The organism is Mangrovibacter plantisponsor (assembly GCF_003182475.1).
In the GTDB taxonomy this organism is placed as follows: domain Bacteria; phylum Pseudomonadota; class Gammaproteobacteria; order Enterobacterales; family Enterobacteriaceae; genus Mangrovibacter; species Mangrovibacter plantisponsor.
The window spans coordinates 1-82,893 of record NZ_QGTS01000020.1 but is presented as its reverse complement, the minus strand read 5'-3'; the positions used below and the strand labels follow the sequence as shown (position 1 = coordinate 82,893).

Below are 82,893 nucleotides of genomic sequence, written 5' to 3'. Positions count from 1 at the left end.
AATAACTGGTGTGAAGACCTGCCGGAAAACCATGAGCCCCAGCTGGTGCCGCCGCAACTGCGCTGGCTGACAGAGCGGAATGATATTTACCTGGAAGTGCCCCGTTACCGGATTGAAGTGATGTGGGGAGGAATGATTTTTTTGGTAGTTATATTCACTTTTATTATTTTCTTTCTTGCCTTTTATAGTATCGCGATTGCTCATTATTTTTTTGTCATCACGGCCTTTTTAACCTCTATCGTCATTTTATGTTTAGTTTTTTTTGCCCTGAAAACTTATTTTATCGAACCTCGCAGCCTGCCAATACGCCTGAACCGCAAGCGGCAAAAACTCTATGTATATAACTATAAACAGCCCTGGCAGCCCTGGCGGAAAGCCATAACCCGTATCAGTGTGTATAACTGGGCAGATATCCACGGAGAAGTCCATTTTGAAAGCACCCCGGGTATCCGTGGCTACCACCTGTATGGGGCACTGTGTGAACCCGGCACTCACCAGGTGGTGGAGCGCTTTGTGCTGGCGAAAGAGTGGGGGGAGCGGGAGCAACTGAACCAAATCTGGAGTTACCTGTGTATGTATATGCAGCACGACGATGAACTGCCACCGCCACGCAATGCCGGAACCGCGGACTTCTGGCAACCCCGTAAGGCCGATGCCTGGCCGGAAGCCATGGAGCGGGAATCCACCAGTAGTAGCTAAGAGCCTGCAGATACTTTTATTTTCATATCGTAGCTGCAGACTTTCCGACACGAGGGGTATTACCCATGCACCGGTATACCCTGCATCCAGGTGCGAATACCGTCCAGAAACATCTGAGTGGCGATCATCACCAAAATAAGCCCCATCAACCTTTCCAGCGCATTAACGCCTTTTTCACCCAACAGCCGTAAAAACAGTGAAGACTGCAGCAAAATGATGAAGGTGCCTCCCCATGCAACCAACAGGGCGATGACTAAATGCCCCATTTGGTTGGGATACTGGTGAGAAAGCAGCATCAGTGTTGCCAGCAGTGATGGCCCGGCAACCAGCGGAATCGCCAGCGGCACAATAAACGGCTCTTCACCGGCTGGCAGGCCACTTGAACTTCCCGTGGGGGCAGGGAAAATCATCCGAATGGCAATCAGGAATAAAATTATCCCACCTGAAATTGAAACAGTTTCTGCGTGTAAGTTAAGTAATGACAGGATTTTCTCACCTGCAAATAAGAAAATCAGCATAAACAGCAACGCAATTAATAGCTCCCTTATCATTATTTTGCGGCGCCGTTTGGGCTCGGTATGCTTCAGCACAGACATAAAAATGGGTAAATTTCCGAGAGGATCCATAATCAGGATCAACAAAACTGCTGCGGAAATGATTTCATTCATAAATAAATTTCCATAATAATAAATTCGGAATTTCTGCTAAATAAGCCGTGCTTCTGATGAGATGGTCATCATTGATTAATTTCACTTGCGACTTTAGCTGCTTTTTGTAAGGTGAAAGGATAAACCGGTTCCCTCACGGGTACACAAAAAACGCACACATCTTTGCAGGAAAGATAAGTTATGAAAAATGTTGGTTTTATCGGATGGCGTGGCATGGTTGGTTCCGTGCTCATGCAGCGCATGGTTGAAGAGCGCGATTTTGACGCCATTAACCCCATCTTCTTCTCTACCTCTCAAACCGGGCAGGCTGCACCTGCGTTCGCCGGGAAAGCTGCTGGCACTTTGCAGGATGCCTGGAACCTGGACGCACTGAAAGCCCTGGATATTATCGTGACCTGCCAGGGCGGCGATTATACCAATGAAATCTATCCAAAGCTGCGGGAAAGCGGCTGGAAAGGTTACTGGATAGATGCCGCATCTTCCCTGCGAATGAAAGATGATGCCATTATCATTCTGGACCCGGTTAACCAGAAGGTTATTGACGATGGTCTGAATAAAGGCATTAACACATTTGTGGGCGGTAACTGTACTGTCAGCCTGATGCTGATGTCCCTGGGCGGTTTGTTTGCCAATGACCTGGTTGAGTGGGCGTCTGTTGCTACTTACCAGGCTGCTTCCGGCGGTGGCGCCCGCCATATGCGCGAACTGTTAGCGCAAATGGGGCAGTTGCATCATGAAGTGGCGGCAGAACTGGCAGATCCGGCATCGGCTATTCTGGATATCGAACGCAAAGTAACCGCGCTGACACGCAGCGGTGCATTACCGGTCGATAATTTTGGTGTGCCGCTGGCTGGCAGCCTGATCCCGTGGATTGATAAACAACTCGATAACGGCCAGAGCCGTGAAGAGTGGAAAGGCCAGGCGGAAACCAACAAAATTCTCGGGACCACATCAACAATTCCCGTAGATGGCTTGTGTGTGCGCATTGGCGCGTTACGCTGCCATAGCCAGGCTTTCACACTGAAACTGAAAAAAGACGTTTCCGTTGCGACCATTGAATCAATGCTTGCTGAGCACAACGACTGGGTGAAAGTGATTCCGAACGACCGGGAAATCAGCATGCGTGAACTGACGCCTGCTGCGGTAACCGGCACATTGTCTACGCCGGTTGGACGCCTGCGTAAACTCAATATGGGCCCGGAATACCTTTCTGCTTTTACCGTTGGCGACCAACTGCTGTGGGGCGCGGCTGAACCGCTGCGTCGTATGCTGCACCAACTGGCCTGATTAGCATTTTATGCTTCGTGGGAGGGGATCCCCTCCCGTTTTCTTGCGCACTACATGGAGTAAACGCGATGTTCATTTTTTTCTCGGGAGTCAGCTAAACCATTGACTATGCTTAAAGAGAGCGTGCTTGCCACGTTTCTGCTTTTTGTGTGACAGAGTGGCAGGGAGAAAGACTGCGCTGTCAGGTCAATAAAATAAGTGGGCATGCCTGCGCACATGCGTAAATCGGACAGGTATGACACATAAAAACAGGATGCTTACCATGTCTGTGTGTATTGATAAGGACGTGATAACTGCGCTTTTTGCTGGCCAGAATTCGGATCCGTTTTCCGTGCTGGGTATGCATAAGACCGATGCCGGGCTGGAAGTTCGCGCATTGTTACCTGATGCCACGGAAGTGTGGGTGATTGAACCGAAAACTGGCCGGAAAGTTGGCCAGCTTACATGTCTTGATTCTCGTGGCTTTTTCGCCGCGGTGTTGCCTCGCAGAAAAAATCCTTTCCGTTACCAACTGGCTGTGTCCTGGCATGGGCAACAGAACCTGATAGATGACCCCTATCGTTTTGGCCCTTTATTGCCGGAAATGGACGGTTGGTTATTGTCGGAAGGTACTCATATGCGCCCTTACGAAGCGATGGGCGCGCATGCCGCAACTATGGATGGTGTGACGGGTACGCGGTTTACTGTCTGGGCACCAAATGCCCGCCGGGTTTCGGTGGTTGGGGAGTTCAACTTCTGGGATGGGCGACGCCACCCTATGCGCTTACGCCGCGAGTCGGGGATTTGGGAAATCTTCATTCCGGGAGCGCACAATGGGCAGCTCTACAAATTCGAGTTGCTGGATTGCCACGGCAATTTACGCATTAAATCAGACCCATATGCATTTGAAGCGCAAATGCGCCCTGACACGGCATCAATGATCTGCGGGTTGCCGCCAAAACAGACAATCAGTGAATCACGCCAGCGCGCGAACGACTTCGATGCCCCCATTTCGATTTATGAAGTGCACCTCGGCTCCTGGCGCCGCCATACTGATAATAACTTCTGGTTAAGTTACCGGGAGCTTGCTGAACAGCTTGTGCCCTATGTGAAAAGTATGGGCTTTACCCATATCGAACTGTTACCCGTCAATGAGCACCCGTTTGATGGCAGTTGGGGTTACCAGCCTCAGGGGTTATATGCGCCAACACGGCGTTTTGGTACGCGTGATGACTTTCGCTATTTCGTTGACGCAGCCCATGCTGCCGGGCTGAACGTCATTCTTGACTGGGTGCCGGGCCATTTCCCGGTAGACGATGCCGGTTTAGCGCGTTTTGATGGCACGGCGCTGTATGAACACCAGGACCCACGCGAAGGTTTTCACCAGGACTGGAACACCCTGATTTATAACTTTGGCCGCCGTGAAGTGCAGAACTTCCTGGTGGGTAATGCGCTGTACTGGATGGAGCGTTTTGGGATTGATGGCTTGCGTGTGGATGCTGTTGCCTCAATGGTCTATCGCGATTACAGCCGGGCGCAGGGTGAGTGGATCCCCAACGAATTTGGTGGGCGTGAAAACCTCGAAGCTATTTCATTCTTACGCCAGACCAACCAGATAATTGGCAAGGAAGTACCTGGTGCTGTCACGATGGCGGAAGAATCCACCGATTTCCCCGGCGTTTCCCGGCCAGATGGCCTCGCATTCTGGTTTAAATGGAACATGGGCTGGATGCATGACACGCTGAATTACATGAAACTGGACCCGGTCCATCGGCAGTATCACCACGACCAGATGACGTTCGGCATGCTGTATAACTACAGCGAAAACTTTGTCCTCCCCCTGTCTCACGATGAAGTGGTTCACGGGAAACGGTCTATTCTTGATCGTATGCCCGGTGATGCATGGCAGAAATTTGCCAACTTACGCGCTTATTACGCCTGGATGTGGGCCTTCCCAGGTAAGAAATTGTTATTCATGGGAAATGAGTTCGCGCAGGGGCGTGAGTGGAACCATGATTCCAGCCTGGACTGGCATTTACTGGAAGGTAAGGATAACTGGCATAACGGCGTACAGCGCCTGGTGCGCGACCTGAACCACACCTATCGGCACCACAAGGCGTTGCATCAACTAGACTTTGACTCTTATGGGTTTGAATGGCTGGTTGTTGACGATAAGGCCAACTCAGTATTCGCGTTTATCCGGCGTGACAAGCAGGGCAATGAAATCATTGTGGTGAGCAATTTCACCCCGGTTCCTCGCGAGCACTACCGTGTAGGGGTTAACCAGCCTGGTCGTTGGCGCGAAGCCGTTAATACCGATTCTCAGTACTACCATGGCAGTAATATGGGCAATGGCGGCGTCATCCAAAGTGATGCTATCCAGAGCCATGGGCGTGAACACTCGTTGTGTTTAACCGTGCCGCCGTTGGCAACAATTTGGCTGGTGCGCGAGGGGGATATCGATGACACAACTGCTGGCGGGTAATTCTGCGCCCCTTGGCGCGGTGTTTGATGGCCACGGTGTGAACTTCACTTTGTTCTCAGCTAATGCTGAGCAGGTTGTGTTGTGCCTGTTTGGCGAAGATGGCAACGAAGAACGCCACTTGTTACCTGCCCGTACTGGCGATATCTGGCACGGTTACCTGCCCGGCGCCCGTCCTGGCTTGCAGTATGGTTACCGCGTACATGGCCCCTGGTCGCCAGAGCAAGGGCACCGGTTCAATCCGGAAAAATTGCTTCTCGACCCGTGTGCCCGCCAGGTTATTGGTGACGTTCCCGATCACGCATTGTTCCATGGTGGCCTGGATAACCCCGACCACCGGGATAACAGCAGTGTGATGCCGCGCTGCGTGGTTGTTCACGCTCATTTTGAATGGGAAGACGACGAGCCGCTGCGTACCCCCTGGGGGGAAACGGTTATTTATGAAGCGCATGTACGTGGCCTTACACGCCTTCACCCGGGTATTCCGGCGGAGTTACGCGGCACGTATCTTGCGCTGGCTCACCCGGCCATGCTCGATTATTTCCAACAACTGGGAATTACCGCGCTGGAGTTAATGCCGGTGATTCAGTTTGCAACAGAACCGCGTTTGCAGCAGATGGGGCTCAGCAATTACTGGGGTTATAACCCTCTGGCGATGTATTGCCCGGAGCCGGGTTATGCTTCGCACCCTGAATCAGCCCGGGCTGAGTTGTGTACTGCAGTCAAAGCGTTACACCAGGCGGGAATAGAAGTTGTCCTGGATATTGTGCTCAATCACACGGCAGAAACGGATCTCTTTGGCCCAACCTTTAGCTGGCGCGGAATTGATAACGCCAGCTATTACTGGCTGCAGGGCAACGGGGATTACCACAACTGGACGGGGTGTGGTAACACGCTGAATCTGAGCCACCCGGCGGTAGTGGAGATGGTGGTTGATAATCTGCGCTACTGGGTGGAGGAGTTTCATGTTGATGGTTTCCGCTTTGATTTGGCGAGTGTGATGGGGCGTACTCCAGAGTTTCGCCAGGATGCCCCATTGTTCGAAGCGATTCGCCAGGATCCGTTGCTATCTCAGGTGAAACTGATTGCTGAACCCTGGGATATTGGCCCGGGGGGTTATCAGGTGGGGAATTTCCCGCCACTGTTTGCCGAATGGAATGACCACTTTCGCGATGGTATGCGGCGCTTTTGGCTGAGTGGCGGTGCAAATCCTGGTGAGTTTGCCTGCCGCTTTGCGGCTTCCAGCGATGTGTTTCGCCACCATGGGCGCAGCCCTTCGGCCAGTATTAACCTGGTGACGGCTCACGATGGCTTTACGCTGCGCGATTGTGTCAGCTTTAACCACAAGCATAACGAAGCGAATGGTGAAGAAAACCGTGATGGCACCAGTGCGAATTTCAGTAACAACCATGGTGAGGAAGGCCCGACAGGCAATATTCATATTCAGGAGCGCCGCCGCCATTCAGCTCATGGCTTACTGGCGACTTTGTTGCTTGCTCAGGGGACACCTATGTTACTGGCAGGCGATGAGCACGGGCATACCCAGCACGGCAATAATAATGCCTACTGCCAGGACAACGAGCTGACCTGGCTGGACTGGGCGAATAAGAATGAAGGGCTGACGGCGTTTACTGCCGAACTACTCAAACTCAGAAAGCAAATCCCTGCACTGGTCCGTAACCAGTGGTGGGATGAGGGCGATGGCAGTGTTGTCTGGCTTAACAGCCAGGCCGGGCCGCTGAGCCCTGAGGCCTGGCAGTCAGAGATAAAGCAGTTGCAGGTACTGCTTTCAGGGCACTGGCTTATCACCCTGAATGCCACTCAGTCTGTTAGTGAATTTGTTTTACCCGAAGGGGAATGGCGTGCTGTCCCCCCATTTGCCGGAGAGGATAACCCGGTGGTAATGGCTGTATGGCATGGGCCCGCGCACGGAGTGTGCGTTTTTTACCGGTCATAAATAAAGGAGTCAGTCATGATAAGATTAGATAAGAACGATTCGTTGATGTTGGCGCGTGAGCTGCCAATGAAGTCGGTTGCCCTTATTCTTGCCGGGGGCCGGGGGACACGCTTAAAAGATTTAACCTCAACACGCGCCAAACCTGCCGTCCACTTCGGCGGCAAATTTCGCATTATTGATTTTGCCCTGTCTAATTGTATTAATTCCGGTATTCGTCGCATTGGCGTGATTACGCAATATCAGTCGCATACGCTGGTTCAGCATATTCAGCGCGGCTGGTCGTTTTTCAATGAAGAAATGAATGAATTCGTTGATTTACTACCCGCACAGCAGCGTGTCCATGGTGAAAACTGGTATCGCGGTACTGCTGACGCCGTGACGCAGAACCTGGATATTATCCGGCGTTATAAGGCCAGCTATGTGGTGATCCTTGCCGGTGATCATATCTACAAGCAGGATTATTCCCGCATGTTGATTGACCATGTGGAGAAAGGTGCCAAATGTACCGTTGCCTGCCTGCCAGTTCCTGTTGAAGAAGCCCGCGCGTTTGGGGTCATGGCTGTCGACAACGAAGAACGCATTATTGATTTTGTTGAAAAACCAGAAAAACCGCCAGCGATGCCTAACGACGCGACAAAAGCACTGGCGAGTATGGGTATTTACGTCTTTGATGCGGATTATCTTTACCGGTTGCTGGAAGAAGATGATAAGGATGAGCAGTCGAGCCATGATTTTGGTAAAGACATCATCCCTAAAATTACCAAAGCTGGTGAAGCATTTGCTCACCCCTTCCCGTTGTCCTGCGTGCAGTCAGACCCTGAATCTGAACCTTACTGGCGTGATGTAGGTACGCTGGAAGCCTATTGGAAAGCTAACCTTGATTTGGCCTCGGTAACCCCCGAACTGGACATGTATGACCAGAAATGGCCAATTCGCACCCATATGGAACCACTTCCCCCCGCTAAGTTTGTGCAGGACCGCTCTGGTAGCCACGGCATGACACTCAACTCGCTGGTGTCTGGTGGCTGCATTATCTCGGGGTCTGTGGTGGTGCAGTCGGTGTTGTTTCCCCGTGTGCGAATAAATTCATTTTGCAATATTGATTCTGCAGTGCTCCTGCCCGATGTGTGGATCGGCCGTTCGTGCCGTTTGCGACGCTGCATTATTGACAGAGCCTGTGTCATTCCCGAAGGAATGGTCATTGGTGAAAATGCCGAAGAGGATGCCCGCCGTTTTTATCGCTCCGAAGAAGGCATTGTTCTGGTAACGCGTGAAATGCTGGCCCGTCTGGAGGCCTGAACAACAGGGAGCCTTCACTGACACAGTGTGGGCCAAACATTGAACGGGAGCGACAATGCAGGTTTTACATGTATGTTCTGAAATGTTTCCGCTGCTGAAAACGGGTGGCCTCGCAGATGTCATCGGTGCGTTACCGGCAGCACAGATTGCAGGTGGCGTTGATACGCGTGTTCTGTTGCCTTCTTTTCCTGATATTCGCAAGGGTATCACTGACGCGCAGGTAGTCACCCGACGGGATACGTTTGCCGGGCCGATGACATTGTTGTATGGGCATTTTAATGGTGTGGGCATCTATTTGATTGATGCGCCACATCTTTATGAACGCCCGGGCAGCCCTTACCACGATACCAATTTGCATTCCTATACCGATAATGTGTTGCGGTTTGCCCTGTTAGGTTGGGTGGGAAGTGAGCTGGCTTGCGGCCTGGATTTGTTCTGGCAACCGGATGTGGTTCATGCTCATGACTGGCATGCAGGCCTGGCACCGGCATATCTCGCCGCGCGTGGGCGGCCAGCAAAATCCGTTTTTACTGTGCATAACCTTGCCTACCAGGGGTTGTTCTATGCCAAACACATGGCAGAGATCCAGTTGCCTGGTGAGTTTTTCAATATGCATGGCCTGGAGTTCAACGGGCAAATTTCTTTCCTGAAAGCGGGTCTCTACTATTCTGATCACATTACCGCCGTGAGCCCTACCTATGCTCGTGAAATAACCGAGTCACAGTATGGCTATGGTATGGAAGGGTTGTTAACGCAGCGGCACAGGGAAGGGCGGTTGAGTGGGATCCTTAACGGTGTGGATGAAAAAATTTGGGATCCGGCCCATGATTTATTACTTACTGCCGCTTATGACCGTGATTCTGTGGAAGCGAAAGCGGAAAACAAACGCCAGCTCCAGATAGCCATGGGGCTAAAGGTTAATGACAAAGTGCCGTTGTTTGCAGTAGTCAGCCGTCTGACCAGTCAGAAAGGCCTGGATTTGGTGCTTGAAGCCCTGCCGGGCTTACTGGAACAAGGTGGGCAACTGGCATTACTCGGCGCGGGTGACCCGGTACTGCAGGAGGGTTTTCTGGCAGCTGCCGCAGAGCACCCCGGGCAGGTTGGGGTACAGATAGGTTATCACGAGGCGTTTTCTCACCGAATTATGGGTGGAGCAGATGTGATTCTGGTTCCGAGCCGGTTCGAACCCTGTGGGTTAACGCAATTGTATGGGCTGAAATATGGCACGTTGCCGTTGGTGCGACGTACAGGAGGTTTGGCGGATACCGTTTCTGATTGCTCGTTGGAAAACCTGGCTGATGGTCTCGCCAGTGGTTTTGTATTCGAAGACAGTAATGCCCTTTCGCTTCTACGGGCGATTCGTCGGGCTTTTGTGTTGTGGTCACGCCCATCGTTATGGCGCTATGTCCAGCGCCAGGCGATGAGTATGGACTTTAGCTGGCAGGTAGCGGCGCAGTCCTACCGCGAACTTTATCAACGCTTGATTTAGTCTCCAGGAATCACTGTTATGAACGCACCCTTTAGCTATGCATCACCTACTCTCAGCGTCGAGGCGTTGAAGTATTCCATTGCCTACAAACTGATGTTTACCATCGGTAAAGACCCGGCTATTGCCAATAAACATGAGTGGTTGAATGCTACGTTGTTTGCCGTAAGGGACAGAATGGTCGAGCGTTGGCTTCGTTCCAACCGGGCTCAGCTCTCCCAGGAAGTTCGCCAGGTATATTACTTGTCGATGGAGTTTCTTATTGGCCGCACACTGTCAAATGCACTGTTGTCTTTGGGAATTTATGAAGACATTGACGGGGCGTTGAAAGAGATGGGGCTCTCTCTTGAAGAGCTTATCGAAGAAGAAAACGACCCGGGCCTGGGTAATGGTGGTTTGGGTCGCCTTGCAGCATGCTTTCTGGACTCCCTGGCAACACTTGGGTTACCAGGCCGTGGCTACGGAATTCGTTATGACTACGGCATGTTCAAACAGAACATCGTCGATGGCCGCCAGAAAGAATCGCCGGATTACTGGCTGGAATACGGGAACCCATGGGAGTTCCGCCGCCATAATACGCGCTATAAGGTGCGGTTTGGTGGGCGTATTCAGCAAGAAGGCAAGAAAACGCACTGGGTGGAGACTGAAGAGATCCTGGCGGTTGCCACTGACCAAATTATTCCTGGCTATGATACGGACGCAACCAATACGTTACGGCTGTGGACTGCTCAGGCCAGTAGTGAAATTAACCTGGGTAAATTTAACCAGGGCGACTATTTTGCTGCGGTGGAAGATAAGAACCATTCAGAAAACGTGTGCCGCGTTCTCTACCCTGATGACTCCACCTATTCAGGCCGGGAGTTACGTTTGCGCCAGGAGTATTTCCTGGTGTCCGCCACCATTCAGGATATCCTGAGCCGCCACTGGCAAATGCATAAAACTTTCGACAATCTGGCTGATAAGATTGCTATCCACCTGAATGACACACACCCAGTATTGTCGATTCCTGAATTGATGCGCCTGTTGATAGATGAGCACGGTTTTGGCTGGGATGAAGCATTTGAGGTGACCTGCCAGGTCTTCTCTTATACCAACCATACATTGATGAGCGAAGCGCTGGAAAGCTGGAGTGTGGATATGCTGGGCAAGATTTTGCCCCGTCATCTGCAGATTATTTTTGAAATAAACGACTATTTCCTGAAAACGCTGCAGGAACAATACCCGGAAGATGTGGGGCTGTTGGGCCGTGCTTCAATTATTGATGAATCCAATGGGCGCCGTGTGCGTATGGCCTGGCTTGCTGTGGTGGTCAGCCATAAAGTGAATGGTGTTTCTGAGTTGCATTCAAACTTAATGGTGCAGTCACTGTTTGCTGATTTTGCGGCTATCTTCCCAATGCGTTTTTGTAATAAGACCAATGGGATTACCCCACGGCGCTGGCTGGCGCTGGCAAACCCTGGTTTGTCTAAAGTGCTGGACGATAACATCGACCATAACTGGCGTACTGACCTGAGCCTGCTGCGTGAGCTTAAGGAACACATCGATTATCCATCAGTAAACAACGATATTCAGCACGCCAAACTGGAAAATAAAAAACGCCTTGCTGACTGGGTTGCTCAGCAAATGGGGGTTGTCCTGAATCCCCATGCGTTGTTTGATGTGCAGATAAAACGTATCCATGAATACAAACGCCAGTTGATGAATGTATTGCATGTGATTACACGCTATAACCAGATTAAAGCAAATCCGGACGCCGACTGGGTGCCGCGAGTTAATATTTTTGCTGGTAAAGCGGCTTCTGCCTATTACATGGCGAAGCACATTATTCACCTGATAAATGATGTCGCGGCGGTTATTAATAATGATCCCCAGGTAAAAGATCTGCTGAAGGTGGTCTTTATTCCTAACTACAGTGTTAGCCTGGCGCAGGTGATTATTCCTGCGGCTGATCTTTCGGAACAAATTTCACTGGCAGGCACCGAAGCATCGGGTACCAGTAATATGAAGTTTGCTCTGAATGGCGCACTGACTATTGGTACGCTGGATGGTGCGAACGTGGAGATGCTGGAACATGTTGGCGAAGATAATATCTTTATTTTTGGCAACACAGCAGAACAAGTGGAAGCACTGCGCCGTAAGGGTTATAACCCGCGTGAGTATTACGAGAAAGACAAAGCGTTGTACCAGGTTCTGACGCAAATCGCGACTGGGGTGTTCAGCCCGCAGGAGCCGGGGCGTTACCGGGATCTGGTTGATTCACTGATAAACTTTGGCGACCACTACCAGGTGCTGGCTGATTACCGTAGCTATGTGGATTGCCAGAAACGAGTGGACGAGCTTTATCGGACACCAGAAGAGTGGACCACAAGGGCAATGCACAATATTGCCAATATGGGGTATTTCTCCTCTGACCGCACCATTCAGGAATATGCCGATGAAATTTGGCATATAAAACCGGTAAGGCTTTAATGTAGTTGTTATGAATGAAAAGCGCCTCTGAGTGGGGGATTTCAGAGGCGCTTATTTCTTTGTACTCAGGATGCCAGTGAAAGCCTGCTGTCTGACGATTGTTGGTGTTCAGACAGCCACTGCGCAACACGGGTTTGTTGGGCTTCAGTTAACCACATACCTTGCTTGGTGCGGCGCCAGATAGCGTCGTCCAGTTCACGTACCCACTCGTGAGTGACCAGATAATGCAGCTCTGCCTCATAAAACTCATGGCCGAAATCTTCACCTAAATCTGCCACGCTGCTGGCACTGCCAATGATTTTCTCACTGTTGCTGCCATATGTGCGGGCGAGATGGCGGGCGAGTGATTCAGTCAGAAAACTGAATTTTCGCCGTAACTGCGCTGCATAATCATCCCGGTCACCAGAGAAATGGCCGCCAGGCAGGACTGCGCCTTTGGTCCAGGCGGGTTTAATATTGGGGTAATAGTGGCTGAGCTTATCCATCGCGTGTTCGCCCAGTTTCCGGTAAGTAGTGAGTTTGCCACCAAATACCGATAGCAACGGGGCTTTGCCTTGCTCGTCGTGAATATCCAGCGTGTAATCACGGGTAATGGCTTGTGGTGAATCAGACTCATCATCACACAACGGACGTACCCCTGAATAACTCCAGACAATATCTTCTTGTGTGAGTGTCTTTTTAAAGTGCGCGTTATAGGCATTCAGCAAGTAACGAATTTCGTTGTCGTCAATCTGAACGCTTTTCGGGTCGCCCTTATATTCAACATCGGTAGTACCAATGATCGAAAACTCATCCATCCAGGGAATAACAAACACAATGCGTTTGTCTTCGTTTTGCAGAATATAGGCCTGCTTTTGTGTATGGACACGCGGTACCACTATATGGCTGCCTTTGATTAAGCGAATGCCGTAAGGCGATGGCAAGTGTAAGCCGTCATCGAAGAAGTGTTTCACCCATGGACCAGTTGCATTGACCAACCCACGTGCTTGCCAGGTATGGCGCTTGCCGGTGTCTGCATCTTCAGCTTCAACTACCCACAAGCCATTTTCGCGGCGTGCCGAGGTAACACGCGTGCGGGTGAGAACCTGGCCTCCTTTTTCTTCCACCATTTGTGCATTAGCCAGCACAAGCCTTGCATCATCCACCCAGCAGTCGGAATATTCGAAACCGCGCACAATTTCAGGTTTAAGCACTGAATCTGCGCCAAAACGCAAACCGCCAGAACCAGGTAAACTGGTGCGTTTACCCAGATGGTCGTACATAAACAGACCAATGCGGATCATCCAGGCCGGGCGTAAATGCGGGCGGTGAGGTAAGCGGAAGCGCATAGGAAAGGCGATATGTGGTGCCATGTTGAGCAGCACTTCACGTTCAGCCAGAGCTTCACTCACCAGGCGAAATTCGTAGTGTTCAAGGTATCTCAGCCCGCCATGAATCAGTTTTGAACTGGCAGATGATGTCGCACAGGCTAAATCCTGAGCTTCTAATAACAGGACAGACAAGCCTCTACCGGCAGCGTCTACAGCGATGCCAGCACCATTGATGCCGCCACCGATCACAATCAGATCTTTGGTTTCCATTATGCCCCCACGCATTTTCGTTAAAGCTCAAAAATGTTCGATATCGCTCATAATAGCAAGGGAACGCGCTTTTGGTAACAAGAAAAAAACAATTTCGCGTGATATGCATAACACAATGGCGCATTAACGCTCAGCCACGTACACTGGGTGCCAGAGAATCAGGCCCCATTTTCCTTATCAGGAAACGGGTTTTATCCCCTATACAGAAAAGAGTAAGCGCAGATAATGGATAACTTTGAGTGTATTAATGTTGAACAGGCTCACCAGAAATTACACATTGGTGGTGCGGTGTTAGTGGATATCCGTGATCCACAAAGTTATACCCTGGCGCATACCCCTGGCGCGTTTCACCTTACCAACGCTTCTTTACCGGCATTTATGCAAAACACGGATTTTGATACACCCGTATTGGTGATGTGCTACCACGGCAACAGCAGTAAAGGTGCGGCTCAGTACTTGTTGCAACAAGGCTATGATGAGGTGTACAGCATTGATGGCGGTTTTGAGGCATGGCATCGTCAGTTCCCGGCGGAAGTCGCTCAGGGTGAAGAGTAATTTTTGCCGGCATCATTTAACCAGTATACTGCTATGACTATTATGGATAAGCAGGTTGTTACCCTATGCTGATGGTTGCCTCATTTGAAAACCCGCGTATGGCCCAGGCGTTCGTCGATTATATGGCGACTCAGGGCGTACACCTGAGTTTGCAACACCGGGTGAATACGGATATCTGGCTGGAGGATGAAAGCCAGGAGTCACTAGTCAGAGAAGCGCTGGAGCACTTTCTGGCAAACCCCAACGATCCTCGTTATCTCGCGGCCAGTTGGTCGACGGGCCATACCGGTAGCGGGCTACATTATCGGCGTTACCCTTTCTTCGCGACACTGCGTAGTAAAGCTGGCCCACTGACACTGGGCATGCTGGTTTTGTGTGTGGCCGTGTATATTTTGATGCAGATAGTCGGGGATCAACAGGTAATGTTGTGGCTGGCCTGGCCGTTTGAGCCCTCGCTCAAATTCCAGGTCTGGCGTTATTTTTCGCATATCTTGTTGCATTTTTCGTTACTGCATATCGCATTTAACCTGGTGTGGTGGTGGTACCTGGGCGGCCCGGTCGAAAAGCGCCTTGGTAGTGGTAAATTGCTGACTGTCACCCTGATCTCCGCCTTACTCAGCGGCTTTATACAGCACTATTTTGGCGGGCCATGGTTTGGCGGTTTATCGGGTGTGGTATATGCCTTAATGGGTTATGTGTGGTTGCGGGGCGAGCGTGACCCGTCTTGCGGTGTGATGTTACCCCGCGGGTTGATGGTGTTTGCACTGCTCTGGCTGGTGATTGGCTGGTTTAATGTTATGGGGATGTCTATTGCCAATAGCGCACACCTGACTGGTTTGCTGGTGGGGCTGGCGATGGCACTGGTTGACAGCAGCCAGGCGCGAAAACGCGCATAACCGCTTTGGTCGCGAAAACGGCTCTTGCGCCGCAAACAATAACAACAGGAGAGCAGGGTGAAGCAAACACAGCGGCATGATGCCATTATTGAACTGGTCAAAAAACAAGGTTATGTCAGTACTGAAGAGCTGGTGGAGCACTTTTCGGTTAGCCCGCAGACTATTCGTCGTGACCTGAACGACCTGGCTGACCAGAATATTATCATGCGCCACCATGGTGGTGCTGCTATTCCATCGAGCTCAGTAAACACATCATGGCACGACCGGCGGGCAACTCTGGCTTCAGAGAAAGCGCGTATTGCGCAGAAAGTTGCCAGCCAGATCCCTGATGGAGCAACGTTGTTCATTGATATTGGCACTACGCCGGAAGCTGTCGCTCACGCCTTGCTGGACCATAGCCATTTGCGGGTGGTGACTAATAACCTGAATGTGGCAAACACCCTGATGGTAAAAGATGATTTTCGGATAATCCTGGCCGGTGGGGAATTACGCAGCCGCGATGGCGGGATCATTGGTGAAGCAACACTGGATTTTATTTCACAGTTTCGTCTCGATTTCGGCATTCTGGGGATTAGTGGCATCGACAGCGATGGCTCGCTACTGGAATTTGACTACCACGAAGTACGCACCAAGCGGGCAATTATTGATAATTCACGCCATGTGATGTTGGTGGTGGATCACACAAAATTTGGCCGTAATGCCATGGTAAACCTGGGGAGTATTGGCCTGGTTGATGCGTTGTATACGGACATTATGCCCCCTGCAGGCGTCATGCAGGTGATTGCCGAAAATAACGTGCAGTTAGAATTATGCTAAAACGGCTTAGCCTGGCTGGTTATCAGCCAGGCTGGTCAATATCAGCCAGGGCTGGCAAAAACAGGGCTTATACGCCGTACCCCATCATTTTTAATAATTCCTGTGCCTGCTGTACGGCTTCCCGACGGTGTGCAACCCCCATCTTCTGGTACAAGTTACGAATATGGGTTTTGATTGTGGTTGCTGCCACATCCAGTTCTCCGGCAATTTGGTCGTTACTGTAGCCTGAATAAATCAACCCAAGCACCTGCCATTCGCGTTGTGTTAGCGGGCTGGTGCGGATTAATTCCGGCACATCCGGGTGGTTCAACAAACGGTGTACAAAGCTTTCATCGAAGTGGGCAAATTTATGCCGGTGGTGCTGGTTTATCTCTTTGAGAATGCGTTGTGCCCGATGCTGCTCCAGCTCTGGCAATGTCGCCAGTTGGATTAGCTGGCGTAACTGCTGCGCCATTGGCTCACCCTCAATCACAAAGTGGCTGATAAAGCCAGTACGGTTTGCCAGAGACAGCGCTTCAACCAGTACCTGGAGGGCATCGCTCTTACGGTCTGCCTGCCAGTAAAGTTGATTGAGCAGTAACAGGTTACGGTTCAGGTCACTCATCAGGTGAAGCCGACGCGCGTTCTCGTTCAACTCTTCCAGTATGGTTTCTGCGGTGCCAAATTCTTCCAGCAGAATTTGTGCCCGGGCAATGTTACGCCACTGGCTTTGCAGAAAATGATTACTGACTGTCTCCGGGCGCGGCGTCTGGCGTAACCAGTTTTCTGCCGCCTGTTTGTCATTATTCATTTGCCAGTAAATGACGCGAACTTTGTCGGCATTGCTGACCCAGTCAATGTGGTACGAACCGTTACCCAGTAAGTTTTCCAGGCGGTTGAGTAAACCGCGGGCATTATCTAAATCGCCCCGGGCAAGTGAGTTTTGAATCACTAATGACAGGCACTGAAGTTGTTGCTGCGGCTGGTAGTTAACCAGCACATCCATCCCCTGACGGGCTGCTGCTTCGGATTCATCCAGCCGGGCCCAGGCCCAGAGTAGCTGCGAGCGGATACGTAACAAAAATTCATGTAGCGGTAACTGCTCCAGGTGTTGTGCCTGAATCAGTTGGAAGGCTTTTTCCTGAATTTCCCATGCAGACTGCAGGAAACCCTGAGCAAATAAAATTTCGCTTTGTTGAATCTGGCTCCATAACACGTAATGCCAGACTTCATTGAGTTGCGCCATCTGCTCAGTCTGTTGCATTAAAGCCAGTGAGTTGTTCAGTTCGCCTTTGCAGTGCAGCACTTCTCCGTGAACAGAAGTTGCGACAATGCGCCCGTAAAAACTGGCAAACGGCAGAGTCTCCAGCGCCAGCATTGAAAGGCGTTCTGCTTCATCGGGATTACCTGCGTTGATGGCTACCTGTGCCCGCAGAGCATTGAACTCCCCATGCAGCGATTCGTCTGGCTCACGGGTCATTTCTTCTTCTGCCCGGGCAAGCAGGTTATTAACCTCCTGAAAACGGTGCTGGCTTTGCATCAGCCAGGCTTTCAGTAACAGCAGGCGTGGGTTATCTAACAGCACAGACCAGGGCAGTGCGTTGAGGGATTCTTCCAGCAGTGCCAGTTCGCTCTGGTTAAATAAATCCCAGGCGTGCTGATGCAGAATATCGCGCAATAAAGCGGTATCTCCTGCTGCCACACCGTGGTGGATAGCTTCAGCCGGGTAGCCCTGCGCCATCCAGCCCTCTGCGGCAGCCCGGTGAATGGCTGGCAGTTCTGTCGCCATTTCCCACTGGCATCGCTGGCGCAGAAAACTGCCAAACAGTGGGTGGTAGTTGAACCATTCACCGTCGTCATCCATACGCTGTATGAACAGGCCCTGGCGCTCCAGGTCTTCCAGCCACATTTGGCCGTTTTCTTCGCCTGTCACTCGTACAATTAATGCATCGTTCATGGAACGCAATAACGATGTTTTCAGCAGGAACTGGCGGGTAGCGGGTGTGACGGTATCAAGCACTTCATCAACCAGGTAATCGGATAAGTGGCTGGCGTTAATGCCAGACAACCGCCGGGCAGAGTGTTGTGTGGCGGTATTCTTTTGCCGGGCAGACAGGGCGATTAGCTGTAACGCGGTAACCCAACCGGCGACATCTTCACAAATCTGGTGGCTTTCCTGGTCATCCAGTGGTGAGCTTAACCGGCAGTCAAAAAATTGTTTTGTTTCCCGCTGGGTAAAGGCCAGTTGATGGCTGCCAACTTCCAGCAGCTGATCCCGCACGCGCAGGTTGGCTATCCCCAACTGTGGCAGATTACGGGACAGAACAACCAGTGTGAGATTATCTGGCTGGTGGCGCAGGAAGAAGCGCATGGCGTCATGAATCACCGGGTTGGTGATCAGGTGGTAGTCATCAATGACTAACTTGAAAGCATGCTGGCACTCAGCCAGTTCAATAAACAGTTGCCCAAAGAGTGAAACCAGGCTGGCATACTGCCTTTTCTGCACCATCATTTCAGTGGTGACGCAATGCTTTCCGGTAGCCTGCTGAATAGCGGCTATCAGATAATTGGCAAAACGCTCAGGCTGATTATCTCCTTCATCCAGTGAAAACCAGCCCAAATGCGGCTGGCTGGCGGCCCACTGAGCAACCAGCGTTGTTTTTCCGTAACCAGCCGGGCTGGTGACCAGAACCAGACGGTAATTTTTGGCCGAAGATAATTTTGCCAACAGGCGATCGCGCACAACTGTATTGTCGAGCCTCACCGGGCGGCTAAGTTTGGATGGAATTAACATAGTCATTCACTTCACTGTGTCGAAACTACGGGATTACGAATTTTTTCGCGCTTCGTAATTAATTCTTAAGATAAATTCGAACAGATTAGTCTTTAATGCAAGTTAACCCCGTATAAAAGACCTTCAAAGGTGCACCTGGTCACATTTCTGAAACTTATTGGATGATTTGGGGGCGTAGCCAGGGTTCGCCGTCCTCCTTTGTTTCACAACCTTGATCTCTGAACTGCTCATCTCTTCCAAGTAAAAACAAAGGGTTTGGTTTTATTTCTACATAATGTGCAGAAAGTGTGTCTGTCTTTATTTGCATCTAATAGTAATTATTTCAATTGATTAAAGTGTTTCATTGCTTGAATTTTCACCTGTTTCATTAAAATTTCACATTATGCTTTTACGTGGTTTACGACTAATTTGAGTGTCATGGATCACAGTTTTTCCTACTCCCCGCTACTCCTCCCTGCCTAATCCCGGGCGGGATGAGGTATCCACTCAGGGGCCCAGGCACACTACTGTAAACTTTGTCTAATTACTTGAAGGACACCGATTACCTATGTCACAGCCTACATTCGATAAAGCACAATTTCAGGCTGCCCTGACACGTCAGTGGCAGCATTTTGGATTACATGCTGCGGCAGAAATGACGCAACACCAGTGGTGGCAGGCTGTTAGCGGGGCACTGGCGGAACTTTTGGCTGCACAGCCTCTGGCAAAGCCAGAAAAAAAACAACGCCATGTAAACTACATCTCAATGGAATTTCTGATTGGCCGCCTGACAGGTAATAACTTATTGAATATGGGCTGGTATCAGTCGGTTAGCGATACGCTGGCCGATTACGATATTGTCCTGAGTGACTTGCTTGAACAGGAAACCGACCCGGCGCTGGGTAACGGCGGATTGGGGCGGCTTGCTGCCTGCTTCCTGGATTCCATGGCAACCGTTGGGCAGTCTGCCATTGGTTATGGCCTGAATTACCAGTACGGCTTATTTCGCCAGTCGTTTGTTGATGGCCAGCAGCATGAAGCCCCGGATGACTGGTTGCGTGGCAGTTACCCATGGTTCCGCCATAACAGTGCCCTGGATGTGCAGGTTGGCATTGGCGGCAAAGTGGTGACTGTCGAAGGTAAACCGCACTGGGAACCCGCTTTTGTGATGCAGGGGGAAGCCTGGGATTTACCGGTTATTGGTTACCGTAATGGCATTTCGCAACCCTTACGGTTATGGCAGGCGAAACATGCACATCCTTTTGATTTAGGTAAGTTTAACGATGGTGACTTTTTGCGTGCCGAGAAACAGGGGATCGACGCAGAAAAACTGACGAAGGTGCTGTATCCCAATGACAACCACCTGGCGGGGAAAAAACTGCGCCTGATGCAGCAATACTTCCAGTGCGCCTGTTCCGTTGCGGATATTTTGCGTCGCCATCACCTGGCAGGCCGTAAACTGGCACAATTACCTGATTTTGAAGTTATTCAGTTGAACGACACCCACCCTACGATAGCCATTCCGGAATTACTGCGTGTGCTGATTGATGAACACCAGTTGAGCTGGGATGACGCCTGGGCGATTACCAGCCGTACTTTTGCTTACACCAACCATACCCTGATGCCTGAAGCACTGGAGTGCTGGGATGAGCGCCTGGTAAGAACGTTGCTGCCACGCCATATGCAATTAATCAAAGAGATTAATGCCCGCTTTAAAAAACGGGTGGAAGCAACCTGGCCGGGCGATGGTGCTGTGTGGGCGAAACTTGCTGTGGTACATGACCACCAGGTTCGTATGGCGAACATGTGTGTGGTAAGTGGTTTTGCGGTGAATGGTGTGGCGGCGCTGCACTCTGAACTGGTTGTGAAGGATCTGTTCCCGGAATACCACCAGTTATGGCCGAACAAGTTCCATAACGTGACCAATGGCATTACTCCCCGCCGCTGGGTAAAACAGTGCAACCCGGCTCTGGCTGCATTGCTGGATAAAACACTGAAAAAAGAGTGGGCGAACGATCTGGATGTCCTGGAAGGTATCGAAAAATATGCTGATGATGCCAAATTCCGCAAGGCTTACCGGGAAATTAAACAACAGAACAAAGCTCGCCTGGCGGAGTTCGTTAAGCAACGTACCGGGATTGAGATTAACCCCAATGCTTTGTTTGATATCCAAATCAAACGCCTGCACGAATACAAACGTCAACATTTGAATCTGTTACATATTTTGGCGCTGTACAAAGAGATCCGTGAAAACCCGAAAGCAGACAGAGTTCCGCGCGTATTCTTGTTTGGAGCAAAAGCCGCACCTGGCTACTACCTGGCTAAAAATATCATCTTTGCCATTAACAAAGTGGCTGAGGTTATCAATGCTGACCCGGCGGTTGGCGACAAACTGAAAGTTGTCTTCCTGCCAGATTACTGTGTGTCTGCCGCAGAAGTGATGATCCCGGCAGCGGATGTCTCTGAACAAATCTCAACGGCCGGGAAAGAGGCTTCAGGTACCGGGAATATGAAGCTGGCGTTGAATGGTGCTCTGACTGTCGGCACGCTGGACGGCGCGAATGTTGAAATTGCCGAAAAGGTTGGTGCGGAAAATATCTTTATTTTCGGCCATACCGTAGAACAAGTGAAAGCGCTGAAAGCCGCTGGTTATGAACCACAGAAATGGCGTAAAAAAGACAAGTTGCTGGATGCCGTTATGAAAGAGCTGGAACAGGGTAAATACAGCAACGGCGATAAACATGCGTTCGACCAAATGCTGCACAGCATGGGGAAACAGGGAGGCGACCCCTATCTGGTGATGGCAGACTTCCATGCTTATGTTGAAGCGCAGAAACAGGTTGATGAACTGTACCGTGATCAGGATGCCTGGACGCGTGCGGCGATTCTGAATACAGCACGTTGCGGTATGTTCAGTTCGGACCGTTCCATTCGCGATTACCAGGCCCGTATTTGGCAGGCAAAGCGCTAAGGACATCAAGGTAGGTGAAAGGATGATGGACAAAAAACGTCTTGAGCAGGCCGCCCTGGAAGCGGGGATCGCATCGAGTTATATCAATGCGCACGGTAAACCTGAGAGCATTGGAATGGACACCCGCCAGCGGTTGCTGGCGGCAATGGGTGATGCGCCAGCACTGGCACACCAACACAGCCAGCGCGTGGTGCCTCCTGTACATGTGCTGGTCTCTGGTAAACGCCTGTCTGTGCCGGTAAGGGGGGAAGGGCGTTTCCAGTGGTTGCTGACAACCGAAACTGGCGAACCTCACCATGGCACAGTCCAGGGCGGCAAGCCCATGCGTTTGCCCACCAGCCTGCAACCCGGATACCACTCACTGACCCTCACGCAGGGTGAGCAACGCTGGCACTGCCAGGTGATTGTCGCGCCACCTCGCTGTTATGAACCTGCAGAACTCTTGCAAGGGGAAAAACTCTGGGGGGCTTGCGTACAGCTGTATACCTTGCGTTCGGCAACCAACTGGGGCATTGGTGATTTTGGTGACCTGAAACGTATGCTGCCAGAAGTTGCCGCACGAGGTGGGGCTTTTATTGGCCTGAACCCGGTTCATGCGCTGTACCCGGCGATTCCTGAAAGTGCCAGTCCGTACAGTCCGTCATCACGCCGCTGGCTGAATGTTTTGTATATCGATGTTCCCGCTGTGGCTGATTTTGCCGCCAGTGATGCCGCACAACACTGGTGGGAAAACAAGGCGACACAGCAAGCGATAGCCCAGGCCCGAAGTACCGAGTGGGTGGATTACACTACGGTAACGGAACTTAAAATTGCTGCATTACGCCTTGCCTGGGATACCTTCTGCGCCCGGCCTCATGATGATGACACCGTTGCCCAGTTTGAGTCTTTTGTGCGTGATGGTGGAGAAAGCCTTTACTGGCAGGGTGCTTATGATGCTGTGCATCACCATTTACTGGCGAAAGATGCTCAGCACTGGGGCTGGCCGGCCTGGCCTGAAGCCTGGCAGGATCCTCAAAGCGCTGTAGTCCTGGCGTTTTGTGAACAAAATGCCCAGGAAGTACGCTTCTGGATGTGGTTACAGTGGCTGGCTGCCACACAGTTCTCGGCCTGTTGGGATGAGTGCCTGAAAGCTGAAATGCCAGTAGGGCTGTATCGTGACCTGGCTGTAGGCGTGGCAGAAGGTGGGGCCGAAACCTGGAGTGACCGTGCTTTGTACAGCCTGCAGGCTTCTGTGGGTGCTCCGCCAGATATTCTGGGCCCACTCGGGCAAAACTGGGGATTACCACCGATTAATCCTCACGTAATGTTTGAGCGTGCCTATGAGCCGTTTGTTGATTTATTACGCGCGAACATGACGCATTGTGGCGCGTTACGTATTGACCATGTTATGTCGCTACTGCGTTTATGGTGGATCCCATATGGCGAAACGGCAGATAAAGGCGCGTATGTTCACTACCCGGTAGACGACCTGCTGGCCATTTTGGCACTGGAAAGCCAGCGCCACCAGTGCATGGTGATTGGTGAAGACCTGGGGACTGTTCCGGCAGAAATCGTCGGGAAACTGCGCAGCAGTGGGGTGTATTCGTACAAAGTGCTTTATTTTGAGCATGACAGCGAAAAGCAGTTCAAAGCACCGGATATCTGGCCGGAACAATCCATGGCTGTTGCCACTACCCATGACCTGCCAACCCTACGGGGATATTGGGCATGCGGGGACCTGACGCTTGGTGAATCTTTGGGGTTGTATCCTGACAAGGTGATCCTGAAAGGTTTATATCAGGATCGGGAAGCAGCGAAACAAGGGTTACTTAATAGTTTGCACCAGTATGGTTGTGTGCCGAAACGTACCGGAAAACAGGCGCGCCTTATGCAGATGTCTCCTGTTCTTAACCGGGGGTTGCAGCGTTACATTGCTGACTCAAACAGTGCGTTGCTGGGTTTACAACCGGAAGACTGGCTGGATATGGCGGAGCCTGTGAATGTTCCTGGCACCAGTACACAGTACCCTAACTGGCGGCGTAAACTTAATCGTGAAGTAGAAGCCATTTTTGCAGATGGTGATATTAACCGGCTACTGAAGGATTTAACTGCCAGGCGTAAAAAAGCGGGACAGCATAAATAATCCAGGTGAGCTACGGCTGTAACAACGCCCTGTGCCATGTGGTACAGGGCGTTTTTTTATTGCCAGGCCGTTACTGGGGTGCAAACAAAAAAAGGCGACAGAAAACTGTCGCCGAATCAGAGTCAGAGTTCAAACAAGTGTTTTGGCATGGGCAGTAAATGGCAATACATCAAAGGGTAATTATGGCCTGACGCGGTTTATTTATTCAGTTCCGCAGTCATATGAACCTGGTTACCGCTGAACGCTTCAGTGATGTTGTAAGAAGACGCCCCGGCTTGTTTTGCCTGTGCTGCGATTTTTGCTTCAGCGCCATCAAGGGTGGATGCTGTTGCACTAACCGTTTGAGCAAATGCGCCAAATGAAGCCAGGGAAAGAGCAGTAACTACAACTAAAGATTTGATAGATTTCATGGTCGTATTCCTTAATGGTTTGGTCTGTTTAAAGGCTGTTTGCCTTCGATGGAGTAATAATAGGCCGGGGGAGGAAGAAGTGAAAGCTGAAGGATTTGGTGTTATTGGTCAAATTATTTGAATAACAAAATAACGTAAACAGACGGGCCGAATATACATGGACCTGTGTTGCTTTGCCTGGCGTGGGCCAGGTGTTCTCGTGAAAAGTAATCGGGAGAGTAAAGAGGGAACAGAAAACAGAAAGGCCTGTTGTTTATAAACCGCAGGCCTTTACATAAACACCAGGGCAGAAAGAGTGCGCCTTGCTGTTTTTAATAGTACGAGTGTTCACCGCGCTGGTGTTCAGTGAGGTCACGCACACCTTTAAGTTCGGTAAACTCGGCTAAGAGCTGTTTCTCAATCCCTTCTTTAAGGGTGTAATCCACCATGGAACAACCGTTACAGCCACCACCAAATTGCAGAATAGCGTAACCTTCCTCGGTGATTTCCATCAAAGAAACACGCCCGCCGTGACCAGCCAGTTGCGGGTTAACCTGAGCCTGCAGAAAGTATTCCACGCGTTCAATTAATGGCGCGTCATCTGCCACCTTGCGCATTTTCGCGTTGGGTGCTTTCAGGGTTAACTGTGAGCCTAACTGGTCAGTGACGAAATCAATTTCAGCATCTTCCAGGTACGGTGCGCTCAGTTCATCAACGTAGGCGGTCAGTTGCTCAAACGGAAGAGCTGTGTCCGTAGCCTCAACAGCATCAGGCGGGCAGTATGAAACACCGCACTCAGCATTTGGCGTGCCGGGATTAATAACGAACACGCGAATCTGTGTCCCTTCCTCCTGATTTGCCAGCAGTTTGGCAAAGTGTGCTTGCGCAGCATCGGAAATACGGATCATAACAAAGGCCTAATAGTTGACTATTTTAGTCGGTTATTATACGCCCATCATCGAGGCTCTACAAGGTTCGACACAGGCACCAGATCTGAATGCTTGCAGCACCAGCTTTGTTAAGCTGGCGGGCAATTTCACCGGCAGTACTGCCAGTCGTTACGACATCATCCACTATAGCGATGTGGCGTTGCTTTACCGGAATTTCAAGCGTAAACGCATTATTGAGATTGTGCCTGCGTAACTGCGCTGAAAGCCGGTGCTGAGTTACTGTTGGAATGCTCCGCCGCAACCCAGCGGGCACCCAGGCACATTTTAACCAGTGTGCCAGTGGGCGGGCCAGCAGGTCACTTTGATTGAACCCCCGCAACCAGTGCCGGCGTTGAAATAATGGCACACTCAGTATTGTGTCAGGTAATTGCCAGTTCGTTGTGTACTTCTGTGCCTGTAAACGCAGAAACAGTAACCGTGCCAGCCCCAGGCTGAGTGCCGGAGTATTATGAAATTTCCAGCGCTGGATGAGTTTATCAAGGGGATGGCAGTAATCACTGACAAATACCATGCTCTGCCAGGGAGGCGCTTTTTGCAGGCAGCGGCCGCACAGGCAGTCTGCCTTCCCGGCGGGCAGGCCACAGCAGGGGCAACAAACAGGTGGCCGGGGCAGGCTGGCGGTACAACAGGAACAAAAGCCCCAGTGGGGCAGAGTAAGTGGCATTTTGCATAGCCAACAATGTCCGGGGATTGATAGCATACAGCCTCCTTGCTGGATAAATCAGAGAACTATAACCGATGACGGATTTGTGGTGGCAAACATGTGGTGAAGGGAAAACGCATCTTGTGCTGTTGCACGGATGGGGATTGAATGCGGCTGTCTGGCAAGGCATTACCGCCCAGCTTAGCCCGCATTTTACCCTGCACCTGGTTGACTTACCGGGGTTTGGGCGTAGCCAGGGCTATGGTGCGATGTCTTTGGAGGACATGGCTGCTGTGGTTATGCAACAGGCCCCTGAACGCGCAGTATGGCTTGGCTGGAGCCTTGGCGGGCTGGTTGCCAGCCAGGTCGCACTGGTTGCACCCGCCCGGGTTGATGCACTGGTTACAGTTGCCTCATCGCCTTGTTTTCAGGCGAATGAACATGAAGGGTGGCCGGGTATTAAAGGTTCAGTGCTGCAGGGGTTTCAGCAGCAACTAAGTGAGGATTTCCGGCGAACCGTTGAGCGTTTTCTGGCATTGCAAACATTGGGTACAGAGAGTGCGAGGCAGGATGCGCGGGCGCTCAAAGAAGTGGTGCTGTCGCAGCCGTTCCCGACACCAGAAGTTCTCAATGGCGGGCTGGCTATTCTGGAACAGGTGGATTTGCGCGAAGCGCTGGACAACCTGCCTGTGCCGTTCTGGCGGCTCTATGGTTACCTGGATGGGCTGGTGCCGCGCAAAACAGCACAGATTCTGGACAGCCGCTGGCAGCGCAGTGCTTCGGTTGTATTCCCTAAAGCCGCACATGCGCCATTTATTTCTCACCCCGATTTGTTCTGCGAGCAATTACTGGCGTTGACCAGCGGGTTGCGCCTGTAACTGGAATCAAGCCCGGCAAACCTCACCGGGTTATGCTTTAAACAGGCTGGCTGAGGCTCCACACTTCTCTCAGGCAGGCTTTGCCTTCCGGGCAACTCTTGCACCCCCCGCTCAGGCACTCGCTGGCATCTTCTGTGCGGCGCTGTGCTTTGCCCATCGCTTCCAGGCGGGCCAGCATAGCGTTGACCAGAGGAAGCGGTGTGGCAAGTTGCTGGCTGAGTTGCGTGGCATCCATGGTGCCGCGCAGTGCCAGTAAATCGCGTATCTCAATCAGGCTTGCCATCACTTAATTGCCTCTTGCAGTGTATTAGTGGCAGTCACTGGCGCCAGCAGACTGGCAACAGGAAGCGACACTGCGTGGTTTTGCAACCAGGTGTACTTCCACCCGGCTACGCGCACGGCGTAAAGCACCCAACAGCACCACATTGAACAGCACCACGGCCAGAATACAAACCAGGCTGTATTGAGGATGGCTGCGGAAAGAGACGGCCTGGTAATACACCGTAGCCAGCGAGTAAGCAATGTTCAGCCCCCACAGAATGGAAAACGTCATCCATCCGCGGCCCGCTTCACGGGCGACGGCGCCCATCACGGAGATACAAGGGATGTACAGCAAAACAAAGATTAAGTAGCTGTATGCCGCAGCTTCGCTGCCAAACTTGCTGCTCATGACACCCATGGCACCGGTCGCCATTTCGCCATCACCTTTACTGGCTTCAATGGGGTTAGCCAGTACGCTCAGGCTGAATGTGTCTTTCAGGCTGCTCCAGGTATCACCAAGCGCGCCCTGAAGTTCACCCAGTAAGTTGAAAGTAGCCGGATCAAACGCTTCATTGTGAATATCTTCAGCGGTGTACAACGTATTGAGTGTACCCACGACCACTTCTTTCGCCATGGCACCAGTAAACAGCCCGACCGTTGCCTGCCAGTTATCCTCGTGAACCCCAATGGGTTGTAAAAGCGGAGTCAGAACGCGGCTGACGGATGCCAGCGCCGAATCGTTAATGTTATCTGCCGCTTTCCCGCTGAGCGTGAAGCTGTTCAGTGCGCCGATAAAAATACTCACCAGCACAATCACTTTACCGGCCCGGATCACGAACCCTTTCAGGCGTTGCCAGGTTTGAATTAACAGACTTTTCAGGTGAGGAACGTGGTAAACCGGCAACTCCATAACAAAGGGGGTTGCTTCACCGCGCATAATCGTGTGCTTCAGCATCAGGCCGGTAAGTATTGCCATTACAATACCCAGCAGATAGAGCGAGAAAACAATCAATGCTCCTTGCTGCCCAAAGAATGCTGCGGAGAAAACGGCGAAAATAGCCAGGCGTGCGCCGCAGGACATAAATGGCGCCATCATGATGGTCGTCAGACGTTCACGGGGAGCGTCAAGGGTACGTGAACCCATCACTGAGGGTACGTTACAACCAAAACCAACAATCAGCGGGACAAATGACTTACCAGGTAACCCCAGAGATTGCATCAGGCGGTCCATCACAAAGGCTGCACGAGCCATATAACCTGAGTCTTCAAGGAAAGAGAGAAACAGGTACATCATGCCGATTTGCGGTACCAGAGGTAATACAGTGTTGATCCCACCGCCAATACCCTGGGCAAGCAGTAACGTCAGCCAGTCCGGGAAATGTAACGTTGCGCCAACCCACTGCAGGCCGTGAATAAAGATAGCGACGGAACCCGCATCAAAAATCGGTTGCAGTGCACCACCAATGTTAATGGCCAGCAGAAACATCAGGTACATGACAAACAGAAAAATCGGTAAACCGAGGAAGCGGTTCAGCACTATTTTATCTACTTGCGCGGTGAGCTTGTTTGGCTCAACCGTAATACTGTTACTGACCGATTCACAAATGGTGGCGATAGTCTGATAACGCGCGTCAGCAATGTATAACGCCGGGTCATCAATTTTTTCACTCAGCCCGGCTTTTACTGCATCCAGTTTGTCTGCCGCATCCCCGGCGTAAGCAAGGCTGTAAATATCCCCTTCCAGCATTTGTATGCCCAACCAACGGCGGTGGTCAGCCGGTAATGTACCCGGCATGGATTCAGCCAGTTGCAGGGCGCTGTCGATAATGGGCTGTGGGTAATGAACGAACTCTTGCTCACTGTTTTTCTGGTGAATGTCCAGAGCGCGTTTCAGGCTGTCGATACCCCGCCCACGAGTGGAAACCAGTGGCACGACCGGGCAGCCAAGCCGGGCAGAGAGTGCATCAATATCAATGCGCAGGTGCTGTTTCTCTGCAATGTCCAGCATGTTCAGGGCAACAACACAGGGAATGCCAAGTTCAAGAAGCTGCAATGTTAAATACAGATTGCGTTCAAGATTGCTGGCGTCAACGACGTTAATCAGTAAATCCGCATCACCGCTCAGAATATAGTGGCAGGCAATTTGTTCATCGAGGGAGGTTTGTGCAGAAATAGTGGTCAGGGAATAGGTACCTGGCAGGTCGACAAGTGTGACCTGGTGTTCAGGCGTCGCAAATTGCCCTTCTTTACGTTCAACCGTTACACCTGCCCAATTCCCTACACGCTGGCGGGCACCAGTTAATTGGTTGAATAATGTTGTTTTCCCGGAGTTAGGGTTACCAATTAAACCAACAGTAATTGTTTTCATTTTATGACCCACTTACTTGCATTGCCATGATGAAATAACTGAGTAACTCAGCGTATTTCCTCGACATTTAATAGCGCCAGGTCTTTTTTACGCACGACCAGGTTAACGCGACGGGTTTCAATATGAATAGGGTCGCCCAATGGTGCCACACGCACCACATTGAATGACGAACCCGGCAGCATACCCAAAGAAAGTAACTTTTGGCGGTATGCCGGGCTGATTTCCCCGGAGAACCCAATGATTTTCCATGAGCTGGATGGTAAGAATTGCATAATGCCCGCCTGCCAGAACTTACAAATGAACGTTTACCAAGAGAACAGCCTGAATGAGATTCAGAGGAGCCTCGCCAGAAAAATAAAGCAGAATAAAACAAGTAATACAATGATAATGAGAATGGTTTTCGTAATCAACTCGCTTTAACGCAAATGAATCTTATTTCACACTTTATTCGTACTAAGATTAACCTGTGTCATAAAGATGGTATTTAGCATGAGCGGCAGGGTATTTCAAATAACTACAAATGGTTAATTTTGTTAAATTAAAGGTGGTATTTTAAATATTTTGGTGAACTGTTTTTTATTTATATTTAAAAATAATTATTTGCTAAAAATTAGCTCGCTAATAATTAACTTTTTTATGGGCGTGATTTTCCGGAACCTGCGAATTTTACTCAACTATTTCAGTATGGCTGCAGTAGCTTTGTTACAAATGTAAACGGGTACAAATTAAAAGTGGTAAAGCGAATTTTTTTATATTTTTTGCCAGCCTGGACAGACCAGACTGGCAATTTCCACATCACAGCTTAACGCTTTTTACCAAATGCAGCAGCCAGTGCATCGCTCATGGCACTGTTACCTGAAGTGCTTGCTTCACGCTGGCGCTGGCGCGGTTGTTGTTGAGGGCGCTGGCGCGTGTCGTTACCTTGCGCTTTGCGCGGCTGGCTTTCCCCGGGCTGTTCATCAAGACGCATGGATAACGCAATGCGCTTGCGGGCCAGATCCACTTCCATCACTTTTACTCTGACGATATCACCGGTTTTCACCACCTTGTGTGGGTCTTCAACAAATTTATCAGCCAAAGAAGAAATGTGCACCAGGCCATCCTGGTGTACGCCAATATCCACGAATGCGCCGAAGTTAGTGACGTTGGTAACCGCACCTTCCAGGATCATGCCGGGCTGGAGGTCATTGAGTGTTTCTACTCCGTCAGCAAACTGAGCTGTTTTAAACTCAGGGCGTGGGTCACGGCCAGGTTTTTCCAGCTCTTTGATAATGTCTGTAACGGTTGGTACACCGAAACGCTCATCAGTGAAGTCGACCGCTTTCAGGTTACGCAGCGCACTGTCATCACCCATCAAATCCCGCAAGGCTTTGTGGGTTGCGGCAAGAATACGCTCAACTATAGGGTAGGCTTCAGGGTGAACGGTTGATGCATCCAGCGGGTTGTCCCCGTGGTTGATACGCAAAAAACCGGCACACTGTTCAAAAGCTTTTGGCCCCAGACGGCTAACTTTCAGCAGTTGCTGGCGGTTCTGGAACTGGCCATTCTGGTCGCGCCAGTCGACAATATTTTGCGCCATCATGCGGGTCAGGCCTGCTACGCGGGTTAATAACGGTACGGACGCAGTATTCAGATCCACACCGACGGCGTTTACGCAGTCTTCAACGACAGCATCAAGTTTTTTCGCCAGTTGGTTTTGGCTGACATCGTGCTGGTACTGGCCCACACCGATGGATTTCGGGTCTATTTTCACCAGTTCTGAAAGTGGGTCCTGCAGGCGGCGGGCAATGGAGACCGCGCCACGCAAAGAAACATCGAGTGATGGAAATTCTTGTGCCGCCAGTTCTGAAGCGGAATAGACCGATGCCCCGGCTTCACTGACAATCACTTTCTGTGCTTTAAGGTGGGGATATTGTTTTAGCACGTCCAGCCAGAAACGTTCTGTTTCGCGTGAGGCTGTACCGTTACCAATCGCGACCAGTTCGACCTGGTGTTTTTCACACAGTGCGGCCAGTACAACTGCTGCTTTGGCTGCCTGCCCGGTATGTGGATAAATGGTATCGGTAGCAACCAGTTTCCCGGTGGCGTCCACTACGGCAACTTTAACCCCGGTACGCAACCCCGGATCCAGGCCCATAGTGGCTCGCATTCCTGCAGGCGCAGCCATCAGCAAATCATGCAGGTTACGGGCAAAGACATTGATTGCTTCATCTTCTGCGCGTTCCCGCAGGGTGGACATCAGCTCTGTTTCCAGGTGCATCAGCACCTTGATACGCCAGGTCCAGGAAATGACCGCACGCCGCCAGTTATCTGACGGTGCGTTGTTCAGGCGTAGCCCAAGGTGGTCAATAATCAGTTGTTCGCAGTAACTTTCTTTGGGAGGCTCATCAAACTGAGGGTCCGGGTTAACGGCTAACTGAAGCACGCCTTCGTTACGGCCACGGAACATGGCCAGAGCGCGGTGTGAAGGCACACCAGAGATGGCTTCATGATGGGCAAAATAGTCACGGAATTTCGCGCCTTCTTCTTCCTTACCTGGTACCACGGTGGAGGCCAGATGGGCATTACGCCACAGGTAGTCACGCACTTTTGCCAGCAAGGCCGCATCTTCAGCGAAGCGTTCCATCAGAATATAACGAGCGCCATCCAGCACCGCTTTGGTGTCGGCCAGGCCTTTGTCTGCGTCAATATACTGCTCTGCTTCGTGTTCTGGTGTGCGGGAGGCATCTTGCCAGAGCAAATCTGCAAGAGGTTCTAACCCTGCTTCAATAGCGATTTGCCCACGTGTGCGGCGTTTAGGTTTGTACGGGAGATATAAGTCTTCAAGCTCAGTTTTGCTCAGCGTTGAATTAATGGCGCCAGCCAGTTCATCACTCAGTTTGCCCTGCTCGCTAATCGACTTCAGAATGGCCTGACGGCGCTCTTCCAGTTCACGCAGATAACCCAGACGGACTTCCAGTTGACGCAATTGGGTGTCATCCAGCCCACCTGTGACCTCTTTACGATAACGTGCGATAAATGGCACGGTGTTCCCTTCATCAAGCAAACGGATGGCCGCTTCAACCTGCTCATTCCGTGCCTTGAGTTCACTGGCAATAATGCCGTTAAGCGAATTGTTCATCATGGCTTTTGTTGTCTGTCTGTCGCGATAAAAAGTGAAGCACAGTTATACGGAGTCCGGAAATAAAATGCCAGTTATGGCGACCTTTCAGCCGGCTTTTTCAGTTTGTTCTTTAAATCTTGTGAACAGTGCCGAGGCTCAGGCTTCTTCGGACCACTCCGGCCTTGTATAGCTGATGCTGTTTACATACCAGGTTGCAATGCCCGAAGGTGTGATAACGGTGGCGGTATCACCTTCTTCTTTTTTGAGCAGAGCCCGGGCCATGGGGGCATCAATAGAAATGTAGTCATTGCGGCCAAAAATTTCATCGTAACCGACAATGCGAAACCGCCTGATATCCCCGTCGTCGTTTTCAATTTCCACCCAGGCACCAAAAAACACTTTGCCATCCTGTTGCGGCGAGTGGTCAACGATGCGTAAATTCTCAAGGCATTTAGTGAGGTAACGAACCCGCCGGTCAATTTCGCGCAGGCGTTTCTTGTTGTACTGGTAGTCGGCGTTTTCGCTGCGGTCGCCAAGGCTTGCCGCCCAGGTGACTTTTTTGGTGACTTCCGGGCGTTCTTCTCGCCATAAATAATCCAGCTCTTTTTTGAGCTTTTCGTAACCCTCTCGGGTAATCAAGGGCGTTTTCATACTATGTACCTGTCTGTGCTGCCGAATGGTGAAGCAGGCCTATTTTACAATAACTTGCCTGTCGCTTTATGCGCCTGTTTGTGATGTATTGTACAGATAAGTCGCTGTTAAATATGCTTTGTAACAATTTTGACTAGAATATATACCAGTTTTATCTGGTCGTTGGCGCACACTTTTTTAGAATAGCCAACGTACAATTCGAGCCTTTGGGAGTTAACAGTATGCAAGAGAATTATAAAATTCTGGTTGTTGATGACGATATGCGGTTACGTGCACTGCTTGAGCGTTATCTCACCGAACAAGGCTTCCAGGTTCGTAGCGTTGCTAACGCTGAACAAATGGATCGCCTGCTGACACGTGAGTCTTTCCACTTAATGGTTCTGGATTTGATGCTGCCGGGAGAAGATGGCTTGTCCATTTGCCGCCGTCTGCGCAGCCAGAGTAACCCGATGCCCATCATTATGGTAACGGCGAAGGGTGAAGAAGTGGATCGTATTGTTGGGCTGGAAATTGGTGCTGATGACTATATTCCCAAACCCTTTAACCCGCGTGAATTGTTGGCTCGTATTCGTGCAGTGTTGCGCCGCCAGGCAAATGAGTTACCCGGCGCACCATCCCAGGAAGAAGCCGTTATCGCTTTCGGCAAATTTAAACTGAACCTGGGAACCCGTGAAATGTTCCGTGATGACGAGCCTATGCCTTTAACCAGTGGTGAATTCGCTGTGTTGAAAGCCCTGGTCAGCCACCCGCGTGAACCGTTATCCCGCGATAAACTGATGAACCTCGCACGTGGCCGTGAATACAGTGCGATGGAACGTTCGATTGATGTTCAGATCTCCCGCCTGCGTCGCATGGTGGAAGAAGACCCGGCGCACCCCCGTTATATTCAGACGGTATGGGGCCTGGGTTATGTGTTTGTGCCGGATGGCGCTAAAGCATGAGGCGACTGCGCTTCTCGCCAAGAAGTTCATTTGCACGCACCTTGTTACTGATTGTCACCTTGCTGTTTGCCAGCCTGGTGACAACGTACCTGGTCGTGCTGAACTTTGCGATTTTGCCGAGCCTCCAGCAGTTTAATAAAGTACTGGCTTACGAAGTTCGTATGCTGATGACCGATAAACTGCAACTGGAGGACGGTACTCAACTGGTCGTACCGCCTGCTTTTCGTCGTGAGATTTATCGTGAGCTTGGGATTTCCCTGTATTCCGATGAAGCGGCGGAAGAGGCAGGCCTGCGTTGGGCGCAGCATTACGAATTTTTGAGCCAGCAAATGGCACAACAACTCGGTGGGCCAACGGAAGTTCGTGTTGAGGTCAATAAAAGCTCACCCGTTGTTTGGCTGAAGACCTGGCTATCGCCCAATATTTGGGTACGTGTACCGCTGACTGAAATTCATCAGGGCGATTTCTCACCGTTGTTCCGCTATACCCTGGCGATTATGTTGCTGGCTATTGGTGGCGCGTGGTTGTTTATTCGTATTCAAAACCGTCCCCTGGTAGACCTTGAGCATGCGGCTTTACAGGTGGGTAAAGGGATTATTCCGCCCCCGTTACGTGAATATGGCGCTTCAGAGGTGCGCTCGGTGACCCGGGCCTTTAACCATATGGCGTCGGGCGTGAAGCAACTGGCGGATGACCGTACTTTGCTGATGGCCGGTGTCAGCCACGATTTGCGCACACCACTCACCCGTATCCGCCTGGCGACAGAAATGATGGGTGAAGAAGATGGTTATCTCGCTGAGTCAATCAATAAAGATATCGAAGAGTGTAATGCCATTATTGAGCAGTTTATTGACTACCTGCGTACAGGCCAGGAAATGCCACTGGAAACGGCAGATCTCAACAGTGTGCTCGGGGAGGTGATTGCTGCGGAAAGTGGTTATGAGCGCGAGATTAATACAGACCTGCAACCGGGTGAGATTACTGTCAATATCCATCCGCTTTCTATCAAACGTGCTGTGGCGAATATGGTTGTTAATGCGGCGCGTTATGGTAATGGGTGGATAAAAGTCAGTAGTGGCACTGAGCCGGGTAAGGCCTGGTTCCAGGTGGAGGATGACGGGCCGGGTATCCCGCCTGAGCAACTGAAACATTTACTACAGCCTTTTGTGCGTGGAGACAGCGCGCGTAGCACCAGCGGTACCGGTCTGGGCCTTGCTATAGTGCAACGTATTATAGATAACCATAACGGGTTGCTGGATATTGGCTCCAGTGACTGCGGTGGGTTGCGCATTCGGGCCTGGCTGCCCATTATGCCAGGATTACTGGCAGAGAAGGCGAAAGAGAGTTAACCGGAAGCTGCAAGGCGGTTATCACCAGGCTGGTGGTGCAAAGAAAAGCCCGTGTATTTCAGAATACACGGGCTTTTTGTTGCTCAGGCTCAGGGAGTGGGTTACCGGGTTTGTGGCCCGGCACTGACCAGCGCTGCACCAGCCGGAGTATCGGTATATTTTTCGAAGTTATCTACAAACAGCGTGGCGAGATGCTGCGCTTTTTCTTCCCATTTCTCGGGAGTGGCCCATGTATTGCGCGGGTCAAGTATCCCGGCGTTCACACCGGTTAATGCTACTGGCACGGCGAGGTTGAAGACTGGCAGTGTGGTTGTTTCGGCGTTATCCAGCTCTCCACTGAGAATGGCATCGATGATGGCGCGCGTATCTTTGATTGAGATACGTTTACCCGAGCCGTTCCAGCCTGTATTCACCAGGTAGGCCTGGGCACCGGCAGCCTGCATGCGCTTCACCAGCACTTCTGCGTATTGCGTGGGGTGCAGAGTGAGGAAGGCCGCGCCAAAGCAGGCAGAGAAGGTTGGGGTCGGTTCGTCCACACCACATTCCGTTCCAGCCAGTTTTGCGGTGAAACCTGAAAGGAAGTGGTATTGCGTTTGTTCGGCTGTCAGGCGCGAAACGGGTGGCAGCACACCAAATGCGTCAGCGGTGAGGAAAATTACCTTAGTGGCATGGCCTGCTTTGGATACCGGTTTAACAATATTATCAATGTGATAAATAGGGTAAGACACACGGGTGTTTTCCGTTTTGCTGCCATCATTGAAATCAATGGCGCCATCGGTTGCGACAGTCACATTTTCCAGCAAGGCATCACGGCGAATAGCCCGGTAAATATCTGGCTCTGCAGCTTCTGACAGACGGATGGTTTTCGCATAACAACCCCCTTCGAAGTTGAATACGCCGTCGTCATCCCAGCCGTGTTCATCGTCGCCAATCAGGCGGCGTTTCGGGTCAGTGGACAGGGTGGTTTTACCGGTTCCGGACAGGCCGAAGAAGACTGCGACATCGCCTTTTTCACCGACATTGGCGGAGCAGTGCATGGAGGCAATATTTTTCAGTGGCAGCAGGTAGTTCATAATGGCGAACATTCCTTTTTTCATTTCGCCGCCATACCAGGTGCCGCCAATTAACTGCATGCGCTCTGTCAGGTTGAACGCAATAAAGTTTTCTGAGTTCAGGCCTTGTGCCTGCCAGTTCGGATTGGTGCATTTCGCTCCGTTCATAACGATGAAATCGGGTTCGAAATCAACGAGTTCTTCATCCTTGGGGCGAATGAACATGTTCTTGACGAAATGTGCCTGCCAGGCCACTTCGGTAATAAAGCGTACACACAGGCGGCTGTCCGGGTTGGCACCGCAAAAAGCATCCACCACAAACAGACGTTTTCCCGAAAGCTCATCAGTGACGAGGCTTTTCAGGTCTTGCCATACTTCAGGGGTGAGTGGATGGTTGTCATTCTTCCCGTTACCGTTATCAGACCACCATAACGTATCGCGGGTTGTATCGTCACGGACGATATATTTATCTTTTGGCGAGCGGCCAGTGAAAACACCGGTATCAACAGCGACGGCACCCAGATTTGTCAGTACGCCACGCTCGAACCCTTCCAGGGTTGGGTCGAGCTCTTCACGATACAGAGTATCGTAATCAGGGTTATACACCACTTCCACGACGTCATGAATACCATAAGCCTTCAGTTCTTGCGGGGTTAAAACGCGCATGTCACTTCTCCTTAGCCAGGATCTATTACTATAAATTGTAGGGTTATTAGCCGAATGTTGACCGCGACCCGCTTCATAGATTTACGTATCCAAAGATTTGTTCGCAAAATAATAGAAGCAGAGCAGGTCTCGCTGTGGGAAGCATTATCGCAGGATTTTTTTATGAATGGATATAAGTGTTTTGCAAATGTTATTGAAAAGTAGAAAAAAAAGCCATTTTGGGATTGTAAACGCATACATAATGTTGCGCTGGTTTATTTTTCGGCAAAACAGTGTGCAGGCTTACCAGTGGGAAAGAAGCCCCGGTGATGACCAGGGCTGGTATACCTTAGTGAATATGTGGATCCGCAGGATCAGCATTGGTCCGTATTTCTGCGATATCCATAGCATTAAACAGATAGTGGTTACCGCAATAATCACAATGCATGTCTATCTCCCCATCTTCTTCAAGAATGGTGTCGATTTCTTCTTGTGGCAGCGTTTTTAGTGCCGCTGCACAGCGATCACGTGAGCAACTGCAAGAGAAGCTGACATCCTGGGGTTCATACAGAGTGACTTCTTCTTCATGGTATAAACGCCATAACACTTCCTGGGCTGGCAGTGTCAGTAGTTCTTCGGCTTTGATGGTTTCTGTCAGCGTTGCCAGATGAGTGAAATCATCGGCCTCGGTATCCTGAGCCGGTAATACTTGCAGGAACATCCCACCGGCGGCTGGTTTACCACCTGATTCACCCAGGCGAATAAACAACCGGGTTGGCAACTGCTCTGAGCGCACAAAGTAATCTTCCAGACACTCTGCGATGGTTTCGCCTTCCAAACCAACCACACCCTGGTAGCGCTCACCTTCTTTCGGACTGATGGTGATAACCAGGTAACCATTACCCACCATTTCTTTCAATGTGGCACTGGCTGGAAACTCTTCGCTAAAACGCGCAACACCACGCAGTTGCTGCTGGTTATTACCGTTGATAACAGCCAGGGATAATGGGCCATCACCCTGCAGTTGAACGGTAATATCACCTTCAAACTTCAGTGTGGCGGTGAGCAGTGACGTAGCCACGAGCATTTCACCCAGCAGGTTTTTCACCGGTTGCGGGTAATCGTGATTTGCCAGCACTTGCTGCCAGGTGTCGGATACTGTTACCAGTTCGCCGCGAACAGCGAAGTTTTCAAACAGGTAACGGTGCAATTGGTCGTGTTGAACCATACTTTCTCTCTCTTGCGGGCGGTGATTATTCATTGCCGCCGTATTTAAATTTCATCAAATCACGCCGCTCTTTTTTGTCCGGGCGACGTTCAGGATGCGGCATCGTCAGTGAATTCATTTTACGAGCCAGTGCGATATTCTCGCGCTTCTCAATGCTTTCCTGTGTTTCTTCATACAGCGTAGCAGCCTGTATTGCCGGGCCACGTTTGTCGGTGATGCCTTTAATGATAACGGTACGCTGGTCATTACCCTGGCGAATCACCAGACTGGCATCCAGCTCGACAATTTTGCTCGGTTTGCTTCGCTGGCTGTTGTAGTGGACTTTTCCGCCTTCAACCATTTCTCTTGCAATGGCGCGGGTTTTATAAAAACGTGCTGCCCACAGCCACTTATCCAGCCGCACACCTTCTGCGCTTTTCTCTTTCATCTCACCTCCATTCAGGATAGTGCCTGGAGTAGCCCCCGGTAGTCACCTGTTGCCGGATGGCGGTGCCAGATTTTATCGGGTTGCCCGGAATCCGGGTTGGTGACCCCGAGACAATAGCGAATGCCGAATTGTTTGGCGGCATCAAGAATGGGTTCGCTGTCATCAATGAATAATGTGCGTGCCGGGTCAAACCCGGTTTGCTCCTGAACAGCCAGCCACAGACGCCTGTCTTCTTTGGGATAACCAAATGTATGGGTGGAAAGTAATAAATCAAGCCAGTTGCCTAAACCGGTATGCTCCAGTTTGACAGAAAGGTTATACGGATGCGCATTCGTCAGCAGGACTCGCCGCTTACCGGCCTGCTTCAGGGCTGATAAAAATGGCCTGGTATCTGCCCTTAATGCTGCCCGCGGCCCCATTTCCCTGGTCATGGCGCAAATATCCAGACCGAGTTCATTACTCCAGTAATCGAGACAATACCAGTTTAGCGTATGTTGAACGGCATGGTACTTCTGACGTATCAGGGCATGCGCGTCTTCGAGGGGAATTCCCCGCTGCTCGCTGAGTGTTTCCGGTACCAGGTGCAACCAAAAATAGTTGTCAAAGGCGAGGTCGAGTAAGGTGCCGTCCATATCCAGCAGGACGGTGTCGATATGTTGCCAGTCTATGTCGACGTGCATGGGGGCTCCCGGGTATTCACATGTGCCACAGGTTATCACAACCTGTGGCATGAATACTCAGAACAAATGGGGAACGTCCGGCCCGGGAATCAGTTTCGGATTGAGGCAGTTTTCGTACCATGCCTGAATTTGCGCCAGGCGACGGCGGTGGCGGTAGTAACGTATAGCGGCCATGCTGCCATTATACAAAGAGCTAAGTACCATAGCGGCCAGCAGCAACGACGTGAAGATATAACGCCACAAGCTGGCGCTGTCTGGAACGCTGTGCAGCATGATGTGTACCGTTCCATTTGCGTCGGTGGACAGCCCGGTAATAATGCCTTCCGCATGGAATGGCGTATGGGTCAGGGTTTCGGCAAGGTGCTGGAAGACGGCCCATTGTTCTTGTGGCGGATAGTCATAGAGAGACACGGGCGGATAAGGCTGATCCACCAGTTCTGCACCTTCGTCACTGATAATCAAAAAACCACCTGGTGACGGGGTGTTAAGTGACAAGGCCGCTCGGGATGTTTCGCGCATGAAGAAAGGCGCAGTTGATGTTGTCACCAGGTTAGACAGTGACTCCGCACTTACCGGGCGAAGCAGAACATTAATGCCGTCCAGTTTCCCGCTATCTGCACGTTTAACCAGGGTTTCCCAGTCCTTGGTATTTCCCAGATTTACCAGCGCATTTTTGAGGCGAACACAATCATCGTCCGAGGTACATAACGCCTGGGTTTTTTGCACGATATCAGCAAAGTCGTCCACCAACACCATACCTGATTTCTGAATAGCAGAAGCCAGTTGCGGGTTTACCTTCGTATCATCGCCATCCTGGGGATGAAGCTGGCGATTGACTGTTTGCACCAGAGCACTGGCTTTGGTGACGATATCGGATTCCGGTGTTGGCAGCGGGGTAGCGCTGTTCCAGAAAATCTGTGAACAATCAAAGGGCCGGAAAGGCGTGTTATGGCGGGCTGACCAGTTGTCTGTGGCTGAAACACTGCACATACCTGACCCGGACAGCTGCACTGTATCACCCACGCGCAGGTTGGCATTTTCTAACTGCGGCAGTGTTGTCGCTTCAACACTTTGCGCGCCTTTAAGCCACGATATAGTGAGCTTTATTGGCATATCCAGAGGTACCCAGACAACCAGCATCACCAGCACTACCAGGGCGCTGGCACTAATAATCAGGCTGCGCAGCCAGTGCTGCAGAGGGAAGTTCTTTACTTCATCATGTAAAGACAGGAAACGCCCCTGGCGAACAACATGGCGATCCAGATAGATATCAATATCTGTTTTATGACCCAGATCCTGGTTAATAAAAGGCTGCCAGTGGGAGGGATAAATCAGGTCAATGACACCAAGCGAAATATTATTTTGTTCCTGGTCTGATTCACCGAACAGCCCCCAGCGTTTGGGGGTGCCGCGCAAACAGTGGATTTCCCGTAAGTTGCTTTTTGCTGGTGGGATGCAAATACCATATAACCCGCCAAGTAACAGCAGCGTGGCACATCCGGCAAGCCAGGGGATAAACATAGACGGAATAAGCAGGCACAGGTAGTACAGTAAAAAAGCTGCACTGATAAGCAATGCTTCCCGCAGGTTATCCTGGCGAGACAATGTGTACTCTTCGCGCGTCTCTTCGCGAATATTTAATAATTCAATTTGTTCACTTTCTTCACCACGAATTGATGCGGTGCTGCCCGAGAATTGATGTACCGCCCCACGGGCTTCCTGGCGGTAGTTTTTCAGTGTATGGCCGTTGAGGCCAATTACCAGTGGGAGTGAATCGGTAATCACCAGGTCGACGTTGTTATCATCGCTGATGTACTGCTCCCAAAAAGGCGGTAAGTGGACTTCAACAGAGTCCAGATAATAACGCCACTTGTTAGGGTCATCGGCAGTAAGCCCGTAGCGGGTAATTGAACGTACGACGGAATACACGGTACGGCTTTTAGGGCCGAGAGACATAGTCACCGGGCCAGCGCTGGCACCACTGGGGCCTGGCAGTTGCTGATTGCGTGCCAGTGAGGAAAGGTAATGCTCAATCGCTGAGCGTTCTTCTTCACTGAGCTGGCGTGTTGTTGCGCCACCCAATGCTTGTAACCAGGGGTAGCGCGAGTGCTGATGCTGCTTGTACCCGTACACCAACCCGGCAATAGCCAGGCAGCTCAGTACCGCAGTGAAAAAAATCAACAAGGTGCTCATGCTATCCCCATCAAACCTTCATTTTTTGAATCAAGTACAGCAAACGGCAACCCTTCACTGATGATTTTAGTTAAGTGAATGATAATCGGCATTATTGATTTCTTTCTTTAGCTTTTTGGGTAGACATGCCGAAGGTAACTAAATGTTAGCAAAGCTATATAAAGAGAAGTATCAGCAAATTCCTGGAAAGAATGCAATGCCTTGACATCAATCAAATCGTCATGATTCGTGTTTGCTTCGTTGCACAATTGTGAAAAACAGGCAATTGGCAATTGCCCAAACATTGTCGCGTGTCGCAAAATAGCATCAGGATCCCATATATGAAGCGCAGATTCATGAACAAACCACTACAAAAACCACAAATACTGAATGTTGAAACCGTTGCCCGCTCCCGCCTGTTTAATGTTGAGTCGGTTGATTTGGCATTCAGTAACGGGGTTCATCGTGTCTATGAGCGTATGCGTCCGTCTGAACGGGAAGCGGTGATGATAGTCCCTGTCCTGGGAGATAAGCTTGTTCTGATACGTGAATATGCTGTTGGCACGGAATCTTACGAACTGGGGTTTCCAAAAGGTTTAATTGACCCCGGCGAATTGCCTTTTGATGCGGCGAACCGGGAGCTACAGGAAGAAGTAGGGTTTGGGGCGAAAAAACTGAGCTTTCTAAAAAAAGTGACAATGGCGCCTTCTTATTTTTCCAGCAAAATGAATATTATTGTGGCCGAAGACTTATATGAATCGTCGCTGGAAGGTGATGAGCCTGAACCCCTGGTACAGGAACACTGGCCGCTGGCGAAGATGATGGACTTGCTGAAAGAACCAGACTTTAGTGAGGCGCGTAATATCAGTGCGCTTTTTTTAGTGCGCGAATGGCTTAATCAGCAAGGCCGGCTGTAATAGCCCCCTCCACAGGAAGGGGCTGGCTAATCAGAAGAGTTCGTGAGTTTCACCGTTATCAATGACAGTTGTGCCCACTTCATGTACAGCCTGATGAGTAGGTTGTGTGCCATCAATAAAGTACTCATCCCGGCTATTACCGCCGCTGGCAAGTTGCCCCGTGGCACGGTCAATACGCACGGTAACCACACCCGGTGGCGGGGTGAGTGGTTGCTCTGCAACACCATCTAAAGCCGATTTCATGTAATCATCCCAGGCGGGTTGTGCACTTTTAGCACCGCCTTCGTAACCTGAAATTTGGTCCTTAATCGCGCCAGAGAGCGTAGTACGCCCAAGGTCGCGGCGATGATCGTCAAAGCCTATCCACACTGATGTGACGACACCCGGGCCGTAGCCAGAGAACCAGGCATCTTTTGAGCTATTGGTTGTCCCTGTTTTCCCACCGATATCATTACGTTTCAGGTCCCGTGCTGCGCGCCAGCCTGTACCCATCCAGCCCGGTTCACCAAAGATGTTCGAGTTGAGAGCACTCTTGATAAGGAACGAGAGTGGGGTGCTGATAACATGAGGCGCATAAGCCTGAGACTGCACGGTTGGAACCTGCCCGTCCACTTTTTCAAGCTCAGGCATCGGCACTGTAGCATTCTGCTGCTGGGTAGAAGTGGCAACATCTTCCATGTCCTGATTTTCCAGAACATTCGATTTCGGTGTATCACCATAAATGACCGGCAGATTACAGTCGGCACAGGCAACCTGTGGTTTGGCTGCAAAAATCGTGTTTCCCTGCTCATCGTCAATCTTACTAATGAAGTAAGGATCAACCAGGAAGCCGCCATTTGCCATCACGGCATAGCCACGAACTACCTGCAATGGGGTGAAAGAAGCTGAACCCAGCGCCAGCGATTCGGTGCGCACAATGTTCTGTGACGGGAAGCCAAAACGTTGCAGATAATCGGCCGCGTAATCAACACCCATTGCACGCATAGCGCGTACCATGACCACGTTTTTCGACTGACCTAAGCCCTGGCGCAGGCGAATCGGGCCATCGTAAGTTGGTGGGGAGTTTTTCGGGCTCCAGTCGGATCCGGCTCCAGCATCCCAACGTGAAATTGGTACGTCATTCAAAATACTGGCTAACGTCAGGCCTTTATCCATTGCTGCGGTGTACAGGAACGGCTTAATGTTAGAGCCTACCTGGCGCAGAGCTTGTGTGGCGCGGTTAAATTTACTTTGGTAGAAATCAAACCCGCCCACCAGTGCCATTACCGCACCATCGTGTGGGTTGAGTGAAACCAGCGCTGAGTTTACCGCTGGTACCTGAGCCAGCCACCAGTTTTCGTCCTGCTGGCGTACCCAAATTTGCTGGCCCGCCTGAAGAACATCGGTCACTTTTCGCGGCGTGGCACCTTGCTGGGTATCTGAACGCCATGGCCTTGCCCAGCGAACACCATCCATAGTTAACCGTACTGCACTTCCGTCGGCGAGTATCGCTACTGCTTCCGTTGGGGTGGCACTGTTCACTATAGCCGGGTGCAACGGGCCGTAATTAGGCAGTGTACGTAACAGCGCAATTTCTTTTTGGGTATCCCACGGTGTTTCACCAATACGCCACAACACCGTTTCCGGACCACGGTAGCCATGGCGCATGTCGTAGTTAATTACATTGGTTCGCAGGGCATCCTGAGCGGCTTGCTGTAAACGACGGCTAACGGTGGTATAGACTTTGTAACCATCGGTATAAGCATTATCGCCATAGCGCCGAACCATTTCCTGGCGAACCATTTCAGCCAAATAAGGTGCTGAGAAGGCAATTTGTGGGCCATGGTAATTCGCTTCTATCGGCTGTGTGACGGCATCATTATATTGTGCCTGTGTGATATAGCCTTCGCTGAGCATGCGGCTCAAAACCACATTACGGCGGGCTGTTGCACGGTCGACAGAATAAAGAGGGTTAAATGTGGAAGGTGCTTTCGGCAACCCGGCAATGACCGCCATTTCACTTAATGTTAGCTGGCTGACATCCTTACCAAAGTAGACCTGAGCGGCTGCACCCACGCCGTAAGCACGGTAACCGAGATAAATTTTGTTGAGGTAAAGTTCAAGAATTTCATCTTTACTCAGCAACTGTTCAATACGGATAGCCAAAAACGCTTCTTTAATTTTACGGTCGAGCGTTTTTTCCGGGCTCAGGAAGAAGTTACGTGCAAGCTGTTGCGTAATCGTACTGGCACCCTGGGTAGCATGCCCGGAAAACAGAGCCACGCTGGCTGCACGGAAAATCCCCACAGGATCAATGCCGTGGTGTTCATAAAAACGACTGTCTTCAGTCGCAATAAACGCTTTCACTAACTCCGGCGGAATTTGGTCCAGGTGCAACGGTATCCGCCGCTTTTCACCAAATTGCGCAATCAATTCACCATCGGTGCTGTACACCTGCATGGGAGTCTGGAGTTTGACATCTTTAAGCGTCGCAACATCGGGCAACTGCGGCTCTATGTATTTGTATAAGCCATAAATCGAGCCAGCACCCAATAAAATGCAAGCAATAACAAAGAACAATAAATACTTTACGAACTTCACTGAGCTTTTCTCATCTGGTTTCTGTTGGGCAGTTTATAAACAACCGGGCGGTAGTATAAAGGCATCAAGAGCGCTTTGATATGCCATTTTTACTTTTAGGTCAGGGAGGAAGATGAGATGCGTCCAGCAGCGCAGTGGCAGGTGGGGGTGGATATTCAGCGAGACAGTCTTCGGGCGGTGGCTGTTCAACACCGGCGTTATGGGTGGCAGTTGCGCGGCTGGTGGGAATGGCCTATGTCTCATCATTCACCGGCTGATACACAACTGCCTCCGCAAGCTGATGTCGTTTCAGCGCTGGGGGAGTTAAGGCGCTCGTTACCTGCCGGGTACCGTATTCGGGTAGGAATCCCCGCCGGGCGTACGCTCCAACAGCAACTGGTATTACCTGCCATGGCGATGACTGAGTCAGATACCTGCCGCTATATCGGTCAAATGGCAGCACAACAACTGGATATGCCTGCCAGCCAATTGTGCTGGGACTATGTTGCCAGTGCTGGCAGCAAGCATGTCAGTGTTGTTACTGCTCCGGCAGACGAAGTGGCACGTTTGCAGGAGTACTTTACCCAGAGTCAGTGTCACCTGAGCGCAATTACTCCTGATGCGCTGGCACTGGCTCCGTATCAGGCTCAGGAGGGAGACAACGCCTGGGTTATCTATCGCAGTCAGCAGGACTGGTTATGGTATGGCCCTCAACAATGGGGTTCCACGCGGTTTTCCGATGTGGCTGGCGTACCTGGTTTATTGGCCCGGTTGGGGTGCGAGGCTGAGCATATTCATTTCTGTGGGCCGCATGAGGTGCGAACGGAACCATCGCAAGAGTGGCTGGATCCGTATCACGTACTCCATCTGGTAGCTCCCCCTTTGCCTGAGAACATCGGCCCATTTGTCATTGCGCTGGGGTTGGCGCTGGGGAGGTATCCGGCATGAGTGGCTCGCTGAATTTTTTGCCGTGGCGGGCTCAGCGGCGCAAGTCGTTGTTCTGGCTGTGGGGGCGGTACTTATTTATCGCACTGTGCTGTGTCGGCATTACCCTGGTAATTGTTGTTCAGCCTTTGCATGCCAGTTTGCGTGTTCATAAGAGTATGGCTGCGCCATTCCCCGCTTTAAATAACCGGCAGCAACATGCGGTAGCCGGGCTGGAAGCAAAGCTTGCCCAGTTAGCACAGATACGCCAGAGCAGTGACGCCATGAAAAAGCGCCAACAAAACTTGCACCACTGGCAGCAGAGCCTGGTGTATCTCAGCCAGCAGTTACCGGAAGATACCTGGATTACTGAGCTGGTTGTGCAACATAACACTCTGTCGGTTGAAGGGGTTGGGCTATCGGCTGAGGGCACACTGGCCTGTGAAACAGTACTGGCGGCCTGGCCTGGGTTTCACCAACTAAAAGTTAACCATATCACCCGGCGTAATGGCGAGATTCACTTTGGATTTACCCTACAGGGTGAAAAGGATGACATTGATAGTTGAACACTGGCTGGCACTTTCCGGCCCCAGAAAGGCAGTGCTTTTGTTTGTGCTGATGGCGGTTTGTACTGGTATTGGCTGGTTGATTTGGATTGTTCCGGTAACACAACAGATTGCAGATTCTGGTGTGCAATTAAATATTCAGCGTACTCAATGGCAACAACAACAGGCTCACTGGTTACGGTTACGCCAAAAAGTGTCTGAACTGGAACAACAGCATTTATGTGCTGAGCAGTCTGCCACGGTATTTTCCGCCCAGCGTTTTAGCCGCGATGTGGGAGGAATAATATTACGCTGGGGGATACAGGGAGATGGTGGTAAAGCCGAACTGAATTTGTCCTTGCCCTGGGAGGGTGTTTCGCAGTTATTCACGGCACTGGCTGGTGAACCGGTCAGGTTATTAGGGTTCCAGTTGCAGGCTGATGAAGGTGAGCAGGTTAGCGTGAAGCTGGAACTGGAGATGATGGATGCGTCAGATAATGTTGTTGATGTTGTGGGTGCCTGTGCTGGTCAGTAGTGAATTGCGAAATCCATTCGTTCCACTGACAACAACCTGTTCGTCAGATGTACCGGATGAATGGCGTTTTATGGGAGTAGTACGCCAGGGAACAATGCTACAAGGCATTGTCAGTGCGGGCAGTGGGCGGTGGTTACGTGTGGTGGAGGGAGATGCACTGGGCGATAGCTGGCTTGTTGGCCCGGTTTCCGAACACCAAATGGTAGTCCGCCGGGTGGCAGTGTGTTCGGCACCTGAGCATATTTTACTGCCTTCAGGGAGGAACGAAACATGAAGGGATGGCTGGTGAGCCTGGTATTTTTGTGGTCAGCCTGGTGTGGCGCCACACCGGTTTCCCTGGTGGTTGACCATGTGCCAGTGGCTCAGGTGTTGCAGGCGCTTGCGCAGGGCAGGCAGCTCAATGTTGTGATCGCGAACGGAGGTGAACGGTTGGTGTCATTACGGCTGGTGGATGTCCCCTGGGAACAGGCGCTTTCCGTAGTACTTGAAATTGCCGAACTGGAAGGAAAAGTGCAGGGCAATATTTTGCGTATTAATACGCGTGAATGGGCCAACCAGCAGCGCCAGGCGCAGAGGGAAGAAAAAGCGCAGCAGCAGGCTCGCCTGCCGCAAAAGCAGTCCGTTTTTGTTGTACAGCATGCTGATGTCGAGCGGGTAGCTTCTGCCATTCGTGAACTGGGTGATAACGGCCTGTCCGGCTCCGGGTCTATGGTGGTCGATAAGCGCACCAGCAGGTTGATGCTAAATGATACACAACAGGCTCTCGACCGCGTACAGGCACTGGTTGAGTTACTGGATTTACCATTAGGCCAGGTTGAACTGGCGGCTCATATCGTGACTATCAACCAGCAAAGTTTGCAGGAACTGGGCGTGAAGTGGCAAGGGAGCTCCCGGCAGGTTTCAGGCTCTGCAGAACTGGCGGTTACCGGGGGCGGTACCAGTCTTGGGTTTAATATTGGCCGGGTGGACAGTAATTTATTGGCGCTGGAGTTGTCGGCTCTGGAACAACGCCAGCAACTGGATATTATTGCACGCCCACGCCTGATTACTGCACATCAGCAACCGGCCAGTATTAAGCAAGGGAGTGAAATTCCCTACCAGACCTCAGGTACGGATTCTTCGGCAGCGACTATTGAGTTTAAAGAAGCGGTTCTGGGGCTGGAAGTCACCCCTGTAGTGCTGCCAGATAAACGGGTACGCCTGAATTTACGTATCACTCAGAATGCCCCTGGTCAGGTTTTACAGCGTGCGGAGGGCGATGTTATGGCTATAGATAAACAGGAAATAGAAACCCGCATTGATGTACGCCATGGCGATACCATTGTTCTTGGCGGTATTTTTCAGCATAAACAACGTGATGGTGTGGCTCAGGTCCCTGTTCTTGGATCTATTCCATTGATTGGCGGTTTATTTCGCCATCAAATAAAAGAAGATGAGCGCCGGGAGCTGGTTGTTTTTATCACCACGCATCTGGCAGAAATCTGACAAATAAAAGATGTATACAAATAAGTTTAGTTAAACCCGTCATGGTGTTTGACCTGAGGCTGGAATTATCATACAAGATGTACCGGTTTTAGGTGGGGCCGGGCCGCTTCAGGCTCAGGGCTTGTTCTGGGGATATCCGCGAAGTAGTAATTTATTCGGTTGCCAAACCACCTTGAGTGTTGAGATAATTTTTAGTCTGACTCTCGCACTATCGCATAAGAGGTTTCAGTTCATTTCCTGCCGTGCCCGGACGTTGCATGGTGGGTTTATCATTAACGAATTGTCTTAGTAGTACCGAAAAAATGGCAGAGAAACGCAATATCTTTCTGGTTGGGCCTATGGGTGCCGGCAAAAGCACTATTGGGCGGCAATTGGCTCAACAGCTCAATATGGAATTTTTCGATTCCGATCAAGAAATTGAGAAACGTACTGGAGCCGATGTCGGTTGGGTTTTTGACGTTGAAGGCGAACAGGGTTTTCGCGAGCGCGAAGAAAAAATTATCAATGAGCTGACCGAAAAGCAGGGTATTGTCCTGGCTACCGGCGGCGGGTCTGTGAAGTCTCGTGAAACGCGTAATCGTCTCTCTGCGCGCGGTGTTGTGGTGTATCTGGAAACCACCATTGAAAAACAGCTGGCGCGTACGCAACGTGACAAAAAACGTCCGTTACTCCAGGTAGACATGCCCCCTCGGGAAGTTCTCGAAGCGTTGGCGGATGAGCGCAATCCTCTGTATGAAGAGATTGCCGATGTTGTCATTCGCACTGACGATCAAAGCGCAAAGGTTGTTGCTAATCAAATAATTAACATGCTGGAAAGTAACTAATTTCAGTTGATGTGAACGTAGCCCGGCAGGGGTAATACACAACAAAAGGTAACGGCGTCATGGAAAGGTTAACGGTGACATTAGGGGAGCGTAGCTACCCAATTACCATCGCATCAGGGTTATTTAATGAATCCGCTTCTTTCTGGCCCCTGAAATCAGGTGAGCAAGTGATGCTTGTGACAAATGAAACCCTGGCGCCACTTTATCTTGACCGGGTTCGGCACTTGCTTGAACAGGCTGGGGTTAACGTCGATGTCGTTATCCTGCCAGACGGTGAACAGTACAAGAGCCTGTCAGTACTTGACTCAGTTTTTACCGCATTGCTTGAAAAACCCCATGGTCGGGATACCACACTGGTAGCCCTGGGGGGCGGTGTGATTGGTGATTTGACCGGTTTCGCTGCAGCAAGTTATCAACGTGGTGTTCGTTTTATTCAGGTTCCCACAACGTTGCTTTCCCAGGTTGACTCATCTGTTGGTGGTAAAACAGCGGTAAACCACCCTCTTGGAAAAAATATGATTGGCGCATTTTATCAACCTGCGTCAGTTGTCATTGATATCGATTGTCTGAAAACGTTACCTCCCCGTGAATTAGCATCTGGTCTTGCTGAAGTGATTAAATACGGGATTATTCTTGATGCTGATTTCTTCAACTGGCTGGAGAATAACCTGGATGCTTTGGTGGCACTGGAGCCTGCGGCAATGTCTTACTGTATCCGCCGTTGCTGTGAGCTGAAGGCTGAAGTGGTGGCCGCCGATGAGCGTGAAAGTGGCCAACGTGCTTTACTTAACCTTGGTCATACTTTCGGGCACGCCATTGAAGCTGAAATGGGGTACGGAAACTGGTTGCATGGTGAAGCCGTTTCTGCGGGAATGGTAATGGCCGCTCGTACAGCTCAGCGCCTGGGGCAGTTTAGTGAAGTAGATACGCTACGTATCATTACACTCCTTAAGCGTGCAGGGTTGCCGGTAACCGGCCCGGAAAGTATGGATCCGGTTGCATATATGCCGCATATGATGCGGGATAAGAAAGTTCTGGCGGGAGAACTACGCCTGGTTCTTCCGTTGGCTATTGGTAAAAGTGAAGTACGGGCAGGCGTATCGCACGACCTTGTTCTCAGTGCTATCACAGATTGCCTTCAGGCGTGATTACAAAGACATGAGATTAGCCACCCAAAGTGGCCTTTAACTTCGGGCGAATGAGGTATTAACACTCTTCGCCTTTGAATGGGGTGTTAAATGGATGAATTAAAACCGGAAGACGGTCTGAAACCAGATCCCAGCGACCGTCATCCTGGCCGCTCACGCCAGTCTGCAGACTATGACAATGAGCCCAGTATCAACATGGATGATGTAGATATTGATGCAGATGAGCGCCGTCCATCGCGTTCACGGCGTGACAGCGATGCGCAGGAGTATGATGAGGTTGATGAAAGTGGGGAACAACCCGCGCGTCGCCCACCTAAGCGTAAAAAAATGAAGTCTGCTCCTTCTAAAGGCCCAGTTTCACGCCAGCATATTATGATGGGGGTGGGGATACTGGTTCTGTTGGTGCTGATTTTGGGGATTGGTTCTGCACTGCAATCACCCAAGTCGCCCAGCGATTCATCCTCTGCGGCTGCCTCTGGTGGTGAAAAAAGTATCGATCTCTCCGGTTCTGCTTCACAGGAAAATAATACTCCTGCACCCGTAGCAGACAACAATGGTCAGGTTGCTCAGAGCAACAATGCACCACAAGAAATCTCTGTCCCACCCGTTTCATCGACGCCTTCGCAGGCTATTGACCCTGCGCAACCCGCTAATAATGCGGAACAACGCGTGGATGTGCCGGGTGATCTCAATACCGCTCTGACTCAGCAACAAGGGCAAATTAATAACGTTGTTGCGAGTTCAACCCTGCCGACGGAACCCGCAACGGTCGCCCCTGTGAATGGTAAGTCTTCACCTGTGGCTGCACCGGAGCGCACCGTGCGTCACACTGAGCCGGCAAAAACACGCCGCGAAGTGGTCATTGAGCCTTCTCAACCAGCCAGGACAAAAACAGCGAAGGTAACAGAGCCTGCGCCGGTGAAAACCCGAGAACCTGCACCGGTTGTGAAGAAGGCTGAGCCAGTTCGTTCTGCACCAGTTGTTGAGGAGCATGTGGCGGTAGCAAAAACGACGCCTGCACCTGCTGTAACTTCTGGCGGTACTATTGGCAATGTCAATGCTTTGAAATCAGCGCCAGGTAGTCATTACACCTTGCAATTAAGCAGCTCTTCTAACGAAGCAAACTTGTCATCCTGGGCTAAAAAAGAGCAGCTTAAAGATTATGTTGTGTACAAGACAACGCGTAATGGCCAACCCTGGTATGTTCTGGTAAGCGGTATTTATGCAAATCGCGATGATGCCAAACGCGCAGTATCATCGCTCCCTGCGGATGTACAGGCGAAAAACCCCTGGACCAAACCCATTCACCAGGTTCAGGCTGATCTTAAATAGTGTATAAAGCGCAGGATGCTGTCGGAGCTTCTCCACAGCGGGAGAAGGTAATTTAGTCATACAGCATGAAAAAACATCGCGCTTTTCTGAAGTGGGCAGGGGGGAAATACCCCCTGCTCGATGACATTAAACGTCATCTCCCCGAAGGCGAGTACCTGATTGAGCCTTTTGTCGGGGCGGGTTCTGTCTTCCTGAATACAGAGTACTCTCGTTATCTCCTCGCAGATATCAACAGCGATCTGATTAGTCTGTACAACATCGTTAAGACACGTACAGAGGAGTATGTTACTGAAGCAAAAGTTTTTTTTGTTCCAGAAAACAACTGTGCTGAACGTTATTACGTATTACGTGACACGTTTAACAAAAGCACTGACCCATTTCAGCGGGCATTACTTTTTTTGTATCTGAACCGCCATGGGTACAATGGTTTGTGCCGGTATAATCTGCGTGGTGAATTTAATGTTCCCTTCGGGCGTTACAGGAAACCTTATTTCCCCGAAGATGAATTGTTTTTGTTCGCAGAAAAAGCTCAGCGGGCTGAGTTTGTCTGTGAGTCTTACGATTCCAGCATGGCCAGGGCAGTGAAAGGTGCGGTTGTCTATTGTGATCCGCCGTACACGCCTTTGTCAGAAACAGCAAACTTTACGGCATATCACACCAACAGTTTTAATGCCGAACAACAACAGCATTTGGCTTGTCTGGCTGAAAAGTTGCGGCAAAAACGCGTTCCTGTGTTGATCTCTAATCATGACACGATATTGACGCGGGAATGGTACAGGCTGGCTAGTATGCTGTTGCCTGTAAAAGTTCGGCGCAGCATCAGCAGTAACGGCGGCACGCGCAAGAAAGTAGACGAACTTCTGGCACTCTATAACGTCTGAGCAATTTCGCTGCCGCATAATGCATTTTTAAAAATGGAGACGCGGATGACACAGTATCTCATTGCCCCTTCAATTTTGTCGGCGGATTTTGCCCGTCTTGGCGAAGATACCGCAAGAGCCTTATCTGCTGGTGCAGATGTGGTTCATTTTGATGTGATGGATAATCACTATGTGCCGAACCTGACTATTGGGCCGATGGTGTTGAAGTCACTGCGTCAGTACGGAATTACGGCGCCCATTGATGTTCATTTGATGGTGAAGCCTGTTGACCGGTTAATCCCGGATTTCGCGGCTGCAGGAGCCAGTATTATCACGTTTCACCCGGAAGCGTCCGAACATGTTGATCGCACCTTACAACTTATTAAAGAGCATGGTTGTAAAGCCGGCCTGGTATTTAACCCTGCTACACCGCTCAGTTACCTTGACTATGTAATGGATAAACTGGATGTCATCTTGTTGATGTCCGTGAATCCCGGGTTCGGCGGCCAGTCTTTTATCCCACAGACTCTGGATAAGTTGCGTGAAGTGCGCCAGCGTATCGATGCTTCAGGGTTCGATATTCGCCTGGAAGTTGATGGTGGCGTGAAAGTCGAGAATATTGGCGAAATTGCGGCAGCTGGCGCAGATATGTTTGTTGCTGGCTCGGCCATTTTCGGGCAACCAGACTACAGGCAAGTGATTGACCAAATGCGTGAAGAGCTGGGAAAAGTTAGCCATGGGTAAGCTTGAAGGTATTAAAGGCATCGCATTCGACCTTGATGGTACATTAATTGATAGTGCCCCTGGCCTGACCGATGCCATTGACAGCGCATTGTATGCCCTTGAGTTGCCGGCTGCAGGTGAAGACCGCGTGACAACCTGGATTGGTAATGGCGCGGATATTCTGGTTGAACGAGCGCTTACCTGGGCCCTGAAAGATAAATCACCTCAGGATGGCCAGCCAGGTATGATGCGGCGCCTGTTTGATACGTATTATGCCCAGTATGCAGAGGAAGGCAGTTATTTATTCCCGGCGGTTGCGGATACATTGAAAACCCTGCGTGAGCACGGTGTTAAAATGGCGATAGTGACCAACAAACCTACGCCATTTGTCCGGCCGATTCTGGAAACACTGGGTATTGCCGGTTATTTTGACCTGGTTATCGGTGGTGATGATGTCGCTGCCAAAAAACCGCATCCGGCTCCACTGTACCTGGTACTGGGTAAACTGGGGCTGTACCCTCATGAATTACTGTTTGTGGGGGATTCGCGCAATGATATCCAGGCCGCAAAAGCCGCTACTGTCAGCGTTGCTGGCATGACATATGGTTACAACTATGGTGAATCGATCACGTTAAGTCAGCCTGACTTTGTTTGTGATCGTTTCAGTGATCTCCTGCCCATTATTGGGCTCCCGCACAATGACAATCAGGAATGAAAAAATGAGTAAGCCCATCGTTTTTAGTGGTGCACAGCCATCAGGTGAATTAACTATTGGTAACTATATGGGTGCACTGCGTCAGTGGGTGAACATGCAGGATGATTACCACTGTATCTATTGCATTGTGGATCTGCACGCCATTACGGCTCGCCAGGATCCTGAGAAACTGCGCAAAGCGACACTGGATACTCTGGCTCTGTACCTTGCTTGTGGCATTGATCCGGAAAAAAGCACCATTTTTGTTCAGTCTCATGTGCCGGAACATGCCCAACTGGGTTGGGCACTGAACTGCTACACCTATTTTGGTGAGCTGAGCCGTATGACGCAGTTTAAAGATAAATCTGCGCGTTATGCCGAGAACATTAATGCCGGTCTGTTTGATTATCCGGTTCTGATGGCGGCAGATATTTTGCTTTACCAAACTAATCAGGTACCGGTTGGTGAGGATCAAAAACAACATCTCGAATTGAGCCGCGATATTGCTCAGCGTTTTAATGCGATTTATGGTGATGTGTTTAAAGTGCCGGAACCTTTTATTCCTAAATCTGGCGCTCGTGTTATGTCACTGCTTGAGCCGGGCAAAAAAATGTCCAAGTCTGATGATAACCGCAACAATGTGATTGGATTGCTGGAAGATCCTAAATCAGTGGTTAAGAAGATCAAACGCGCGGTAACTGACTCTGACGAGCCACCTGTTGTTCGCTATGATGTTGCCAATAAAGCTGGTGTATCTAACTTGCTGGATATTTTGTCTGCTGTTACCGGGCAGAGTATTCCTGAACTGGAACAACACTTTGAAGGCAAAATGTATGGCCACCTCAAAGGTGAAGTAGCCGATGCCGTTTCAGGTATGTTGAGTGAGCTTCAGGAGCGTTTCCATCGCTATCGCAATGATGAAGCTTTCTTGCAGCAAATTATGCGAGACGGGGCGAAGAAAGCGCAGGCCCAGGCAGCTGAAACCCTGAATAAAGTATACGAAGCGATTGGTTTCGTTGCTAAGCCTTGATTCTGCAGGTTGTTGTTAAAAGCAGATTGATGAAAAAGAAGGGAAACCGTGTTTTTCCTTCTTTTTAATTAGCAACTGAAAGTCAATGAATTGATTTTCCTTGTTTTTTATTGAGTGACATCCTCTCGTTCAGCGCGACATGAGGTTTGTCATCAGTCACAAGCCCCATCTTGGGGATTTTGTTTAATGGTTACTGAACCAGTTTAATTTTTCCCGTAACCCAACGACACGCCCAACAATAATCAGGCTTGGGCTCTGCACTTGTTGAGCCAGTTCCGCCAGTTTATCTAGCGTACCCTGCACGACTTTCTGTGTAGTTGCGGTACCGTTTTCTACCAGAGCACATGGCGTCTCTGCCGGCATTCCGTGGGCAAGCAGGTTTTTCTCTATAGCCGGAGCCTGGTTCAGCCCCATGTAAAATACCAGCGTCTGTTTCTCTGCAGCAAGACTGGCCCAGTCCAGCTCTTCTCCACTGGATTTAAGGTGCCCGGTAACCAGGCGAACACTTTGCGCATAATTACGGTGAGTCAGTGGAATACCTGAGTAGGCAGAACAACCAGACGCTGCAGTAATACCCGGGACGACAGAAAATGGAATCCCTGCCTCACACAGCGTTTCCAGCTCTTCGCCACCACGCCCGAAAATAAACGGATCGCCACCTTTTAGCCTGACAACACGTTTCCCACTTTGCGCTTCTCTGAGCAATATCTGGTTAATTTCTTCTTGTGGGACGCAGTGATAACCCGCACGCTTGCCCACAAATACACGGTCAGCATCGCGGCGCACCAGTTTCATCACATCGTCAGAAACCAGCCTGTCATACACAACAATATCGGCCTGCTGGATTTGCTGTAGTCCTTTTAGCGTAAGAAGCCCTGCATCGCCAGGACCTGCACCAACCAGAACCACTTCGCCCTGGTTATCCAGTGGTGTGGAGAACAAGGTTTCGGTTTGCGAATGGATTGCGACCTGATCATTATTCGCCAGAGATTGCGCAAGCCGGTCATTGGCGAACAACTTTTCCCAAAAACGGCGACGCTCAGCCATTGTTGTGAAAGTATCTTTGACTCGCTGGCGCAACTGCCCGGCAAATTGGGCCACCTTACCCAGGTGTTGTGGCAACACTGCTTCAAGCTTTTCGCGTAGTAACCGTGCCAGAACAGGTGCTGTACCACCGGAAGACACCGCTACCATGATGGGGGAGCGGTCAATAATTGATGGCATGATAAATGACGCGCGTTTCGGGGCATCGACAACATTACAAAAAAGCTTACGCTGCTCTGCTTCCTGGCTAACGTGCTGATTGGTTTGGTCATCGTCTGTTGCGGCAATCACCAACCAACAGTTGTCCATTAACGCGGGGGAGAAATCACCTTTAACCAGTGACAACTGCTTATGCTCAGCCCAAACTGTGAACTGTGGGGTAAACTCCCGGGCATTGACGATGACGTTTGCTCCAGCATCCATCAGTAACCTGGCTTTACGCTCAGCGACATCTCCTCCACCAACAAGCAGGCAGTCGCGGTTTTTCAGCTCACAAAAAATAGGCAAATAATCCACAGCAGTTCCTCGTTCCTCCCGCTTGCGCGGGCCAGTGCGATAAGCATTTTCGTCAGTAAGGCGAAGACTATCTCATAGCTGTACAAAAGCGTACAGATCCTTGCCCATCAAAAATGGACTCAGTATTCAGATGGGGTTGGGTATGCGTGATACCACGTTATTGGTTGTAGGGTACTGATATATAGTATGCGAGCATATAGTCAGAAAGATAACTATATAGCTCGTAATGGCGTCTTTCTACTGTGATAGTTATAACGATGGTTGTTATGTTTTTTGGATTGGGGTTGGTTTGTAAATATTAACTGGCCTTAAAAATTGAATTGTAAATGCTTTTATAATAATGAATTGTTCCACTTTTTATATTGCTTGTGATGGGTTTTATGACTAATGTGAGTCATGTTTATATTTATTGGGAAGGGGCTGACACTACGAAATTAATATGTCTGTGTGTGAAGCTGACCCGGCCGGTTGTTTGAGCCTTCTTTACTGATGTGGAGGGCATCTGGAGTGAGAGGGTACCATGTTGTGGTATTGTTGGTGTGATGTTTATTTTTCTCGGTGTGAATAATATTTGTCTGGCTTTTTTTATCAAATGATAAATGCATAAGGGAGTTTTGACGCTATTTTCCTGAGTTGTTATTCTTCAATAAAAAATAGTGTTGTTCAGAATCAAATATAGGGGGAGTCAATGAAATTATTTAAGTCTATTGTTGTTTGTTTACTTTTTATCTCATATTTTTCATCAGCAAGTGTTATTCGCTTTCACGGCTCCGTTCTGGATAATGCATCTGCGGCGAGAACTGAGTGCCTTGACCAGGCAATAAAGCATAACACCAGTTCAATATGCTTTGAGCAACATGGGACGGCGATTGAGTCCGTGGTGGAAAATATTACAGTTACCTTAAAAAATGAAGAAGCAACTGCAAGGGTTATTACGTTAAACTATCAATAATATACAGATGCAAACTCAGTGAATTTATTGTTTTTTTGTGAGCACCTGATGCTTTCCTCTCCTGTTATCTTGCCAGCAAGTTGCCTTACCGGGTGTTTGGCAACTTGCTGCTGGCTTTTTCAGTAATACTCCTGTTTTCACATGAAGTTGTAAGGCGCTATGGTTGCACGGCATAGTGAAGATGCGTTGTGCCTGTCACTGAAAGGCATGATAACGTCATAGCCGCTATCTGTTTTTTCAATATGCAACCATCCGGAGGTTATATGGCACCAGCTACGTTTTGGTTCATTCAGGATGTTCGCCTGCCCGGGCGTGAAGGTTTGTGGCAAATTACTATTGAAAACGGGCGGTTTGGAGCAATAACGCCCATGGAGGAAACCCGCTCCCATGGAGGCAACGATGTACTTAATGCCCATGGTGGATTAGCTCTCCCCCCTTTTGTTGAACCTCATATTCATCTCGACACCACGCAAACAGCAGGTGAACCAGCCTGGAATATATCAGGAACCTTATTTGAAGGTATTGAGCGTTGGGCAGAGCGCAAGGCAACGTTGACCCATGAAGATGTCAAAGCGCGTGCGTGGAAGACACTGAAGTGGCAGATGGCAAACGGGATCCAGTATGTTCGTAGTCATGTGGATGTTTCTGACCCGGGTCTGGTTGCGCTGAAAGCCATGCTGGAAGTGAAACAGGAAGTTGCGCCCTGGATTGATTTGCAGCTGGTCGCGTTTCCGCAGGAAGGCATTCTGTCTTACCCCAATGGCGCAGCTTTGCTTGAAGAAGCGTTGGTAATGGGCGCAGATGTAGTGGGCGCTATCCCACATTTTGAATTCACCCGCGAATATGGTGTCGAGTCTTTGCATACTGCATTTGCGCTGGCTGAAAAATATGACCGGCCGCTGGATATTCATTGTGATGAAATTGATGATGAGCAATCGCGGTTTGTGGAAACGGTGGCGGCACTGGCGCTGAAACTGGGTATGAATGAGCGTGTAACTGCGAGCCATACTACCGCCATGCACAGTTACAATGGCGCTTATACTTCTCGTTTGTTCAGGTTGTTGAAATTGTCCGGAATTAATTTCGTGGCAAATCCTTTGGTGAATATTCATTTGCAGGGCCGTTTTGACAGCTACCCGCGTCGCCGTGGGGTAACCCGGGTGAAAGAGATGCTTGAAGCGGACATTAATGTTTGTTTCGGCCATGACGATGTTTTCGACCCCTGGTACCCATTGGGAACGGGCAACATGTTGCAGGTGTTGCATATGGGGCTGCATGTCTGCCAGTTAATGGGCTACCCGCAAATCGATGAGGGCATTCGGCTGATAACAGACAACAGCGCCCGTACACTGGGTATTGCGGATTACGGTATTGTGGAAGGGCATCCGGCGAACATGATAATTCTGCCAGCCCTGAATGGTTTTGATGCGCTACGGCGGCAGGTGCCGGTGCGCTGGTCTGTTCGCAATGGGCGTATCATTACCACTACGCAACCTGCCCAAACCTGGGTGCAAGTGGATAAAGGGGGCGAGCTGGTTGATTTTTCACAGGTTGGTAATCCTGACCTTTCAGGCGATTAACCCCGGCAGACACCCAGTTGAAGAGTGAGGCCCGGGATGTGTGGTGTTTGATTGCCCATGCTACCGGGTAAATGCTGTGAATATGTGAATTTTTATTTAATGAAATCAGTTTATTGCTTGTTATTGGTGCAACTGAGGCGTATGAGGCGACCCTGGGTGATATCACTACCAGTGTATGTATTCTGTTACGTAAAAAAGAGTAAATGGCTGGCTTGTCGGCAGGTGGCTCTTTAGAATCGTTTCATTGCATTTTTTATTGCTTGTAAAGGAAACCATTCATGCTGAAATCGACTCTGGCGGCTGTTACGGCTGTCTTTGCCCTGACTTCGATTTCCTCTTCTGCGCTCGCCGCAAAAGGGGATCCTCATGTGCTGCTGACAACGTCGGCCGGGAATATCGAGCTAGTGCTGGATAGTGGAAAAGCGCCAGTGACGGTGAAAAACTTTGTGGACTATGTCAACAGTGGCTTTTACAACAATACGATTTTTCATCGTGTTATTCCTGGGTTTATGATTCAGGGTGGGGGCTTTAATGTGGATATGACGCAAAAAACCACGAACCCACCGATTAAGAATGAAGCTGACAATGGGTTACGTAATACCCGTGGTTCAATTTCGATGGCGAGAACAGCTGATAAAGACAGCGCAACCAGCCAGTTCTTTATCAATGTTGCGGACAACGCATTTTTAAACCATGGCCAGAGTGATTACGGATACGCTGTTTTTGGCAAGGTGGTGAAAGGCATGGAAGTGGCGGATAAAATCGCTCAGGTGCCTACTCATAATGTTGGGCCTTACCAGAATGTCCCTACCAAGCCGGTTGTTATCCTTTCGGCTAAAGTCCTGCCATAATCTTCTGGCGCGAAGCGGGGGAATGAACCTGCTTCGCCTCTCCAGTTTTTTCTGCGCTCCGGCGTTATTTTCCCCGGTCCCTGGTGTAAACCCGGTAGAATATGCCCGTTTTTAGAACGGGAGTTGCTATGTTATTGCTGATTGATAACTATGATTCGTTCACCTGGAATTTGTACCAGTATTTTTGTGAGCTGGGCGCGCAGGTTCTGGTCAGACGTAACGATGAAATAACCCTTGATGATATAGACCGGCTGGCACCACAGAAGCTGGTTATTTCTCCTGGCCCATGTACGCCAGATGACGCAGGTATTTCTCTGTCAGCCATCCGCCATTATGCAGGCAGGTGTCCAATTCTGGGCGTTTGTCTGGGCCACCAGGCGATTGGTCAGGCATTTGGCGGCAATGTAGTTCGCGCCGCGAAGGTGATGCATGGGAAAACGTCTGCGATACACCATAATGATCAAGGAGTTTTTCGTGGTCTGAATAACCCACTGACTGTTACCCGCTACCACTCCTTATTGCTTGAGCGTGAGAGTCTGCCAGAGGTATTTGAAGTGACTGCATGGACGGAACAACAAGAGATTATGGGGATCCGTCACCGGTTGCTGGATATTGAAGGGGTACAGTTCCACCCGGAAAGTATTCTTAGTGAACAAGGCCATGCTCTTTTGAATAATTTCCTGAAACGTTGATTTTTCATTGCTATCAAATGATTTTTTATGCATATTTTGTGATTATAATTTCATTACGCATTTCTACTAAACATAGGTGGATATGAAATGGCAACTGAACAACCCGCAGTAACCCGCTCAACATTTGATGACGTTATCGTTCCAATTTTTGCCCCCGCAAATTTTATCCCGGTGAAAGGTAAAGGGAGCCGAGTGTGGGATCAGCAAGGTAATGAGTACGTTGATTTTGCAGGCGGCATTGCGGTTACAGCGTTAGGGCACTGCCATCCGGCGCTGGTTGAAGCACTGAAAGCACAGGGGGAAACCTTGTGGCATACCAGTAACGTGTTTACTAATGAGCCGGCATTGAAGCTGGGGCAAAAACTGATAGCCTCAACTTTTGCGGAGCGCGTTTTGTTTATGAATTCGGGCACTGAAGCCAATGAAACCGCCTTTAAGCTGGCCCGTTTCTATGCGTCTACGCGCCACAGTCCTTATAAAACAAAAATAATCGCTTTTCATAATGCTTTTCATGGACGTTCTTTATTCACTGTTTCTGTGGGGGGGCAGCCTAAATATTCAGACGGCTTTGGCCCGAAACCGGCAGATATCGTTCATGTGCCTTTTAATGATTTACATGCGGTGAAAGCCGTTATGGATGACCACACCTGTGCTGTTGTGGTGGAACCTATTCAGGGAGAAGGCGGCGTGATGGCGGCCACTCCTGAGTTCCTGAAAGGCCTGCGTGAGCTGTGTGACGAATATAAAGCCCTGCTGGTGTTTGATGAAGTTCAGTGTGGTATGGGCCGTGCAGGTAAGCTGTTTGCTTACATGCACTATAATGTGACTCCCGATATTTTGACCAGTGCTAAAGCGATTGGCGGTGGGTTCCCAATCAGTGCAATGCTGACAACAGAAGAGATTGCATCGGCATTCCATGTTGGCTCACATGGCTCGACCTACGGCGGTAACCCACTGGCGTGTGCGGTGGCAGGTGCTGCTTTCGATATTATCAATACGCCGGAAGTTCTGGATGGTGTTATGGCGAAACGCGAGTTGTTCGTAAAACACCTGAATCAGATTAATGAACAGTACGCTGTTTTCAGTGATATCCGGGGAATGGGGTTACTGATTGGTGCCGAATTGAGTGCCGCATACAAAGGGCGGGCGCGTGATGTACTGAATGCGGCCGCAGCGAATGGTTTGATGATCCTTAACGCCGGGCCGGATGTAGTCCGTCTGGCTCCGTCTTTGGTTATTGATTATAAAGATATTGAAGATGGTATGGTGCGTTTTGATGATGCTATAAAAGCAGTGGTTAAAGGACTGTAACTGCACTCATGCAATCTCTGTATGCACTTAACTGATGGTGCCGGGGTTCAATGACAGCAATAGAAAGCCGGGTAACCCCGGCTTTTTACTTTTGAAGCAGAGTGTTCCATTCATCAAGATTAGTACAGGGCTTTACCTGAACTGTCTTTTACATTGGCTTTCCATGCAGCACGAATCTGTTCAGTAACGCTTGCAGGCAGTGGAGCGTAATCCAGGTTACCAGCGATAGCGTTGCCATTTTTGTAAGCCCAGTCAAAGAACTTCAGCACTTCGGCACCTTTCTCTGCATTTTCCTGCTTTTTGTAGACCAGGATAAAAGTAGTAGAAGAGATTGGCCATGCATCTGCACCTTTCTGATAAGTCAGGTCCTGAGCAAAGGTTTTACTCCAGTCGGCTTCTTTTGCGCTGTTACTGAAGCTTTTTTGGGTCGGCTCGATTGCTTTACCGTCAGCATCAAACAACTTAGTCCAGGTCAGGTTGTTCTGTTTTGCGTAGGCATATTCAACATAACCAATAGAACCCGGCAGACGCTGTACGAATGCAGCCACGCCATCGTTCCCTTTGCCGCCCAGGCCAGTTGGCCATTTAACGGTGGTGCCTTTACCTACCTGGCTTGCCCAGTCCGGGCTTACTTTGGACAGGTAGCTGGTGAAGACGAAAGAGGTGCCTGAACCGTCTGCACGGCGAACCACATTAATGTTGGTATCCGGCAATTTGGCATTCGGGTTCAGCTTAGTGATTGCCGGGTCATTCCATTTTTTGATTTTACCCAGGTAGATATCACCCAGTGTTTTGCCATCCAGAGTCAGTTCACCTGATTTAATACCCGGGATATTAACGGCCAGAACCACGCCACCAATCACGGTCGGGAACTGGAATAAGCCATTTTTTTCCAGATCAGCATCGCTCATTGGCGCATCAGATGCACCAAAATCGACGGTTTTTGCAATGATTTGTTTGATACCACCTGAAGAACCAATTCCCTGGTAGTTTACCTGAGAACCTGTTTTCTGCTGATATTCTGCAGCCCATTTTGCATAAACCGGCGCTGGGAACGTACCACCGGCACCTGTCAGGTTAGTGGCTGCAAATGCAGTTGTGGTGGACAGAGTCAGAGCGGCGATTACAAGACGGGCTGAAGAGCTAAGCATTGCCATAATTTCTCCCGGAAAAGGTTAGATCAAAAATAATTTTTTAATCGCTGTGTTTTCAGTACCCGGGAAGAATAAGGCGAATTTGTGACAGTTTTGTGTCATTCGTGAACAATTTTCAGAATTTGTTCGGGAAATCCGTAGGGATGTTTGGTTGATCAAACAAAAAGGCACGCTCTGGAGCGTGCCTCAATGTGTGATGAAATACAGTAAAATTAACGAGTACCGTATACCACAATGGTTTTACCGTGAGCAGAAATCAGGTTTTGATCTTCCAGCATTTTTAAAATGCGGCCCACAGTTTCACGGGAACAGCCAACAATTTGGCCAATTTCCTGACGGGTAATTTTGATTTGCATGCCATCTGGGTGAGTCATTGCATCCGGTTGTTTCGCCAGGTTAAGCAAAGTCTGTGCAATTCGGCCGGTTACATCAAGGAATGCCAGGTTCCCTACTTTTTCAGAAGTGACCTGTAAACGACGTGCCATCTGGGATGAAAGGCGCATCAGAATGTCCGGGTTTACCTGGATCAACTGGCGAAATTTTTTGTATGAAATTTCGGCTACTTCACAGGCTGTTTTTGCACGAACCCAGGCGCTACGCTCCTGGCCTTCTTCAAACAGCCCCAGTTCGCCAATAAAATCGCCTTGATTAAGATAAGAAAGGATCATCTCCTTGCCTTCTTCATCCTTGATAAGCACGGCCACAGAGCCTTTTACGATGTAATACAGCGTTTCTGCTTTCTCGCCCTGATGGATCAGGGTGCTCTTGGATGGATACTTATGAATGTGGCAATGTGACAAGAACCATTCGAGAGTCGGGTCTGTTTGGGGTTTGCCAAGCACCATGCGCGGTTATCCTCTATTATAAACTTGCTCAAAGACAGGGTAGGGCCCTGTTGGCGTTACAACATTAAATCGCCCCATTCCTGAAGCGAGCCATGAGTCGTTTGGTCTGTAATCGCTTTTTCCTCTGTAACAGGTATGACGTCACTGTCAGTCTGTTACATCTTGTTTGTTTTAGCACAGGTTTCCTGAAGTGTCTTCTATTGTCTCGTTTCAGCATGACCTGTGTCGCCTTCCATTGCCTGTTTTGTTAATGCCGCGTAATCTGTTGCGATAACACTTTAGTTGGGAGTAATGAGTATGCAGGCGCGAGTTAAATGGGTTGAAGGTTTAACATTTTTGGGTGAATCCGCCTCAGGCCACCAGATCCTGATGGATGGTAACTCCGGTGATAAAGCGCCAAGTCCAATGGAAATGGTGCTAATGGCTGCCGGTGGATGCAGTGCCATTGATGTTGTCTCTATTTTACAAAAAGGCCGCCATAATGTGACTGATTGTGAGGTCAAACTGACATCTGAACGCCGGGAAGAAGCACCGCGTTTGTTTACCACTATCAATTTGCACTTCATCGTTACAGGGAAAGATCTGAAAGATAATGCCGTGGCTCGCGCGGTGGGTTTGTCTGCAGAAAAATATTGCTCTGTTGCGTTAATGCTTGGCAAAGCAGCCACCATCACACACTCATGGGAAGTGGTTGAAGGCTAAGTTTTCATGGCGGGGGCTGTACTTTGCAGCGCCCGCCCGTTCGTTATCCGTATCAGGCTCCCGCGATTTTTTTCCCTTCAGCCAGGCGTTTGACCAGTGGCGTCATGATTAACTCCATCGCCAGGCCCATCTTCCCACCCGGGACAACTAACGTATTGATATGAGAAATAAATGACCCTTGCAGCATTGCCAAAAGCCATGGGAAATCGATATCTTCCAGCCCGCGGAAATGAATAACGACAAAACTTTCATCCAGAGAAGGAATCGCTTTGGCTGCAAAGGGGTTGGATGTATCCACGGTCGGCACTCGCTGGAAGTTAAGGTGAGTACGTGAAAACTGGGGTGTAATGTAATTGATGTAATCTTCCATTGAGCGCACCACTGAATCCATCACGGCTTCCCGGGAATGGCCGCGTTCACTTGTGTCCCTTACCAGCTTTTGAATCCACTCGAGGTTAACGATAGGTACCACGCCGACCAGGAGATCAACGTGTTGAGCGACATCACACTCCTGAGTTACCACGCCGCCGTGCAGCCCTTCATAAAACAATACATCTGTGGGTTCAGGCAGCGGTTGCCAGGGGGTAAAGGTACCAGGCACCTGATTCCAGGGAACGGCTTCATCGTAAGTGTGCAGATATTTGCGAGACTGGCCGTTACCCTGCTCGCCGTATTGCCTGAATGTGCGCTCCAGCAAGGCAAAGTCGTTGGCATCTGGCCCGAAATAACTGATATGGCGGCCAAGGTCGCGGGCTTTACGTATTGCCATATCCATTTCTGGGCGGGTATAGCGGTGAAAGCTGTCACCTTCAACTTCGGCAGCCCGCAGATTAAGCTGATTAAATATTTTACGAAAGGCAATGCTGGTTGTCGTGGTACCGGCTCCACTGGAACCGGTAACCGCAATAACAGGGTGCTTGGCTGACATAAACAACCACTCCATCAGTAAGAGGCAATGTGAAACGCACAGTACTGCAGGTTAAAGCAGTATAGTGGTGGATGCCAATACTGTGTGTGACGCCTGTGAATCAGCCCTTAAATTGGGTGCGGGGCATGATATTCACCGTTTCATGCAATTCAGACCAGACCAGAACAGCATCACCCTGTTTCAGTTGCCGTTTTACATCCGCCACTTTTTGAGCAAGTGAGCGCTCCTGCGCGCCATAATCGGTACCTTCACGTAATACAAAGGACTCAATCAGGTTATCAAGCGTATCGGGTGCTATCTGTTGCCAGGGAATGATCATTTTAATTACTTAGATAACGGGTTAACCAACTGGGGATGCGCTTTTCAAGCCACATTTCCGGGCGAGCGACGCTACCACCGATAAACCCGACATGACCACCATGATCGGTGAGTTGGTATTCAATATTTGACGGAAGTAGAGTGCTGTCTGGTATGACATGATGATCCATAAAGGGATCATCCTTTGCGTGAATAATCAGTGTATTTACCGCGATATTCGGCAGATGGGGCATGGCGCTACACTGGCGATAGTAATCCAGTGCGTCGTCAAAACCGTGAATACGGGAAGTAATTAAATCATCAAATTCTCTGATTCGTTTTACTTTGCGTAACCGGGGTAAATCGACAGGGAGTGAACCCGGGTACACAGCCAGTTTCCGGCTGGCATTCGCTTTCAGTAAGTTCAACAGGTAGCGTTGATAAATACGAGAAAAACCCCGCTCCATATGGTAACAACACTGCTCCAGCATAAAGGGGGCAGAGACAATAACTGCTGCATCCAGTGTGCACTGGTTACCTTGTTCTGCCAGCAGGCAGGCCAGCATGTTTCCGCCCAGTGAGTAACCCACCGCTGCTGTGGGTGCTGAACCATAACGCAGGTTCAGCCAGTTAAGAAAGTAACTGGCATCACCAGTGTCACCGGAGTGATAAATCCGCTTTTGGCGATTGGGTGTTCCGCTACAGCCACGAAAATGCATTACGACACCCAACCAGCCCTGTGCTTGCGCTGCTTCTATCATACCGTGGGCATAGGGGCTGTACAGGCTGCCCTCAAGGCCATGAAATACCACCAGCCGGGGTTTATGCAGAGCCTGTTGTGGGTCTTCACTCCATGCAAGATCGACGAAATCGTCGTCCGGAAGCTCCAGCCGCTGCCAAAAAGGGTTGAAGTGCAGGCGCCGGCGAATGAGACGGGGCAGCATCGTTTGTAAATGCGGGTTAGAAAGCCCAGGCATAGGGTGAAAATCCCTCTGACTGTTGTTTTCTTCACTGGCATCGACGGGGGTAATCTGGGTCATAGTTGTAAAACAGGTATCAATTCATTATCGCGCTAATTACTGGCTACTATACCGTGAGTCATGCGTCACGTTTATGTATTTCACGGCATTGATGTAAAAATAACCAACTCATGTTCAATCTGCCAGCAGATTGCGCGAAAACAAGTGAACCGGGATGTTGGGTTTACGCCGCCACAACCGCGCTTTTCGGGCCCCGGTGGCAACACTTTGCCCGGTATCTTCAAACATTCCTGACGCTTCAAAGCGGCGGATCAGGCTTTTACGCTGCACTGGTTGCCCAAGAATGGCTTCGGTGGCTTCCTGTAACTGCGTTTGGGTAAATGTTTCTGGCAGGCAATAGACTGGTAACAGGGAGTACATCGTTTTTTGCCGCAGGCGCTGCAAGGCCGCGGCAATGATTGCGGCGTGGTCAAAAGCCAGTGCTTTGCTTTCCAGATTTGCTACCGGACACCACTGAACATCACTTACTGTTGCAATATGTGGCTGGCAGGCCTCCCAGGCGATGAGTGCAAACCAGGTTGCGGTGATGCTCCAGCCCCTTGGGTCACGGTTCGGCCCGGAGAAGGTTTCCAGTTGTTCCAGCCACGAAGGAGAAATGCCTGTTTTTTCTGCCAGTTTGCGCGCAGCTGTTGCTTGTGTGGAATCATCTTTGTGCAAATCAATAAAACCGCCAGGCAGCCCCCACAGCCCCAGAAAAGGGTGCTGATTACGTTTCACCAGCAATACACAGAGTTGTTTTTCATGCAGAGTGAATAGCACGCTGTCTACCGTGACGATAGGCGAGGGGAAACGACTGGCGTCATAATTTTTCAGGTACTGCTCTTCGCTCTCCACCTTCACTCCTGGCAATAATAACTGTCTCAAAGTCACATTTTACATGGTGCTGCTGTGGAGTGGGTATGTTTTTTTTCTTATATTAATCAATGTATTAATTATTAATTGTGTCATAGGGACAATTTTTGCTTGCAATAAAATGTCTTTAGGACAATATTATAACTGTCTTAGGGACATTAATTGGAGGCGGTTATGAATATGACACTGAGTATTTGGCTTGATAACCAGGAGGTTATGGTTGAAACCGGGCGTTTCCCGGACGGTGCTGTTTGGGCAAAAACGCGTACTGAGTTACCTGGTTTTGCTGACAAAATGGTAGTCCGGGCGACAGGGCTTGCCACTATGGATGACTGGATGTTGCTGGCTCAGTCTGTTGATGCTATCCGCCATCAGTGTGATATCCGCTTTAGCCACTTACAACTGGCCTGGCTGGCGTGTGCCCGGCAGGACAGGTATATGCAACCCGGAGACAGCTTCGCGTTACGTATTTTTGCTGACGCACTGAACAGCCTTAACTTTGATAAGATTTTCGTTATTGACCCGCATAGTGAAGCTGCAGCAGCGGCAGTGCGCAACATGGTCATTATTCCGCAGGAAACTGCCTTACTGGCCCATGAGGCGTTGCGCTCGCAATTGAAGTCTGGCGCATTAATGCTGGTGGCACCTGATGCCGGCGCGCTGAAAAAGATCCATGCCGTTGCCGCCGCCGCCGGAGCAAAAGATTTCGCCATCATGACTAAAAACAGAGATGTGGCGACTGGTGCATTAACCGGGTTTGCACTGGCGAGTGGCGATGTGGCAGGGAAGGACCTGCTGATTGCCGATGACCTGTGTGATGCCGGGGGAACTTTTATTGGGTCTGCCCAGGTGTTGTTAGCGGCAGGAGCTCGTTCCGTTAGTTTGTATGTGACGCACGGTATTTTTTCTAAAGGGGTGGAAAACCTGCTTAGCCAGGGTATTCACCACATTTATACCACCACTTCATTTTCTGCACAGGCTCCGGCTGATTCACGCCTTTCTGTTGTGGATGTTGACACGTTATTTGTGGCTTAAGGAGATACGGACATGATGATTAACCCTATTCTGGCAATTGATGGCTATAAAGTTTCACACCGTGAGCAATACCCTGAAGGCACAACGCGTGTTTACTCGAATTTTACACCCCGCAGCGACCGTTTTTTCCGTTCGCCAGTCGCGGACAACAAGCTGGTCTTTTTTGGCCTGCAGGGCTTTATAAAATGGTTCCTGATAGACATGTTTAACAGCCAGTTTTTCGCACAGCCGGAAGAGCAGGTGGTTAGTGAATACAAAATGCTGATGGACAGTTACCTGGGAAAAGATGCTGTTGATGTTGAACATATTCGGGCATTGCACCGTTTAGGTTATTTGCCCTTGCACATTAAAGGGCTGGACGAAGGCGATAAAATCCCGATGAAAGTGCCGGTATTAACAATTACCAACACCCGGGATGAATTTTTCTGGCTGGTGAATTACCTGGAAACGGTGCTCTCGGCTGAACTGTGGAAAGCATCAACAAACGCTACTATTGCGCACCACTACCACAAAATATGCGCAGCCTGGGCAGAACAAACCTGTGATGACTTTGCTCACCTGGATTTTCAGTGCCATGACTTCTCTTTCCGGGGGATGGCGGGTATGCAGGATGTTGCCCAGGCGGGGTGTGGGCATTTGCTGAGTTTTAAAGGGACTGACAGTATTCCGGCAGTTGTGTATGCCCGCCAGTATTATACCGGCAATGATGCTGATTACTTTATTGCAGGCAGTATTCCGGCAACAGAACACAGTGTGATGTGCATGGGTGAAAAAGATCATGAAATTGCTACATTTCGCCGCCTGATTTGTGATTTGTACCCGCAAGGGTTTGTGTCCATCGTATCGGACACCTGGGATTACTGGCAGGTGCTGACAACTTATACCCGAGAACTTAAAGCCGCCATTATGGCACGGGAAGGCCGAGTGGTTTTCCGCCCGGACAGTGGTGATCCGGTAGAAATTTTATGTGGTACAGGTGCTGATGACGACCAAAGCGCCACGCGTACTCCCCAGGAAAAAGGTTCTGTCGAAGTGTTGTGGGAAATCTTTGGCGGCACGGTGAACAGCAAAGGTTACAAAGTGCTCGATTCCCATGTCGGCCTGATTTATGGCGATTCAATTACCCTCGAGCGGGCCAATGAAATTTTACGCCGCCTTGCAGCAAAAGGTTTTGCCAGCTCCTGTGTTGTTTTTGGCGTTGGTTCATACACCTACCAGTACAACACGCGTGATACATTCGGCTTCGCGATGAAAGCCACCTGGGGGGCGGTAAACGGAACGGGTCGCATGATCTTTAAAGAGCCGAAAACAGACAGCGGCCTGAAACGCTCAGCAAGAGGGCTGTTGAAAGTGGTGCGTAATGAACAAGGCGAGTTATGCCTTTTTGATGAGCAAACCCCAGCACAGGAAGGTGAAGGGGAACTGAAAACCCGCTTTCTGGATGGTAAACAGTATAATGTTGAACACCTTGAGGTACTGCGCCAGCGCCTTGCAGCTCAGCAATAAGGCAGTGGTGAATACAAGGCCATCACCCGCTCTTTCCTGAGAACAGTGCACATGAGGTTATACTCATGTGCACGTTTTTTTAGGTCACTCTTGCCCGCCAGATAGCATATTTTCGAGTTGTTCCTGCGTATCCAGCCAGGCCATTTCACTCTCTTCCAGTGCGGCTTTCGCTTGTGCCTGTTGTTGCAGGCAGTCAGTGAGGTCCGCTTTACGGCTAATATCATAGATAGCGGTATCTGAAAGCCGGGTTTCCAGGTCACTCAGTTTGCTGTTGAGTTTTTCCATCTCTTTTTCCAGCCGTTCGAGTGTTTTACGTAAAGGTTGGGTTTGAGTACGGAGTTCTGCTTCACGCCGTTTCTGATCTTTACGCGCCTGGGCACTGTTCTGGTTATCTTTAACCGTTTCCTTCAGGTTGTTTTCTTGCCTTTCCTGTTTGTGCTGGTCCAGCGACCATTGCTGGTAATCATCCAGATCCCCATCAAATGGCTCAACGCTGCCATCGTGTACCAGATACAGGTCATCGGTGGTAGTACGCAGTAAGTGGCGGTCATGGGAAACAACGACCAGTGCGCCCTCAAAGTCAATCAGGGCCTCAGTCAGCGCCTGGCGCATATCCAAATCCAGGTGGTTGGTTGGTTCATCGAGCAGCAACAGGTTAGGACGCTGCCAGACAATTAACGCGAGCACTAAGCGCGCTTTTTCCCCACCAGAGAAACGCAGTGTTGGCTCATTAACCTTATCACCCTGGAAACCAAAACCGCCCAGGTAATCACGCAACGGTTGTTCAAGCACGCCGGGAGCCATTCGCGCCAGGTGTTGTAACGGAGATTCATCTGCGCGCAAGTATTCCAGTTGGTGCTGGGCGAAGTAACCAAGCTTAATGCCTTTCGCCAGGCCAATTTCACCTTGCTGTGGTTCCAAATCACCAGCAAGTAATTTAATCAGTGTCGATTTCCCGGCGCCATTTCGGCCCAGTAAACCAATACGGGAACCCGGAACCAGGTTGAGTTTGATTGAACGCAGAATGGTCTTATTACCATAACCCGCGCTGACATGTTCCATTTTCAGTAATGGCGTTGGCAGGCTTTCGGGTTCGCGAAACTCGAAATGAAATGGGTTATCAACGTGCGCCGGAGCGATTAACTCCATGCGTTCCAGCATCTTGATGCGGCTCTGAGCCTGTTTTGCCTTAGTAGCCTTAGCGCGAAAACGCTCAATATAGCTTTGCAGATGCGCCACACGCAGTTGCTGGCTTTCATATTGCGCCTGCTGCTGGGCGAGACGAGTGGCACGTTGTACTTCAAATGAGGAATAGTTACCGGTGTACTCGAACAACGCTTGTTGTTCAATGTGCAGGATCTTGTCAACAACCGGGTCGAGAAAATCCCGGTCATGGGAAATAAGAATTAGTGTGCCGGTATAGCTTTTTAGCCAACGTTCCAGCCAGACAACCGCTTCCAGGTCCAGGTGGTTGGTGGGTTCATCAAGCAGCAGTAAATCTGATCGGCAAATTAGTGCCTGAGCCAGATTCAGGCGCATGCGCCAGCCACCAGAAAAATCGCTCACTGGTAGTTCAAGCTGCTCATTGGTGAAGCCCAGACCGTGCAATAAGCTTGCTGCGCGTGCGCGAATGGTCCAGGCATCAATGGCATCCAGTTTCCCGTGTACGGTGGCAATGGCATGGCCGTCATCAGCTTCATTAGCGTTTTTTAACGCCTCTTCAAGCTGGCGGTACTCGCGGTCGCCATCAATGACATACTCAATGGCGGGTTCCGGGAGTGCTGGTGTTTCCTGGTTAACCCAGGCCATAGCCCAGTTACCAGGCCAGGTCACGCTACCTGCATCGGCACTGATTTCACTTTTCAGCAGTGATAACAGCGTGGATTTCCCGCAACCATTTTTTCCCACAAGCCCAACTTTCTGCCCGGGGTTGATAGTAGCAGTAGCATTGTCCAGCAGCACGCGGGTGCCGCGGCGAATTTGTAGTGAAGAGAAAACAATCATAGCGCGCCGTATGTTTAGACTATGTTAATTTGTCATTATAATCAGGTAACCTGGGCCGGTATTTGGCCAACCGCGCTGCATGTTAGCCCAAAACAGCACTCAACACGATCCCCGGAGGGTAATGATGTCGCAGCCACCCAAGGTTTTGCTGTTGTACGCCCATCCTGAATTTCACAGTTCGGTGGCGAACAGGGTCCTGCTGGAAGGCGTTTTTCAACTGCCTAACGTGACCGTTCATGACCTTTATGCCCACTATCCTGATTTTTTTATTGATATCCAGCATGAGCAGGCCCTTTTACGTGAGCATGACATCATTGTCTTTCAACATCCTTTGTACACTTACAGTTGCCCGGCCTTACTCAAAGAGTGGTTGGATCGCGTGTTAAGCCGTGGGTTTGCCAGTGGACAGGGGGGAAATGCACTGGTGGGGAAATACTGGCGCAGTGTGATTACTACTGGTGAGCCGGAAGGTGCGTTCCGGTACGATGGGTTGAACCGTTACCCTCTGAGTGAGATTTTGCGCCCGTTTGAATTAACCGCTGCTTTGTGCCGGATGCACTGGTTAAACCCCTTTGTCATCTACTGGGCCCGACGGTTACCCGCTGATGAACTTGCCAGCCATGCCCGGGCGTATGTCGAATGGTTGTCTTCGCCGTTTCACCAGGGAGGAATTTGATGCATCAACCCGATCTCCTTGTTGCCGGAGTGGTGTTCCTTCTGGCGGCGGTAGTCGCTGTGCCACTTGCCGCCCGCCTTGGTATTGGTGCGGTACTGGGGTACCTGTTAGCAGGGGTCACTATTGGCCCCTGGGGGCTGGGGATGATTAGCGATGTCGATGAGATATTGCACTTCTCAGAACTTGGTGTGGTTTTCCTGATGTTTTTGGTAGGGCTTGAATTAAACCCCGCACAACTCTGGCGGTTACGGCGTTCCATCTTCGGTGCCGGAACCTTGCAGGTGGTGATTAGTGCAGTGATCCTGGGTGGCTTGTTGATGCTAAGCCGCTTTTCTTTGCCCGCAGCTGTTATCGGTGGCATCGGGCTTGCTATGTCATCAACAGCAATGGCGTTGCAGTTGATGCGCGAAAAAGGCATGAAACGCAGCGAGGGAGGGCAACTGGGTTTCTCGGTTTTACTCTTTCAGGATATGGCGGTTATTCCGGCGCTGGCGCTGGTTCCTTTACTGGCTGGCAGTGAAGGGCAGGCGCCTGACTGGTTCAAATTCGGCATTAAGGTGGTGGCGTTTGCTGGCATGTTGGTGGGCGGGCGTTATTTACTTCGCCCGGTCTTTCGCATTATTGCCGCATCGGGTGTTCGCGAAGTGTTTACTGCTGCAGCGTTGCTACTTGTTCTTGGCGCTGCATTGTTTATGGACCTTCTGGGCGCCTCTATGGCACTGGGGACTTTCATTGCGGGAATACTGCTGGCGGAAAGTGAATACCGCCATGAGCTCGAAAGTGCCATTGAACCCTTCAAAGGGTTGCTGTTAGGGCTGTTTTTTATTTCGGTTGGCATGGTGCTTAACCTGGGTGTGCTTTATACCCACTGGTTATGGATATTGGTCAGTGTGGCACTTCTGGTCAGCATCAAAATGGCTGTGCTGTATGCGTTGGCTCACTGGCGAGGTTTGCGTTCTTCCGAGCGGGCTCAGTTTGCGGGCGTGTTAAGCCAGGGGGGCGAGTTTGCTTTTGTCCTGTTTTCTGCGGCGTCAGCACAGCATATTTTTGCTGGCAATCAGATGGCCTTGTTATTGGTGACGGTCACACTTTCCATGATGACTACACCACTACTAATGCGGGTGATTGATAATGTGCTGGTGCGCCGTTTTAACCAGCCCGTAACTGACAGTGATGAGCACCCCTGGGTTGAAGACGACCATCCTCAGGTCATTATTGTTGGTTTTGGCCGGTTTGGGCAGGTTATCGGGCGCTTATTGATGGCGAATAAGATGCGTATCACTGTTCTGGAACGTGATATCAGCGCTGTTAATATCATGCGGAAATATGATTATAAGGTGTATTACGGTGATGCGACGGATGCAGAGTTGTTACGTGCTGCAGGGGCTGAAAATGCACAGTCTATTGTTATTACCTGCAATGAGCCGGAGGACACGATGAAAATCGTGCACCTGTGCCAGAAACATTTTCCACATTTAGCTATCCTGGCGCGGGCGCGGGGGCGCGTTGAGGCTCATGAGCTATTACAGGCTGGAGTCACGCAATTTTCCCGCGAAACATTTTCCAGTGCGCTGGAGTTGGGTAAAAAAGCGCTGATCTCGCTGGGAATGCATCCTCATCAGGCTTTGCGAGCGCAATTACATTTTCGTCGCCTGGATATGCGTATGTTACGTGAGTTGATGCCTGTGCATACCGATACTGCGCAAATCTCGCGGGTGAAAGAAGCGCGCAGGGAACTGGAAGAGATATTTCAGCGTGAATTACAACGAGAGCGTCATCAGTTGGATGGCTGGGACGAATTTGAATAACAAGGTGAGTAATGGCGGTACGTAAACGTTTTATTGCGGGTGCGGTGTGCCCGCAGTGCCAGGCGCAAGATTCACTGGCTATGTGGCGCGAAAATAATGTCGATATTGTTGCCTGCGTGAAATGTGGTCACCAGATGCGTGAGGCCGATAAACAGGCGCGTGAGCAATTGCGTGAACACGAGCAAGTCATAGGGATTTTTCATCCGGACTAGCGATACGCGTCAGCTTTCTTTAAGCTATTGGGTACACCGGCGTGAATTTCAGCTACAATTCGCGCCAGTTTTTTCCCCACGTTCAGGAGATATCATGAAAGTAGCAAAAGACCTGGTGGTCAGCCTGGCCTATCAGGTACGTACAGAAGACGGTGTGTTAGTTGATGAGTCTCCGGTAAGCGCGCCGCTTGACTATCTGCACGGTCATGGGTCGCTGATCTCTGGCCTGGAAAATGCGCTGGACGGCCATGAAGTGGGTGATCGCTTTGATGTCAGCGTTGGCGCAAACGACGCTTACGGTCAGTATGATGAAAATCTGGTACAGCGCGTACCGAAAGATGTTTTCATGGGTGTTGATGAACTTGAAGTTGGGATGCGTTTCCTGGCTGAAACCGATCAGGGCCCGGTACCGGTTGAAATCACTGCTGTGGAAGATGACCACGTTGTGGTTGACGGTAACCATATGCTGGCTGGCCAGAATTTGAAATTCAATGTGGAAGTTGTCGCTGTGCGTGAAGCAACGGCAGAAGAACTGGCTCACGGTCACGTTCATGGCGCTCATGATCACCATCATGATCACGACCATGACCACGAAGGTTGCTGTGGTGGTCATGGCCATGACCACGAACATGGCAAAGGTGGTTGTGGTAACGGCGGGTGTGGTTGCCACTAATCCACATAGCAGCAAAAAAGGGCGCAGTGGCGCCCTTTTTTAATACTGGTTTCTGCGATTTCTGTTAATAGTGTGGCGGCGGTGTTTCTTCCGCCTGTGATGCCAGCATTGAAGGCTGGCTTGCCTTCAGTTTTTCCACCAGTAAACGAATGTGCTCACGCAACCTGGCAAGTTCCAGTTCATGGCTGGAAACAGCCTGGTTAAGAGCCTCAATAGTGAATTCCTGAAATGCCAGCCGGCTTTCTAACTCCTCCAGGCGTTTTTCTGTCTCTGTGCTTTGCATACGGTTCTCCCGGAATTTGAGCCCGCTCAGGGCAATATGCGGGGGATTGTACTTGAATTATGGCGCAAATACCGCCTGTCCTGGTTATGACATTAATTTACACAAAAATAAGTCAGAATTTGGCGCAATAACCGCGTTAGAGATTGTGCTGCTTTCTTTCCCGACGTTATAGTACGTCGCTCTGTTAGTTTAATTTCTTAACCCTGGGGTGTGACGCCCTGCCCGGAGATAATGGATGAAATCACTGTTTAAAGCCACGCTGCTGGCAACCACCATGGCGATGGCACTGAATACACCTCTGGTATCTGCAGCAACGACCTCTGCGGAACAAGGGGCTGCGGCAAAAGCAGACCAGAGTGCTGCAAAATTCAAAGATGACGACCAGCAGGCAGCATATGCGCTGGGTGCATCTCTGGGCCGCTACATGGATAACTCCCTTAAAGAGCAGGAAAAACTGGGTATTAAGCTGGATAAAGCGCAACTGATTGCCGGGGTACAGGATGCATTCGCTGATAAGAGCAAACTGTCCGATCAGGAAATCGAAGAAACGCTGAAAGGGTTTGAAACCCGTGTGAAAACTGCCGCTCAGGCAAAAATGGAAAAAGACGCGAAAGAAAATGAAGACAAAGGTACTGCATACCGTACGGCTTTCGCAAAAGAGAAAGGGGTTAAAACCACTAAGTCTGGCCTGATGTACCTGGTTGAGAAAGCAGGCTCAGGTGAAGCGCCGAAAGATACGGACACCGTGGTTGTTAACTACAAAGGTACACTGATTGACGGGAAAGAGTTCGACAACTCTTATACTCGTGGTGAACCGCTTTCTTTCCGCCTGGATGGCGTAATCCCTGGCTGGACAGAAGGGCTGAAGCACATCAAGAAAGGCGGCAAAATTAAACTGGTTATTCCGCCAGACCTGGCTTATGGCAAAACAGGCGTTCCGGGGATCCCGGCAAATTCTACACTGGTGTTTGATGTCGAATTGCTGGATATCAAGCCTGCACCGAAGAATGATGACAAGGCTGCAGACGCCAAAGCAGACGATGCCAGCGCAGCAGCAAGCAAGTAATCAGGCAATTAATCAGGCAATATTGAAACCGTCGCCACGCAGGCGGCGGTTTTTCATTGGAACCAGGATATAATAAAAACTGGCACAGGCGTGCTGCGCTGTATTACTTTATGGGCTTGCGCAATGTATTAAGAATGAGTCTGCCCTACGATAATAATGACCATCATCGCGACAGACTCCGTGGAAAAGGTGGTGTTTCTTCATGTCCAACTCGCTTCTAACCAACGAAACCAGTGAGCTTGATTTACTGGATCAACGTCCTTTTGAGCAGACAGATCTTGATATCCTTAAGTCATATGAGGCTGTTGTTGACGGGTTGGCAATGCTCATCGGTTCCCACTGCGAAATTGTTCTGCATTCTCTTCAGGATTTGAAGTGCTCAGCAGTGCGTATTGCCAATGGCGAACATACCGGGCGTAAAATTGGCTCACCAATTACAGATTTAGCTCTGCGTATGTTGCATGACATGACAGGTGCAGATAGTAGCGTCTCTCGCTGCTACTTTACGCGGGCGAAAAGCGGTGTGCTGATGAAGTCGGTCACGATTGCGATTCGTAATCGGGAACATCGTGTTATTGGGTTGTTGTGCATCAACATGAACCTGGATGTTCCGTTCTCCCAGATAATGAGCACTTTTGTGCCGCCGGAGACGCAAGAAGAATCGTCTTCTGTTAATTTTGCATCTTCAGTTGAAGATCTGGTAATGCAAACACTTGAATTCACGATTGAAGAAGTCAATGCAGACCGTTCAGTTTCGAACAATGCCAAGAACCGGCAAATCGTTCTTAATCTGTATGAAAAAGGGATTTTCGACATCAAAGATGCCATCAATCAGGTGGCAGACCGCCTGAATATTTCTAAACATACCGTCTATTTATATATTCGCCAGTTTAAGAGTGGCGACTTTCAGACTCAGGACAGGTAATGCGTTTTGCTTTAATGGTTACTGGACCCGCTTATGGCACGCAACAGGCAACGACAGCCTGGTGTTTTGCTAATGCGCTACTGGATTCAGGGCATGTACTGGACAGCGTCTTTTTTTATCGGGAAGGCATACTGAACGGTAACCAACTGGTGTCTCCAGCTTCAGATGAATTCGATTTGGTGCGGGCGTGGCAGAAAATGGCTTTGCAACAGGGCGTTGCTCTCAATATTTGTGTCGCCGCGGCATTACGGCGTGGTGTGGTTGATGAGCCAGAGGCCATTCGCCTTGGTCTGGGCTGCCATAATTTACTCGACGGTTTTCAGTTGAGTGGCCTGGGGGCGTTAGCTGAAGCGGCATTAACCTGTGACCGCGTGGTGCAGTTCTGATGAAGCGTATTGCTTTTGTGTTTACCCAGCCACCACATGGTTCTTCTGCCGGGCGAGAAGGGCTTGATGCATTGCTGGCAACCTCTGCAGTCAGTGATGACCCGGGGGTGTTCTTCATGGGGGATGGTGTTCTGCAATTACTGGCAGGGCAACAGCCAGGAGTCATTTATTCGCGTGACTACATTTCAACATTTAAGGTGTTACCGCTCTATGACATCACATCTTGTTGGGTGTGCAGTGATTCGTTAAAGGCCCGCGGGCTTACACCACAGGGTGTAGAATTGATACTGCCAGCCGCAATTGAGCCTGCTGATGTATTACGCACCCACCTTGAACAGTACGATGTTGTGCTGACTTTCTGAGACATTATGCTGCATACACTCTTTCATTCACCGGGCCAAATCGACCTGCCATTGCTAAAACGCAACCTTCGGGAAGGCGATGCTCTTCTGCTGTTGCAGGATGGCGTCTACGCAGCCATAGAAGGCAGTGCGGCTTTTGCAGAGTTGCAAACTTGCCCCGCCTCTTTCTATGTGCTCGAAGATGACGTGCAGGCTCGCGGAATTTCTGGTCAAATATCAACCAGTATTGCCAGGGTTAGCTATAATGATTTTGTCATACTGGCAGTGAAACATAAGAATCAGATGGCCTGGTAATAACATAGTGACTGTATAATTCTTGACACCCTTTCTGCCGGGCCCTAAAATTCTGCGTCCTCATATTGTATGAGGCCGTTTTATTACGTGTTTACGAAGCAAAAGTTAAAACCAGGAGCTATTTAATGGCAACAGTTAACCAGCTGGTACGCAAACCACGTGCACGCAAAGTTGTTAAAAGCAACGTGCCTGCACTGGAAGCTTGCCCGCAAAAACGTGGTGTATGTACTCGCGTATATACCACCACTCCGAAAAAACCGAACTCCGCACTGCGTAAAGTATGCCGTGTTCGTCTGACTAACGGTTTCGAAGTGACTTCCTACATCGGTGGTGAAGGTCACAACCTGCAGGAACACTCCGTGATCCTGATTCGTGGTGGTCGTGTTAAAGACCTCCCGGGTGTTCGTTACCACACCGTACGTGGTGCGCTTGACTGCTCCGGCGTTAAAGACCGTAAGCAAGCTCGTTCCAAATACGGCGTTAAACGTCCTAAGGCTTAATGGATCTCCGTTAAGTAAGGCCAAACGTTTTATTTTAATGTCAAACTAAACTCGTAGAGTTTTGGACAATCCTGAATTAACAACGGAGTATTTCCATGCCACGTCGTCGCGTCATTGGTCAGCGTAAAATTCTGCCAGATCCGAAGTTCGGATCAGAACTGCTGGCTAAATTTGTAAATATCCTGATGGTAGATGGTAAAAAATCTACTGCAGAAACTATCGTATACAGCGCGCTGGAGACCCTGGCTCAGCGCTCTGGTAAAACTGAACTGGAAGCTTTCGAAGTAGCCCTCGAAAACGTGCGCCCGACTGTCGAAGTTAAGTCTCGCCGCGTTGGTGGTTCTACTTATCAGGTACCAGTTGAAGTTCGCCCGGTTCGTCGTAATGCTCTGGCAATGCGTTGGATCGTTGAAGCTGCTCGTAAACGCGGTGATAAATCCATGGCTTTGCGTCTTGCAAACGAACTGTCTGATGCTGCAGAAAACAAAGGTACTGCAGTGAAAAAACGTGAAGACGTTCATCGCATGGCTGAAGCCAACAAGGCGTTCGCTCACTACCGCTGGTAATCCCGCGTTAGTGTTAGTTCCAGGTGGGCGATATAACTTTATTGTTGCGCCCACTCTGGGTAACTTAACTTGAACGTCCCAGGATATAGAGGAATCAAATGGCTCGTACAACACCCATTGCACGTTACCGTAACATTGGTATCAGTGCACACATCGACGCCGGTAAAACTACCACTACCGAACGTATTCTGTTCTACACCGGTGTAAACCACAAAATCGGTGAAGTTCATGACGGCGCCGCTACTATGGACTGGATGGCGCAGGAGCAGGAACGTGGTATCACCATCACTTCCGCTGCTACTACCGCGTTCTGGTCTGGTATGGCGAAGCAGTATGAACCGCACCGTATCAACATCATCGACACCCCAGGGCACGTTGACTTCACTATCGAAGTAGAACGTTCCATGCGTGTTCTTGACGGTGCGGTAATGGTTTACTGCGCAGTTGGTGGTGTTCAGCCGCAGTCTGAAACCGTTTGGCGTCAGGCTAACAAATATAAAGTTCCGCGTATCGCGTTCGTTAACAAAATGGACCGTATGGGTGCGAACTATCTGAAAGTTGTTGATCAGATTAAAACCCGTCTGGGTGCTAACCCTGTTCCGTTGCAGCTGGCTATTGGTGCTGAAGAAGCATTCACCGGTGTTGTTGACCTGGTGAAAATGAAAGCTATCAACTGGAATGAAGCAGACCAGGGCGTAACCTTCACCTATGAAGATATCCCGGCAGACATGCAGGACCTGGCTGACGAATGGCACCAGAACCTGCTGGAATCCGCAGCTGAAGCATCTGAAGAGCTGATGGAAAAATACCTGGGTGGTGAAGATCTGACTGAAGAAGAGATTAAAGGCGCTCTTCGTCAGCGTGTTCTGAGCAACGAAATTATCCTGGTTACCTGTGGTTCTGCATTTAAGAACAAAGGTGTTCAGGCAATGCTGGATGCGGTAGTTGATTACCTGCCGTCTCCGACTGACGTACCGGCAATCAACGGTATGCTGGATGACGGTAAAGATACTCCGGCAGAGCGTCACGCAAGTGATGACGAGCCGTTCTCTGCTCTGGCATTTAAAATCGCTACCGACCCGTTTGTTGGTAACCTGACGTTCTTCCGCGTGTACTCTGGTGTGGTTAACTCTGGTGACACCGTACTGAACTCCGTGAAAGCTGCACGTGAACGTTTCGGCCGTATCGTTCAGATGCACGCCAACAAACGTGAAGAAATCAAAGAAGTACGTGCAGGTGACATTGCTGCGGCAATCGGCCTGAAAGACGTAATCACTGGTGACACCCTGTGTGATCCGGATAATGCAATTATCCTGGAACGTATGGAGTTCCCAGAACCGGTTATTTCTATCGCTGTAGAACCGAAAACCAAAGCTGACCAGGAAAAAATGGGTCTGGCTCTGGGCCGTCTGGCGAAAGAAGACCCGTCTTTCCGCGTATGGACAGATGAAGAATCTAACCAGACTATCATTGCTGGTATGGGTGAGTTGCACCTCGATATCATCGTTGACCGTATGAAACGTGAATTCAACGTTGAAGCAAATGTGGGTAAACCGCAGGTTGCTTACCGTGAAGCGATTCGCGAGACCGTTAAAGATATCGAAGGTAAACACGCCAAACAGTCCGGTGGTCGTGGTCAGTATGGTCACGTTGTCATCGACCTGTACCCGCTGGAACCAGGCTCTAACCCGAAAGGTTATGAGTTCGTCAACGACATCAAGGGTGGTGTAATTCCTGGCGAATACATCCCTGCCGTTGATAAAGGTATTCAGGAACAGCTGAAGTCTGGTCCTCTGGCTGGTTACCCGGTAGTGGATATCGGTGTGCGTCTGCACTTCGGTTCTTACCACGACGTTGACTCCTCCGAGCTGGCGTTTAAACTGGCGGCATCTCTGGCCTTTAAAGATGGCTTTAAGAAAGCAAAACCTGTTCTGCTTGAGCCTATCATGAAGGTTGAAGTTGAATCGCCTGAAGAGAACACTGGTGACGTTATCGGTGACTTGAGCCGCCGCCGTGGTGTGCTGCGTGGTCAGGAATCTAACGCGACTGGCGTTATCATTCATGCTGAAGTTCCGCTGTCTGAAATGTTTGGATACGCAACTCAGCTGCGTTCTCTGACCAAAGGTCGTGCTTCATACTCTATGGAGTTCCTGAAGTACGATGATGCGCCGAACAACGTCGCTCAGGCCGTAATCGAAGCCCGTGGTAAATAAGCCTCAGGGTTAACACAAAGTCCAGCGCTCCTTCTGCGGGAGGAGCGCAATAGTAAGGAATATAGCCGTGTCTAAAGAAAAATTTGAACGTACAAAACCGCACGTCAACGTCGGTACTATCGGTCACGTTGACCATGGTAAAACAACCCTGACTGCTGCAATCACTACCGTTCTGGCAAAAACCTACGGTGGTTCCGCTCGCGCATTCGACCAGATCGATAACGCACCGGAAGAAAAAGCACGTGGTATCACCATCAACACTTCTCACGTTGAATACGATACCCCGACC

Annotated in this window: 75 protein-coding genes; 49 read left to right on the top strand and 26 right to left on the bottom strand. The window is 50.2% G+C overall.

Annotated features, from left to right (window positions below; genetic code table 11):
• On the top strand, nucleotides 1-699 hold a 699-nt coding region (locus tag DES37_RS23015; RefSeq protein ID WP_110028008.1), incomplete at its 5' end, for a DUF6708 domain-containing protein.
• A 59-nt stretch (nucleotides 700-758) separates the two neighbouring features.
• Here DES37_RS23015 and DES37_RS23010 read toward each other — a convergent pair.
• Nucleotides 759-1,367 carry a YhgN family NAAT transporter gene (locus DES37_RS23010; RefSeq protein WP_036111276.1) on the bottom strand — a complete coding sequence of 203 codons (609 nt, stop codon included), beginning with the start codon at nucleotides 1,365-1,367 and terminating at the stop codon, nucleotides 759-761.
• Between the two features lie 180 nt (nucleotides 1,368-1,547).
• Here DES37_RS23010 and asd point away from each other — a divergent pair, with 180 nt between their 5' ends.
• From asd to glgP, 6 genes are all read left to right on the top strand, one after another.
• A complete protein-coding gene (gene asd / locus DES37_RS23005; RefSeq protein ID WP_110028007.1) occupies nucleotides 1,548-2,654 on the top strand; it encodes an aspartate-semialdehyde dehydrogenase in 1,107 nt (368 codons plus the stop codon).
• 262 nt (nucleotides 2,655-2,916) lie between these two features.
• Nucleotides 2,917-5,118 (top strand): 1,4-alpha-glucan branching enzyme, encoded by a 2,202-nt coding sequence (glgB, locus tag DES37_RS23000; RefSeq protein ID WP_110028006.1) that lies wholly within the window; start codon nucleotides 2,917-2,919, stop codon nucleotides 5,116-5,118.
• Nucleotides 5,096-7,072, top strand: coding sequence for a glycogen debranching protein GlgX (gene glgX, locus DES37_RS22995; protein ID WP_110028005.1), 1,977 nt, complete (start codon nucleotides 5,096-5,098; stop codon nucleotides 7,070-7,072). The genes glgB and glgX overlap by 23 nt, the downstream gene beginning before the upstream one ends.
• Nucleotides 7,073-7,087: 15 nt before the next feature.
• A complete protein-coding gene (glgC, locus tag DES37_RS22990; RefSeq protein ID WP_036111266.1) occupies nucleotides 7,088-8,371 on the top strand; it encodes a glucose-1-phosphate adenylyltransferase in 1,284 nt (427 codons plus the stop codon).
• Between the two features lie 55 nt (nucleotides 8,372-8,426).
• Nucleotides 8,427-9,860, top strand: coding sequence for a glycogen synthase GlgA (glgA, locus tag DES37_RS22985; protein ID WP_036111263.1), 1,434 nt, complete (start codon nucleotides 8,427-8,429; stop codon nucleotides 9,858-9,860).
• Between the two features lie 18 nt (nucleotides 9,861-9,878).
• Nucleotides 9,879-12,326, top strand: coding sequence for a glycogen phosphorylase (gene glgP, locus DES37_RS22980; RefSeq protein WP_110028004.1), 2,448 nt, complete (start codon nucleotides 9,879-9,881; stop codon nucleotides 12,324-12,326).
• Nucleotides 12,327-12,391: 65 nt separating this feature from the next.
• On the opposite strand, the gene glpD is transcribed toward glgP, so the two are convergent.
• Complete coding sequence (gene glpD, locus DES37_RS22975; RefSeq protein ID WP_110028003.1) at nucleotides 12,392-13,906, bottom strand: glycerol-3-phosphate dehydrogenase; 1,515 nt, start codon at nucleotides 13,904-13,906, stop codon at nucleotides 12,392-12,394.
• A gap of 225 nt (nucleotides 13,907-14,131) precedes the next feature.
• Between glpD and glpE the strand changes: the two genes are divergently transcribed.
• From glpE to DES37_RS22955, 3 genes are all read left to right on the top strand, one after another.
• Nucleotides 14,132-14,461 carry a thiosulfate sulfurtransferase GlpE gene (glpE, locus tag DES37_RS22965; RefSeq protein ID WP_036111255.1) on the top strand — a complete coding sequence of 110 codons (330 nt, stop codon included), beginning with the start codon at nucleotides 14,132-14,134 and terminating at the stop codon, nucleotides 14,459-14,461.
• Between the two features lie 65 nt (nucleotides 14,462-14,526).
• On the top strand, nucleotides 14,527-15,357 hold the full coding sequence (gene glpG, locus DES37_RS22960) for a rhomboid family intramembrane serine protease GlpG (RefSeq protein ID WP_110028001.1): 831 nt from the start codon (nucleotides 14,527-14,529) through the stop codon (nucleotides 15,355-15,357).
• A 57-nt stretch (nucleotides 15,358-15,414) separates the two neighbouring features.
• Nucleotides 15,415-16,173: a DeoR/GlpR family transcriptional regulator gene (locus DES37_RS22955; RefSeq protein WP_036111249.1), complete on the top strand. Its 759-nt coding sequence runs from the start codon at nucleotides 15,415-15,417 to the stop codon at nucleotides 16,171-16,173.
• 67 nt (nucleotides 16,174-16,240) lie between these two features.
• Here the strand turns inward: DES37_RS22955 and malT are convergent, their stop codons facing one another.
• On the bottom strand, nucleotides 16,241-18,946 hold the full coding sequence (gene malT, locus DES37_RS22950; RefSeq protein WP_110028000.1) for an HTH-type transcriptional regulator MalT: 2,706 nt from the start codon (nucleotides 18,944-18,946) through the stop codon (nucleotides 16,241-16,243).
• A gap of 547 nt (nucleotides 18,947-19,493) precedes the next feature.
• On the opposite strand from malT, the gene malP reads away from it, so the two are divergent.
• The gene (gene malP / locus DES37_RS22945) at nucleotides 19,494-21,896 is read left to right on the top strand and encodes a maltodextrin phosphorylase (protein WP_110027999.1); all 2,403 of its coding nucleotides are present in this window, start codon (nucleotides 19,494-19,496) and stop codon (nucleotides 21,894-21,896) included.
• A gap of 25 nt (nucleotides 21,897-21,921) precedes the next feature.
• On the top strand, nucleotides 21,922-24,018 hold the full coding sequence (malQ, locus tag DES37_RS22940; protein WP_110028009.1) for a 4-alpha-glucanotransferase: 2,097 nt from the start codon (nucleotides 21,922-21,924) through the stop codon (nucleotides 24,016-24,018).
• A 197-nt stretch (nucleotides 24,019-24,215) separates the two neighbouring features.
• On the opposite strand, the gene DES37_RS22935 is transcribed toward malQ, so the two are convergent.
• From DES37_RS22935 to gntX, 3 genes are all read right to left on the bottom strand, one after another.
• Nucleotides 24,216-24,428, bottom strand: a complete 213-nt coding sequence (locus tag DES37_RS22935; RefSeq protein WP_036111236.1) for a YdgH/BhsA/McbA-like domain containing protein — start codon at nucleotides 24,426-24,428, stop codon at nucleotides 24,216-24,218.
• A gap of 311 nt (nucleotides 24,429-24,739) precedes the next feature.
• Complete coding sequence (gene nfuA / locus DES37_RS22930) at nucleotides 24,740-25,315, bottom strand: Fe-S biogenesis protein NfuA (protein ID WP_036111232.1); 576 nt, start codon at nucleotides 25,313-25,315, stop codon at nucleotides 24,740-24,742.
• Nucleotides 25,316-25,373: 58 nt separating this feature from the next.
• A complete protein-coding gene (gene gntX, locus DES37_RS22925; RefSeq protein WP_036111229.1) occupies nucleotides 25,374-26,057 on the bottom strand; it encodes a DNA utilization protein GntX in 684 nt (227 codons plus the stop codon).
• A 38-nt stretch (nucleotides 26,058-26,095) separates the two neighbouring features.
• On the opposite strand from gntX, the gene bioH reads away from it, so the two are divergent.
• Complete coding sequence (bioH, locus tag DES37_RS22920) at nucleotides 26,096-26,878, top strand: pimeloyl-ACP methyl ester esterase BioH (RefSeq protein WP_110027998.1); 783 nt, start codon at nucleotides 26,096-26,098, stop codon at nucleotides 26,876-26,878.
• A 37-nt stretch (nucleotides 26,879-26,915) separates the two neighbouring features.
• Here bioH and feoC read toward each other — a convergent pair whose 3' ends face one another.
• The 5 genes from feoC to greB all read right to left on the bottom strand — a co-directional run bounded on the left by feoC (nucleotide 26,916) and on the right by greB (nucleotide 33,261).
• A complete protein-coding gene (gene feoC, locus DES37_RS22915) occupies nucleotides 26,916-27,161 on the bottom strand; it encodes a [Fe-S]-dependent transcriptional repressor FeoC (RefSeq protein WP_036111220.1) in 246 nt (81 codons plus the stop codon).
• A gap of 24 nt (nucleotides 27,162-27,185) precedes the next feature.
• Entirely contained in the window at nucleotides 27,186-29,507 is a 2,322-nt protein-coding gene (gene feoB / locus DES37_RS22910; RefSeq protein WP_110027997.1) for a Fe(2+) transporter permease subunit FeoB, read from the bottom strand.
• Between the two features lie 47 nt (nucleotides 29,508-29,554).
• Nucleotides 29,555-29,779, bottom strand: coding sequence for a ferrous iron transporter A (gene feoA, locus DES37_RS22905; RefSeq protein ID WP_036111213.1), 225 nt, complete (start codon nucleotides 29,777-29,779; stop codon nucleotides 29,555-29,557).
• 530 nt (nucleotides 29,780-30,309) lie between these two features.
• Nucleotides 30,310-32,631 (bottom strand): Tex family protein, encoded by a 2,322-nt coding sequence (locus DES37_RS22900; protein WP_110027996.1) that lies wholly within the window; start codon nucleotides 32,629-32,631, stop codon nucleotides 30,310-30,312.
• A gap of 135 nt (nucleotides 32,632-32,766) precedes the next feature.
• The gene (gene greB, locus DES37_RS22895; protein WP_110027995.1) at nucleotides 32,767-33,261 is read right to left on the bottom strand and encodes a transcription elongation factor GreB; all 495 of its coding nucleotides are present in this window, start codon (nucleotides 33,259-33,261) and stop codon (nucleotides 32,767-32,769) included.
• Nucleotides 33,262-33,482: 221 nt separating this feature from the next.
• Here greB and ompR point away from each other — a divergent pair, with 221 nt between their 5' ends.
• Nucleotides 33,483-34,202, top strand: a complete 720-nt coding sequence (gene ompR, locus DES37_RS22890) for an osmolarity response regulator transcription factor OmpR (protein WP_036111203.1) — start codon at nucleotides 33,483-33,485, stop codon at nucleotides 34,200-34,202.
• Nucleotides 34,199-35,551 carry a two-component system sensor histidine kinase EnvZ gene (envZ, locus tag DES37_RS22885; RefSeq protein WP_036111200.1) on the top strand — a complete coding sequence of 451 codons (1,353 nt, stop codon included), beginning with the start codon at nucleotides 34,199-34,201 and terminating at the stop codon, nucleotides 35,549-35,551. The genes ompR and envZ overlap by 4 nt, the downstream gene beginning before the upstream one ends.
• 101 nt (nucleotides 35,552-35,652) lie before the next feature.
• Here the strand turns inward: envZ and pckA are convergent, their stop codons facing one another.
• The 5 genes from pckA to DES37_RS22860 all read right to left on the bottom strand — a co-directional run bounded on the left by pckA (nucleotide 35,653) and on the right by DES37_RS22860 (nucleotide 41,776).
• Nucleotides 35,653-37,269: a phosphoenolpyruvate carboxykinase (ATP) gene (gene pckA, locus DES37_RS22880; RefSeq protein WP_110027994.1), complete on the bottom strand. Its 1,617-nt coding sequence runs from the start codon at nucleotides 37,267-37,269 to the stop codon at nucleotides 35,653-35,655.
• A gap of 328 nt (nucleotides 37,270-37,597) precedes the next feature.
• Nucleotides 37,598-38,476: an Hsp33 family molecular chaperone HslO gene (gene hslO, locus DES37_RS22875; RefSeq protein ID WP_036111360.1), complete on the bottom strand. Its 879-nt coding sequence runs from the start codon at nucleotides 38,474-38,476 to the stop codon at nucleotides 37,598-37,600.
• 25 nt (nucleotides 38,477-38,501) lie between these two features.
• Nucleotides 38,502-38,903: a ribosome-associated heat shock protein Hsp15 gene (hslR, locus tag DES37_RS22870; RefSeq protein WP_036111195.1), complete on the bottom strand. Its 402-nt coding sequence runs from the start codon at nucleotides 38,901-38,903 to the stop codon at nucleotides 38,502-38,504.
• 11 nt (nucleotides 38,904-38,914) lie between these two features.
• A complete protein-coding gene (yrfG, locus tag DES37_RS22865; protein ID WP_036111190.1) occupies nucleotides 38,915-39,583 on the bottom strand; it encodes a GMP/IMP nucleotidase in 669 nt (222 codons plus the stop codon).
• 57 nt (nucleotides 39,584-39,640) lie between these two features.
• Entirely contained in the window at nucleotides 39,641-41,776 is a 2,136-nt protein-coding gene (locus DES37_RS22860) for an IgaA/UmoB family intracellular growth attenuator (RefSeq protein WP_110027993.1), read from the bottom strand.
• A gap of 335 nt (nucleotides 41,777-42,111) precedes the next feature.
• Here DES37_RS22860 and nudE point away from each other — a divergent pair, with 335 nt between their 5' ends.
• Entirely contained in the window at nucleotides 42,112-42,672 is a 561-nt protein-coding gene (nudE, locus tag DES37_RS22855) for an ADP compounds hydrolase NudE (RefSeq protein WP_036111357.1), read from the top strand.
• A 30-nt stretch (nucleotides 42,673-42,702) separates the two neighbouring features.
• On the opposite strand, the gene mrcA is transcribed toward nudE, so the two are convergent.
• The gene (gene mrcA / locus DES37_RS22850) at nucleotides 42,703-45,252 is read right to left on the bottom strand and encodes a peptidoglycan glycosyltransferase/peptidoglycan DD-transpeptidase MrcA (protein ID WP_110027992.1); all 2,550 of its coding nucleotides are present in this window, start codon (nucleotides 45,250-45,252) and stop codon (nucleotides 42,703-42,705) included.
• A 117-nt stretch (nucleotides 45,253-45,369) separates the two neighbouring features.
• Here mrcA and DES37_RS22845 point away from each other — a divergent pair, with 117 nt between their 5' ends.
• The 12 genes from DES37_RS22845 to trpS all read left to right on the top strand — a co-directional run bounded on the left by DES37_RS22845 (nucleotide 45,370) and on the right by trpS (nucleotide 55,331).
• Complete coding sequence (locus DES37_RS22845) at nucleotides 45,370-46,179, top strand: type IV pilus biogenesis protein PilM (RefSeq protein WP_110027991.1); 810 nt, start codon at nucleotides 45,370-45,372, stop codon at nucleotides 46,177-46,179.
• Nucleotides 46,176-46,721: a PilN domain-containing protein gene (locus DES37_RS22840; RefSeq protein ID WP_110027990.1), complete on the top strand. Its 546-nt coding sequence runs from the start codon at nucleotides 46,176-46,178 to the stop codon at nucleotides 46,719-46,721. The genes DES37_RS22845 and DES37_RS22840 overlap by 4 nt, the downstream gene beginning before the upstream one ends.
• Nucleotides 46,705-47,235, top strand: a complete 531-nt coding sequence (locus tag DES37_RS22835; RefSeq protein WP_110027989.1) for a HofO family protein — start codon at nucleotides 46,705-46,707, stop codon at nucleotides 47,233-47,235. The genes DES37_RS22840 and DES37_RS22835 overlap by 17 nt, the downstream gene beginning before the upstream one ends.
• Nucleotides 47,186-47,509, top strand: a complete 324-nt coding sequence (locus tag DES37_RS22830) for a HofP DNA utilization family protein (RefSeq protein WP_084172303.1) — start codon at nucleotides 47,186-47,188, stop codon at nucleotides 47,507-47,509. Before DES37_RS22835 ends, DES37_RS22830 begins: the two co-directional genes overlap by 50 nt.
• Entirely contained in the window at nucleotides 47,506-48,720 is a 1,215-nt protein-coding gene (locus DES37_RS22825) for a secretin N-terminal domain-containing protein (RefSeq protein WP_110027988.1), read from the top strand. The genes DES37_RS22830 and DES37_RS22825 overlap by 4 nt, the downstream gene beginning before the upstream one ends.
• Nucleotides 48,721-49,022: 302 nt before the next feature.
• Nucleotides 49,023-49,544 (top strand): shikimate kinase AroK, encoded by a 522-nt coding sequence (aroK, locus tag DES37_RS22820; protein WP_036111171.1) that lies wholly within the window; start codon nucleotides 49,023-49,025, stop codon nucleotides 49,542-49,544.
• Nucleotides 49,545-49,603: 59 nt separating this feature from the next.
• Nucleotides 49,604-50,692 (top strand): 3-dehydroquinate synthase, encoded by a 1,089-nt coding sequence (gene aroB / locus DES37_RS22815; protein ID WP_110027987.1) that lies wholly within the window; start codon nucleotides 49,604-49,606, stop codon nucleotides 50,690-50,692.
• Nucleotides 50,693-50,782: 90 nt separating this feature from the next.
• The gene (damX, locus tag DES37_RS22810; RefSeq protein ID WP_110027986.1) at nucleotides 50,783-52,024 is read left to right on the top strand and encodes a cell division protein DamX; all 1,242 of its coding nucleotides are present in this window, start codon (nucleotides 50,783-50,785) and stop codon (nucleotides 52,022-52,024) included.
• A gap of 65 nt (nucleotides 52,025-52,089) precedes the next feature.
• Nucleotides 52,090-52,905 carry an adenine-specific DNA-methyltransferase gene (dam, locus tag DES37_RS22805; protein ID WP_036111165.1) on the top strand — a complete coding sequence of 272 codons (816 nt, stop codon included), beginning with the start codon at nucleotides 52,090-52,092 and terminating at the stop codon, nucleotides 52,903-52,905.
• Nucleotides 52,906-52,950: 45 nt separating this feature from the next.
• Entirely contained in the window at nucleotides 52,951-53,628 is a 678-nt protein-coding gene (gene rpe, locus DES37_RS22800; RefSeq protein WP_110027985.1) for a ribulose-phosphate 3-epimerase, read from the top strand.
• A complete protein-coding gene (locus tag DES37_RS22795; protein WP_110027984.1) occupies nucleotides 53,621-54,322 on the top strand; it encodes a phosphoglycolate phosphatase in 702 nt (233 codons plus the stop codon). The genes rpe and DES37_RS22795 overlap by 8 nt, the downstream gene beginning before the upstream one ends.
• A gap of 4 nt (nucleotides 54,323-54,326) precedes the next feature.
• Complete coding sequence (trpS, locus tag DES37_RS22790; protein ID WP_036111155.1) at nucleotides 54,327-55,331, top strand: tryptophan--tRNA ligase; 1,005 nt, start codon at nucleotides 54,327-54,329, stop codon at nucleotides 55,329-55,331.
• Between the two features lie 183 nt (nucleotides 55,332-55,514).
• Here the strand turns inward: trpS and cysG are convergent, their stop codons facing one another.
• Nucleotides 55,515-56,891, bottom strand: a complete 1,377-nt coding sequence (gene cysG, locus DES37_RS22785; RefSeq protein ID WP_110027983.1) for a siroheme synthase CysG — start codon at nucleotides 56,889-56,891, stop codon at nucleotides 55,515-55,517.
• 688 nt (nucleotides 56,892-57,579) lie between these two features.
• On the opposite strand from cysG, the gene DES37_RS25545 reads away from it, so the two are divergent.
• From DES37_RS25545 to argD, 5 genes are all read left to right on the top strand, one after another.
• The gene (locus tag DES37_RS25545) at nucleotides 57,580-57,843 is read left to right on the top strand and encodes a hypothetical protein (protein ID WP_146211548.1); all 264 of its coding nucleotides are present in this window, start codon (nucleotides 57,580-57,582) and stop codon (nucleotides 57,841-57,843) included.
• Nucleotides 57,844-58,106: 263 nt separating this feature from the next.
• Entirely contained in the window at nucleotides 58,107-59,423 is a 1,317-nt protein-coding gene (locus DES37_RS22780; RefSeq protein WP_110027982.1) for a cytosine deaminase, read from the top strand.
• 278 nt (nucleotides 59,424-59,701) lie between these two features.
• Nucleotides 59,702-60,274, top strand: a complete 573-nt coding sequence (gene ppiA, locus DES37_RS22775; protein WP_036111141.1) for a peptidylprolyl isomerase A — start codon at nucleotides 59,702-59,704, stop codon at nucleotides 60,272-60,274.
• Between the two features lie 128 nt (nucleotides 60,275-60,402).
• Nucleotides 60,403-60,966, top strand: a complete 564-nt coding sequence (gene pabA, locus DES37_RS22770) for an aminodeoxychorismate synthase component 2 (RefSeq protein WP_036111139.1) — start codon at nucleotides 60,403-60,405, stop codon at nucleotides 60,964-60,966.
• Nucleotides 60,967-61,053: 87 nt separating this feature from the next.
• Nucleotides 61,054-62,277, top strand: a complete 1,224-nt coding sequence (gene argD, locus DES37_RS22765) for a bifunctional acetylornithine/succinyldiaminopimelate transaminase (RefSeq protein WP_146211547.1) — start codon at nucleotides 61,054-61,056, stop codon at nucleotides 62,275-62,277.
• 119 nt (nucleotides 62,278-62,396) lie between these two features.
• Here argD and pstS read toward each other — a convergent pair whose 3' ends face one another.
• Both pstS and crp read right to left on the bottom strand, forming a co-directional pair.
• Nucleotides 62,397-63,434 carry a phosphate ABC transporter substrate-binding protein PstS gene (gene pstS, locus DES37_RS22760; RefSeq protein ID WP_036111133.1) on the bottom strand — a complete coding sequence of 346 codons (1,038 nt, stop codon included), beginning with the start codon at nucleotides 63,432-63,434 and terminating at the stop codon, nucleotides 62,397-62,399.
• A gap of 209 nt (nucleotides 63,435-63,643) precedes the next feature.
• Nucleotides 63,644-64,276, bottom strand: a complete 633-nt coding sequence (gene crp, locus DES37_RS22755; protein WP_000242758.1) for a cAMP-activated global transcriptional regulator CRP — start codon at nucleotides 64,274-64,276, stop codon at nucleotides 63,644-63,646.
• A 297-nt stretch (nucleotides 64,277-64,573) separates the two neighbouring features.
• Between crp and DES37_RS22750 the strand changes: the two genes are divergently transcribed.
• Nucleotides 64,574-64,978 (top strand): OsmC family protein, encoded by a 405-nt coding sequence (locus DES37_RS22750; protein WP_110027979.1) that lies wholly within the window; start codon nucleotides 64,574-64,576, stop codon nucleotides 64,976-64,978.
• A 52-nt stretch (nucleotides 64,979-65,030) separates the two neighbouring features.
• Here DES37_RS22750 and DES37_RS22745 read toward each other — a convergent pair whose 3' ends face one another.
• From DES37_RS22745 to DES37_RS22730, 4 genes are all read right to left on the bottom strand, one after another.
• Nucleotides 65,031-65,906, bottom strand: a complete 876-nt coding sequence (locus tag DES37_RS22745; protein WP_036111124.1) for a phosphoribulokinase — start codon at nucleotides 65,904-65,906, stop codon at nucleotides 65,031-65,033.
• A gap of 100 nt (nucleotides 65,907-66,006) precedes the next feature.
• Entirely contained in the window at nucleotides 66,007-66,225 is a 219-nt protein-coding gene (locus DES37_RS22740) for a YheU family protein (RefSeq protein ID WP_036111121.1), read from the bottom strand.
• A 1-nt stretch (nucleotide 66,226) separates the two neighbouring features.
• A complete protein-coding gene (locus DES37_RS22735; protein WP_036111118.1) occupies nucleotides 66,227-67,243 on the bottom strand; it encodes a hydrolase in 1,017 nt (338 codons plus the stop codon).
• A gap of 114 nt (nucleotides 67,244-67,357) precedes the next feature.
• Entirely contained in the window at nucleotides 67,358-68,077 is a 720-nt protein-coding gene (locus DES37_RS22730; protein WP_036111117.1) for an NUDIX hydrolase, read from the bottom strand.
• A gap of 192 nt (nucleotides 68,078-68,269) precedes the next feature.
• On the opposite strand from DES37_RS22730, the gene prs reads away from it, so the two are divergent.
• Together prs and DES37_RS22720 are read left to right on the top strand one after the other, a co-directional pair.
• The gene (prs, locus tag DES37_RS22725; RefSeq protein ID WP_110027978.1) at nucleotides 68,270-69,130 is read left to right on the top strand and encodes a ribose-phosphate diphosphokinase; all 861 of its coding nucleotides are present in this window, start codon (nucleotides 68,270-68,272) and stop codon (nucleotides 69,128-69,130) included.
• 12 nt (nucleotides 69,131-69,142) lie between these two features.
• A complete protein-coding gene (locus tag DES37_RS22720) occupies nucleotides 69,143-70,636 on the top strand; it encodes a nicotinate phosphoribosyltransferase (protein ID WP_110027977.1) in 1,494 nt (497 codons plus the stop codon).
• A gap of 84 nt (nucleotides 70,637-70,720) precedes the next feature.
• Here the strand turns inward: DES37_RS22720 and DES37_RS22715 are convergent, their stop codons facing one another.
• Entirely contained in the window at nucleotides 70,721-72,640 is a 1,920-nt protein-coding gene (locus DES37_RS22715; RefSeq protein WP_110027976.1) for an ABC transporter ATP-binding protein, read from the bottom strand.
• A 121-nt stretch (nucleotides 72,641-72,761) separates the two neighbouring features.
• Here DES37_RS22715 and kefG point away from each other — a divergent pair, with 121 nt between their 5' ends.
• From kefG to slyD, 4 genes are all read left to right on the top strand, one after another.
• Nucleotides 72,762-73,316: a glutathione-regulated potassium-efflux system ancillary protein KefG gene (gene kefG, locus DES37_RS22710; protein WP_110027975.1), complete on the top strand. Its 555-nt coding sequence runs from the start codon at nucleotides 72,762-72,764 to the stop codon at nucleotides 73,314-73,316.
• Nucleotides 73,316-75,124, top strand: coding sequence for a glutathione-regulated potassium-efflux system protein KefB (gene kefB / locus DES37_RS22705; protein WP_110027974.1), 1,809 nt, complete (start codon nucleotides 73,316-73,318; stop codon nucleotides 75,122-75,124). The genes kefG and kefB overlap by 1 nt, the downstream gene beginning before the upstream one ends.
• A gap of 11 nt (nucleotides 75,125-75,135) precedes the next feature.
• On the top strand, nucleotides 75,136-75,336 hold the full coding sequence (locus tag DES37_RS22700) for a YheV family putative zinc ribbon protein (RefSeq protein WP_036111098.1): 201 nt from the start codon (nucleotides 75,136-75,138) through the stop codon (nucleotides 75,334-75,336).
• Between the two features lie 94 nt (nucleotides 75,337-75,430).
• Nucleotides 75,431-76,009, top strand: coding sequence for a peptidylprolyl isomerase (gene slyD, locus DES37_RS22695; RefSeq protein ID WP_036111095.1), 579 nt, complete (start codon nucleotides 75,431-75,433; stop codon nucleotides 76,007-76,009).
• Between the two features lie 64 nt (nucleotides 76,010-76,073).
• On the opposite strand, the gene DES37_RS22690 is transcribed toward slyD, so the two are convergent.
• Nucleotides 76,074-76,292 (bottom strand): SlyX family protein, encoded by a 219-nt coding sequence (locus DES37_RS22690; RefSeq protein ID WP_036111092.1) that lies wholly within the window; start codon nucleotides 76,290-76,292, stop codon nucleotides 76,074-76,076.
• A 235-nt stretch (nucleotides 76,293-76,527) separates the two neighbouring features.
• Between DES37_RS22690 and fkpA the strand changes: the two genes are divergently transcribed.
• The 9 genes from fkpA to DES37_RS22645 form a co-directional block, all read left to right on the top strand.
• Nucleotides 76,528-77,358, top strand: a complete 831-nt coding sequence (gene fkpA, locus DES37_RS22685) for an FKBP-type peptidyl-prolyl cis-trans isomerase (protein ID WP_036111089.1) — start codon at nucleotides 76,528-76,530, stop codon at nucleotides 77,356-77,358.
• Between the two features lie 202 nt (nucleotides 77,359-77,560).
• The gene (locus DES37_RS22680; protein ID WP_036111085.1) at nucleotides 77,561-78,283 is read left to right on the top strand and encodes a helix-turn-helix transcriptional regulator; all 723 of its coding nucleotides are present in this window, start codon (nucleotides 77,561-77,563) and stop codon (nucleotides 78,281-78,283) included.
• Complete coding sequence (tusD, locus tag DES37_RS22675; RefSeq protein ID WP_036111082.1) at nucleotides 78,283-78,669, top strand: sulfurtransferase complex subunit TusD; 387 nt, start codon at nucleotides 78,283-78,285, stop codon at nucleotides 78,667-78,669. Before DES37_RS22680 ends, tusD begins: the two co-directional genes overlap by 1 nt.
• Nucleotides 78,669-79,031, top strand: a complete 363-nt coding sequence (gene tusC, locus DES37_RS22670) for a sulfurtransferase complex subunit TusC (protein ID WP_110027973.1) — start codon at nucleotides 78,669-78,671, stop codon at nucleotides 79,029-79,031. The genes tusD and tusC overlap by 1 nt, the downstream gene beginning before the upstream one ends.
• A gap of 6 nt (nucleotides 79,032-79,037) precedes the next feature.
• Complete coding sequence (gene tusB / locus DES37_RS22665; RefSeq protein WP_110027972.1) at nucleotides 79,038-79,325, top strand: sulfurtransferase complex subunit TusB; 288 nt, start codon at nucleotides 79,038-79,040, stop codon at nucleotides 79,323-79,325.
• Nucleotides 79,326-79,450: 125 nt separating this feature from the next.
• A complete protein-coding gene (rpsL, locus tag DES37_RS22660) occupies nucleotides 79,451-79,825 on the top strand; it encodes a 30S ribosomal protein S12 (protein ID WP_025238215.1) in 375 nt (124 codons plus the stop codon).
• 95 nt (nucleotides 79,826-79,920) lie between these two features.
• Nucleotides 79,921-80,391: a 30S ribosomal protein S7 gene (gene rpsG, locus DES37_RS22655; protein ID WP_036111072.1), complete on the top strand. Its 471-nt coding sequence runs from the start codon at nucleotides 79,921-79,923 to the stop codon at nucleotides 80,389-80,391.
• Between the two features lie 98 nt (nucleotides 80,392-80,489).
• The gene (fusA, locus tag DES37_RS22650) at nucleotides 80,490-82,604 is read left to right on the top strand and encodes an elongation factor G (protein WP_110027971.1); all 2,115 of its coding nucleotides are present in this window, start codon (nucleotides 80,490-80,492) and stop codon (nucleotides 82,602-82,604) included.
• A gap of 67 nt (nucleotides 82,605-82,671) precedes the next feature.
• The coding region (locus DES37_RS22645; RefSeq protein WP_227502482.1) for a GTP-binding protein at nucleotides 82,672-82,893 on the top strand (222 nt) is incomplete at its 3' end.

What these genes read in the sequence shown, in the direction of transcription:
- DES37_RS22715 (WP_110027976.1), bottom strand. Translation starts at nt 72,640, where the DNA reads ATGATTGTTTTCTCTTCACTACAAATTCGCCGCGGCACCCGCGTGCTG.
- glpG (WP_110028001.1), top strand. Translation starts at nt 14,527, where the DNA reads ATGCTGATGGTTGCCTCATTTGAAAACCCGCGTATGGCCCAGGCGTTC.
- glgC (WP_036111266.1), top strand. Translation starts at nt 7,088, where the DNA reads ATGATAAGATTAGATAAGAACGATTCGTTGATGTTGGCGCGTGAGCTG.
- DES37_RS22795 (WP_110027984.1), top strand. Translation starts at nt 53,621, where the DNA reads ATGGGTAAGCTTGAAGGTATTAAAGGCATCGCATTCGACCTTGATGGT.
- DES37_RS22720 (WP_110027977.1), top strand. Translation starts at nt 69,143, where the DNA reads ATGATGATTAACCCTATTCTGGCAATTGATGGCTATAAAGTTTCACAC.
- tusB (WP_110027972.1), top strand. Translation starts at nt 79,038, where the DNA reads ATGCTGCATACACTCTTTCATTCACCGGGCCAAATCGACCTGCCATTG.
- rpsL (WP_025238215.1), top strand. Translation starts at nt 79,451, where the DNA reads ATGGCAACAGTTAACCAGCTGGTACGCAAACCACGTGCACGCAAAGTT.
- greB (WP_110027995.1), bottom strand. Translation starts at nt 33,261, where the DNA reads ATGAAAACGCCCTTGATTACCCGAGAGGGTTACGAAAAGCTCAAAAAA.
- yrfG (WP_036111190.1), bottom strand. Translation starts at nt 39,583, where the DNA reads ATGCACGTCGACATAGACTGGCAACATATCGACACCGTCCTGCTGGAT.
- feoC (WP_036111220.1), bottom strand. Translation starts at nt 27,161, where the DNA reads ATGGCAAGCCTGATTGAGATACGCGATTTACTGGCACTGCGCGGCACC.
- DES37_RS22845 (WP_110027991.1), top strand. Translation starts at nt 45,370, where the DNA reads ATGCGTCCAGCAGCGCAGTGGCAGGTGGGGGTGGATATTCAGCGAGAC.
- fusA (WP_110027971.1), top strand. Translation starts at nt 80,490, where the DNA reads ATGGCTCGTACAACACCCATTGCACGTTACCGTAACATTGGTATCAGT.
- rpsG (WP_036111072.1), top strand. Translation starts at nt 79,921, where the DNA reads ATGCCACGTCGTCGCGTCATTGGTCAGCGTAAAATTCTGCCAGATCCG.
- DES37_RS22690 (WP_036111092.1), bottom strand. Translation starts at nt 76,292, where the DNA reads ATGCAAAGCACAGAGACAGAAAAACGCCTGGAGGAGTTAGAAAGCCGG.
- DES37_RS22860 (WP_110027993.1), bottom strand. Translation starts at nt 41,776, where the DNA reads ATGAGCACCTTGTTGATTTTTTTCACTGCGGTACTGAGCTGCCTGGCT.
- argD (WP_146211547.1), top strand. Translation starts at nt 61,054, where the DNA reads ATGGCAACTGAACAACCCGCAGTAACCCGCTCAACATTTGATGACGTT.
- tusC (WP_110027973.1), top strand. Translation starts at nt 78,669, where the DNA reads ATGAAGCGTATTGCTTTTGTGTTTACCCAGCCACCACATGGTTCTTCT.
- nudE (WP_036111357.1), top strand. Translation starts at nt 42,112, where the DNA reads ATGAACAAACCACTACAAAAACCACAAATACTGAATGTTGAAACCGTT.
- fkpA (WP_036111089.1), top strand. Translation starts at nt 76,528, where the DNA reads ATGAAATCACTGTTTAAAGCCACGCTGCTGGCAACCACCATGGCGATG.
- glpE (WP_036111255.1), top strand. Translation starts at nt 14,132, where the DNA reads ATGGATAACTTTGAGTGTATTAATGTTGAACAGGCTCACCAGAAATTA.
- DES37_RS22840 (WP_110027990.1), top strand. Translation starts at nt 46,176, where the DNA reads ATGAGTGGCTCGCTGAATTTTTTGCCGTGGCGGGCTCAGCGGCGCAAG.
- malT (WP_110028000.1), bottom strand. Translation starts at nt 18,946, where the DNA reads ATGTTAATTCCATCCAAACTTAGCCGCCCGGTGAGGCTCGACAATACA.
- DES37_RS22740 (WP_036111121.1), bottom strand. Translation starts at nt 66,225, where the DNA reads ATGATCATTCCCTGGCAACAGATAGCACCCGATACGCTTGATAACCTG.
- slyD (WP_036111095.1), top strand. Translation starts at nt 75,431, where the DNA reads ATGAAAGTAGCAAAAGACCTGGTGGTCAGCCTGGCCTATCAGGTACGT.
- gntX (WP_036111229.1), bottom strand. Translation starts at nt 26,057, where the DNA reads ATGCTATCAATCCCCGGACATTGTTGGCTATGCAAAATGCCACTTACT.
- DES37_RS22780 (WP_110027982.1), top strand. Translation starts at nt 58,107, where the DNA reads ATGGCACCAGCTACGTTTTGGTTCATTCAGGATGTTCGCCTGCCCGGG.
- glgB (WP_110028006.1), top strand. Translation starts at nt 2,917, where the DNA reads ATGTCTGTGTGTATTGATAAGGACGTGATAACTGCGCTTTTTGCTGGC.
- bioH (WP_110027998.1), top strand. Translation starts at nt 26,096, where the DNA reads ATGACGGATTTGTGGTGGCAAACATGTGGTGAAGGGAAAACGCATCTT.
- glgX (WP_110028005.1), top strand. Translation starts at nt 5,096, where the DNA reads ATGACACAACTGCTGGCGGGTAATTCTGCGCCCCTTGGCGCGGTGTTT.
- glgA (WP_036111263.1), top strand. Translation starts at nt 8,427, where the DNA reads ATGCAGGTTTTACATGTATGTTCTGAAATGTTTCCGCTGCTGAAAACG.
- aroB (WP_110027987.1), top strand. Translation starts at nt 49,604, where the DNA reads ATGGAAAGGTTAACGGTGACATTAGGGGAGCGTAGCTACCCAATTACC.
- asd (WP_110028007.1), top strand. Translation starts at nt 1,548, where the DNA reads ATGAAAAATGTTGGTTTTATCGGATGGCGTGGCATGGTTGGTTCCGTG.
- feoB (WP_110027997.1), bottom strand. Translation starts at nt 29,507, where the DNA reads ATGAAAACAATTACTGTTGGTTTAATTGGTAACCCTAACTCCGGGAAA.
- DES37_RS22745 (WP_036111124.1), bottom strand. Translation starts at nt 65,906, where the DNA reads ATGTCAGCCAAGCACCCTGTTATTGCGGTTACCGGTTCCAGTGGAGCC.
- damX (WP_110027986.1), top strand. Translation starts at nt 50,783, where the DNA reads ATGGATGAATTAAAACCGGAAGACGGTCTGAAACCAGATCCCAGCGAC.
- malP (WP_110027999.1), top strand. Translation starts at nt 19,494, where the DNA reads ATGTCACAGCCTACATTCGATAAAGCACAATTTCAGGCTGCCCTGACA.
- DES37_RS22750 (WP_110027979.1), top strand. Translation starts at nt 64,574, where the DNA reads ATGCAGGCGCGAGTTAAATGGGTTGAAGGTTTAACATTTTTGGGTGAA.
- rpe (WP_110027985.1), top strand. Translation starts at nt 52,951, where the DNA reads ATGACACAGTATCTCATTGCCCCTTCAATTTTGTCGGCGGATTTTGCC.
- kefG (WP_110027975.1), top strand. Translation starts at nt 72,762, where the DNA reads ATGATGTCGCAGCCACCCAAGGTTTTGCTGTTGTACGCCCATCCTGAA.
- nfuA (WP_036111232.1), bottom strand. Translation starts at nt 25,315, where the DNA reads ATGATCCGTATTTCCGATGCTGCGCAAGCACACTTTGCCAAACTGCTG.
- dam (WP_036111165.1), top strand. Translation starts at nt 52,090, where the DNA reads ATGAAAAAACATCGCGCTTTTCTGAAGTGGGCAGGGGGGAAATACCCC.
- glgP (WP_110028004.1), top strand. Translation starts at nt 9,879, where the DNA reads ATGAACGCACCCTTTAGCTATGCATCACCTACTCTCAGCGTCGAGGCG.
- DES37_RS23010 (WP_036111276.1), bottom strand. Translation starts at nt 1,367, where the DNA reads ATGAATGAAATCATTTCCGCAGCAGTTTTGTTGATCCTGATTATGGAT.
- malQ (WP_110028009.1), top strand. Translation starts at nt 21,922, where the DNA reads ATGGACAAAAAACGTCTTGAGCAGGCCGCCCTGGAAGCGGGGATCGCA.
- tusD (WP_036111082.1), top strand. Translation starts at nt 78,283, where the DNA reads ATGCGTTTTGCTTTAATGGTTACTGGACCCGCTTATGGCACGCAACAG.
- DES37_RS22680 (WP_036111085.1), top strand. Translation starts at nt 77,561, where the DNA reads ATGTCCAACTCGCTTCTAACCAACGAAACCAGTGAGCTTGATTTACTG.
- envZ (WP_036111200.1), top strand. Translation starts at nt 34,199, where the DNA reads ATGAGGCGACTGCGCTTCTCGCCAAGAAGTTCATTTGCACGCACCTTG.
- DES37_RS22900 (WP_110027996.1), bottom strand. Translation starts at nt 32,631, where the DNA reads ATGATGAACAATTCGCTTAACGGCATTATTGCCAGTGAACTCAAGGCA.
- DES37_RS25545 (WP_146211548.1), top strand. Translation starts at nt 57,580, where the DNA reads ATGAAATTATTTAAGTCTATTGTTGTTTGTTTACTTTTTATCTCATAT.
- pckA (WP_110027994.1), bottom strand. Translation starts at nt 37,269, where the DNA reads ATGCGCGTTTTAACCCCGCAAGAACTGAAGGCTTATGGTATTCATGAC.
- pstS (WP_036111133.1), bottom strand. Translation starts at nt 63,434, where the DNA reads ATGGCAATGCTTAGCTCTTCAGCCCGTCTTGTAATCGCCGCTCTGACT.
- aroK (WP_036111171.1), top strand. Translation starts at nt 49,023, where the DNA reads ATGGCAGAGAAACGCAATATCTTTCTGGTTGGGCCTATGGGTGCCGGC.
- DES37_RS22735 (WP_036111118.1), bottom strand. Translation starts at nt 67,243, where the DNA reads ATGACCCAGATTACCCCCGTCGATGCCAGTGAAGAAAACAACAGTCAG.
- DES37_RS22700 (WP_036111098.1), top strand. Translation starts at nt 75,136, where the DNA reads ATGGCGGTACGTAAACGTTTTATTGCGGGTGCGGTGTGCCCGCAGTGC.
- glpD (WP_110028003.1), bottom strand. Translation starts at nt 13,906, where the DNA reads ATGGAAACCAAAGATCTGATTGTGATCGGTGGCGGCATCAATGGTGCT.
- pabA (WP_036111139.1), top strand. Translation starts at nt 60,403, where the DNA reads ATGTTATTGCTGATTGATAACTATGATTCGTTCACCTGGAATTTGTAC.
- trpS (WP_036111155.1), top strand. Translation starts at nt 54,327, where the DNA reads ATGAGTAAGCCCATCGTTTTTAGTGGTGCACAGCCATCAGGTGAATTA.
- DES37_RS22835 (WP_110027989.1), top strand. Translation starts at nt 46,705, where the DNA reads ATGACATTGATAGTTGAACACTGGCTGGCACTTTCCGGCCCCAGAAAG.
- DES37_RS22825 (WP_110027988.1), top strand. Translation starts at nt 47,506, where the DNA reads ATGAAGGGATGGCTGGTGAGCCTGGTATTTTTGTGGTCAGCCTGGTGT.
- kefB (WP_110027974.1), top strand. Translation starts at nt 73,316, where the DNA reads ATGCATCAACCCGATCTCCTTGTTGCCGGAGTGGTGTTCCTTCTGGCG.
- feoA (WP_036111213.1), bottom strand. Translation starts at nt 29,779, where the DNA reads ATGCAATTCTTACCATCCAGCTCATGGAAAATCATTGGGTTCTCCGGG.
- hslR (WP_036111195.1), bottom strand. Translation starts at nt 38,903, where the DNA reads ATGAAAGAGAAAAGCGCAGAAGGTGTGCGGCTGGATAAGTGGCTGTGG.
- crp (WP_000242758.1), bottom strand. Translation starts at nt 64,276, where the DNA reads ATGGTGCTTGGCAAACCCCAAACAGACCCGACTCTCGAATGGTTCTTG.
- DES37_RS22935 (WP_036111236.1), bottom strand. Translation starts at nt 24,428, where the DNA reads ATGAAATCTATCAAATCTTTAGTTGTAGTTACTGCTCTTTCCCTGGCT.
- prs (WP_110027978.1), top strand. Translation starts at nt 68,270, where the DNA reads ATGAATATGACACTGAGTATTTGGCTTGATAACCAGGAGGTTATGGTT.
- ompR (WP_036111203.1), top strand. Translation starts at nt 33,483, where the DNA reads ATGCAAGAGAATTATAAAATTCTGGTTGTTGATGACGATATGCGGTTA.
- hslO (WP_036111360.1), bottom strand. Translation starts at nt 38,476, where the DNA reads ATGGTTCAACACGACCAATTGCACCGTTACCTGTTTGAAAACTTCGCT.
- DES37_RS22830 (WP_084172303.1), top strand. Translation starts at nt 47,186, where the DNA reads ATGCGTCAGATAATGTTGTTGATGTTGTGGGTGCCTGTGCTGGTCAGT.
- ppiA (WP_036111141.1), top strand. Translation starts at nt 59,702, where the DNA reads ATGCTGAAATCGACTCTGGCGGCTGTTACGGCTGTCTTTGCCCTGACT.